Genomic DNA, 115,343 nt, shown 5'->3' on the forward strand with positions numbered 1-115,343 from the left:
GTACTTCTTTATCAAACGGTTTCAAGCTTGCTTGATATTCTTCCGGCTGATTACTTGCCGAAGTTGCGTTTCCATCACTGAAATAACCTTCCAGCTTCGGTGCAGTTGCATAGAACGCATCTGCTTTGTTTGCAAGCTTCCAAGTCGCATCCGTTGCTTTGTCACGCTGTTCTTGAGTTTTCATGAAACGTCCTTCTTCATTGACGTAGTAGTCCTCGTCCTGAACACCCCACGTCATTAACTTCTGCCAATCTTCTTCGATCAGCTTATCAAGTACTTTGATAATCTTCACAGGATCCTTGGCACTTACAGTAATACCGAACCCGTTATTAAGATTCAGTGCTGCGCGGTCACGATAGTAGTCTTTCGTACTGCTGTCGTAAACAAGTGGGAAACCTACATAAGTTCGTTCGATTTTCTTTTGCGTTGTCAAAGAATCTTCTGCTTGTTGGAAGTTCCAGTGCTGGTCGAACATGCCGAGTACTGCGCCGCTGGACAATTTAGCCATGTACTGATCATAGTTTTGTGCAAATGCTTCCTTGTCAAGCAAGCCCTTAGCATTGATTTCATTGAGCTTTTGATAGTACTGTTTGGCATAATCCTTATCCGCAAAAATTTCAGCTTTTCCGTCGTTTACAACCACACCGCCATCATTCGGATGACCGATCAAATGCTGCGGTGCATTGAGCAAGCTCCAGTTTTTCCAGTCATAGTTCAGGACTTCAAAACCAATCGTTGGTTTGCCATCAATCGTTGGATACTTTTCCTTGTATTTCTCGATCAAGTCGAAGTATTCATCAAGCGTTTTCAATTGTGGATAACCAAATTCTTTTAGTACCGCTTTTTGAACCCAAAATGCAGGTCCGCTGTAATAAGTATCAGACACTTCACCGTTATATGCCCCGTAGTTAGGCAGATAATAGATATGTCCATCATTAGGATCCTTCATCTGATTCCAGTACTTCTCGTAGTGTTTCTTCAAGTTAGGAGCATGTTCCTCGATCAGATCTTCCAGTGGGATTACCGAACCCGCCGCTGTCAGCTTGGTATCCGCTGAGATCAAGTCTGGATAATCACCGCCAGCAATCATAACGCCGAGCTTCTGGTTCTTGTCACCAGCCAGAAATTCGAAGTTAAATGAAACGCCAAGCTCTTCCTTGATTTTCTTGTAGATTTTGTTGTCTGCAGTTGGCTGTTGTCCGGCCTCGTTTAGGAAAACCGAGATTTCTATCGGATTATCAGTTCCAACCTCGCTGCCCTTACTGCTTGTTTCTCCGCCGCCTGAATCACTTCCACTGCCGCCTGAACAGCCGGCCAGCACTACACCCAGTGACAACAGCAATGTTGCCCCCGCGCGGAAAAACGGTTTTTTTCTTTCCCCCATAAAGCACCTCCAAATTTTGTCTTGCCATGTTGAAAGCCCTTACATTGTGTAATTTCATTATAGATTTAACGTGTAGTCGAAACTATATCTGAATTATAGGTCTTTCCGAGGAAAATACAGGTTTTCTTATAATTGGACATTTTTCTTGTAATCATTAGGCGACATGTTCATCCGTTTCTCGAATTGCTTTAAGAAAAGAGGGTAGCTTGAATATCCTACCTTCTCAGAAATTTCACTATTTTTGTATTGATTCATTTGAAGTAAACGGCAAGCTTCCTCAATCCGCAAATTATGGAGCATTTCATTAAATCCAATCCCATTTTTACGTATTAGTAACTGCCCTAAGTAGGCCGGATGAAGGAAGAAATGTTCCGCCAGCATCTTAATGGTCAGCCCCTCACGAAAATGCACATGAATATAATCATTAATATCTTGTACAATGCCTTGTGTTTCAGCTGGATTCTCTTTAAGCAACAGCTCAAAGCAAACTCGTCCGCATGAATACAGCATATCGATCAGAACATCTAAGGTCAGCATGGTTGCATCCAGATTAGGAATCTCAAACAATTGAACTAGAATTTCTTCATTCCGTGCCAGCTGCTTATCCATATATGTCCGAATCTCATGAAGAAGATAGATTACAAACTTCTGAGCTTCATCTGGATGGACTCGTGCTTGCCGGAAGGTCTGCTCCGTATACTCTACGACAGATTGGTAGGCTGCGTGGTCAATGAGCTGAAATGCTGCCAGTATGCGCTCCAGTATCTCCAGCTGATTGTAATGCTTTGAAAAGTGCTGATCCTTGAGCTTGTCATAATCCAAAATCATGCTGTTATCCTCTTCATAAAAGGCATGCAGCAGCGCCTCTTCTGCCGTTATTTGGGACTGCCTAATACGAGTCAGTGAAGACACGGCAGAACCAGCAGCCATAAATGCACGAAAGCTCGCCAGACGGCGAGCCATTGCTTCCAGTTGTTTTCTAATGGGTGCACTCGATTCATGAGCAGCATCACCGAATACAATGGAAACCAAATTATTTCGCAAACGAATCATGTAAACGGGATCCCCTTGGTTTAAAAACTCTGCAGAAAGGCGGATCCACCGAGCTGCATTCTCTTGGGGCCCCTGAACCAGACATACATTCCATACTTCGGCGGACTGGGAGAGAGACTCTATCACCTGATGCGCTTCTATGGATAACTCTTTCCCCATGAGCGTCTCCTTTATGGACATAATCTCGTGTTCTCGCTGTACGACTTGTCCAATATGAAGCTGTTCCTGCTCTTTGATCAGTTCTTGTACTACCGCACGAATTTCAAGCACTGCTTGATCCTCATCAAGAGGTTTGAGCAAATAACGAGATACTCGAAATTTAAGTGCTTTTCTTGCATATTCGAAATCACTGTATCCCGTTATAATAATGAATTTAGTCGACCCGTTTCCTCTTCGCCGCCACTCCTCAATCATTTCTAGTCCATCCATCACTGGCATATGAATATCGACCATGACAAGATCTGGCTTCCATTCCTCCATCCGCTTTAGTCCTTCCGCCCCGTTCTCACAAACACCGCAAATTTCAAATCCTAGCTGTTCCCATGGAATCCAAAGCTGCAAGCCCTCAAGCGCCCATGGCTCATCATCAATGAGCAGCACTTTAAATGTCATTGTCTCTGCCTCCTTCTCCACCTTGATTCTCAAGCAGCTGTAGAGGAATTTCAAAGGACACCTCGGTCCCTTCACCCAATTTACTCACAATTCTAAAATTCACTTTATCGTCATAATACAATTCAAGACGGCGATAAACGTTCCGAAGGCCAATATTATTTCCTCCACATTCCTCTTTGCCCCTCATATGGTACATCACCTCTTGCAGCCGTTCTTTATCCATGCCCTTGCCATTATCAGATACAACGATACGCAGGCAATCGCTCATGACTTCAGCTCGGATTTTCACATAACCAAGCCCTGGAGTAGCTTGTATCCCATGCTTGCACGCATTTTCCGCTAATTGCTGGATGCTCATTTTTGGTATTTTATAATGCCGTACCTCATCACTGATATCAATGTAGTACTCAAACTTATCCCGGAAACGGAATTTTTCAATCCCGAGGTACATTACTGTAAAACTCATCTCCTCTTCCAAGGTAACCAAATCATCTTTCCAATTTAGAAGACGACGAAGCAGCTTGGACAGGTCTTTGATAATGTCTTTAACATCTACATAATTGTTCTTGGTACTAACCACGAGCATCGCATTCAATGTATTGAATAAGAAATGGGGATTCATCTGGCTTTGTAATAAATTAAGCTCAGCGCGTATACGCTCGGCCTCTAAACTTCGTTGCTGAATTTCAAGCTTATACACATTGTTAATCAAGGATTGGATCTGGGCGGTCATCATATTAAAATTACGGATCAAATCACCGATTTCGTCTTTTCCGCCATCGATGTTAATCAGATCGAACTTCTCATTCCCCACCTTTTGCATATGCCTCGACAGACGTTTTACTCGGTAATTATACGAACGCAGCATAATATATATGAAAATTGAGGTAATTAAAGTAATAATACCTGCCAGCATGCCAAAATAAAGCTGCATCGACAGCATCGCTTGTTTTGTTCGTGTTTCCTGAGGCACGCCAATCAGTTTCCATCCCTTCACATAGCTGGCATCACCGATTGGAACAATATGTAAGTCTTGCTCTGTCGCCTTGCTCGTATCAAATAACGCATAATCGCTGCCCATTTCGCCCTGGTACTTATCATTTGCAGATACGATAATTTGATTTTGGGCGTTGACTAGATATAGATCGAGTGAACTCTCTTCTCTCGCGATCACGTCATAAAAACGATTTAGATAAAAATCAATGCGCACCAACTTCTGATAAGCATTGTCCGCATAGTAGTAGTCCATTTTTTCAATAACGCTAAAATAAGATGAAGTCATCGTCCGATCATTAGCTGCCTGATCGCGATATGCGACCACTTGCAGAGGTCCCCCCACCGCTTCCCATCTCTTAAACCAGTTGCTCAAGCGCACCGAGCTATCTAGATAGTAATAATCGCCTCCAGGCACGATGGTTGGATTGTCCGTGTAAATACCAATTCGCTGAATTTGGTTATTCACAGGAATATAGGAGGTCACTCGGTGACGAAGCTGCGCATCAAGCGTCCTGTAAAAATCTAGTTGTCCATCGTACTGCCGGTCCATCGATTCAGACAACACCTTGTCCGTGATTAAGGCATGACTGACAGCAACACCGCCGTCAATCATGGTATGGATATCCTTTCTTGCCCGCTCCAGTGAAATTTGTAAATTTTGTTCTTCCCGTTCTTTGATCAGCCCAGTCATTCGGTCCATAAACAGAGAATTACTCACGATGATGGGAAGCAAAATCCCAATAATATAGATCAGCATAAACTTGTAATTCAGGGGAATATCGTTCACGATGCCGCGAAATCGAAATTTCTTAAACATGGTTGTTATCGCCATCCTCCATTTGTTACTTATCAAGTCGTCATCATCGTTGTTTTCGATATGCAGAAGGTGCCATCCCGGTCATTCGTTTGAACTGACTTACAAAATAGTCGACATTGGGATACCCTGAATTCAATGAAACCTCAGCAATATTGAAACGACTCTGGCGCAACAATCGTTTTGCTTCCTCCATTCGTTTGTCATTTAAATATTCTCGAAAAGATTTGCCGGTCTGCTGTTTGAATGCTTGCCCTAAATAGTTAGCATTCATATGGAACTTTTGTGCAAGTTCCTGTAGTTGCAATTTTTCTCGAAACTCCTGATTAACGTACTGCACCACCTGAAAAATCGTGCTGTCCTCTTTTACTTTCCGCAGCTCCATCAGCATCTTCATCGCATTCTGAGTTAGCCTTAGCGCATATTCTTGAATCGCAGAATAGGAGCTGATTCCGGTAGTAAGACCCAGCGTATTTTGCATGTCCTGCATAAACTGATCCACATCTCCATCCAGCTCCTTCAACTGCTTACGAACACCCATCTCGAGTGCAAGTAATTGAACCCTGGCATAATCAATATCCGATACCGGCAGCAGAGAATCAGAGTTAGCAAGCAAATCGCGTACTGCTCCTTCCACTTTTTCCTGTTCACCGGACAGAATCGTCTCCATCAGAATTGTTAACGCTTTTTGATTCACACTCGTCATACCCTCATTCTGTGGTAGATCCTCATAATGGATAATACCATCTTCTCCCTGATAGCGCTTCCATTTGAGTGCAAATAATGCTTTCTCGTATGCCTGCTTCGTAGCCTCTGCTCCGCCTCGATGTTGTCCGAGAGCCATTGTCATAGGCGTACGATGGGAGTACAGCTTATAGAGTTCTTTTCCGAGGGTCTTCATCCGCTCCTGGGATGGTTCTGCCATCGCAGAGAATACACCTATTCTTCCTTCTGCATCCGTAAAGAGCTCAGCACGATAAGCACCCGTCAGGCTGCGAACCTGCGATTTTATGTCTTCCTCATAAGAATCGGTCTCAATTAAAAGACAGGCGATATTCTCCTGACCTTTCATATGCAGCATAGTTTCTACTTCCTTCTTGAGCATGCTGCAGTCTTCGCCCGCGAGCAGTCGGTTGAACAAACTATTCACATATAAAACCTGCTCGCGCTGATGTACATCCTCGAAAGCCTGCTCTTCCTGAATTTTACGGCCGACCTGTTCTAAAACCTTTTCGATCTCCACTTCATCAATCGGTTTAAGCAAGTAATCCTCGACACGCTGTTCAAGCGCTATTTTCGCATATTCAAAACTATCATAACCGCTTAATATGACGAATCTCGGCGGCTTAGCCAGTTCCTGCATAGAACGGTCAATCAGTTCAAGACCACTTAGGGAAGGCATATGAATATCCGTCAGCACGAGATCCGGCTGAAGATCCTCAATTAAGGACCATGCAGCATCTCCATTTTCGACCTCACCGCAGATTTGAAAACCATACTTGTCCCAGTTCACCATGGTTCGCAAGCCCTCCAGCACCCATGGCTCATCATCTACCAATAAAACATTCATCATACCTTGCTTCCTCCTTCCTGTGAATGAAGCTTGTACGGTGTTAAACGGAAATGTAAATACCTGTTAAAATAACAATATTTATTGTAATATATCACATTTTCGCTTTATTTGCCCAGACTATGATTATCGCTTCCGTGAGCGGCGGATGATCCAGCGGGTGAGCTGATAAAGTACAAATAGGACGCCAATCAAAATAAGCGTCCGGGTCAGCGAACGTTCAACGATCTGAAATACTTGCTTCCACTGTTCACCAAACACGTAACCAACAGAGAAAAATACAGTGACCCAAATGGCTGTGCCTGCATAGGCGTACGTTGCTACTGTACGGTAAGGGAGGCGAATAATGCCGATGAAATAACCGATAAATTGTCTCACGCCGGGAACAAAAAAGACGTATAATAGCAGCTTGTCCCCATATTTATCATATCGTTTCCTTGTCTTCTCTAAGAACTCCGGATGAATAGACAGCCATTTTCCAAACCGATCTACGAGCGGAGTTCCAAACCGATAACCAATACCATATGTAATCGTTACACCTAAAATTGCGCCTGCCAAAGCAAATAAATAAGCAGGAAGCCAGTGCAACAAACCTAGGTATACTAAATATCCCGTATATGTTAATGTGCTATTTCCCGGAGGTATGGGCAAAGCAATAAAATCCAAAGGCAATCCAATAAGTAATACATAGTACCCGTATTGATCGAACAATCTTTCTACTACATCAATCAGATTCATGAAGTCTCCTTATGTACAGAAATAAATGTATTTTCTCTTCTAGAAATAGTAATCCAAATGTAGAACTTTAATCAAGTTTACCCTTCTACCTTTCATAAGAATCATAGAGAAAAGCAGAAGGTTCTTCCGCCATATTTATAACGGATTCTTCAGCACAGAAGCTGCAATCAGGGGCAGCCCCAGCGGTAAGGTTTGAATGACTTGACTGCTAAGAGTATGAACGGTATCCGTATCGTTCAACCAGTACTCCGCAGCATACCTGGTCACGAATGGTCTTCGCTTCCCTTGACTTAGTTGAAACCATTCCAAATCTCCGTTTAGGGAATCCTCCATAATGATACTCCCCTCGGGTAAGCCCACAGTATAGTTTTGCTCCCTGATCATTTCCGTAATTTCTTGTTCACTGCTTGCCGTAATTTCCCTCCCTGAAGGGATTTGGCGAAGCTCGGGTCTTGATAGAGTGACTGCTTTCTTCTGGAGCTGATGATAGTCTGCATCTGCTCCTACAAAGCTAATACGATGTTTCTGTCCATCCGCTAACCAGTACAGAATTCCTGCTGAACTCTGAATCCATCGATAGTTTGGATATAGATGGTAGGCATATATTTTAAGGTCGGTACTATTTTCTGTTCTTCGTATTTCTTTTGTTTTCAGAACAAGTTCATGAGGATTTCCCCACTTGGCTGCATAGAACTTCGCATTGTGATCATTCGTCTGCTCGAACTGATCCGCAAGTTTTTTCATGCTTACACTGCCATAATGATGAATAAAACTGTCTCCTGCCACAGCTAGTTTGCGGTCAGTTAAGCGAATACGAATGTTCCAATCTTCATCTTCATAGTTTCCGATCCGGTATCCTTCGTCCAAATATCCAACTTCTGAGATAAGCTCACGCCGAAACAATAGACAGAATCCCACAAGCCTGTCTGTTATTCGCCACTGAGAAGGATCGGAGTTACTGTACCTTTTCGCAAATGCCCACATGTCCTGTATCCGCTGATAAGAGACTTCAATCTGCTGGTCTCCTCCAATATAATTCGTGACGGGACCAACTGCTGCGATCCGCTCATCACTCTGTAGACAATGGAGCATATGAGTTAACCACCCTTTTGTTACCACCGTATCATTGTTCAGCATCACAATATATTTACCTCGTGCCATCATCAGCCCGTGATTAATGCCGCCTGCAAACCCGCGATTCTCTTCTAGAACTGTATAACGGACCCCTAAGTTTTGACTCCGTAAATAAGCCTCAGTACCATCATTTGATGCATTGTCCACGACAATGATCTCGTATGGCACATCGGTGTTTGCCTTTATGCTGTTAATGCATTCTTTAAAGTAAGCAAGCTGGTTAAATGTTGGAATAACAATACTGGTTCCATCGAAGTCGTTCCCATAGGATACTGTCCCTGCTTTTAGGCCTTCTTTATATCCGAGCAGGTATCCATCTCGGTAAGCAGGGCTAAATGGCTGCCCAGCTGCTCCTCCTTGTTTCTGCTTCCTTTTTCTAGAGATGGTCCCTTTCTTGCTGAAGTTTTTTTTCATACGGATTCCCCTTTTATCAACCAGATGCTGCTTCATTCTTTAACATTTCATCCGCAACATGGCCTATATCAATAGCAACCTTTCGGTACGTTGAAGCAATCCGCTGACAGATGACAACAGCTGGGACACCCGCAGCTACAAGTGCAATATCATATTCATATTCACCGCAGGAAGCAAGAACCTTCTCAATGTCAGAAAAATTAGAGACCGGGTAGATCGTACCGATCACATTGATTCCTTTTTTCCGCAGGACCTGTGCTGTACTTACGGCTTTGTTCCCGATCAGCAGTATACGCCTTCCGTATAGAAGCGGTATCAAGTACCCTGTATGATACAAGCTGAAATTTATCGTAGAAGTTGTGAGTTTCATCTCTCTGATAGGCAGCTGGTAATGCTTGCATATACGAAACATCAACATCTGAAAAGCCGGCTTACGTGATACAGGCACCCCGATATAATCCGCTTCCTTAATTGCATCGATTAAAGACCTCTGTACAGAAGCATCAGGTATAGGCACTCCAGCATAAGGTAGGAATGCCCCTACCTCATCGACTTCCGCTGGAGACATCACGGTATCATAAGCAAGACTTAGCAGCTCTCCATCACCAAGCCTTACCAGCGATAAGGGCCTTTTCTCTACAATTGCAGTCCACAAGAGATCTCTAATCTCCGAAACGCCTGCAAGTTGCAACATTTGAGATCGATAATAGAGAAGTCCTGCCTGGATTATATCTTCACAAGTGACATCAGGCAGGAGCATCCCATCCGGCATCCATTTCTCTACGAGAGCCTCTCCCCCTGAATAAACGGCTTCTCTATAGTAGGAATGAAGAGCAGCCTGAGTAGGCTGATTCTTCGATTCAGCTTTCACAGCCTGCTTTCTATTCTTTGATAACTGCTTGTCAGCCGGCTGCCTAGTATTCTTACGACGGCGTTTTGGTCCAGCAGAAGTCGATCTAGAGGCGCGAAAGTTACTTTTCCCTCTTTCTTTGACCCTAGATTTGAATAAGGTATTTTTAGAACGAATCCTTTTCTTAGGTTTGGAGACTTGCTTGCGAGTCATTTGGACCACTCTCCTATGGCAGCAGGTCTTTCATTTTTTCGGCGGCCTCTTGTAAAGATTCAAAAGTCCCTGCATCACTCCAGAATCCAGGAACAATATCATACTCTAATCCTCCTGCTGCAGCATAAACATTGTTCACGTCCGTAATTTCAAGTTCTCCCCTTGCCGAGGGAGCAAGTCCGCTAATGAGCTGAAATACGGAAGCATCAAACATGTAGAACCCAGTTACACTATAACCAGACTTAGGTTGATCCGGTTTTTCTTCAATATGAGAAATAAGTTTATTGTTCGCTGTGTCAAATACAGGAACACCGTACCTTCTTGGATCCTCCACTTCTTTCAGCAGCACCCGGGCCGTTCCTTGCGGCTGCTTCACATAAGACGCTACATAGGGACTTAGATCATCTGCGAACAAGTTATCCCCCAGCAGTACAACGAATTTCTCCTCTGGCAAAATAAATCCTTTGGCTAGATCTAGCGCTTCAGCAATTCCACCTGCTTGTTCTTGGATTCGGTAGGTAATACTCACGCCAAAAGCTTCTCCGCTGCCTAGAAAGTCGGTGTACAGACCTGAAGACTGCTTGCTGATGACCATAAAAATTTCTTTTATTCCTGCTTTACGCAGAGATTCTATTCCGTACACAATCATAGGATACTTCCCGACTGGCAGCAGATGTTTATTTAAATACAGGGTAAGCGGACGAAGACGTGTTCCCGTTCCTCCTGCAAGGATTACTCCTTTCAAGTCTATCCCTCCTTCGCATCAAGCGGCTCATCAATAAATTGCAGTGGATCGACCTTCCACTTCTCCATATATAACATCCGATTGCGGTTAATAATTCGCTGTAATCTATCCTTTTTTTCTTTATTAAAACTTGCACTTCCCTCATGATGGACTAGAATATTACCCAAGACGAGGAGACGATATCCCGCCAGCCGAGCACGATAACAATAATCATCATCTTCATAATGACCTGGGCTGAATCGTTCATCAAGATCGCCAATTGCCTCAAGAACCTCACGTTTGAACAAAAAACAGAGACCAACAATTCGGTTTACTTCTAACCACTTCTGAGGGTCCGGCCTATTATGTTCAGCCGCTATTTGTTGGAATTGCTCCACTGAATTGTATTCCACTGGTATCTGCTGAATTCCACTCGCATAATTGGTGACTGGGCCTACAATTCCGATAGATGGGTCACTATAAAGGCCTTGCAAGAGCAAGGTAAGCCAGTCTTTTGTCACCGTTACATCGTTGTTAAGCAGCAGCAGTGATTCCCCTCTTGCCAATCTTAAGCCTGTATTACAGGCGGCAGGAAACCCTCCATTCTTCGGTAGAGAAATGAAACGAACCTTCTCCGAAGCACAATAGCCAAATGTATCATCCGTAGAGCCATCATCCACGACAATGATTTCATAAGGTTCATTCGTGTACTGTCGGATGGAATCGATACACTGCTTCAGCCAACCTCTCCCATTAAATGAGGGGATCACTATACTCGTTAGAGGGTAATGATTCATTTGGCATTCCTCCAGCGCGCTATCTCTACTCTGCTTAAGAGTGAGGCCTCGGTTTTTGCCTCCGCTTCCCCATGTAAAGTGCTTAACAGCGATGACAGTGCCTCTGCGTGATCTCCAATAATCATTTGTTCCACCGAATTCCCTTTCCCCACATTTCCTAATCTGCGGCGATTCTTTGTAATAACGTCAACGGACGAAGCCACCTCTACAGTGCACCCTTTTTGGATGGCTGTCGTTTGAGCAAGCGGCGGAACAACCAGGCTAGAGTACCCTATCGTTTGTATACATTTTTTTGACAGGGCGTGCGGAACAGAGATCAGGGAACTTGCACCCAGATCTCGCCTGTTCAGTACCGAATTTAAATAACTCTTCAGACGTGTCACTGTATCTTGATTTGCAAAAGACGGTAAGTAGGAGCGAAGATCATTTAGAGCCATATCTACCCCTGTATCTACAGCATATAAAAAAGGAGCCAATTGTTCTGCACTAATGACGATATCGCCATCTGTGAACAATACCGTCTCTGCGGTCGTCATTTGGGCACCGATCGCCCGCCCGACATCATGACCGACCCGCTCCGGCTCATAAATAATCGTCACGAGGGGATATTCTCTCGCCACAGCATAACTATTGTCACTGCAGCCATTGAGTACGACGATGATCTCTTGCAAAGGCAGCCTGCTTAGTTCATGTAACACAGCACCCAGTGTACCTTCTTCGTCTGAGGCAGATACAACGGCTGCAGCTGAATGTGTAAGGGGCAGCAATATAGGCAGGTTTGTACTTTTCTTTTTGAGATAAAAAGCGTGCTGATAGGCTTCCGCAATTTGCCTAACTTGACCATATGGCAGAGGTTTCGTGACGGACTCAAAATACCATGACGTAAATTCGGCATGCACGTCTTGTATGGATTTCGAAGATGAATGCCGTTTCTTCGAAGCAGCGAGGCCTGCCTTTACTCCCAGGATCCGAAGGGTCTTAGAGGCAGATGAGGAGGCAGATGAGGTGCGAGAAACATGGTTTCGCTTCGTGCTTTTATTTTTTCGTTTTCGCGGCTTCATCGTCTTCTTTGCAGTAGAATTTCTCATTCTCTTCACCTCATCTCACCTCGCTTTGCTTTGCTTCGCTTATTTTCACTTTACTCACTTTACTTCGCTTCACTTCGAACTAACTGCCGATTTCGATATAGATCGGTGTAGCCTGCTCTTGGGCCATCGTTCTTTGTCAACCAATGTACCGCTTCCTGATGGTCTCTGAGAATAACCTCTGTCAGTAGATCTGCTCCGCCTTTACGCCGAGAAGGGTTCAGCTGACCGACTGGAATCGGATGAACCGCCTGAACATTCAGACCCTTTGCTATACCTATTGCCTGTGCAAGCGGAGGACAGCTGAGGGCATTTAACCCCATCGTTTCATATGCCTTACGGCTAATCGCATGAGGAACTGCCGTTAGAGAAGCCCCCCCAAGGTCGGACCTTCCCAGCAGAATATTTAACGCATACTTGGCTTCAATGACCGGATGAACCGGTGTACGCTGCACCGGACCTTTATAGTCGTTAAGTGCAATATCAACACCGGACAGAACGGCCTGAACAAACGGCCGAAGCTGATGAGCCGGTATGACCATATCTCCATCTACAAACAAAAGCACACGTCCCTTTGCTGCTTCTGCTCCCACACGTCTGCCGACATCATGACCAAGCGGATCTTGATAATGTAGCACTTGGGCTCCCGCTGTCTCCGCGCGTAGTGCTGTCTCATCTGTAGAGCCATTAGCCACTACAATGACTTCACTCGATGGATGTATTCGGCGTCCCTCGAGGACTGCTTCTGCAATCGTAGATTCTTCATTCATTGCAGGAATAATAACCGAAACTACCGGTTCATCAGAAGGAATACTCCGGGTCAGTGCCATGAATTGTTCCTGCTCTAGTGGGGATACCGCCGCCCAAATGGGTCTAGTTCTCTTGCTTCTGCGTTTCTTGTCCTTACTGCCAGATCTTTTTATTTGATGGGTTCGATGAGGGGTCATGGAACCTTTCTTTATTTTTTTTCTAATCTTTCCCGGACGTTTAGCAACTGACTTTTTTCCTGCTCCGTTGTTCGTCTTCTGCTGTCCTTCGCTCAAATCTCCCATGCGCTGTACCTCCCTTGCAGGTCTCCAGCATATAGATGGAGTTATCACGTACATCTTATGACCAGTTTCATTTTTGGAAACGGCAATTGCCCTCCCTATTCGGAATAACCTGCTCGGGTAAACAGATCAACATAGAGCTGTAATCTTAACATCCTATGCTACCCTTTAGGCGGCTGATACTGTTATTCCGATCTCCTTCTGCTCGCCTCTTCACGGGTTAACTCTTAGATTTACGAATCAGGCTTGTATCATTTCTGCCGGTTCAGCTGTTGCCCTGCCCGGGCTGTTCTTTTTTTTCATAGAATAAGAGGAATAACACCTAGGCTGGAAATAAAGAGGAAGGGGTATGGTGATGAACCGTGTAGGAATTTTACTGGATTCAAGCATACTTCGGGGCATCCCTGCAGGTAGAACGAAACAGGAATCTCTTGCTTGTTACGAGCTTGCTGCTGCAAGCTGCGGTCTAACTGTCTGTTTTCTAAGATTAGAAGATGTTGACCTGCTTACGGGTAAATGCAAAGCTTATATTCGTAAAAATCAACGTTACCAGATGCATCATATCGAAATTCCTAAGGTCATCCACAATCGGGCTATGCATTTCTCTAAAATCAGTCATTACTTAATTGCCGGTCTCATTCAGCGCGGCATTCCTATTTTTAATGTGCGGAACCGTTATGGTAAAGATGAGATTTACCGATTGCTCATGAACAACACAGAACTATCCGACCATTTGCCGGAAACCGAACTTGCATCCACCGAAACCATTCAGCGAATGCTTGAAAGACACCGTGATTTGATACTTAAGCCGGTAAGCAGCAGTATAGGAAAAGGAATCATGCGTATCATTCACGAACATGGAAATGGGGAGATTTTTATTACATCGGCTCGAGATAAAAAGCAGAATCATTATCCGATGAGAAAAGGAGAATTGCCTGCTGCCGTGTACGCTCATATTCGGGAAAAGAATTACTTAGTCCAAGAACGTATTCCCCTAGCTGCCTATGAAGGACGCCCAATCGATCTGCGTGTCTCTGTGCAGCGAGGAAGTGCAGGCTGCTGGAACGTCACTGGGATGTATGCGAAGGTTGCTCCGCCGGATCATTTTGTGACCAATGTGGCACAGGGCGGAATGGCATTGCCTTACGATGTAATTCACCCCTTCGTTCTTCCCTCACACTCCTTACCTGCTCTTGTCCAGCAAATCCATCACCTGGCTGTAACCGCCGCGCGGCATCTTTCTCATACCTTACCTGGTCTCGCTGATCTAGGATTTGACATGGCTCTTACTTCAGAGGGAGAAATCTACTTCATCGAATGTAATGGCAGAGACCAGCGCTACGGTTTTCGTAAAGCAGGAATGGATAAAGAGTGGCTCGAAAGTTATAGAACACCTATCGCATATGCAAGATTTTTGCTGGATCAGGGCTGAGACATCCTCTGAATCTCTAAATGCAGGTCATTCAATCACGAAAAAAGCTGTATTGATTTCGCCTGCGTTCTGTGTCAATATAATGCAGAGTGGCCGGGCCGTAGAAACCCGGTCTATAAGGTACGTTTTTTATAAGGGGGATATGCATGTCGAAACCATTGCTGCGTCTGATGACAGAGCTTTCTTCACGTAAATGGATCTCCCGGATTACCGGCACTTTTTCGAAAAGCAGCGCAAGCCGGCTGCTGATTCCATGGTTTATTAAAACATATGAGATCCCTGCACATGAGGCAGAACTTTCACCCAGAGAATATCCCTCATTGAATGCTTTTTTTACGAGGAGATTACAGACTGGGGCAAGAATGATTTACGAAGAACCAAATATGCTCCTGAGTCCTGTGGACGGAAAGATTACAGCGATGAGTCCTATTACGGGAGGAACACTCCTAAATGTGAAAGGCCATGATTACACTTTGTCAGACCTTCTCAACCATTCTCCTCATCTTGAAAAATATAAGAATGGCTGGGCTTTTGTCCTGTATCTTAGTCCCAAAGATTATCATCGAATCCACTCTCCCGTATCAGGTAAATTGGTAGAAAGTGAACATATACGCGGTAAAGTATATCCTGTGAATGATTTTGGTCTTCGTCATATGAGATCGGTGCTCAGCCGAAATGAAAGACGGATTACATATATCAAACACGAATTTGGTGAGATCGCGGTGGTCAAAGTCGGGGCCATGAATGTAAGCAGCATTCAGTATACAGACAATACAGCAACCTCCTGGGAACGCGGGGAAGAGCTTGCTTATTTTGAATTTGGTTCTACAGTGGTTCTTCTCTGTGAAGAAGGAACGTTTGAACCAAACCACGATCTTTCTTTAGGTCAAAATGTGAAAATGGGACAGCCGCTTGGCTTGTTAAAGCCTAAAAAATCACGTTCCGTTTCCACTTAAACCACATACCTAAAAAAGCAGCCGCTTTCAGGATATCCTGACAAGCTCGCTGCTTTTTATCTATGACCAATCATCATATGGACTGAAATTAAATTATCATTAACATTAACATTAAAACCATACATCTTCTGCCGGTTTACGGCGCATACGCGTGCGGAATAAATTCCACCCTTTACCCGAGCAACAACGATTACGAATTCTCCGTATGCCGTTCACAATTCCACCCTCCTCACTGTACAAAGCATCTTCAATCTACTATTCCAAGTAAATACCCTGCACAAAAGAGTTTGAAACAGTCTTATCTCATCGAATTTCGGATGGACTCTTTCCTGTGTACTGTTTGAATTGCCTGCTAAAAAAGAAAATATCGCGATATCCCAGCGCATCGGCAACTTCAGTAACATTCATACCCGCATGAACCAACAGATGCTCGGCACGTTCAATTCTCATCTTTATAATATAAGACTGTACCGAATAACCGACCAGTTCTTTAAATTTAATTGAAAAATAACGCGGAGATAACCCTGCACGTGCAGCCAAATCCTCCACACGATGGTTAATTCCTGGATGCTGTCTTACGTAATTTGCAATCTCCTGGATCGCCTGTGCAAGCTGATTGCTTACTTTCCTTTCCTCAGGCTCCTCTTGGTCAACCCGAAGCAGATGAATCATCAGCTGTTTCAGAATCAGTTTGATTTCTTCCTCTCTGCCATACGAATTAGACAAGAACAAACGCACATATCTAGCCAGCATATGTTCAAAGTCAACCGTTTCCCTCAGTTTGCGATAAGGACCAGGAACTTCCTCTACTAAACCTTCCACATCAAAATGAATATATGTCAGGACAAACGGTTTTTGTGGATTATGAGTCGCACTCGTATGGTCACCAGGTCGAAATAGAAAACAGCTTCCTTTTTGGGCAGAAAAAGGTTCATCATTCAGGATAACGGTACCTTCTCCGCTCCACACATAAAACAAATCATAGTTTTGCATCGGTTTTTCGCGCTTCTGCCATTTCCAGCCTGGCTCACAGACAATCTTGGCGACGGCGGGCAAAATCACAAAAGACGACGGTGACGCCTGTAACATGTCGTCCTTCCTCCTTATCATGTGGTTCCTATGTACTTTTTCTATTATAGCGTGAAACGCCTTGAAAAAAAACAGATGCCGGCAGGGGATCTGTGAAGGTTCTAAGCCACTTTATACTTTCTTCCCACGCAGCGAACATTCGCTTGCGCCTTCTCTTATTATTTCATCTGTTAAGTCCCACTATCCAAAATACGCAGCCGGTTTATGATCGAATAAAAACATAGAAACAGCTGAACTTATGTGTAAATTTTTCCTGTTCCATACAGATCTAACATAAAAGTAATACATTCACGCAATGGGAGCTCGCCCAAAGCCTTTTTTCCGTGACGACACTAGGTGTTGATGCTATAATATGAGGCAGTAAATGGTGGCTATCCGGGCTGCGTCTTATATTATCACCTTAGAAGGTCAGAACGGATGCAATTCAAAGACTTGGAAGGATGAATAAAATGAATCCACTAGCTTTACAGCTGAACGAAAGCATTCAAGCGAGCAGTAATCATATATACGACATGCTCTCGAAGCTTGGCAAAGAACTTTATTATCCGAAGGAAGGTATTTTGAGTCAATCAGCAGAAGCTTCTAGCCGTGCCAAGAAATATAATGCTACAATCGGAATCGCCACGGAACACGGTAAACCGATGCACCTTCAAGTCATTCAAGAAAAATTATCTGCCTATAAACCACAGGATTTGTATCCTTATGCACCTCCTGCAGGCAAACCGGCTCTTAGAGAAGCATGGCGCAAGAAAATGCTCGAAGAGACCCCATCTTTACAAGGAAAATCATTTGGTAATCCCGTTGCTACGAATGCACTTACCCATGGTCTCAGCATTGTTGCTGACCTATTCGTAGATGAGGGAGATGCTGTTATATATCCAGATAAAAACTGGGAGAACTATGAACTCACTTTTGGAGTTCGCAGACAAGCTAGACTCATTAACTATCCGCTGTTTAATGAAAGTAATCAATTTAACAGTGCAGGACTCAAAGAAGCTCTCCTCGCTCAGAAAGATCAAGGAAAAGCGATTGTTGTCCTTAATTTCCCGAATAACCCGACAGGGTATACTCCAGGGCCTGAGGAAGGCAAAGAAATTGTAGCTGCCGTGAAGGAAGCCGCAGACGCAGGTATTAACGTGGTTGTGGTAACCGATGATGCTTATTTCGGTCTCTTCTTTGAAGACTCACTGCATGAATCCCTGTTCGGAAGTCTGACTAACATTCACCCGCGTATTCTGCCTGTCAAAGTGGACGGCGCTACGAAGGAAGAATTCGTATGGGGCTTCCGTGTCGGCTTCATCACCTATGGACATGAAAGTGCGGATGTATTATCTGCTCTGGAGCAAAAAACGCTGGGTATTATTCGGGCAACAATCTCAAGCGGTCCACACCCATCCCAGACTTTTGTACTTGATGCCCTGAATTCTCCAGAATTCTCGGAACAAAAACAAGAGAAGTTTCTCATCATGAAAGCAAGAGCGAATAAAGTAAAAGCACTGCTTGATAGTGGAAAATACAGCGGTGCTTGGGATTACTATCCGTTTAACTCCGGCTATTTTATGTGTCTCAAGCTTACAAAAGTATCTGCTGAAGAACTGCGAACTCATCTGCTGAATGAGTACGGAATCGGCACGATTGCTATTGGCGAACACGATCTTAGAATTGCATTTTCTTCTCTTGAAGAAGAGCAGCTAGAAGATCTGTTTGATCTCATTTATCAGGCAGTTCAAGATCTAACTCAGGAGTAGAACTTCGTTCTTCCTGTTATAAAAACTTCAGACGAAGCTCTGAACAATCAAAAAAAGGAAACTCTGCCGCCTATGAAGTGCACCCCTTAGAATAGACATTGGAAAAACCCCTGGGTTAACCGATGAAATTCTAGGGGGTGTATTTTTTATGGCAATGAAAGGTCAAAAGTTTAAGACATATTCTGAGGAACTCAAGATGGAGGCAATCCGTTTGCACGTAGAGGAAAAATGGACGTATCGGCAAATCAACGATCATTTAGGAATTCAAGATCAGGGCCGAATGAAACGTTGGATGCGTAAATACCGTGAACAAGGTGAGTTTGGTTTGTTGGATCAACGAGGAAGACGAAAAGAGTATTTAGATCAGGAGCGATATGTCCAGCAGCTGAAACGGGAGAATGCCACACTAAAAAAGTATTTGAAAATCTGGATGCAGGAGGGAAAGAGCAAAGCTTCAGGCTCATCGAACAAACGGCGACCACCGGCCAAATAGCAGAACATTGCCAACTTCTTGGTGTCTCTAGAAGCGGCTACTATGCATATGTAAAGCGGAAGAAGAACGACCGAGATGCCGAGGCTAAACAACTCATCCGTACGGTGTACAAACGCTATGAAGGGAAATATGGCTACCGACAGATCCAGCTATTCTTGTGGCAGGATGAAGGTGTATGGATGAACCACAAGAAGGTACTACGCCTGATGCAAAACATGGGTCTTCAAGCCAGTATTCGCCGGAAACGTCGATTTAACGCGACATACCAGGCAGCCGAGCGTGTTGCTGATAATCTGCTTAAGCGTAATTTCACGGCTGAAAAACCAAACCAGAAATGGGTGACGGATGTGACCCAATACCGAGTAGGCGAGCGCTGGTTGTATCTCTCGGCAGTGAAAGATCTATTTAATAACGAGATTGTAGCCTACCAACTTAGTGAGCGTAATGATAATGAGCTGGTACTTCAAACGTTCGCAAAAGCCTTTTCCAAGCAAAAAGACGTGACCGGACTAGTCGTTCACAGCGACCAAGGGTTCCAGTACACGTCCCATGCTTACCACGACATGCTGCCAAAGGTTGGCGCCCAAATCAGCATGTCTCGCCGAGGCAATTGCCTAGACAACGCCTCTATGGAGAGTTTCTTCTCGCATCTCAAAACGGAAGGACTCTACCCTTATGATATACGAAATCTTGCAGAGGCACAAAGGCGAATGGAGAAATACATCCGTTTTTATAACCGAAGGCGGCCACAACGGAAACTAAAAAAACTGACGCCGGTAGAGTACCGACGCCAGTTTACCGCCTAGGGTCTTTTTTCAATGTCTACAAAATGGGGTCTTGACCACCTAACGGTACGGAGTTTCCTTTTTTTTGATACATGAAGGCGTAAGCCCAAACCCTCAAGGTACACCTGTCATACAATACGTTGTACGCTTCGTTAAGAGGCGCACGACAAACCGATTTGAAAGGGGAATGTACAATGTCTGGATCTGAAGAAAGAAGCGGATATGGATACGGTGGAGGTTTTGGAGGTTACGGTGATGGCAAAAGCATTGGTGCAATCCTCGTACTCTTCATCTTGCTCGTGATTATTGCTAAATCGTTCATGAGCTACGGTTACTAATCACAGACTTGTTCTTGTAACTATGACAAGACAAAAGGCCGGGATCATCCCGGCCTTGTTTACTTCCTATCGGATTCATGGCAAGGACGATTCTTCTAGTTCATCCTCACTGCGCCTTCCGTTTATTCCGCTTCTTCCTCGTTTGACCACTTCTTACGTTCCGAATTTCGGAACCAGCGGGCGATGAGTATACCTATTCCAAGTGTAAGCAGGGTCTCTACCCATCTGCCCCACCCTCCAAGAAGCAGCGGGATGAATAATAAGACGACACCCGCCAACTGTAATACATAGACAAAACCAAGTACCTGTTCTCTTCGGCTTTGCGGTGTCACCGGATAGATATAAATCCAGAACGAATCATGGTGATTACGCCGGAGACCAGACAACTGAATACCCAGCAGGAATAAGAAGAATAAATATACTCCGCTTCCCCATAAACTGCCTGCTGTCCAGTATACGAATAATCCGCCAATCACGGTAAGTCTTATGGTAATTCCGAGCAAGTCGCTGCGCAGAAACGTTTTGATGATAAGATACTGAAATGCGGTCTCTTGTCTCCACCGCAGCCGATCAGCGAGCGGCGCAAGCCACTTCCGGGCATGAACCCGCTGACGAGAAGCAGGGACTTCCACAAACCAACCCAATGTCTTCATTGCCCGCGAACTTTGGTTTTGCTCTGTCTCGATCAGATATTCCCAGTGTACAGGCAGCTTCACGGGAAACCGAAGAGAAACCAGATATAATCCAGCAAGCAAGGCAATAAAGATCAGACTTAGCGCAAGCGAATGCCATAAAAAAGCATATAGACTCAGCACTATAAAGCCATATCTTATGATCCGGCAGACTAACCGAGCGGACCGTGAAATCATCTGCTGCTCGGCCCACCCTCCGTAGCTTGCGAAGTACTTAAGCAATAGAAGCACAATTAAAAACAGATAAAAGGGCTTCGGTTCTCCTTCACTGCGAATATAAAGCGGCCATAGAAGAATGAATAATAGAACAAGACCTACCGACTTATAGACGATCCCTCTTACAAAACTGTTCTGTAAATACAGATTCATGCGATATTCCTGAGGTCTCAGGAAGACGATATCTGCTTGTTGCAGGTATGTTCTAAAGCTGCTGAAAATTACAGGAGGAGCAAGTACAACAAGCATGACTAGACGAATGGGAAACCCCTCCGGAATATCCTGGACAAGAGCGGTATACCATGCGGAAAAAGCAATCAGGGCGAACCCCATCATCACTGCTACCCCGCTCTGCATGACATACCCTAGATAAGGAGTAATCTGATTCCAGAATGCAGAACGCCTTGTTTTCCATAGCTGCTTCAGATCCATCTTCAATCCCTGCCTTGTACAAGTTGATAGAATAGATCTTCAAGCGGAGCTTGCTTCATCCCAAACTGTTCACGCAGTTCTGAGAGTGTACCCTGTGCAATAATTTTGCCGCTGTGAAGAATGATGAACCTGTCACAGTAATTTTCGATAGTCGATAGAATATGTGAACTCAGTAAAATAGAAGCGCCCGATGCGCGAATTTCCATCATAAAATCGAGTAAAGACCGAATACCAAGCGGGTCAAGACCAAGGAAGGGCTCATCAATAATGTAAAGCGGCGGTCTTGCGACAAAAGCACTCATAATCATCACTTTTTGCCGCATCCCTTTGGACAAATGAGAAGACAAGGTATCTTTCTTATCTCTCATTCGGAACATGTCCAGCAAATGATCCGCCCGTTCCATAAACTCTGCTTTGGTCACATTATAAGCACGGGCTGTAAATTCCAGATGCTCCATAACGGTCATCTCCATAAACAGTTCCGGTGATTCAGGAACAAAGGCCATTCCGCTCTGATAAGATTCTGGATCTTCTTCCCTTCGTTTCCCTTGAATCAGAACCTCCCCTTGCTGCGGAACCATCAGGCCGAGTATATGCTTCATGGTCGTACTTTTTCCCGCCCCGTTCAGTCCAATCAGGCCTACCATTTCACCAGGTGCCACCTGAAAATCAATATGATGCAGCACGGGTTTTTTGGCACTATACCCTCCGCTAAGATCATTAATTTGCAGAATCGGTGATTGTTCCATGATATCCCCCGCTTTCTTCTATATTAGGCTTACTGCTCTTTTTTCTTGTCTTTAAGCCATTTTGGAGCCCCTTTGTTCTTCCGATCGCGTTCTCTCTCGTTCTTGCGTCCAGGTCCAGGCACATTGGAGGATTGTTCACGATCTTTCGCACTGCTTGTGCGAACCGCAGGTTTCCCTTGAGAAGCGGAACCAAAAGAAGAAGCTCCCTTTTTAGTGAATGAGCGCTGAGGTCTATTAGAAGAGTACGCCGGTTTATCTTTGATTTCTCCGCCTTGCATTGCCCGTTCATTCAGCTCAATACCAAGTTCTCTAGCAAATTTACGCATGATAAAGGTCTCTTTCTCCCCAACGATGGATACAACCGTCCCCGTCTTACCCATCCGTCCGGTTCTGCCTGCACGGTGAACATAATGATCGGAGTCAAAAGCAGGGTCAAAGTTAATAACGAGCGGTAAATCTTGAATATCAAGACCTCGTGCAGCTACGTCACTAGCAATAAGCAGTTTGATTTGTCCATCACGGAATGCATTCAAAACCCGGGTCCGAGTCATTTTATCTGCATCACCATAAAGAGCTGCAGCAGAGATACCCATATAGTTCATTTTGGCTTCTACTTCTGAAATCGTCTCCGCATTATTAGCGAACACAATCGCTTTAGTTGGATCAAAATGACGCACCACACGGCGAAGCATATCAATTTTCTCTCGTTCACCCGCTACAAAATACAAATGGGTGAGTCCTGATGCTGTCATTTGCTCTGGATCAATACCAATTGAAACAAAATCTTTCATTTCACGTTCAGCGAGTCTCCGAGTTCCTTCATCCACCGTAGCAGATAAGAAGACAAGCTGGCGATCTCGGAGTGCACTGCGCAGAATATGATTCACATCACCTGCACCACCGAGCTGAAATACTTGATCGGCTTCATCGATAACGATAGTTTTGACCTGATGCATTTTGAGTTTACGTACTTCAATTAATTCACGAACACGGCCCGGTGTCCCTACGACAATCTCCGGATGCTCTTTCAGCTTTTCAATCTGACGTTTGATGGCAGCACCGCCAATCAGGCCAAGTGTCTTAATTCCTTTATATGCGCCGTACACTTCTGCTTCTCGTACGATTTGCATAGCAAGCTCTTGTGTGGGAGCAAGAATGACTTTTTGTGTACCTTTCACATTCGTATCTATCGTTTCAAGAAGCGGCAGCAGGTACGCTAATGTTTTTCCCGTTCCGGTCTGGGAACGAGCAAGGACATCTTTTCCTTCACGAATCACAGGAATCGTCTGTTCCTGTACGGGAGAAGGCGATGTAATCCCTTTGTCCGAAAGCAATTGTATTAAATCCGGGTGTAACCCGAGTGAATCAAAACTTGTTGTCATTTTTAATAGTCCATCCTTTGTTTGAAAATCGATTATATTTCATTATATGCGAAAACAGGCGTTGTACCAAATACGATCTTTTTTTGTGCCTTAAAAAAACAAAAAATAAAGCCCCTAAGCTTATAATTAGCCTGGAGCTTTCCCTTTATTTTCGATTCATGAGTCCATAGGTCAACCGGTCTGCAAATCTAGGAAACAACTGATAAATTCGCATGCCAAAAGCCGCTGATCGCGGGAGATTTACCTCTTCCTTGCGGCGGATGACCGCCTGTACTATTTTATCAGCAACGTATTCGGGTTTCATGATGAAGCCGCCTAGATTTTTCATGTAACCGCCGTCCGGATCTGCCTGTTCAAAAAAAGGGGTATCAATGGGTCCCGGATTAATCGTTGTTACGTGAATGCCCGACTTTCTATATTCCTGTCTGAGCGCATTGCTAAAGCCGAGAACCGCATGTTTTGTCGCTGTGTAGGAAACCGATTTTGCAGTTCCAATCTTTCCTGCCATAGAGGAAACATTTACGATTTGTCCCTGCCCTGCTTCCAGCATATAAGGCAATACGACTTTCGTTACCCGTACTGTCCCCATATAATTGACGTCCATCATATCTTCAAATGAAGAAACAGGCATCGTACCAAACGATTCAAATTTTCCATAACCCGCATTATTAAGTACAATATCGATTTTTCCGTACTTTTCTATGATTTTCTCAACGCTGGACTGCACTTCCTCTAACATTGTCACATCCATTTTCAGCCACTCGTGATGACCGTCTATGGACTGACTGATCTCAGTCAGCTTGTTCTCTGATCTTGCCGTCAAGATCGGAATCGCACCCTCTGCACTCAGCTTCTGTGCACATAAAGCGCCAATACCGCTTGATGCTCCTGTAATCAGTACAACTTTACCTTGTAACCTCATCGCCATTTATCCTCCAGCCTGCAGTTCGCTTATTCTTACTATGATAATGCACCTGTATGTAAAAAACAAAACTAGAATAGCGAGCTGCTGCTTAGAGAACGGTTTAAGAGATCATTACCTGAATATCAAGCTCTCCAATGCCGTCCATTGAGATCGGAATACAAAGCGCCTGACTGACGAGGTCCATGCCGGGATGAGAGGATTTCATCACCTGCGGCGGAGTAATATCAACAGAGTATCCCTGGTTATATAGGATTGTACTTGCATTCCCGCTAATCATATTACCGAGTTCTGAGATTGCACTCTCTCCCATCTCATCCATCTCAGCAATGATAAACCCGCCCATCATAGCGGATACGATGCGTAGTGCTACCTGTTCCTCAATTCCAAAAACAACGTTACCGTTCAATTGCCCTGTCATTCCGATCATGATCCATATATGGTCTTCTAAGTACTCCACATTTTTGATACCCAGTTGACCGGTGGAAGGTGATTTATGAATCAATTGTTCAAATACGAGCCGTGCGGACTCCAAAAACGGATTAATCACTTCGGCTTTCAACAATTTTGCCCCCTTACTGAGTTAATGGTCACGACCCAAAAGTCCCATTATAAATAACATTATTATACTTTAAGCCACATTTAAGTTCACTATGAATTAAATCTAAAGGCCCATAATAACTGTTATCGACAGATCAGAAGGGATTGTTTATACATGAATAAGAAAGTCGTAACCACAAAAAGCAAACAATTAGGTAAGTCCAATGATTCACAATCTTATTTTTCTAGTTCAAAAGGCCTCTGACCCCCTTCTAACAACGCGAAACTACTAGGGGTATAAAGGTATGGAAAGCAGATGGGTGGGCAGGTGATCATCATCCTCTGTTGCTGTTCTTTGGCCTTTTGATCTTCGGGTACATCCACTTTATAGGAGATGTATGAAATATATCCAAGCTTTCTATTAGAAATGAAGAGATGACAGCGTTGCCCTCCACCTATCATTCCCCTATAATTTAAAAAAGAACGATATTTTATGCACTCTTCAACGTCAGGAGGCACGTTATGAACATCAGTCAACTGGAGACACTGATCACCATTTCTAAAACGATGAGCTTCCGCAAAGCCGGAGAGCTACTCAATCTAACGCAACCTGCTGTGTCGGCTCAAATAAAAAGTCTGGAAGACGAGTTTCGTACGGTGCTTGTTGATCGTACGCAGCCCGTAACATTAACCGATCGCGGAATGGTATTCCTAAATCATGCGGAACGAATTCTTGATATTGTGGATGAACTCAAACTTAAGCTCTCCGACCTCGATCAAAATCCGCAAGGACATATTGTGCTTGGAACGACGACTTCGATCGCGATTCAGATTCTGCCGCGGATTCTGTCCTATTTTCAGGACCAATTCCCTTTAATTAAAACCAGCATTCAGTCCATGCCCTCCTCCCAAATTTATCAGCAAGTCGAAAATAGCATGATCGATGTGGGAATCGGTTATCTTATTGAACGTAACCCGAATTTAAATACGTCTGTACTTTATTATGATACGTTTGAGCTTGTGGTCTCACCGCATCATCCATTAGCTCAGAAGAAACATGCAACTATTGATGTATTAGGCACAACCCCTCTAATTATGCTTTCTCCTGATACGGTAGGAAGAAAGTTTGTTGACGACATTTTGCAGAAACATCAGATTGAACCAAATGTCGTGATGGAATTATCCAGCAGTGAGGAGATCAAAAGGATGGTGGAGCTTAACCTCGGCGCGGCTGTCATCTCTAAACAGTCAACAGCAAGTGAACTCCGCTCTGGCTCACTAGTAATGATCCCGCTTAGCGAGCTTGGTGTCGCGCATCCTGTTGGTGTCATCTATAAATCTACCCGATATTTAAACTCCGCGATGCAGCAGTTTTTAAGTGACCTGAAAGGCATGCCAGAAACTCAGTTTGTCAGTTCCGAATAGAAAAGGAGGACTCCCATCTTGAAATTTGATCTGCACACGCATCACGTTCGCTGTGGTCATGCAAACGGAACCATAAGGGATTATATTGAAGCTGGAATATCTGCAGGCCTGCAAGTGATCGGTATTTCTGATCATACCCCTTACTTTGGAAGGGAAGAAGAACAGGCTTTTCCCAAAATTGCGATGGCAAAAAGCGAACTTGTACATTATGTAGAAGAAGTACTCTCTCTCAAGAAAGAATATGCAGGAAAAATTGATGTTCTGCTTGGCATTGAGTCTGACTTTTTTCCGGAGTTCGCAGAGGTGTATCGCAAGACGCTAAACAAGTATCCGTTTGACTATATTATTGGTTCCGTACATAGTACGGGTGGAGTAAGTATTTTTAACAAAAATCGCTGGAAGAATCATGATGAAAAGGCGCGAATCAAAGTCAAAGAAACGTATTATGATTTGATTCGGCAATCTGCCAAAAGCGGGATGTTCCAAATCCTTGGACATATTGATGCAATGAAAGGGAACTATCCTGACTTTTCTAAAATACCAGCGGAAAAAGCCATTGATGATACGCTTCAGACGATTGCGGAAGAACGAATTGCTATTGAGATTAATACTTCTGGCAAGACTAAACTCAGCGGCGGCTGGTACCCTTCGGATGAGATTTTGGAGCGGGCTCATTACTTCGGTGTGTATGTTACCTTTGGTTCTGATGCACATAAACCAGAGCGTGTTGGAGATGAATGGGAAGAGGTTCGCAGCAAGCTGAAAGAAATCGGATTTGAAAGCTGGGTCTATTTTAAGCAAAAAGAAATGCAAGTTGTTCCGCTCTAGCTTGAATCTAGATAAAAAAGGGACCCGGTGAGCTCGCTCACGGGTCCTAACTGCATTTATATTATCAAAAAGGGGGTCATGAGATCAGTTTAACCTGTCTCTGTTAGAGTTTAGTTTCAGCAATATTTCATTTGTGTAACAAGATATGTTAATAGGGTATCATGGGGTATTATTCGTTGTTTTTAGCCCTTTCAAACGCTTGTCCGAAACGGATCGGTTCACAATGATAATACCGCTGACCACGAGCGATAAAGATACCGCAATCCAGCCCGACAGCTGTTCGCCAAGGATCAGAGACGATAAAATCACGCCGAATACAGGAATGAGAAATAAGTACATCGAGACCCGGCCTACTTCATTATATTTCATAATGGTATTCCATAATCCAAACCCAGCCGCTGACAACAAAGCAAGATAAAATAAATATAAGAACGTTGTTCCGTCCATCGGAAATGGGGCAAGTCCTGTAACAGGGATACTAACGGCAAGCAGCATGATTCCGCCGAGCATCATTTGTCTTCCCGTCAAAGATAACACCGGTTCATTTCTGCTTTCCTGCCTAGCGAGTACATTCCCTACTCCGCCAAACATGGCAGAACCAAGCAGCAGTAACTCTCCCCATCCAAAGGATATCTCCATATTTCCATTTCCGATCCCCGCAGCCGCAATTCCTGCAAACCCTAGGAACAGACCTGATAATTTCATTAAGGTAAGTCGCTCTGATGAGTCAAACATCCGAACCGCTAACATTTGAAACAATGACGTAGAGCCGACGATAATAGATCCTTGGATTCCTGTGCTATAACTAAGCCCTACATAAAGCAGCAGATACTGAAGAAATGTCTGAATGAGCGCGAGCCGGCCGAGTCGCCCCTTTCTTATTCTATGTGCAGCTCCGCTCTTCTTTCTTTGGAACAGATAGTGAAACAGGATCAGCAGTAATCCTGCCAATGTGAAACGGTATCCTGCAAATAACCACTGTTCACTTACCTGGGCCGCCTCGATATCAAGCGCTGCATACCCCTTTTTAATGACAGGCATCGCGCTGCCCCACAGTAGCGTGGCCACTGCCGAACTTATGACGATGCCTGCCGGATGTCTAAACCAATTTTCCGCTTTCATGATAACCTCTTCTATTATGTCTGTATTGTTCCCTGTCGATCTTATAGACAAGAATATCTTGCTTCTGCATTTGAAGCAGGGAAAAGTGTTGCTCTGTCTTTTTATGAGTAAAACCGCTTCTCATCAGCAGTTTCTTGGAACGATCATTCTGCTCATGAATTCTTGCTTCCAGCTGAGTAAAATCGAGCTCCTCAAAACCAAACTGGATCAGCCGCTCTAATGCTTCTGCCGCATATCCTTGACCCCAATATGCCCGGTTAAACATATAGCCAATATGTGCTTGCTTTTGCGACTCTTTCCACTGCTGAAAGGAAACTACACCGATGAGATGCCCTGATTCCTGCAAACAAATTCCATAGTGTATGGATTCCAGTTTAGCTCCAGATAACCGAATTTCTGTCATAATGCGTCTTGCACGGATCTTGGTCGGCAAGTTTACACGATTTAAATATTGAATCACTTCACTATCGTTTAAAAATTGAAAGATTACCTCATCATCTTCAGGCGTCAAAGCTCTCATACGCAAGCGCTCTGAAGTCAGTACCGGCAAACCCTGTCTCAGCGCAAGTTTTGTAAACATGAAAGTGAGTGTACTCCTTCTTCAAAAAAGTTACTTGCCTTGTAATCCGCGATAAACCCCTGTTCGAATTTCATTGATGTATAGATCCATATTAGGTGCACTCGATTGCAGTGCTTTTGATACCTCAGCTTCAATGTCATAAGGTACACGAACAAACTGCACATTAAAGGGCTCGCTTGGAGCACTTATTTCAAGTTCAGCTTGTTCTTCGCTAGTTCCCTCTATAATACAATAGGAAGCCTGCGGCAAATCAAGGGGATTACCGACACTGCCTACATTGAATAATAATTTACCGTTCAAATGCTGTAAGTAGGCATTGTGCACATCACCGTAAGCCACGACATCCGGCTCTCCAGCATCCATTTCTTCTGAGGAAGACTCTGTAATAGCTCCAAACATCCCCATTCTTTCTTCGAGCGAATCCCATGGCTGTACTCGGTGATATACACTCGTAGACGAGGCATGAACAAGCCGAATTTGTCTGCCGCTTAGCCGAAAGTGATAACTGAAAGGAAGTGCTGCCAAGTAGGATAACCGCTCCTCCCCGAGACTTTCCGCATGCCACTCAAAATGCGGACCTGGTTGTCTCTTCGCAACAAGTTCATCCCAATTCCCACGCACAATAACTTCACAGTTCTCACGAACACGATCCACAGCAGAAATCGAGTCAGGACCTTTGCCAACGAGATCACCCAAACAAAAGATCCGGGTAATTCCTCTCTTACGAATATCTTCTAAAACGGCATCCCATGCCGTCATATTGCCATGAATATCAGAAACAATAGCGATTCGCTCCATGTTATCCATCCTTTCTGCCCTCTTTGCTGAGCTTTACTTCTGCGTGCCATGAATGTTACACATGAAAAATGGTCAGCTCCGGTCTGCACAAAAACCGTATAGGGAGCTGAGTCATTCCGACTCCACGATTCACATAAACAGGCATAGATTTTTCTTTCTCACCTGTATAATACAGGCCTTGAATATACTTTTGAGAGCCCCTTGGAGTGGTAAGTGCTCCTATAAAAGGTGCTCTAACCTGACCTCCATGGCTATGTCCTGATAATTGTAGATCGTAATCATAATCCTTCGCAATATCTGCATAATCAGGCTCATGCATGAGAAGGATAGCAAATGTCCCCTTTTTCAGCCCTTTGCGGGCCGCTTCAGGATCAGGTACTCCGTTTAATGCATCATCTATTCCTACGATTGCTATTTGTTCTCCCTCGCGCTCCACAGTGATATGCTTATTCACGAGTAATGTGAACCCTGCTTCTTTGTACATTTGAGCAAGTCGTTCATATTCACGTCCCCTATAATCATGGTTACCGAGAACAGCATACTTTCCTAGCGGGGCTTTCATTGATTGTAACAGTGGAATACATTCTACCATGGGCTCCGCTCTGCTTTCCAACATATCTCCAGTAAAACAGATTAGATCGGGAGTTTGTCTGGCTAGTGCGGAAGCAAGTCGCTCCATATCCGATAGATCCATATGAAATCCCAGATGCATGTCACTGAAATGAGCAATTTTCATACCATGAAAGGCTTTAGGCAGCCGGGGCAATGTAAGCTCTACATGCTCTACTTCAAGTCGCCTTGGCTCCCATAACCACGCATATCCTCCTGTAAAAATGCCGGCACTTGCTGTAAGCGCAAGTTTACTCGCTTTTTTAAGAAAGCGCCTGCGAGATGGATCATGTACTTTCTCTTTTCCTGGGAAAATCGCTGGGACCGTTTCGCGCCCATCTCGTGGTCGCACCGGTTTACGGTCATTCTGCTCTGAATGCACTCGCGAGTCCTTCATTGGAGGTCCCCTTTCTTCACCTAGCCCATCGCTTAGGTTTCCTTATCCATCTTCCTATTCGTACTCAACCAGGTTTCCGCAAAATCAACCAAGGCTCGCTGTGGTGCCATAAAACAGGGGGCCCAGCGAATCTGAACTTTATGATAAGGCGAAACTGCGGATTGCTCATAATCCAAACCCAGCTTTTGAAAATCATCCGAGCTAATGTTGTAGTCTCGGTATGTAATCCACTGCTTTACACCATTCGAAAGAACAGGCGCACGGTGCTGAACTTCTTCCTTACCTTCATAGCGGGCTCGGTATTCAGCTAGATGAAATGAAGTATTCCGCTCATGTCCGCAGCCAAGTAAGACAACGTGCGCATCCAGTTCATATAGACGTCCTAAAGGGGACTGTTCCCCGAGACTGTAGTCATAACAGTGGTCTTCTAATATATAGGAAGCCATCGGTCCTGATGCAGCAAAAGACACATGGGGATGTCTGCTGCGGCGGGTATTTTTAGACTGCCGGAATGCATCTACAATGACGCCCATTCCTGCGGTTTCCGTAAAATCGGGTTCATAAGCAGGCATCTCATCACGAATCAGATCCCACCATTTGGCATCAGCCGGTGGATTCATCCATGTAGAAGGATCTGTCAGATCCATTGATTGAGCAGGCATCACAAGGGTCCCTTCCGGTCCAATTACATCCTGAAGCGCTAAAACAACCGCTGGAGGACCACCAGGGACCCAACCTCCAAAACTTTTCATTGAAGAATGAACAAGAATCGTCATTCCGGGCCTAAGTCCAAGCTTCGTAAGCCCTTCCGCGATCTCAGAACGTGTAACGGGTCTTTCTATAATGGCGTCTGCCATAGAGATGCACTTCCCTTCTAGTGATTCAAATTATACCATAATCCAAATTGAAGTAAGGAACCTAGGTACGGCAGGATCGTGAGCGTTATACCCTATATAGAAACTTATCTTTGTTATTCCAAACAAAAGAACCCCGTGCAATAAATAACGGGGTTCATGTTCTATCGTTACTACACGTAAGTTACGCGCCAAGCCAACGTTTAAACATATGTTTTGTTGTATCTTTGTTCATCTCCGCGATGGAAGTGGTGAGCGGAATTCCTTTTGGACAAGAGCGTACGCAGTTCTGAGAGTTACCACAGCCTTCGATACCACCGTCGTCCATAAGTGCTTCCAGTCTTTCTTCCTTGTTCATCTCTCCAGTTGGGTGAGAATTAAACAGGCGAACCTGCGAAATGGCAGCAGGACCGATAAAGTCGGTTTTTTCATTTACGTTTGGACATGCTTCAAGACATACGCCGCATGTCATACACTTCGACAGTTCATAAGCCCACTGACGTTTCTTCTCAGCCATACGTGGACCTGGACCCAGGTCATAGGTTCCATCGATCGGAATCCATGCCTTAACGCGTTTGAGCGCCTTAAACATCCGATCACGATCGATAACCAGGTCACGAACGACCGGAAAAGTCTTCATCGGCTCAAGTCTGATCGGTTGTTCTAGCTGATCAACCAGCGCCGCACAGGCTTGACGGGGTTTCCCGTTAATGACCATAGAACAAGCACCGCACACTTCTTCCAGACAGTTGGATTCCCAGCAGACAGGGGCAATTTGTTTGCCTGCTGTATTTACTGGGTTCCGCTGAATCTCCATCAAAGCACTGATTACGTTCATACCCGGACGGTACGGAAGCTCAAATTCTTCGGTATACGAAGCGGAATCCGGCTTATCTTGGCGGGTTATAATAAACTTCACACTTTTAGATGATTTTGTCACCGTAGTTTCTGCCATGATGTTTCCCTCCTCACTTAATACTGCATTTCTGCTAATAACCTGATTTAATCTTTAGAATAGTCGCGAACACGCGGCGGAATCAGCGATACGTCAACATCCTCATAAGAAATCTTAGGTCCTTCTTTACTCCATGTAGCGATACTTGTTTTTAGGAAGTTCTCATCATCACGTTCGGGGAATTCCGGTTTATAGTGCGCTCCGCGGCTTTCGTTACGCAATAAAGCGCCCAGTGTCATGGCTTCCGATAACTCCAGCATGTTCCAAAGTTGTCTTGTAAACGAAGCTCCAGCATTATTCCAGCTTGATGTATCGTTGACATTGATGTTCTTATAACGTTCTTTCAGTTCTTTAATCTTACCGATGGTTTGCTCAAGCTTGTCGTTGTGACGAACAACCGTCATGTTGTCTGTCATCCACTCGCCCAGCTCTTTATGAATTACATAGGCATTCTCGCTGCCTTGCATTTTGGTAATTTGATCGTACTTCTCGGATTGTTGTTTTCTATATCCATCAAAAACAGAGGAAGAAACATCTTGTGTCGATTTTTTCATTCCTTTGATGTATTCCACTGCTTTCGGTCCTGCAACCATGCCGCCGTAGATCGCTGACACCAAAGAGTTTGCACCTAGCCGGTTTGCACCATGATATTGATATTCGCATTCACCTGCTGCAAAGAGTCCAGGAATATTTGTCATTTGGTTATAATCCACCCACATACCGCCCATAGAATAATGAACTGCAGGGAAAATCTTCATTGGAATTTTACGCGGGTCATCACCCATAAATTTCTCATAAATTTCAATAATACCGCCAAGCTTTACATCCAGTTCCTTCGGATCTTTGTGAGACAAGTCAAGATAAACCATGTTCTCCCCATTAATCCCAAGCTTCTGACTAACGCACACATCAAAAATTTCACGAGTTGCAATATCCCGCGGTACAAGGTTACCGTAAGAAGGATATTTCTCTTCAAGGAAATACCAAGGTTTGCCGTCTTTATAAGTCCAGATTCGGCCGCCTTCACCGCGCGCAGACTCAGACATCAGTCTTAATTTGTCATCGCCGGGAATCGCAGTCGGGTGAATTTGAATGAACTCACCATTCGCATAATTTACACCTTGTTGATACACAGCACTTGCAGCTGTTCCTGTATTAATTACGGAGTTTGTTGTTTTACCGAAAATAATACCAGGACCGCCAGTAGCAAGAATGGTGGCATCTGCTGCAAAAGTAACCACTTCCATGTTACGCAGATCCTGAGCTACGATTCCGCGGCATACGCCCTCATCGTCTACCACTGCTTGCAGGAACTCCCAATGTTCATGCTTCGTTACGAGTCCAGCTGTTTCCCAGCGGCGTACCTGTTCATCTAGTGCATACAGAAGCTGCTGCCCTGTTGTTGCACCTGCATACGCTGTACGGTGATGCTTCGTTCCACCAAAACGGCGGAAATCAAGAAGCCCTTCCGGTGTACGGTTAAACATAACACCCATCCGGTCCATCAAGTGAATAATCCCCGGCGCAGCTTCACACATTGCTTTAACGGGCGGCTGATTCGCCAGGAAGTCACCGCCGTATACGGTGTCATCAAAATGCACCCAAGGTGAATCCCCTTCCCCTTTGGTATTAACGGCTCCGTTGATACCGCCCTGTGCACACACGGAGTGAGATCTTTTTACAGGTACGATCGAAAATAAATGTACATGGACGCCGGCTTCAGCTGCCTTGATGGTAGCCATTAAACCTGCCAGACCACCGCCCACTACGATAACGTTAGTTGTAGCCAATTCAGTTCACTCTCCCTTAAACCTCAGACTGTCTTCCATATTTGAATAAAAGCGGACGCTTCATCGAACTCCACGCCGCGGAATGCGAATAATGATGCGATAAACATAACGGAAACGAGTGCAAACATGCTCATACAAATATAAGAAGATACGCGCTGCGAACGTGGTCCGCGTGTGATCCCCCAGCTTACTAAGAATGACCATAGGCCATTGGCAAAGTGGTATGATGCAGATACTACACTGATCAAATAAATAACAAAGAAGATTGGATTCATCACGATATCGTGCATAACACTGCCCAGCTGCTCATGTGTTACATTCCCAAGAGCTACCTGAACTCGAGTCTCATATAAATGCCAGATTACAAAGACAAACGTAATGACACCGGAAATCCGCTGCAGCGTGTATCTCCAGTTACGTTCATTGCCAAAACGTCCCACATTCGGTTTTGCTTGATAAGCAATATACAACCCGTACACACCATGGAACAATAGCGGCAGCCAAATAAAAAATATTTCCAGGACAAGTACAAGCGGAAGACTATTCAGAAAAGCAACCGAATCCTTAAACGCTTGCGGGCCGCCCTCAACGGCTGAAAAATTTGTAATCAAGTGCTCGAGGAAAAACAAGCTCAGCGGGATGACACCAAGAAGCGAGTGGAGCTTTCTCGAATAAAACCCTTTCATAAATTGACGTTCCCCTTTCCCATGTACAGCGTTTTCATATTTTGAATTGAAAGATCACCGCATTACCCTTTGCGAACAAAGGGATCGACAAATTGCTCCATATTCCTACTTGTGAACAACTTGTGTCTTGTTTTATGTTACCTCTTTTTCTCTTATAATGGAATTGCAATATAATTATTACATGTTATAACTAAAAGGTATAAGCATACATTCCTGATCCAAAGGATATCTTGGAGGTGCACATAGATGTTTGAAGAAATGCAAGCCTTTGCTACCGTTGTAGAACAATCCAGTCTGAATCAGGCATCGAAACTGCTAAATCTATCCCAGCCGGCCTTATCACGAAAAATAGCCAAGCTCGAAGGTGAGCTTGGCGTTACACTCTTTAATCGGAAAGGAAAAAGGCTTGAACTGACGACCATCGGTCGTCTTACTTATGACTTTGCCCTAGAACAGCGTCAGCATCAATTGAAATTTCTGCAGTCCTTGGCTCAGTTTAAAGATGACACCGACAGTATCATCACACTAGGAGCAAGTCTTACAACGCTTCAAACTACGCTGCCTCCCCTGATCTCAGCTTTTATGGATAACCATCCCCATGCAGAGATTAAGCTCGTCACAGGAAAAACACATGAGATTGTATCGGCAGTCAGAGATCGGCGAGCGGATGTAGGCATCGTTGCTTCATCTATCAGTGAGCCAGGTCTAAATTGTTGTCCTTTATTTGAGGACCATCTAGAACTTGTAGTCCCCAGCACTCATCCGCTGAGCGGAAAAGTATCATGCATGGAAGATTTACAGAAACTGCCGATGATTACTTTTTCCAAGGGGACATGGTACCGCAAATTAACGGACGATCTGTTTCACCGAACGGGAATTATGCCTGATATTCGTATGGAGATTGATTCCTTTGAGGCTATTATCCGTCTGCTTCCTACTTGTAAAGCAGCCGCTTTACTCCCTAAATCCTACGTTAGACCGCAGCTGCTGTCAGACAATGATCTAGTCACAGTACAGATCTCTGAGCTGAAGCAGACGCTGCGAACGACCTGTATGATCTATGGAAAAAAAGAAGAGCTCAGCGCAACCGCCAAGCAGTGGATTCAGGAAACAAATGATTTTTTTGCATGCCCGCCGCTTACCATGATGCGTCTTCCTTTTACTCGTTAATAACTTCTTCTTCAAATCGATCAATATTGGAATGGGTACCGATAATGACCATAATATCTCCGCCGTTAATGGCATCCAGCGCAGTAGGGGCGATAATTACGCCCTCTTTCTTTTGCAAAGCGACAACACTGCAATTAAAACGGGCTCTCGTATTTACCTCACTCAGAGTTTTACCATCCAAATGCTCAGGAGCTGTAATTTCCACGATCGTGTAGTTATCCGATAAATCAATATAATCAAGCAGATTGGGAGTAACAAGCTGATGAGCGACCCGCTTTCCCATATCTCTCTCAGGATAAACTACACGATCGACTCCGAGTTTCTCCAGCGCCCTGCCGTGCAGTAAAGAAATTGCCTTGGCAATGACTTTTTTTACACCGAGTTCTTTTAACAAAATCGCACTTAAAATACTCATCTGCACATCATCGCCGATTGCGACGATTCCGCAGTCAAAGTTTCGAACACCAAGCGAGCGCAGCATGTCCTCGTCTGAGGCATCCGCTACCACGGTATGAGTCAGCACATCACTCATGTCATTTACAATCTCTTCATTACGGTCTATGCCGAGCACTTCATATCCTTTTTCAACGAGTTCCATTGCAAGGCTCGATCCAAATCGACCAAGCCCAACGACTACAAATTGTTGTTTCTTCATCTTTATATTAAAACTCCCTTACCCTATTATGATCTTGCCTTCAGGGTGTCTGTATAGTTCTTTGTTCTTCTTGCTAAGCGCGTAGCCTAGTGTAATGGGACCAAGACGACCGACAAACATTGTTAAACTAATCAGCAATTTCCCAATCAAGGAAAGATCGGGTGTTAGTCCCATGGAGAGACCGACCGTACCAAAGGCTGAAGTGGTTTCAAATAAAATAGCCAAGAATGAACTGTCTTCCATTGTCGATAGAATCATCGTCACTCCGATGACGACCACGAGAGATAACATGGTAATCGTCAATGCTTTAAATATTCGCTCTTGCGGAATTCGATAACGAAACATTACTACATCATCTTGCCCCTTAACCATGGAGATTACCGCTCCGATAAGAATCGCAAAGGTTGTCGTTTTGATCCCTCCGCCTGTAGAGCCTGGAGAAGCGCCAATAAACATCAATATAATAAAGAAAAACTGAGTTACTTGCTGAAGTCCGGCAATATCAACCGTGTTCATGCCTGTTGTCCGAGTGGTAATGGACTGAAAGAAAGACGCGAGTATTTTCCCCCCTGCATCCAGTTGTCCGAGTGTCTTAGGGTTGGTGAATTCCAGAAATAAGAACATGACTGTCCCAAAAATAATGAGAAACGAAGTCACCGAAATGACTACTTTAGAATGTAATGATAATTTTCGAATCTGACGGATTCCAACTAAATCAGATAAAACGACAAATCCAAGACCGCCAAGAATGATGATAGCCATACTGACGATATTGATGACCGGATCATTTACGTACAGAGTTAAACTTCGGAAATCACCAAACAAATCAAACCCTGCATTATTAAACAGAGAGATCGAATGAAACACACCAAAATAGAGGGCTTTGCCAAACGGCATATCAAAAGACCAGCGTATTGTTAAGAGGAGTGCTCCAATCAACTCTATAGTAATAGAGTAAAATAATACTTTCCTTACCAGTTTTACAATGCCTTCAATTGAATTCTGATTTAAAGCTTGCTGTAAAATAAGCCGTTCACGCAGGGATATCTTTCGCCGAAAGACAATCGCGATCAGAGTCGTCATTGTCATAAATCCCAAACCGCCAAGCTGGATGAGTACAGCAATCACTACTTGGCCAAATACAGAAAAATAATGCCCCGTATCCAGTACGACAAGTCCAGTTACACATGTTGCCGATGTTGCCGTAAAAAAAGCATCTATAAATGCGATCCTTTCCCCTGTTGTATTAGCAATCGGAAGCATCAGCAGCAAAGTACCAACCATAATAATGGCTGCAAAGCCGAGCACTAATATTTGAGGCGGGTTTAATTTAAAGATACGGGCAGTCATGTTAAACACTTGTTCACCTCATTCATTAGCTTCAATTAAAAAGAGAACCTTTTCCGAGCAATTTGTATAGCTCTAGGTAATGGTTCCCCCCTGTTTTTTCTTTTTAGGATTTATTCTGCCCAGGACCATAAGAAGTTCATCCCCGATTATAAGTCTTCCCCAAACATGAACACAAAATGAAAGAACCGATAATTTAAAAGAAATTCATTCAAATTAGCATATATTCATCCATAAAGATTAGATTATAAGACAATATTGGATATTTACAAGCTTATAAACGCTTTATCATAGAATTGCTCGTTCCACTCGCTTTCACTATGTGGCTATGCTATCTTTACAGTAAACTTATTATCACGATTTACCTGTAAATTACAAGGAGGAATATCATGAATCGAACAGGGCAGCCCCTTGTGCTTACCGCCAATTTCAAACGGCTTTGCGTGCTGGGAGCGATTGGTCTCATTTTGTTTGTTGTCTTTCAGATTTTACCGGGAACTGCGATGCAGTCCACTGAACAGCAGACACAGAAGGTAATTACAAAACAAGAAGCCTTTGAGGCAGCTTTGCCTTATGCACAGCAGCAAGCAGGAATTTCAGCAGACAACGTCTCATATGAAGATGTACTTGTCACCTATAAGTCACACTCGGATTTCTACGGCTATCTTGTAGCTAATGAGCTGCTTGTTTCATACAACGAACAGTTTAAACAGCAATATCCCTATGATCTATACAGTGTAAGGATACCCGACTCAGAGGGCGGGCAGGTGACTGTCGATGTACATATGAATACGGGGATCCCCGTCAGCTACACTCATGAGTTTCCTTCTTCTTCCTATTTGGATCTCGAAGTGCTTCCCGCATCTAAAGTCGAAGAAGCGCTGCTAATCAACCGAATGGCAGAAGGAGGGATTACTTTATCAGAAAAACAACAGCTGGCTGCACCCATCTTAGCCGCTGCAGGTTATACGCCCAGTAAGCTGAACCTGCAAAATACGGATGAATCGGATACAGGCCTTATCTATACGGATCCTTCCATGAAAATTGGAGACTCTGTTCTTGAACTCAGGTTCACCTTTGAGAATGGAGAGATACGTTCCTATGAGCCTCGTTTCTCTGTTCCGGCAGCTCATACAGCCTATGTAGAAAAACAAACATCTCAAGCCACAATCATGACGCTTGTCGGTTACGGTTTATTCACTTTACTGCTTGGTGTTCTAGCCATTATCTATAGTGTCCGTACCCGAGCATACACCTCTTTTAAACGGGGAATCTGGCTGTCCATTTTATACTTCCTGTTTACCATGATCGGTACCTTTAATCTGCTTCCCACGTTTCAAGCAGAAGGCTATTCAACGGCGATGCTTATCATACTTCTCAGCATACAAGCCTTGTTTACCCTTGCCATGACTTGTCTTGTGTACTTCTCCCTTGTGGCGGGTAATGGACTTTGGCGTAAAGATGGATTGAATCTATGGCCGCAATCCAAGGAAGAAGGATATGGACGTTATGTACTGAACAGTATGTATTCCGGTTATCTCTGGGCATTCGCTTTGTTAGGGCTTCAATCCGTCATTTTTCTCTTTTTAGAAAAGGGCCTCGGTTCCTGGTCAACAACAGATGCAAGCCAGTCACCGTATAACATGCTCTATCCATGGCTTATGCCTCTGCTTGCTTGGATGGCTGGTATTGGAGAAGAAGCTGTATATCGTTTGTTCGGTATCCGTATGTTCAAAAAAATGGTGCGCAGTACCATTCTGGCAAGTCTGATCACTTCTGTGATCTGGGCTATGGGTCATACGCTGTACCCGATCTACCCTGTTATCACAAGACCGATCGAACTTACCATTATTGGACTCGTGTTCAGCTATATAATGATCAGATACGGATTTATTACTTCCATGTTTAGTCACGTCATATTTAACAGCATTCTGATGGGAGTCAGCTTAATCATGATGATGGATACAGTGAATGTATTCGCGGGTGTTTTTTGGATCATTCTTCCCGCTATTGTGGGTTATATTATCTATCGATTTAATCCTGCACCTAAAAAAAAGAAGCCGTTATTCACGGCTCCTCATCTTGAAGAGAATCAATAATTTGTTTGGCGAGTTTATCGCCGATGGAAAGAGGCCGGAAATCTTCAATGCTGGCCTCTTTAATTTTGCGTAAAGAACCAAAATGTTTGAGTAACATCTTGCGTCTCTTCTCCCCGATTCCCGGAATGGAATCCAGCTTAGAGACAACCATAGACTTCCCGCGCTGCTCACGGTGGAACGTAATGGCATAGCGGTGAACCTCTTCCTGGATCCGGTGAAGAAGATAAAATTCCTGACTGTCGCGAGCAAGCTGCACCGTTTCGTAGGTATCGCCTTTCATCAGCTGCGCCGTCTTATGTTTTGCATCTTTTACAAGTCCGCACACCGGAATAAATAATCCTAACTCATCATGCAAAATTTCCTGAGCTGCTGATATTTGACCTTTCCCGCCATCGACGATAATTAGATCAGGTCGCTTCAAGTCTTCCTTCAGCACCCTCTCGTATCGGCGCCGGATCACTTCACGCATCGTCTCGTAGTCATCAGGTCCTTGTACAGTTCGAATCTTATATTTTCGGTATTCTTTCTTCTCCGGTTTTCCGTCAACGAATACCACCATGCCCGATACGGGATTTGAACCTTGGATATTCGAGTTATCAAAGGCTTCAATGCGGTTTAATGACGGAAGTCCAAGGGCACCAGCCAAGCGTTCTGCCGCTTTGGAGGTCCGTTCTTCGGTCCGTTCTATTAAACGGAATTTCTCATCAAGGGAAACCTTCGCGTTTTGAATCGCCATGGTTACCATTTGACGCTTAAGTCCGCGTTTAGGAAGAAGCACTTTGATACCAAGCCAGTCTTGCAATAGTTCAGCCGCAGAGACAGGGTCATGCGTTCCAGCCGATTCTGCATGTTCTGATCTCAATAACGCGGCGGCTTCATCCTTTTCTTGATCTTCCTTATGATCCATCTCCTCTGCTACAGGAAGCAGAATTTCTTTAGGTAATGCGGGATTATCACTATAATACTGGGTTACGAAGGATATAAAATCACCGTAAGCATCCCCATAGAACGGAAAAGTCGTGACATGCCGTTCAATCATTTTCCCTTGGCGGACATATAAAATTTGAACACACATCCACCCTTTATCCACAGCAAAACCAAATACGTCCCGGTCTTTATTATCCGCGGTCGTAATTTTCTGTTTCTCCATAAGCGCATCTATGCTCATAATCTGATCACGTAATTCTTTTGCCCGTTCAAAATAAAGATCTTCTGCGGCTTCATGCATTTTTTTCTCTAAATCTTTTCTTATTTCTTCATGACCACCGCTAAGGAAAGACCCAATCTCCTGACTGATGCCCTCATAGGTTTTTTTTGGAATCTCTTTCACACACGGAGCCATACACTGACCCATGTGGTAATAAAGACAAACGTCCTTAGGCATTACACCGCATTTACGGAGTGGATACATCCGGTCGAGCAGCTTTTTGGTCTGATGTGCAGCGTAGGAGTTTGGATAAGGACCAAAATACTTTGCTTTATCCTTGAGGACTCTCCGAGTCACCTCTAATTTGGGATGGCGTTCGTTTGTTATTTTTAAGTAAGGAAATGTTTTGTCATCCTTTAAAAGCACATTATACTTCGGTTGATGTTGTTTTATGAGATTGAGCTCAAGTAACAATGCTTCTTTGTCACTATTAGTGACGATATATTCGAAGTTGCGAATATCTGCAACGAGTCTTTGTGTTTTTCCATTATGACTGCCTGTAAAATAAGAGCGTACCCGGTTCTTCAGAACTTTGGCTTTACCTACATAAATAATCGTTCCTTGTGCATTCTTCATGAGATAGCAGCCGGGAAGATCCGGAAGTAAAGCGAGCTTATGCTTGATGTTCTCAAGCGCTTTTTCTTGTTCTTCTATGCTCTCCAAATGCGAGTCCATCGCGGTTTCCCCTCCTAACCATGAACTAAGCTTTATATAAAAAGTTTATATAAAAAGAATCTCATCCTAAATCATCTATTAAATCATTTATTAAATCATCATTATTAAACCATTTATCGAATACATGTTCTTATATCATAGTATAACTTCTTATTCTTCTATTCAAGTGGAAGCCTATGGATTCCATAAAAAACGCCTCTGGCATAAATGCCAGAGGCGTTCCCCTTATTCCAATCCGAATTAGTGTTTGGAAATCAGGTTTTTCAGGTTTTCTTTGGAGTTCAGTCCAACGACTTTATCAACGGGCTGACCATCTTTGAACAGAATCAAAGTTGGAATACTCATTACGCCAAAACGGGAAGCAGATTCAGGATTCTCATCTACGTTCACCTTAGCAATTTTAACGTCATCGCCAACGTCAGCAGCTAGCTCTTCCAAGATCGGAGCAAGCATTTTACAAGGACCGCACCAAGGCGCCCAGAAATCTACAAGAACCGTTCCTGTACCTTCAACTTCAGTGTTAAAGGATTGATCGGATACATTTACAATAGCCATGAGAAAGTCCTCCTTCTATATCATGCACAAGTATTATTTAAACACCTTATCGTTATCATAAACGATTACTTTATTATAGCATATAACGATGTGTAATGCGAAACGTTTGATCATTTCCTAACCCTACAATTTCTTTACAAAATCTTCCTATAACCGTTATACTTGAATAAATTCGTACACGCTGTTATTTGAAAGATCTACAGCGTATACATTCTTATAAAGGAGGGTCCATCATGGAACCAAAAGTGCTTCGTCCTTATGATCCACGTTCCCACAAGAATGAAGAACCCCGTAATGATTTATTCGATCTTATGGGTGGATTTTTTGGCATGTTCCTGTTCATGACGGTCATCTTTTTTGGAATGGTCATTATTAAATTCCTGATCAGTTAAGCGCCAAAGATCCAGGAGACACCAAAGTCTGATTCTTTCTCTATATAGAGAATAGGATCAGACTTTGTTTATTTTGCTGCTTAGAGCGATTTATTATTCAGTTCTTCAAAAAAAAGAAAATTCCACTGTCTTATCTAACTCTTTATCCTCGATGTTTCCCCCGCTGATTCTCTCCGCGCACAGGGACCACTTCAACAAAAGGCCGAATACGATCCATGAGTCGTTGCCCTTTGTGTCTTTCTTCCCCATCCTTGCTTGTAAAACTCAGATGTTGTTCCAAACTTTCCAAACTGTAGTTGGAGGTATAGAACGTTGGTTTACGGTTCATTCGGTAATTTAAAATGGAACCCAGAACATGATCGCGTACCCATGGACTTAAGTTTTCTGCCCCGATATCATCAAAAATGAGCAAATCACAATTTTTTAATATTTCCGTTGTTTCTTTTAACTTCTGTCCTTCCTGAATCATGGATTTTAGATCTTCCACAAAGTCAGGCATATAGACGATCACACCCGTATAACCAAGAAGAGCAAGTTCATGAAGCAAATACCCCATTAAAAATGTCTTCCCTGTTCCAAAACTTCCTTCGAGATATAGCCCTTCAGGTGATAAACCATTTTGCTTCGTATCATTAATATAACGGAACACTTTATTCACTGCTGGGGCACGCTGCAAGTCTTTCCGTAAAATCTCTGCCACATTATATCCTTCACTTAGCGTGCGCTCATCCACATAGAAACTGCGGATTCGCTCTTTCACCTGCTTGTCATGGTCGCTTTTCAGCTGTAGAGAGCAAGGAGTCTTCTTATCTATAATTTCAGGTTGTCCATTAAAATATTCAACCGAAAGTTTGGAATAATGACCTTGAAAATCATTGGGGCAATTCGCTAGTCCCGGACAATTCGCACAATGATTACGGTCTTTCGCATATTGATAAAATTTACTTAATGAAAGCTTAAACTTCATATCATCCACTTCAGGATGTTCTTCCCTGAATTTTTGCACAAAGGGATCTGCATTAACCTGATCTTCAATGCGCTTTGATTGCTGACGAAAGGATGGATTCAACTGCTGCAAAATGGGGCCTAAAGATTCCATAGGTATAGTTTGCGCCCACCTTTCTTCTTAGATTGTTAATTATAATCGCTTAAGCTCCGCCAAGCGTACCTAACCGAAACTTTAAGAAAAAGTAGTTCGTTTCGCCTGCATTTCCTCTGCAAAACGAATCATTTCCTCCAGTTCTTCCTCACTTACTACATCAGTGCTGCCTGTATCTTGAACAATGGGAATCTCGGGTTTGGATCTTGTCTGCTGTTGATATGAACGAGGCCGGCTTGTTTTCGGCGTCCGTTCTCCAGCTCCCGTTTTTTCTTTGTTCCCTTTGATTTTTGCTTGATCCCGTATATATTGAACTGCTTTCTCATAAGTATAAACTTGTTTTAGCAGCATATTGGATGCAATAGCTTCCACAAAATTACGATTAATTCGCTGATCGTTGCCCGATACAACCATGGTCATCAGATAATGGATCAGTACATTAATCACTTCTGCTGGCAGCTTATAGCTCAAATCAACCTTTTCAAAAATATCAATCAGATTATCCGGAACAGAACCAGGGAAGAACGTTTGTAATAAACGTAAATAAGGCTCGTTCCTTAGCATCATATTATATTGATGAATGTCACATTTGGTCGCAAATTGAGGAGGAACCTCAAGATAGTACTCCATTTCAACGACATGTTCAACAGGCAGTTCATCATTTGGTTCATTCTGCGCGGCCTGACGAAGATTAACCACTTTGGCTGCATGAATGCTTTGTTCTTCTTTCCGTTTCTTCCCTTGCCGAAATGTTTGACTCGCCAGTTGCTGAAGCCGATCAAGAATGACCTCGCCTTGCGGATTAAACACCCCATCTTCATCAAGCAACCTGCATACATCTTGAACACCTAAGCTATATTTATGGACTACATAATTAATAATCCCCATCTGCTCTGTATCAAATCGGAGATGTTCCACATGACGACGATTTATGGATTCCTTCGGGAAACGAAGGATAATATCTGAATAGTTCAGTTTGCTTTCTTCTGGTACAGACAGAGTCGCTTGATCCGCTCTGCCGCTGGATACTTCGACTAAAGCTTGTTCAAGCTCATAGTCAATTACATGCGTATTCAGCTCGAAAATCTCATAAAAAGGGACCGAAATATTTTCTTTATTCATAGCAGACATACCAACATCCGCTGCATCTTCTGTCCAAAGCTGAGACCGCAAAGCCAGCACGGCAAACTTGCCAATTCGATCTCTGAGAAGCAAAGTCAAATGCTGTGTCCTGAAAAACTCTCCAGGTGAAAGCGGTGGACTAAGCTCATATTCATAGGTATATTCATCTGTCTCTGGCACATAAACCCGTGAGGTTTGTAAAAGGCCGACCGCTTCCAGCTTGGAAGTTTGTTCCATTAGGAACGAGCGTCCCTTCTCACTTGGATCTATCCCCAAAGTCAGAAATAATTTACGTTGCTGTTCCATTCCTGAGTAACCAATCTGATCAGCTCTTATATGCTGAAACAATAAATGGTACAAACTGATGGCAAACGCGCCTACCATCGGCTGATAGGCAGAGCTGAGCATCCGTTCGTCCAGGCTGCTAAGGCCAAACTCACGGAAAACGCAGTAACGATGATTTTCTGTAAAGTGAAGCATATTCTTCACGCGCATTGCTCATTACTCCTTCTCTCCGATTTGTAGTGAACTCTATTCTATCATAAAAAGGGCCGGCTTAAATCTTCAAATATAGCCAAAATCCCTGCTTAATCTTTCCGCTATTCCCTCTTATCTGACAAATGTTCGCATTCCCTCTGTTTTTGAAATCGAGTTTTTCATTGTACTCTACTATTCTATGAAAAGGGAAGCGTTTCATGACAAAACCCTCTTCTCATGATATGAAAAGAGGGCAAGTATACACCTAAATATAATAGGGTAAAATCAAAACATTTTGTAGCCGCCGATACGCAGCTTTTGGATTGTCCATCCACTAAGAATTGCACCTGCCACACCGCTGAGTCCGATTAAATAATCAACAGGTCCATAAGAACTCATATGTGTACCGAAACTGCTACTTCGATCCCACATGGAGAAAATGACAATGGGTATAAGGACAATGATAAATAGATAAGCAGGAAACCAAGTCGTTTTCATGAGCATATTCAAAATAAAACCGATGCCAAACATCATTACAAAAAACAAGATCATAAGCACGAGCACAGGTAAAAACTGCATTCGCTTACATCCTCCTTCTTTCTACCAAATCATGAATCTCTATCCATAACAGATAATAAATAGTGTAACCCAAAATAGGTGTCACGGCAATGAACTTTCTAGGTTCCGCCAGCGTTTACCGACTTTTAATGAGATCTTCATTTGCCCTGCTACTTCCGCCTTTGATACAATAGAATCATTGATTTCATCTATGAAATAATCTGATATACAAAATTTAATATCATATAGGAGTGAAACAAATGAACGAAGCTGCATCGACTCTGGAAGGCTGGTATGCTCTACATGATTTCCGATCCATTAACTGGGCCGCTTGGCGTTCTGCTGATGAGGAAGCACGCGCTGTTGCTTTAGACGACCTGCAAGAATTTTTACAAGAGTGGACTTCTGTTGAGGAAGCCGGGAACGGCAGTTCAGCCGTATATACGATCATCGGTCAAAAAGCTGATTTTGTAATGATGCATTTACGTGAATCTTTGGAAGACCTCAATGCACTTGAAAATGCATTTAACAAAACAACTTTTGCTCGTTTTACGACCAAAGCTTACTCTTATGTCAGTGTAGTAGAACTGAGTAATTACCTTGCTGGTAAAGATGCTGATCCGATGCAAAATCCAGAAATTGTAGCACGTCTGAAGCCGATTCTTCCAAAAAGACAATATATTTGTTTCTATCCAATGAATAAAAAGCGGGACCTAAGCGATAACTGGTACATGCTCTCTATGGACGAGCGAAAAGCGATGATGAGAAGCCATGGTCTGATTGGACGCAGCTATGCAGGCAAGGTAAAACAAATCATTACCGGCTCTGTTGGTTTCGATGATTGGGAATGGGGCGTTACTCTCTTTGCCGATGATGCTCTTCAGTTCAAAAAGCTGGTGTACGAGATGCGTTTTGATGAAGTTAGCGCACGTTACGGAGAATTCGGTTCTTTCTATGTAGGTAGTCTTTTGAATCCCGAATCTTTTGAAAGTATGTTAAAGATATAATATAAATGAGCTCATATAATAAAAAGGATGCCCTTATGCGGCATCCTTTTTATTATATGTTTCTTCGTTTAGTCGTTCTCTTCTTCGAGCTTCTTTAAGGATTCCAGAAATTCAGCCGTAGCCCGATCGCGGTCACGACCTTTTTCTTTTAACCTTTCAATAGCAGGTAATATCAAAATATCGATTTCCTTTTGTACGATATAAGATAGATCATACTTTTCCTGCTCTTCGAGATAACTGCCAACTTCCATTAAGGCATGATATCGATCCAGTTCATCTCTTTTGAGTAGTCCTCTTACCTGTACACTGCAATGTCTCATGGTTTAAAAGAACCTTCCTTTTTGGAGTACAAGCGGTATACCGCCAATTACATATAAATAGCGAATATCCACTGCTTTTTTCAGCTGTGCTGCTTTCCAGCCCTTCCACTTCTTCCCGTTCACAATCGCTATGGCTTCCCCTTTACCGAGTGAAGCGACCGTTCCTTTGTGGCTGAATGTGAACTTGCTCAGCTGTTTGCCGCGAATCGAAAGAGCTATATTTTTCGCACAATTCACTCCCTGCTGCATCGCAATTTGAGCCGTCGGTGGATAAGGACGGCCCTCCTTGTTTAGTACGAGTGAGCTGTCTCCTATGATGTATATATGATCGTAACCTGGTGCTCTTAAATACTCATCTACTTTGACACGTCCGCGTGTCACCTCAAATCCAGCATTCTCGATCAGCTTGTTACCTCGAATTCCCCCAGTCCACACCACGGTAGAGGCTTCAATTCGTTCGCCGTCTCCAATGATGACACCACCGGCAAAACACTCTTTTATCGGCACGCCGATTCGAAGAATAATTCCTTTATTCTTGAGTACATCCATAGCATACTCTACTAATTCTTTATCAAAGCCGGGAAGCGGTGTGGGAGCTGCCTCGACATTGTAGAGTTCCACTTTTTCTGGATCTACATCAAACTCTTTGCATAGAAGAGGTAAGCGGTCTGCCAGTTCAGATACAAATTCCACTCCGCTAAACCCAGCTCCTCCAACCACAAATCGCAGACGGCTTGCTATGCTGTCATTTTTATAACAAGCAAACTGGTATTCAATATGTTCTCGAATTAATCTTACGGAATTAATACTGCGAATCGTCATTGCATGGTCTTTCATTCCGGGTATCCCAAATGTCTCGGGTTCTCCGCCTAGACTGACGACTAAAATATCATACGATAAGGTGCCGTCTTCCAATATTACTTTTTTCTCGTGCGGCCTAATATCTTTTACAGCAGATTTCACAAGATCGATCTTGAACTCGTCAATCAGCTTCGAAATGGGTACCCTTGCATGATCAATAGTATCCGTCCCAGCAGCTGGCATGTGCAGATGCGTTGTTATGTAGTGGTAGTCGTGCCTGTTTACCAGTGTGACATCTGCTTCATTGTAGTTCAGTTCCTTTTGAAGTCGCTGTGCGGTTAGTATACCGCCATAGCCTGCGCCAAGGATGACGATCTTAGGAATGTTACTCATGCGCCTACCCCTCCAAAATCATTCAACTCTTTAATAGAAGGCCTAAGAATAAGAATATAGTAAGAAATTAACGCCTGAAAGCGATAACTTTTAAATAAAGATTACTTAGGCACCTTATAAACCCAACTTATAAAAATTGATTCAATCCACTAAAGGCAAAGATAGTTCTATCCCTATTCATTAAAACGACATGTTATGTCATGAGGTTTCAAAACTTTATAAAATAAACGGTAAATACGTAAAAATCAAGAAAAAAATTCACGCAACAAAAATGATAGCGATACAACCTTAAAATAGCAAGTGACAATATACCCTTTTATAGATATAAAATACAGAATAACTACTTTAAATACAGGCAAAACAGAATGGAAGTCACCTTTGCAACAAATTGCGGTAGTGTCTATAATGAAAAATGAATTTAACTTAAGAATCGACAATCTCGTGGATATCCGTGACGTTATTGATTCACAATAACATATAGAGAAAGGTGTGTTCTATAAAATGACGACCTCTGCATCTGAAACTACTTACGAGATGACCGATTTACTCATTATCGGCGGTGGTCCTGCCGGAATGTTTGCTGCTTTTTATGGCGGTATGCGTCAGGCATCTGTGAAAATCGTGGAGAGTATGCCTCAATTGGGCGGCCAGCTCGCTGCATTATACCCGGAGAAATTCATTTATGATGTTGCCGGCTTCCCTAAAATTACAGCAGGAGAACTGGTGAATAATCTCCTCACACAAATGGATCGTTTTGATACAGACATTAGACTTGAAGAAAAAGTCATTTCTGTCGAGAAGAAAGAAGAACGGCATTTTGTTGTTACAACCGACAAAGATGTTCATCATGCGAAATCCATCATTATTACAGCAGGTGTAGGCGCTTTCGAACCACGCAGACTGGATCTTGAAGGAGCAGCACGTTTTGAAAAAGCAAATCTTCATTATTTTGTCAGTGACCTGAGCCGTTTTGCAGGTAAAAAAGTACTGATCAGCGGCGGCGGCGACTCTGCTGTTGACTGGGCGCTTATGCTTGAGCCCATTGCTGAACAAGTTACACTAATCCACCGCCGGGACAAATTCCGCGCACATGAACATAGTGTTGAGAATCTGATGGCTTCCAAAGTAAATGTGATCACTCCTACCGAAATCGCTGAGCTGCACGGAGAAGATCGCATTACAAAAGTTACTCTTTCTCATGTAAAAACCAAAGAAACACAAGAAATTGAAGTCGATGATGTCATTGTAAACTTTGGTTTCATCTCTTCTCTTGGACCTATTGCTGAATGGGGAATTGATATTCAAGGTAACTCTATCGTTGTTGACACTCGAATGGAGACAAGCATACCTGGCATCTTTGCAGCAGGGGATATCACCACATACGAAGGCAAGCTAAAACTGATTGCTGTCGGCTTCGGTGAAGCACCTACAGCGGTCAATAACGCCAAAGTATATGTAGACCCGAGTGCCAAACTATCTCCTGGGCACAGCAGTAATATGAAAATGTAATATTTAGTTAATTTATATTTAAAGAATAATACACCAATAAAAAAGGGTATCTTACTCCTGACAACCATTCAGGAGGGATACCCTTTGACTTATATGTGCCCACTATGTAACGGTCTCAATATACCTGCTGCACAACCTTGCCCCACCTGTGGTGAGCCTATCGTGGATTACGGATTAACGAAAGACTACGCTGGGCCTTACAGCCCTTATGTATCATCTTCCGATGATCTTACGATACCAGAAGCTAAAGGCTACTGCATTCACCTCATGTTCTGTCCTCACTGTCTGACGCAGTCTTCATATGCTGTAGAAACATGGGAAGTGCAAGGCCATATCGGACCGTCAAACCACGAGGATCTCTAATGAAAAATGGCAGGGACGTCGGTGTTCAGTTCACGCCTAAGGATCTCACCTAATAATAACTCGATGAAATCGCGTTCAAGTTGAAGCTCGATTGCCATGTGATAAGAATCGAGCAACATCTCATCTGAAAGCATAGCCATCTCCGACACAACCTTTCTTTGTTTTCCTCGTCTCTATTCTATCAAAGATCAAAAAGTAGAACAAGTGTTCTGTTATCCACAACCAAGTGTGGAAATCCTGTGTATAGTTTGTTAATAAATGTCAAAATCCGAAGTTTTAGAAGGAAGGATATGTGGACAATATTTATACACAGGATAAAAATGTATTTTCTAACGAAAAATATATTTCATATATTATTAGAGAAATTAGCTAGATTTAAAGTGAAATGACTGGAATATAAGAAACACCCGAATATATTACCCATGAATTATCTTTCCTAAACACTTTTTTATAAAATTATTGCGGTCTCGTATTCACTTCTAAAATCCATATTTTACCGGAGTGATCAAGCCCATAATCAAAACCAAGTTCACCAATGCCTGGGAACCTTTCTTCCAGAAGTGCGGTGCAGGTCCGTGTAAGTTTGCGCATCTCTTGCTGCTTAGCTCTCGCGTCAATATGAGGTAGAGAACGACGTAAAGCTTCCCGGCATTTCAGGAGCGTTCCTCCTTTACATACGTTGGTAATGACGAGCCCTTTTCGAGCATGCCTTCCCAGCATGGCTGTAATCTTCCACCCTGTCTCTTTCTTCAAAAATTTTACTCGGTAATCAATAGGACGTCCCATAATACGAGCCAGTGTAATTCCTTGCTGAATAAGATAGGTTCTTTTTATTTTATTTCTCAAAAGGGAACGATACATCGATTTATAGTTAGAGAAGCTATACGTATGAGACATTTTCGTAAAGAAATATTTCTCTCCCTCTCTTCCCACACGCATAACGCCGTTTCCACCCCCGCCATGCACAGGCTTAACAAATACCATTCCATATTTCTGTAACATATCTTTCAAATGTTGCTCGGTAAATATTGCGGTTTCTGGGATATGATTTGCGATATAAGGATTTGTCTGAAGAACTTCTGTTTTGATCCACTTACTTCCAATAGTTCGATTCATACGTTTCCCTCCTTCAGAACATAAATAATGAGGTCAGATCGAGTCCTAATACTATATATATTTCTGTAACTCTTTCTTCTCTTGTATGTCTGTCCTTATAGAGACGCCTTTTTATGAGGGAAAAGAGAATTGGGTTTTTTACCAAAGATAGGCTATATTAAGAGGTAGATAACGATTAGGAAAGGAGCTTATTACTTCGTGGCTCAATTTATTGAAAGTTTTTATGGGGTTGCCTATTTTGCCATGGCCATCGTACTCGTAGCGGTCACCCTTCTCACTTTTATCACCGGCATTAAGTTTATTCGTGATAAAAAACATATCGGTTTTGGAATCGGCTGTATTGGCTTTTCCATTCTTTTTACCGTCATTATTATAGAAGCTGTTAAGTTAGTTACTGCCTAAGCACCCGATCCCAGGAACCATCTTCTCCAAATAAAGAGAGAGGTGGTTTTTTCGTATATCTCTTTTTCGGTTACAATAACAAAAACGAGGAAAGTAGGTGCTGTGCTGCTTATGTCGGAGCGTATGGGAATCATTGATATCGGATCAAACTCCATCAGACTTGTCATCTATGAAGTGCTGAATATGGGAGCCTACCGGGTTTTATATGAGAAAAAGTATGCAGCAAGACTGAGTCAAAAGGTAGATAGGGATGGGACGATCAGCTATGAAGCAATCAGCTCTATTCTGCCGGTACTTCGCAGTTATCAGGATATATGTGCAAGCTACCAAGTATCTCACGTCAGGGCAGCCGCTACGGCGGCGATACGTAATGCACAGAATAGCAGTGACATAACGAGATGGATTAAGGAAGAAACGGGTCTTGAAATCCAGCTGATCTCTGGAGAAGAGGAAGGGCGTCTTGGATTCTTGGGTGTCATTGAGTCCATTTCCTTATCTGACGGATTTATTATTGACATCGGCGGAGGAAGTACGGAGATCACTCTTTTTCTAAACGGTCAATATAAGGAAAGCCTTTCTATTCCTTACGGTGCTGTTAATGCGCATGCCCGCTATGGCACTTCTACTCACTGGAGTCGTGAGATGGTAGATGATTTCGTGAGTTCCATACATAGCTTTTTAAAAGAACATGTTTGGACACAGCAGCATCCAGGACTTACACTGGTTGGTCTTGGTGGAACGGTACGTTCTCTAGCTAAAATGGTACAGAAAAAACAAGAATATTCTCTTCCTGTCATGCACAATTACCGAATGGAACCGGAAGATATTCGCGTATTTTATAATACCCTTCCTTATATTCCTTCAGATCAACGAAAAAAAACACCCGGCTTATCAAAAGACCGGGCAGATTTGATCATACCTGGTGTCATTTTGCTTCAAACGATCTTCAACTGGCTGGAATCAACCCATTACCTTGTCAGTGGAGCAGGGCTTCGGGACGGGCTATTCTATGAACTCATGCAAAAAGACTATCCTGACTATATGAAACAGGAAGTCTTAACAAAAAGCATTTGGAATCTGCTTCATTTTCATTCCACAGTTCCGGCAGGGCAGTTGAACCAAGTTCATTCCGGTATGCAGCAGCTGTATCAGGTGCTAGAAGGAGAAGCTTCGGTATCCGACAGCCGAATCATGTATGCCTCCTCCATGCTGTACCGTATTGGGGAACAACTTCAGCATCATAAAGCAAGCCAGCATTCGCTCTACTGGATTAAGAATCATGGCGTATGGGGCCTTAGCCACCGTGAAACGATCATCACTGCCATCATAGCTGACTATCATCCAAAGGGCCGAACGCCTGCTGAAATCGATTTTCATCAAGACATCTTATATTCAGAAGACTATAAACGAATCATTCGCCTCGGCTCACTGCTCAGACTTGCTTCTGCCTTGTACGGAAACGGAGGAACTGCTGTAGAATCGATGAAAATAGAAAAAAAAGACGACTTCCTGCAGCTACATTTAACTTGCCGCAGAATGCCGTCTATGGAACAAAAGGAACTGGAAGATATCAAGAAAGAAGTAGAAAAAGCTTGGAAAATAGACCTTAGTTGGACGATCTCGATTTCTTCCAAGTCTTAATCTGAATCGCCTCAAATTGACTCCGAAGTAAAGGCTCCTTGTTATTCACCGGGACATAGGTTCCGTTGGATAATAACAGGCGGGCCTTTACGTTGTCTTTAAGGGAAAGTTCCAGTGTATTCACTAGTATTTCTTTTAATTTGCGGTCATTCACAGGACACATGAGTTCAATCCGGCGATCCAGATTTCTTGTCATCCAATCTGCACTCGATAAATAAACTTCGAAGTCTCCTTCATTCTCAAAGTAGAATATGCGTGAATGCTCTAAGAAACGATCTACAATACTAATAACTCGTATATTCTCGCTGATCCCTTCCAGACCCGGACGCAGACAGCAGACTCCTCTTACAATGAGCTGGATTTGTACTCCTGCTTGTGAAGCTGCATATAGTTCATCAATCATTTCCTGATTCGAAAGAGAGTTCACCTTGGCAATGATTCTTGCCGGTTTGCCGCTTTGGGCATTTGCTGCTTCACGCCGGATCATTTCAAACAATTTATTTTTCAGTCCCTCTGGTGCGAGGTGAATCTCACCCAGCCCCTGCGCTTCTGAATAGCCCGTTATCTCATTAAATACCTGTGAAGCATCTTCACCGATCTGAGGATCTGAGGTCAATAATCCAATATCCGTATATACCCGTGCCGTGTTCGCATTATAGTTACCCGTTCCAACATGAACATACCTGCGAAGTGTATCTTGTTCTCTGCGTACAATTAGAATGATTTTTGCATGCGTTTTGAGACCTAATAAGCCATAAACGACGTGGCATCCGGCTTTTTCTAGCTCTCTTGCCCAAGCTATATTTCGTTCTTCATCAAATCTTGCTTTGAGTTCTACGACAACGGTGACCTGTTTTCCCATCTCTGCAGCATGTGCCAACGCAGGAATTAACCGCGAGTCTCCATTGACCCGATATAAGGTCATTTTGATCGCCATCACATCTGGATCTTCTGCTGCTTCTTCCAGAAAATCAGTCACTGCATCAAAAGACTCATAGGGATGGTATAAAAGAACATCTTGTCTGCGTAAAATTTTAAAGAAGCTTTCGTCCGTGTGGAAAATCTCGGGATAGACCGGCTTAAGATTCGGATATTTTAAATGATTATATCCTTCAAGCTGGTCAACAAAACTGCCTAGAAATCCAAGATCGAGCGGACCTTGAATCTCAAACATCTGGTCGTCTTTAATACCGAATTCATGCTTTAAGTAAGCAAGTGCATTCGGGTGAATGCCCTCCTCCACTTCAAGGCATACCGGGGCCCCCCGTCTGCGGCGTCTCAGCTCTTTTTCTATTTCTTCCAGTAAATCTTCTACTTCTTCTTCATTAATATAAAGATCGGAATTTCGGGTTAGCCGAAAACCATGAACCGACTCTGGTATGTACCCGCTGAACAGCGTATGAATATGATGCTTTATCAGCTCTTCGGTAAGGATAAATGATTTTTTCTTACTGTTTGAACGGAGTGGAACCTGAATGACTCTTGGAATATTGGAAGGGACTTGAACAATAGCAAAATAAAATTCATTCGCGTCTCCTTCTTTCCGCAAGACGACAGCGAGATAAACAAACTTATGATGCACAAGAGGAAAAGGTCTGCTTTGATCTACAGCCATAGGTGTAAGCACAGGAAAAACAATATCATGATAATATTGCTCCATTGCCTTCTGCTGGGTTGCATTCAGATCTGTATACTCCATAAATACGATGCCTTTTTTGGAGAGCTGTCTCATAAGATCCCGATAGGAGCGATACTGTTCCTGAATCATCTTAGAGATCCGCTTCATTAATCGTTTGTATAGACCCGTTGGTGTGTAACCCGTAAAATCTTTTTTCATCAGCTCTGCCTTTATCTTCTCTCTTGTTTCAGCAACCCGCACACTCATAAATTCATCGAGATTCGAGGTAACAATGGATAAAAAACGAACACGTTCTAATAGAGGTGTGTCCACATTTTGCGCTTCTTGAAGCACTCTTCGGTTGAACTCAAGCCAGCTTAAATCGCGATTCAAATAGGAATATATTTCACGTTCCGTCCTGTTTTCTAGAATCACATTCTCTTTTTTCATAAGACCCCTCACAGTAAGAATCATTATAGTAGCTCACTCTATTGTAAACCCTACTAAAAGAATCAATCATCAGCCCTATGTTAAATTTATGTAAATATAATGTAAAATCTTCCATCTAGCTGCATATATATATCATAGATAGAATGAAGAATTTATAAAGTTTCGAGTGCGAATCTGCCAAATTCTATCGAATGCTTTACAATAGAGTAGAGAGAAGGTAAAGTGTTTACGTCAGCTCTCTTTAGGGCATTAGAACGTAATTAACACCTAATAGAAGGAGGATACGATGAATTCTAACAAATCTAGAACGCTGCAAAAAAACATAGAGTTTTTTACTGCTGCCTTATCTCAAACCGTCGTTTCCGTCTGGCAGGAAGATTCCGCAGGCGTATATTGCGAAATCGCTCGCGGATATGTAGAAATGTTTTCTAATGATCAGGTTCGAGTTCGAAGTGAAGATGGAATGGAACATCATTACTCTAGAGATACCGTTATATTCCAAACCGAGGTTTAATATATAGATACGACTACATGACACGAAGCAGCACCCGTTGTTATGTAGTCGTTTTTTATTGCTTACCGGTTAGGATGAATAGGGTGCAGCAAATTCAATAATGTTCTGATCGGGATCGAGAATGAAAATTTGGGCAAAACCAGCTACACTGTTAGGTCTTGCTTCGTAGGGGATTCCTACGGATTCAAGCCAATGCTTTGTTTTTTCATAACTTTTCACCCACACAGCGAAGTGTCCGTCCGTTGTGTCAATTCCGCTCTTCCGAAGTGTCTCTCCTGCTGGGTGCTGCAATAGATGCAGCTGCTGCTCTTCTCCGATCGCGTACCAAACTCCTGTTGAATCAAAAGGAGGGCGCGTGATCTGTTTCAATTGTAATTTTTCGGAATAGAACTGATGAGCCTTTGTTAAGTCTCGAACAGCCAAACTCACATGATGGATTCGTTCCATTTCAATCACGGTAGTTGCACCTCTTTTTGTGTATATTTGTATAGGAAATAGTTTACAAAATAATCTGTAATGCTATGCTAACATATCCTGCGCTTCTTGTTGATATAAAATCGCGGATTATCGATAGACTATTTATTTTTTTATGATACAGGTAAAAAATACAGAAAGGCAGTCACCATCTCTGTAGTGATGGTGACTGCCTTTCCTTGTGATCCATGATAAATTTAATTAGACAGTTGTAAATAACGAAGTGTTCTCAACAGAATGACAACGGCTTCTTCTTTCGTTACCTTTTTATGCGGAGCCAGCTGACTCGAAGATACTCCATTCAGCAGTTTCTTTTCGACAAGCAGTGCTACGGACGTCTGGGCATAAGGCGAAATATCTCCACGGTCCTTAAACGGTGCAAGGGAAGCTGCATCAGCCTCTTCATGCTTACCTGCATAATGAAGTACATTTACTATGAATACCGCAAGCTCTTGACGAGTGATATCCGCTTTTCCATTAAATGTACCATCCGTTTTTCCTTTTACAAGGTATGCTGCTTTGGCGGCAGCAATCTCTTTCTCATACTTTGATCCCTTAGTTACATCAATGAAGTTAGTGTCGTTTGCATTCGGAAGGAGCCCTAGACCTCTTACGAGAATAGAAATGACCTCTTCGCGTGAAATCGTTTCTTTACCTTGAATACTGCCTTTTACACCAGACAGAAGAATCTGCTTCATCAAAGCCTGTTCCACATCTTCCCCTGCCCACTTCGCTACTGAACCTGTGAATATACTGCTGCTTTGTGCCAAGAAGTAAATACCGCTTGCTGTTTTCTTCATCTCTACCGTAACCTTGCCATTAGCAGAGCTCGTTACCAATGTCGGTACGGGACGAATTTCATTCCTACTTTGTAGATAAACGAACCCGCTCAGTTTTTTCTTATCTACTTCTTTTGCATCCAGTGTAATGAGTTCGCTGATATAAGAGGTGCCGAATCTACTGACCTCCTCTGCTGTTCCTTGAGCTTTCATGTGCTCTACCTTCAGGTGCATTGGCTTATTCACAATTTTCAACTCTTTAAGCCAAGCATTTAGTCCCTTATCCTCTGTTTCGGAAATGGCTGAAACCGTTACTCTGCTATCCCCTGCTCCTGATAATAGGGACACAGGAATATGTTGTTCCGCTCCGTTAATGACCAAGATCAGTTTTGCTGATGCAGATTTCTTACGGATACTTTCAATTATTGCCTGCGGAAGTGTAATTTCGTTCTGTTCTGTACTGCTTTTTACAATTATTCTATAGTTCACTTCGGTTGCTTCACGAATCGTTTTCAATGCCTGCTCTGTAACGAGCGTAATTTTTGTTGTATTTCCATCCATGATGACTTTCGTCTCTAGCTGATTTTCTTCCAGTACCTGTGCTGGTGGAGCTGGCGCTACGGTAACAGGAGTAGATGGGCTTGTGTTGGTGTTAGTGTTTGGATTTGGATTTGGATTTGGATTTGGATTTGGATTCGGCTGCTGGTCAGGTCCAGGGGAAGTCACTTTTACTTTTTGAGTTATAAAATTCGACACTTTTTCCACGGAATCGCCCGATCTCTTTGTTGCGAGCAGCCGCACCACATGATCCTTGCTTGCATCTACAGAGATGGTATAGTTATTTTTCTCCGTTGCCCCGATATATTCATTGTCTATAAATACTTCGTAATGGGTCGCCCCTGGCACAGTACTCCAATGCATTTGGTACTTTTGATCTTCTACTTTTTCAAAGCTAACATTCGTTGGAGCCTTAAGCTCTTCTGTATTCACACCCCCGTCCATTGGAAGATTGGAGGCCAGTTCATTAATCAAGGCATGACTGCGATCACTTGTTACATCCCAGTTCATTGAACCGGCAATATCCAGTGATCTAACCATGGAAGCTGTATATTTCATTGTGGTTTCATCATTATAAGTTATGAATAGCTTCGTCTCTGGATTGTATACGTAAGATACTTTGGCTGCCTCATTCCACGTTTGAATGTATCCATTTTTATTCACATAGTTGTTCTCAATATCCGTAAAGTCATAGATGCCGGCTTCCCAAGATCCTTTCGGCGGAGCGCCAGTACATACTGCATATTCTCCTGGCGAAGGACAATCAGACCAACCTTTACCGTAATACGGTACGCCTGCTAACAACTTGTACTCAGGAACACCTCCGTTTAAATGACCGAGTAAAGCACCCAGCACATTGTTACGAGGAGCAGAACTTTTGGGAAGATTGCGATCATAATAAAGCGGGGCATTGTGATTCGCTAATTGTTCCCAAGTTCCGCTGTAGTCATAGGTCATAATATTGATGAAATCAAGGTAAGTGACGGAGTTTTGCAAATCCGCATTTACCACGAAATTATCTCCTTGTGCTGATGCAATCGTTAGTAAATAATACTTGCCGTCTTCAGCACCCGCTGCATCCAAAGCTTCCCGCGCAGTTTTCATAAGAAGTGTGAAATTCTCCGTATCCTCCGGACCGCGTGAATTATTGTCTTCTCCGCCTTCTACTGGATACTCCCAGTCAATGTCGAGTCCATCAAAATGATATGTTCTCAGGAATTCCACTGCAGAATTAGCAAACGCTCGCCGTGTAACTTCTGAATCTGCCATCAATGAGAAGTAGTCTGACCAGGACCAACCTCCAACAGATATCATCAGTTTAAAGTCCGGATTTTCCAATTTCCTTGCATTAAAGCGAGTGAAATTTTCGATGTCTTTCACCTTATCCCCGATGATCATCTCACCATCAAACACGTAATCTGATTGGAGTGGAATGGCTGCATCCTGACAAGGCTCTCCTTTACTATTGATGCCTTTCCAGCACAGATCTGCAAAAGCATAGTTGACATGAGTAAGCTTTGTAACGGCTACATCTTCAGGCTGAAAATTACGTCCATCGGGATATACAGCCCAGGCAGGAAAATAAGACACATTGCTGTAACTGCTTCCAGGTACCGCAGAAACTCTGCCACTTGCTTCTGATGTCCAAAGACTGTTTTTGGCTATAACGTAGTATTCATACTTTTGTCCTTCCGCTACATGATCTGCAACATAACGAACGTCGGCTGTCGTTCCGATCTGAACTCCGTTCTGGTATACCTCATACTCCGCAGCTCCAGGGACAGGCGCCCAGCCAAGACTTACCTCCGTCCTCGTAGCAGTAATGACACTAAGTCCTTTAGGAGCAGCGAGCTCCCCCCAAGTGATCGTTACGGCATTGCTGTTCTTTGAGACAGGATAATCTGTCTTCTGAGCAGCAACTTCAAACTTGTATGTCTTTCCTTGGGTGAGTCCACCGTCAGGTTTGTACTCATACCATGTATCCTGTTCGTTCCAAGTACCACCGACCCATCCTCCATTTACATAGACATCATATCCAGTTGCTCCAGGGCTTGCTCCCCAGCTGAGGTTTACCGCATCAGACGAAATATCACTAAGCGTTAATGCGCTCGGTGGTGTGAGCGGTGTATCCGGATATTCACTTGTATCCGCAGGAGTTGTGAACTCTAGAATATTACTTATGTTCCCCGCATCGCCGTTCCAAGTAATGTAGATCCGGTATGTAGTTTCCGGATTCAGTCCGGTAAGGGTTCGCGTGTAATAACTTCCCCATGTAATCCAGGCATTTGTATCCGCATTATAGATTTGAATGTCGTTATCCTCGACATCTTCCCGGAAATCCCACTCGATTTTAGCTGTATTATGCCTTAGACCATCTTCCGCCAATCTCAGGTGCTTTGGAGCCGTCATATCAACCTCTTCATCAAGAACTTCATTTTCAAGAGCGACTTCGCTTTCATCAGTATCTTCATTTTCACTTGACGGTACTTCATTTTCACTTGATGGTACTTCACTTTCATCCGGCACTATACTCTCACTTGGCAATTCACTTTCAGAAATAGCTTCATCCGCTGAAGTTGTGACAGGCGCAGATGAAGCAGATGTTATTCCTTCTTCCGCATGAACATAAGAAGGTTGGACCAAGGGTGTGAAAATTAAGATAAATGCAAGAAAGAAATTAATCCATTTGGTTTCTTTTTTCCTCAAAAATGAATTCATTTTTTTCACCTCTATCAAAGTTATTAAATTTGTAAATTAAGTAACTTCTGAAGTCATTCATAGATTCGGTAGGGTGTTATCGGAAATTTAGCGTGGGTGTGAATTGAATTTTTTTAAAGAAGTACCTGCATGAGGATTGAATATCGAGCGATGTAGGTTAGGATGATTTTATTTGAAAGCGTTTACTATAATATCTACCATACTAATGGTTGCCCCCGTAAATGCGGCATTTCCTGCTTATTCCCTCCTCTCCGTACGGCTGTAAAATGACCAACTGGAGTTACTTTAATAATGGATCCGATATAAAAAAATAAAAAGGGGAATAAACCTGCAATCCTGGGATAATATTTTCTTATCCTTGAATAAACCTTTGTATTAATAAAACAAAAAACACCTAGAGTCCATCCAGTGGATGGATCATAGGTGTTAGGTATTATTTACTCTCCCACACGACACGACTCGTGACCAAATCGATAATTTTTGCATTTTCTACAAAAGCGGCAAGCTTTAACGCATCCTGTTTCTTTAAAAAAGCATCAAAATAGGAACCATCTACATATAAAGCAACACCATGTTCTTCGGCAGGAATTTCGGAAGGGACTTCGGTAGAAGTTTCTGCATTCGTCAACATCGCCTCTGCGTTATCCTTGCTGGGTTGTTCTGTTTCTTGCAAGAATACGTCCTGTAGCGGCGCAGTTTCTCCTATTGCTATTACGGCTTCGCTCTCTATGGTTTCGCTCTCTGTAGTTAACTCATCGGTCTCTTCAGGCTGATCCGTTTCTGTACCGTCTGCATAGTCAGTCGTAAACTGCTCGATATCTCCTTCTTCGGTCGAAACAAAAAATTCCGTAGTATAAGGCTTCTGATAATAAATCACCTTATTGGAAGAAGAGCTTAGTCTCATAAAACTCAAAAACGTCTCGGAGTACGATACCGTAATCGTTCCTTCTGTAGCATTTGGAAGCTGCTTATACTCCACGATTAAATGACCTTCTGAATCATACCAATCATTATTCAGTGCTTCCTGTTTAAACTCGCTAAGCGCCTCAGGTGACGGCGGAAACTCTAAATAATCCGAAGCTTTATTGACGATATGTTCTGAGATGGGCTGTGCAATGTAATCCGAAAGTACAGGTTCAACCACTTTTTGTACCAGAATCAATAGAACTGCACAAATAATCAGCATGACAAAGGTCATTCGCAGGACCCTATTTATGTTATTCGCCATCATCTTATCCCCTTTTTCTATGTACAAAGACCTACTTATATAAAAGATATCGGTGAATACGATCGTTATGATGAGTCTTACTCATTTATAAAAATAACAAAAAACCTCCTGAACTAAGCATCACTTTCGCTATACTTAGGTTCAGGAGGTTTTTTCCTGCACATTTAAATTTCGATTCTGCGATATACCTCTCTTAGCAAGGCTCTTCGCTTGGTTTGCCTGCATCGGTTGCCGTACGGAACGAAGAACCGCAGCCGCATGTGGCAATCGCGTTCGGGTTATGAATCGTGAATCCCCCGGTCATACCGGATTCTTCAAAGTCAATTTCTAGACCTTCTAACAGACGAAGGCTGTCTTTCTCCACAACTACCTTCATATCCTGAACAGTCATAAATACATCTTGATCTGTTTCGTTATCGTCAAACCCCATTGCATATGAAAATCCGGTACAGCCACCGGGTGCTACGCCAAGACGCAAAAACATATTTGGTGTTTCTTGTTGCTCGAGCATCTCTTTCAAACGCTCTGCTGCTGCATCACTAATGGTAATCATCGGTCATACCTCCTTCTATCTAATAAGATTCAAGTCATCTCACGTTCATAGGGACGTAAAATGAAGTTGAATTCCTATATCATATGTAGAATTATACTCCACCTGTTCTCCTACCTCAAGAGATGAGCATGGAATAAAGATCCTAAGTAAACAAGCTTTTTACACCTTTGTATTGAACCGCTTGGATGTGAGGTTTATAATAGTAGGGAATTGTACATGTAATTGTCAAAGATTTGTCACAGAAACCTGCTTTTGCAGCCGTAATTTCAGTTGTAACTTTTTTCACATTCTACCATGACAACCGTTTGGTCTTTACATTATTTAATATGCGGGCGAACACAGAACGTCATGACTCAGGAGGAATAAGCATGTCTACATTAATCACACCATTTACAGATACGAAAATGGCTGCCATCGTCGAGAAAGTACAGAATGGACAGCGTTTGACACTGGAAGACGGTGTTTATCTTTATGAGAGCGATGATCTTCTTACAATCGGACAACTTGCCAATGAAGCAAATCTTCGCAAAAACGGTAAAAAAGTATATTTCATTGAAAATATGAGTTTGTATTTTACAAATGTATGTGAAGCACGCTGTGCATTTTGTAACTTCAGAAAAGACCAAGGGGAAGAAGGATCTTATACCCTTTCTGGTCAAGAGATGATTGACTATGTAGAACAGCACATCCATCCTGGTGTTAGGGAGTTCCACATTGTTGGTGGACATAATCCTCATGTGCCATTCGAGTATTATGTTGAATCCCTGCGTGCTCTGAACGAAAAATATCCGAATGTTACGCTTAAAGCATATACGGCAGCTGAGATTGATTTCTTCACACGAATTAGCGGTCTCAGTGTCAAAGAAGTTTTACAGGAACTACAAAACGCTGGACTCCAATCCCTCACAGGCGGCGGAGCAGAAATCTTATCGGATGAATATCGTCAGAAAATGAAAGTAACCAAAGCCAATGTTGATCGATATCTTGAGGTCCACCGGACAGCTCATCAGCTTGGTATGAAAACACACACCACCATGCTTTATGGTTCTGTTGAATCCTACGAAGATCGAATTCAGCATATGCTTCAGATTCGTGAGCTCCAAGATGAAACGGGTGGATTCATGGTCTTTATACCTCTCTCGATGCAGCCGAAAAGTAAAAATGCCGGTATTATGCGTCGTAACTCCGCCTATGAAGATCTCAAAACGATTGCGATCTCAAGACTTATGCTTGATAACATCGATCATGTAAAAGCCTATTTCATTAATATTGGCCCTCAATTAACGCAAGTAGCACTCAGCTTTGGGGCTTCTGATGTACATGGTACGATTGTACGTGAACAGATCAGTCATGCTGCTGGTGCGCTTACACCTGCAGGGCTGACTCGTAAAGAATTAATCTGGCTTGTAAAAGGTGCAGGCCGTATTCCCGTTGAACGTGATACCTTCTATAACGAGATCGAAGTTTTCGAATAATGACCTGATACTTGAAAGAGTTCCCATATGGATTCAGCTCTTTACTATAGAGCTGAATCCAATTTATTGTTTCCGCAGTTACATTCATTATCCCATCATCCCCACCCGGCCAAATGCATCATGACCGAGCGTAAACTAACATCTTTGCAAGATCGCATAAGAAAGGAAGTTAATTCGTCATGAAAAATATCGTTATCCTCGGAGGCGGCTACGGCGGTCTTACCGTAATTAAACATCTTCTTGAAGGCTCTATCCCAAATGATACCCAGATTGTCCTCGTGGACCGTATGCCTTTTCAAGGGCTCAAAACTGAATATTATGCACTTGCTGCAGGGACAGTATCTGATTATGATCTGCGTGTGCAGTACCCTGTTCATGAACGTCTGACCTATAAATATGGCGAAGTTGAAGCTATTGATTTAGAAGGAAAAGTAATTCAAATTCAAAATGAGGATCCCCTTCCGTATGACCAATTAGTGATTGGTCTTGGGTGCACAGACCGTTTTCATGGAACTCCGGGTGCAGAAGAATACAGCAATACCATTCAAAGCTTCCGAAACACACGTGAGACCTATCTGCGTGTAAGTGAAGTTAAACCCTATGGTCATGTTCACATTGTAGGAGGAGGACTCAGCGGGGTCGAGATTGCTGCAGAGATTAGAGAAAGCCGTTCAGATCTTAATGTGACCATCTTGGACAGAGGTGACCGTGTTCTTTCCGCTTTTCCGCAGCGATTATCTGCTTATGTAAGTGAATGGTTTGCAGAGCATCAGGTAGAGACTAGAAATCATATTTCAGTAGCCAGGGTAGAACCCCAGGCCATTTATAATCGGGATGAAGAAATCGTAACGGATGCGGTTATATGGACAGCAGGAATTCAGCCTGTAAAAATGGTCCGTGATCTGAATGTACAGAAAGATCCCCAAGGCCGAGTTACTCTTAATGAGTACTACCAGATTCCTGAATATCCTGAAGTATATGTCGTGGGTGACTGTGCGAGTCTTCCTTTTGCACCAAGCGCACAAGCTGCTGAAGTGCAAGGAGAACAAATTGCGCATATTATTCATGCCTTATGGAAGAATGAAAAACCCAAAACCGAAGCTCTCAAACTGCGCGGTACTCTAGGAGCACTCGGCAAGAAAGCTGGTTTTGGGCTTATGGGTAAGACATCGATGATGGGACGTGTTCCGCGGATTCTAAAAAGCGGTGTCCTCTGGATGTCGAAGCGTCATCTGGGTTAAAGAAGATTTTTCCCTTTAAAGATCCAGGTCATTCCATGCGTCAATTTCTGCAATTTTGGACAAAATGGCTTCATGCAGTTCCTTTGCACTTGCTGCTGTGACTACTTCCCCATTCACAAGAGCAAAGGGAGTACTGCTGCATTGTCCGCAATTCGTGAGGCATCCGTATTCGATTACATCGTATTCGAGGTTTTCTTCCAGTGCCTCAAAGACTTCATCTGTTCCAAAATGCATGTTGTTGGTACAAAATTCAATAATGGGTCTCAAATTATTCACCTGCTTCGGTTTTGACCATTTTATTTTGACTTCAATTGTACTATAATAAAGGGAAGGAAAGGAGTTGACAATATGAGCGAAAACGTACAAAGCAGCACCATGTATGATGAAGTTCTAGAAGTTCTTGATAAACTTCGCCCATTCCTGCAACGCGATGGCGGTGACGTGGAATTGGTTGATGTTGAAGACGGCATCGTTAAGCTGAAATTAATGGGTGCTTGCGGTAGTTGCCCAAGCTCCACCATTACATTAAAAGCAGGGATTGAACGCGCACTCGTTGAAGAAGTAGAGGGCGTACAAGAAGTAGTTCAAGTATTCTAATCATCCCATCAGCATATAAGAGAGTCCCGAATAGGGGACTCTCTTCTTTTATTCTGTAATGGTTGGACGAATAGGATCGAGTCCTCCCGATATATCCATAATATTTCCCGTTATAAAATCCGATTGATTCTTACATAGATAATGAATAACTCTTGCTACATCTTCTCCGCTTCCTGGTCTTCCTCTTGGTGTTTCCCTATCAATTAAACCACTTACTTGTTCAATGGTCATCTCTTTATGTGCTCCTCTGATATCACCAGGGCAAATCATATTTACCGTAATGCCATAAGGTGCTTCTTCGACGGCAAGCGTCTTTGTAAAAGAAACAAGCCCTACCTTCGCAGCGGCATAAACCGCCCGATGTGGCCAAGATCTCGCTTCACCGGCATGACTGAATCCGAAATGGATAATCCGGCCCCAGTTTTTCTTCCGCATACCCGGAAGCACCCGGTGATCTAACAACATCGTTCCTACCAGATTTCCTTGCGTTAACATAATAATGTCTTCTTGCGTATATTCGGAAAACAGCTTTCGATCCCTAATAAAAGGACCGGCATTGTTTATAAGTATATCCACTACACCAAGCTTATGCTCTACTGTTGAGACTAACCGTTCGATATCTTCTGCCTTACATATGTCCGCCTGTACTGCGATGCAACGAACACCCCGTTCTTTGACAGCTGCACATAATTCCTCTGCTTCCTTCTGACTATGTACATAATTCAGAGCAATATCATATCCTTCTGCTGCAAGCTGAAGTGCAGTCATCTTGCCAAGTCCCTTAGCGCTTCCTGTAATCAGAGCGACTTTGTTGTCCAACATCCCTTCCTCCTCCTAAAAAGAGCGGTTCCTACTCAGTATAATATAGCAGGAGTAATAAGAAAAGAAAGAAGGATTCCTAGAAAAAAAGAACCTGCCTCTATGAACAGAGCGCAGGTTCTTCGTCATTTTTTAGAATGCAGGAACGATAGCTCCCGCATAATTATTTTCAATGAAAGTTTTGATTTCATCGGAATTCAGAGCAGCATTAAGCTTTTGTACAGCTTCATCGTTCTGATTGTTCTCACGAGCGACAAGCACGTTCGCATAAGGAGAATCTTCATCTTCAATGAACAAAGCATCCTCAAGTGGATTTAAATCAGCTTCAAGTGCATAGTTCACGTTGATTACAGCGAGATCTACTTCACCCAGTTGTCTTGGAAGCATAGCTGCGTCCAGTTCAACGATTTTCACATTTTTCGGATTCTCTGCAATGTCACTGATTTTAGACTCTACATTCGTGTTGTCTTTCAGTTTAATAATACCGTTTTTATCAAGTAACATCAGGGCACGACCACCGTTAGTAGCATCATTAGGGATGGCGATCTTTGCACCCTCTTTTAATTCATCTGCAGTTTTAACTGTGTTAGAATAAGCTCCAATAGGTTCTACATGAACATTGTTAAGAGCTACCAAGTTCAAACCGCGTTTTTCATTTTCATCATTCAGATACGGCTTGTGTTGGAAGAAGTTCGCATCCAGCTGGTTTTGAGACAGCTGTAAATTAGGCTGTACATAATCGTTAAAGATGGTGATCTCAAGATCAATACCTTCTTCTGCGAGGATCGGCTTTACTTGCTCCAAAATCTCAGCATGCGGTACAGGTGATGCTCCTACTCGAAGGGTGACTCTTTTATCTGTCTGACCGCTATCGCCATTTCCTGTCGTATCCTTACCAGCAGAATCATTTCCACATGCAGCTAGAACTAGTACCAATGCGAGTGTAAGACCAGACAATAACCATTTTTTCATCGTTAAACCCTCCTATTTATAGTAAATCCCTATCTCTTAAAGAAAATTGCTATTTACGTGTAAAATGTTTGACTAATCTGTCCCCTGCCATCTGCAGGACTTGTACCAGAATAATCATTACAATAACGGCAACAATCATCACTTCTCGTTCATACCTGTAATATCCATAGTTAATGGCCAGCGCACCCAGTCCCCCGCCGCCAACCATCCCGGCCATTGCGGTGTAGGATATGAGGGTAACCACCGTGATTGTAATCCCTGCAAATAAACCAGGAAGAGCTTCAGGCATGAGCACCTTCATGATAATCTGCCCCGTGGAAGCCCCCATCGCCTGTGATGCTTCGATAACACCCTTGTCTACTTCGCGCAGAGAAGTCTCTACGAGCCTTGCAAAGAAAGGTGCTGCACCTACCACGAGCGGCGGGATTGTTCCCACAACCCCGATTGTTGTGCTAACCAGCGCTTTTGTGATCGGAAGCATGGCAACAATCAGAATAATAAAAGGAACTGATCGCAAAATATTTACGATAAAAGAAAGCACAGTGTATATGACACGATTCGGCATAGAAGCAGATCGTGAAGTTAGAAAGAGAATAATACCCACCGGCAGTCCAATAATAAAAGTAAAGATACCCGATACAAGCAGCATACTTAGTGTTTCTAAGGTAGCTTTTTGAATCTCATCCCAGTTAATGACGGAAAAATCAAGACCCACTATTCAGCACCTCCACTTCAAGACCTTGCGAAGTCAAGGATTCAACCGTTTTTAATATCTGTTCAGGATGTCCCTCTAATCGAACCATCAACTGACCATACGGCATCTGCTTAATTGTAGAGATTGTTCCTTGCAAGATTGCAAAATCCACTCCGGTTTGCCGCACCGTCTGCGATAAAATCGAATCATAGGTTTTACTCCCAAGAAAAGTGATTTTTACCGTTTGTGAATGTTCTAAATGCGTAGCCTGAATGGCTTCCTCCATTAAATCGCTAACTTCCGTTTCACGTAAAATAAATTCTTGGGTAACAGGATGTTGCGGTTTGAGGAATACTTCTGCAACTGGTCCTTCTTCCACAATCCCGCCTTGATGAATAACAGCCACCCGGTCACAGATGGTCTGAATTACATGCATCTCATGGGTGATGAGTACAATCGTAAGATTGTACTTCTGATTAATATCAAGCAAGAGCTTAAGTATGGAGTTCGTTGTCTGCGGATCAAGCGCTGAGGTGGCTTCATCACACAGCAGAACTTGAGGATCGCTTGCAAGCGCCCTTGCAATACCGACACGCTGTTTTTGCCCTCCGGACAGTTGAGAAGGATATTTGTTACTGTGGTTGGTGAGTCCCACGAGTTCAAGTAATTCCTTCACCTTTTGATCGACTTTCTTGTTGTCCGTTTTTACTAAACGCAGCGGGAATGCAATATTCTCATAAACGGTGGCAGAACTCAGCAGATTAAAATGCTGAAAAATCATCCCTATTTTGCGCCGCTGCGCTTGAAGTTGTGATTTATTTAATTTCGTCATATTAATACCGTCCACATAAACATCACCTGATGTTGGACGCTCTAATAAGTTAATCAACCGAATCAGTGTACTTTTCCCTGCTCCGGAATGACCGATTACACCAAAGATTTCGCCTTTATGAATAGACAAATCAAGCCCAGACAGTGCAGTGGTTACATGCTTTCCTTGTCCATAATCTTTGCGAATATTTTTTAATTCAATCAATACGGTACCTCCTTGCCTTGCGGTCATTCTCATTTTGACTCATAGACACAAAAAACCCCCTTTTTCACAGAAAAAGAGGGCATCAATAGTTAAACGACTCCTTCTCATCTGCCAAGACCAAAACGTATGATCTTGAAGGATTTAGCACCATGTCATCCTATATAGAAAAATAATCTATAAAGAATCGGTTGCCGGGCTTCATAGGGCCTGTCCCTCCGCCACTCTCGATAAGAATGATATGCAGTTATGAATAATGATAATGTCGAATGTTGACGTTTGCTAAACAAATAATTGTTTCAGAAACTTAGTGAAAGTATAAGATATTTCATAACACTTGTCAAAGGAAAATATTAAGAGCGAACCGTTTGTTTTTTCCATGTGCTAATCATGTACTCAAAGGATTCATGTAAACTTCTTGACACGAGATCCACACCAAGTTCCAGATCAGAAGTAAATGCTTTTAGGTCTTCTAGTTTCACTTTCCCATGCAGTGCTTGATGCCTTTGCCATAAATCATCTTGCATCTCCACATTCATATGATGGATCTCTGTATTTCGTCTTTTGCGAAGACGATTCATGGGCTGATGATACTTATCTTTCAAGCTGCTTAGTTGCATGAGAAGTGTCTTATGCTTGGGTTGCCCTTCGAGCTGTTTCAGAACCGTGAAATAGGAAAAATGGGCTTTGATTCTGGAGGTCTCTAAGTGATACCAGTCATCTAGAACATTACCCAGTTTGTCTAAGGTTGCAAACATACGGATGAAGCCGTCCTTGTAAAAGTATACGTACCTGGCATAATCGGCTTTTTCGTCTGGCCCCATATCATCTGTTGATTCCGCATGAACCTTTGCCGCATAAAAAGAAGCTGCATACGAACTTTGCTCGAGCTCATCCAATGAGGTAATGAGTCCACGAGTCCATATTTCCAGTTCACGATAATCATGTGTTGGGTCTGTACTCTCTTTTATTTCTTGCATGAGTAACTGCAACATACGCGCCATTGCATCCATTGCTTCTTTCAAGTATCCCGAGTTCACCCGGGGTGGTTCACCTAATAAAGTACGCAGCATATGAACATCCTCCCTGTACCTCATTTTCCCCCATCCAGGCACTCAGAATCCCTGCTTCTTATTGGACCTTTGCGAAATATGATTTCCAGCGCGAATCGACGAGTTCTACAATATCTTCCCTCGGAATGACTTCTTCAGGGTAACCTGGCTTCATCCGCGCATCAATCACGATCGGCAAGGAGTAACCAATATGATTCCGTTTCACTGAAGTATCTGCATACATGTCACTTGCTGGATTAAAGCGAGTAAATACAGTCCATAAGAAGGACATCTGATTCTTCGCTGTTTCTTGTGCATGATCAACTAGAATGACGAGCGGCCAAGTCTGTTCGAGTGCCCCAAAACGTTCTACAAGCCTGCCTGCAAGTTCTGGTTCTTCTTCGTAAGAAGCTCCCTCTACAAGCAGTACTCCACCGCAATAAGGTCTGATATCGGATATTTCATTCACAAACCCACCCTCGTATGTGCGAGGAAGATCGCGCACTTTCTCTCCAACACCCACTAGGATGGCTTTACTTCCGTGGTTCAGCTTGTGACCGGTATAATCCAGCGTATCATGTGAAGTATGATCAAAAATAAACAGATCCGTCTTGGGATCAAACCGCTCCAGTACCGTTTCAATTAATGTCGTAAAGTTAGATAATTCAATGGCCTGATCGGTTAAAATCAAAAATTTGGTCAATGACAACTGACCTTGTCCAAGTATGCTGAATCCAGAAACTAATGCCTCACGCGAATAGCTTTCCCGCACAACAGCAGAAGCAAGCGCGTGAACTCCGCTTTCCGCATAAGCCCATAAATCTTTCACCGTCGGCATGACAATGGAGTAAGCGGGAGATAATAAGCGCTGTACGAATTCTCCGAGATAATAATCCTCTTGACGTGGTTTACCCACGATCGTCATCGGATAAATTGCATCTTTGCGGTGCCACATCCGCTCCACGTTCAAGATTGGAAACTCATGAGCCAACGAATAATAACCGAAATGATCACCAAATGGCCCTTCCATTCTACGCTCATGAGGCGGCACTATTCCTTTGATTACAAATTCTGCTTCAGCCGGCATGCGGTGTCCCCCGTACGGGTCATCAACCATTTTCAGCTTGTCTCCCATAATCAGAGAAGCCATGAGCAGTTCCGGAAGTTTCTCCGGGACAGGAGCGATTGCAGACGCAATGAGAGCGGGAGGCCCGCCTAGAATGACAGATACCGGTAACCCTTGTCCGCGCTGTTCCGCTTCATGGTAATGGAATCCGCCGCCTTTTTGAATTTGCCAGTGCACACCTGTTGTATGATCATCATAAATCTGAATTCGATACATCCCAAGGTTGTGATCTTTATGATCATCTGGATGTTCTGTATAAACGAGCGGTAATGTTAAGAATGGACCTCCGTCCAGCTGCCAGCTCGTTACCTTCGGAAGCATTTTTAGCGGAGCTTCCGTTTGATTGGCAGATAAAATGGGTGCATCACTTCGCTGCACTGTTTTCAATCCCACTTTTAGCGCCTCTTTAATCAAGCCTCGTTCATTCCAGAGTGCTTTGGGTGTAGGAGGCATAAGCGTTTTCGTTGCACCCACAATGGATTTCATGAGTTCTTCAGGTCTTGGTCCAAATGCCATATCTACTCTGCGGCTCGTGCCGAACATATTCGTGAGTACCGGAAAAGGAGTTCCTTTTACGTTGGTAAATAACAAGGCAGGTCCCTGCTCCTCGATGACACGTCTATGAATTTCTGCTATCTCTAAGTAAGGATCAACAGGCGCGTCGATAATAACAAGGTCTTTTTCCTGTTGTAATTTGGTTACAAACTCACGTAAATTTGAATAAATCAATGTGGAAGATCCCCCTTTATAAAACAAAGCCCTGCGAAATCGAATTCGTGGACTTTGTCATTTACCTATGTAGCCTTCGGACAGGCACCAACCTTTATTGTACACTGTCCGGCTATTTTTTTCCAAGATACAACTATGATAACCATTTATTTAACTGCCGTTTACGAGCGATGAATACCTGCCGGCTTAGCCAGTTTCCATACTACATAACTCATGTAGGCAAGAAGCCCGAACAATATCGAAATAATGGTCATATGAGCAAGTACCACAAACATGTAAATCTCAGGACGATCCATTGTCAGCATCAGGCCTACACCGGACAACACTTGTATAATTACAAGCGAGATTGCGGTAATGCCAAGCATTTGCAACTCCCTGTTTCCTTTATTATAACGATAAGCATAGTAACTGAGGACTGCAATGATGACGACAAGGAAAAATGCAGCAACACGATGCAGGAATGCTACAGCTACGCCGCCTGTGAGTTCAGGAATCACGGCTCCATTACAGAGCGGGAATCCACTGCAGCCGCCTGCAGACTCGGTATGGCTGACGAAAGCCCCTGTATAAACAACGATATAAGAATAAATCATCGTTAGCCACACTAAATTACGAAATTGTTTGCTTACCCGCGGCAGGCTGTCGAACTTAGCGAGTCCGCCAAATTTCTGTTCTTGCCTTGCACCAAGGGTAGTCATCAAGGAACTTGCAAGCGAAATAATGGCAAAACCAAGATGTAGTGCCATAACAGCAGGTACTTGGGAGAATACAACGGCGAGTGCTCCCATCATCCCTTGAATAACAACGAAGAATAATGTTAACAGTGAAAAGATTTGTAGATCACGGCGCTGTTTAGCAAACAGCATAAAGAGTACAAATGTGGTAATGGACAGCAGCCCTGCTGACGTACTGACAATCCGGTGTGAATATTCAATGAGCGAAGCTAGTGTATGTGCAGGCACAAATTCCCCATGACATAATGGCCACTCATTTCCGCAACCAAGTCCCGAATCCGTACGTGTAACTACCCCGCCGCCAAATGTGGCAAAAAACATGAACAGCGTAGTCACAAAACTAAACCATTTTAAAAGTCTGATATGCTTCAACCTTATTCACCTGCAATTATATGATGTGGCGGAAAACTCTCCGCATGCTGATTATATAAGCAATGCTCAGCAACTCTCATTATTATAACGGATAAAAGAATTCGAAACATGAGGGGATTGTGACAATATCTTAACGGCTGTTAAAACGTAACATTTTTCATTGTTTCCCTAGAATCCTACCCTATTTATGGTATTCAGCACAATCCAGCACAAAAAAACACCGCTCTTTTTTAATCAAAAGAACGGTGTTTTATTATGATTACTTTAGCTGCGCAGTGTTTGATACACTTCAACCGCCCGGTTAAGGAATTCTACAATTTCCTCACGTGATTTGCGATTTTTATTTACGAAACGAATGAGCTCGCGTCCATCTGCATAAGCCACAAAACTAGGGATTCCTAGAATGTTCTGTTCCTGACTTAGATCGCCGGTTTGTTCTACATCGACTTCAATCAGAGTAAGCAGCTGAGAAAACTCCTGCTCTACCTCCGGCATGAAGGGATCGATAAATCTGCAGTCTACGCACCAGTCTGCTTTGAAGACAGCGACCGTCAAATTAGAAGATTGGGTTAAAACATCGAATTCCGCTTTAGAATTAATTTTTTTCATCCTTATTCATCCTCTCTAGTATACAGGCTCGTATAGATCTTCTGGTTTAGTGAATCATTCTTGACGAGTGGAAGTCAAATCATTCGTACATACTATTATATAACCAGGCAAAGTCTGTAGCAAAAGAGGAGGCAAGAAAAAGATGAAAAATCAGCAATCTTCTGTCCATTCTTTCAACGCAATATGGCAAATGGTAAAGACCTTGCCTATAACTGCAGCAGAAGTGATTCGCGGTAAACAGGCCGCCATTCGTTCATCGAAACGACTCCGTCATCCGCTTCGTCCGCTCACCTGGCCAGCTTCATCTGCTTCCTGGATACAGAATCAACTGGAACAAACACTTGCCAGTGTACGAGCCAGCGGAGTTCAGCCCGCTTCCATGCGGAGCAGTCAGCTCGATCCTTATAGCGTGGAAGAGCTGGAACTCGTACGCGAGATCATGGAACAAACGCAGCAGCATAATCAAAGTAATCTAACAAGAACGGCTGCTTATTTAGCTTGCTATGAAGCCTATCCGGAACTTCACTGGGCTCTGCTTGCTCATTTGGTATCTCGTAACGGCGGCTACAATATGACCGATTTAAAGAGCGATCTTTTGCATAATGTACTTAAAAGTCAGGATAATAAACAAGTTTATCTTCTCTTAGAACGGTGTAATGCACTTATTTTTCAAGATGCCTATCCGCAGCTGCTGTTATATATGAAAAGCCGAGAAAAAGGCCGAAGCTATTTTCATTTGCTGTCCGAGTTTCATGTGTCTGCCTTTATGAGTCCTTTTTGGGAACAATTCTGGCTTGAACGTAGCAGCGAGGTCTTGACCGTTGGTCTCATTATTAATGAGCAAAATTATATCGAGAACCGGGTCATTCGCAATCCCTATTATCAGCATCATGTCATGGCTACTCTCTCTTTTCGTTCCCATGAACTGGCTGGGCTTAATCATATTATTATCCCGCTGGGTGTGGATCAGGAATTGGTCGGTTTGACGATGAATCATTTCAATAAACTGCATGAACGGATTGAGTTCGGCAAAGCTCTGTATGCCCTGTTATTCGGGTATTCGCAAGTACTAGAGAGAGCAGCCACCTTTTCTAAAGAAATACCTCATGAAGGTTCGCGAAGTGAATATTGGCCTAAATATTACACTTCCCTATATGGTCAGAAACGAGAGGAACCCCTTCTCACAGCTGCACTAAGTAATAAAGAGATGCTTTCTAGAGACAACAAAATATATAGTCCTACCTTATATAAAGCTTGGTATGATATGCCTTATGAGAAAATAACTCGTGAAGACTGGCTTACGCATACCTCTCATACAGATACACTCGGTCACCTCAACCTTCCAAGGAGACCACGTATATTTGATGTGAGTTACCGGCACCGGTTCGCTCTATGGAAACTTGGCATTGTTCATGATCTGAACGAAATAAGAAACACCAATAAGATTCTATAAAAAAAGAACGAAGCCCTTTAAAGAGCTATCGTTCTTTTTACCTTATCCTCTGCTGCCTTGCTTATTACCTCGCTGTAATCTCATCAAAGGCCGAAGCACCTTCTGAATGATCCGCGGATAGTTCGCAAGCTCGTCCTGACGAAGTACGCGCATGGCAATAAGCAGAACAAAATAACTGATGACTACCGCGACTCCAACGATGATACAGTTTATTAAAAATGCCACTCTCGCAGGCATCATATCTACCATAGACAGCCCAAGCTGATGAAGTCCATATCCAATCGCACTGGATATAATAACGGTAATCAGAAAGCCAATCCATCTCTTACCGAGAATGGAGAAAGCAACTGTCTTTTTAAGAACACGAATGTTGAGAAGTGTGATCACAAAGAAAGCAAGCCCCGTTGAGATAATGATTCCATAGATTCCAAAGAACTGAGCAAGGATAAAGCTGGAGAACAACTTCACCATAATTCCGATAAACACGGTTACCATGGTAATTCTTGGTTTACCGATACCCAGTAGAATGGAGTTGGAAGTCATCATTGTAATTTGAAAAATTGTCCCGAACGTCAACATAGCAACAATTCCGCTGCCATCCAAACTACTAAACAAAAGTCCATTAATTGAATAAGCAGCTACACAGAGAGCAATCACCATCGGCATCCCTGTCATGATCGCGATCCGCATAGCGAGGGTCACTTGATTACGCAGATGAACTTCATCTTTTCTTGCAAATGCTGCCGAGATAATAGGGATCAATGATGTACTGAGTGCAATCGCCAGGATCGGCGGAATTCCCGCAACAGGCTGAGCCCGGTTTGTCAAAATACCAAGTATCGTCGTAGCCGTATCTGAGCCGACCTGACCGCTGATCAGAGGTTTAATAATGGATGAATCAATAAAGTTAACGGCAGGTACAGCTAATGATGACAATACGATCGGTATAGAAAGTGTGAAAATATCACGGTAGATCCGGGACAACGGAATTTGCGCCGTTTGCAGATCATGGAGACCAAGTTCTCGGTCTTTTCGAATCTGTTTCCGAGTAAAATACAGCATTACTGCGAATGCACCGACACTGCCGAGCACTCCCCCGAACGTTGCACCTGCTGCAACCTCACTATCTCCATATCCTGCTCTTAATAGAATATAAGCAAGCAAGATTGCCGTACCAACCCGTGCAAATTGTTCGACAATCTGCGAGATCCCGCCAGCTGTCATGTTGTTGCGGCCTTGGAAGTAGCCGCGCATCATGGCAATCGTCGGGAATAATAAGAGCGCCGGAGCCAGTGCACGAATGGCTAAAGCCGATTCAGGAACTTGGGCAACATACGTTGCGTAAAATGGAGCAAGTGTCCATAACAGTATCGTCATAACAATTCCAGCAAATGCGGAGAAAATAAGAGCAGCTTGATAAATTCGTTTTGCTTCCTCAGGTTTATCCAGCGCATAGCGCTCGGAGACCATTTTGCTGAGCGTACTTGGAATACCTGCGGTGGCCACCGTAAGCAGCATTAGATATACGCTGTTCGCCACCCCGAAAGAGGCGTCCCCCACATCTCCGAGCAAGTGTTCAAGCGGAACGCGCTGGACAAGCCCAAGCAGCCGGGCAACAAGAGCTGCCACAGCAAGGATAATCGTACCCTTGATGAATGATTCCTTTTTAGACAAGACGTAATTCCCTTCTTCCTTCCCCCGAACGAAACGTTTAGGAACCTAATTTTAATTAACTGAATCAATTTCATAACTCATTAAAATGATGAATTTGTAACTATATATAGACAAACAAAACCATTTTGATCTATATATAACCCTGATTAAAGCAACTAAAGGTATTATGAAATTAATTAACTGTAATCCATATAAAAAATATAATCACCATAGCTACTTGCAAGATGATCTTCATGACGGTACTTGCAAATAAACCTAACACCGAACCAAATCCAACTTTTGCGGACTTTTGAACCGTCGATCCGCCAATCAGTTCCCCGACAAAAGCGCCTAAGAAGGGTCCAATAACAAGTCCAAAAGCCGGTATAACAAAAGGTCCGATAATGACACCAATGGTACTGAGTGTGGTCGAGAGCTTTGAACCTCCATATTTCTTGACGCCCCAGGCATTAACGACGTAGTCTGCCACAAACAACACCACGACGATCAGTGTCTGGATAATCCAGAACCAGACTCCAAATGATTCGAATCCGAAGAACCATCCATATACAAAAAAGGCGAAATAAATAGCGAGAGCACCAGGCAGAATAGGGAAAATTGCTCCCGCAAGTCCAATCGCAAATAATAGAATAACAAGAATCCAACCAAGGATTGTCATCAGGCAATTATGCCTCCTTCAAAATATAGTCTCGTATCACTTCCACAATTCCATCTTCATTGTTCGTGCCTACTACGAGATCAGCTGCTTCTTTTACCGTTTCCTGTGCATTCCCCATAGCGACTCCAAGACCTGCTGCCTGAATGACAGCAAGATCATTCAGACTATCGCCTACCGCAACTACCTCTTCCATCGTAATTCCGAGAAGTTTACATACTTCCTGAATCCCGCTGGCTTTAGAAATACCCGCCGGATTAATCTCGAGATTTGTTGTTGAGGAGTTCGTAATCTGAAGACCACCCAAATCTTGAAGCTCCATCAAAATCTGATGGCGGACATCATTATCTTCGGTTGTATAACCGAATTTCAGCCACTCATGATCGTAAATGGAATCCACCCAGCGCTCGCTGTTAAACAGCTTATCTACCGTATAAGCCCAGAACCAACAATTATGCTTAATTGCGATCTCATGCATTTTAGATACAAGTTCTGGATCAAGCAAGGTTCTTACATGCAGCTCATTCGGTGATTTCCATACTTCGCTTCCGTTCACGGTAACCATCGGTGTATCCAGGCCAAGTTCCTGACCATAAGGAAGCGCATGATGAGCAGCACGTCCTGTAGATAGGCATACATGTATACCCGCTTTCATTGCCTTATGAATCCAGCTGGACGTCTCGTGAGAAATTTCATGTTCATCGGTTAGCAGCGTGCCGTCCATATCTAGCGCAAGTAATTTATATCGATATTGATTATTCAAAATAAGTCTCCTCCTTTTTGTTCTCTACCCATCCATTCTTTATCTTTATTTTTTGTTTATGAATCACAATACATATCGCATTTTATCATAAACAAGGAATTGCAACAAAAGAGGTTTACCTGGTTTAAGTCATATGTATGACATATAAAAAGAGCAGGCGGCCTCACCTGCTCTTATCTATGATATTATTTTATTGTAATGCATTTCGTATATATTCCATATTACAGTCGTACTTCCCTGCTTCCCCTGCCTCGCAGGAGTCTCCGAACGAGAACACCATGGAGCGGTGAGAACAGAAAAGCAAGTACGAATAACCCTCCTGCTGAGGCCACCATGCACCCTGCAATCGAAGCATCAAGTAAGAAGGCCATATAATATCCAGCAACGGAACTTGCTGCTCCGATGAGAACACTATAAGTCAGCATGATCCCAAGACGATCCGTCAATAGATAGGCTGTTGCCGCAGGAACAATGAGCATCCCAACAACGAGAATAGCGCCTACGCTGTCAAAAGATGCAACCGAAGTCATGGAGACCATTCCCATAAGTAAATAATGAAACAGTGCCACCGGAATACCGCTTGCTGCAGCAAGTGCTGGATCAAAGGAACAAATTTTGAATTGCTTATAGAATAAGGTTAGTAAGACCATTATGACAAACAGGGTAATCCCAAGCATCCATACCGCCCTTGGTCCCACATCAACACCGCCCAAAGCCAGCTGATCCCACTGAACATAAGCAATTTCTCCAAAAAGCACATGGTCAAGATCAAGATCAATATTTTGTGCGTTCAAGCTGATCAAGATGACCCCTGCGGCAAAGAGCGCCGTAAATACAATTCCAATCGAGGCATCGGACGATAAACCGCCCCCTTGTAACATTTGAATGAGAAAAACAGCGATGAGTCCAAAAGCAGTAGCCCCTGCCAATATCCACAGCGACTCACGGCCGCTGATTAGAAAGGCAATGGCAATCCCTGGCAGCACAGCGTGACTTATCGCATCTCCGACCATTGCCATCTTTCTAAGCACTAGAAAAGTCCCGAGAAGCGCGCAGGCGGAGGAAACCAGTATTGCGGTGAGTATTATCCAAAATCCTGACATGATGATCCCCCTCTACTTCCTGATTTCTGCCTGTGGCTTACCTGACTGCTGATGATATGCTGTCCTCACTCTCCGCTCACGAAAGGCTCTTGCCATCCATCCTCTATCAGGAGCAAAAAGAACAGAGACAGCAAACAATCCGGTGGCAACAAGTACGGTTACCGGGCCTGTAGGCAAATCGGGTGTAGTTGCACTAACCACCGTACCAATCACTCCGCTAAGTGCTCCGAATAATCCAGCCAGTGCAACCATTAGACCCAGCCGGTGTGTCCAATATTTAGCCGCTGCAGCGGGTGTAACGAGAAGTGCAGCAACAAGCACTACACCCACAATTTGTACCCCTGCTACGACGGCAATTACCGTAAGAAACAGCAATAGCTGCGCCAGTAACCCAGAAGGAACCCCCATTCCTCTAGCAAATCCCGGATCAAAACTGATTAACTTGAGTTCTTTAAATAAAAGACAACATACAACAAGCAGAAAAATAGAAACACCAAGCATCGTATAAACATCGCTTCTAACCATAGAAGCCGCTTGACCAAACATATATTTATCCAGTCCGCTCTGACTTCCATAATCCCCATGCTGAATGCGGGTTAACAACATAACCCCTACTCCAAAAAAGACGGACAGTATAACGCCGAGTGCAGTGTCTTGTTTTATACGGGAGTACTTCGTTATGACGGATATTCCGATGGTCGCAATCATTCCCGAAACGAGCGCCCCCAGCATAAATAAGAAAGTTGATTTTACCCCGCTCAGCATAAAAGCAATACAAATTCCTGGGAGAGCAGCATGGGCTAACGTATCTCCAATTAGACTTTGCTTACGAAGATAAGTAAAGGATCCCACCATTCCGCTGCTAAACCCAAGCAGCATCGAACCCAGCATGATCCACCTTGCATTTGGATCTGTCATAATGGAGAATATCCAGTTCATCATACCTACTACTCCTTCCACTTCTCTGCAGCGGCTGACTGACCAATCATAGCAATACGGCCGCCATATGTTTTTTGAAGCATCTCTGATGTGAACGTGGTTGATGTTGGACCTGCTGCCACTAACTTTCCATTCAACAGTATGACATGATCAAAGTATTCCTCTACTGTTGCAAGGTCATGATGAACGACAAGCACTGTTTTCCCTTGTTCTTTCAGTTCGCTCAGCAAGGCGATGATCGCTTTCTCTGTTGTCGCATCCACACCAGCAAAGGGTTCATCCATGAAATAGATATCCGCATCCTGTGCAAGGGCTCTTGCCAGGAATACACGCTGCTGCTGTCCGCCGGACAGCTGACTTATCTGACGGTGACAGAAATCGGCCATGCCTACTTTCTTCAGACAATCCATAGCGATTTCTTTTTCTTTCTTCCCAGGTCTCTTAAACCAGCCTAGTCTTCCGTACCTCCCCATCATCACTACATCAAGGGCATTCGTTGGAAAATCCCAATCCACGGATTCTCGCTGCGGTACATATCCAATTCTTTTGCGCTGTTCTTTATAGGGTTTTCCATAGATTTTGACATCCCCGCTGAGGGAGGGCACCAGGCCCAGTGCTGCTTTGATGAGCGTGGACTTTCCGGCTCCATTCGGTCCTAATATTCCGATTAATTTTCCTTCCGGTACAGAAAATGTGATGTCTTCAAGTACCGGCTTTTTATGATAGGCTACGGCCAGATGCTGAACCGAAAACGGTGATTGCACTTCACTAGATTCTGTTCCATTCACGGTATCCTCCTGCGTTAACATGCCCATTTTCCCCACTCCTCTTATCCTTGTGCATCCTATTTCAAAGCATCCACGATCACCTTTGTATTATGTTTTACCATTCCAATATAGGTTCCCTCTTCCGTTCCTTCTTGGCCCATCGCATCGGAATATAATTGACCGCCAATCGTAACCGTATGCCCTTTCTCTTTTGCCCCGGCTACGATCGCTTCCATCGCTTTTGGTGAAATACTGGATTCTACAAAGACAGCTTTAATTTGGTTGTCTACAAGAAAATCTCTCAGTTCACTAACATCATTTACTCCATACTCGGCAGATGTGCTGATTCCTTGTAAACCAAGCACTTCAATGTCGTAAGCCTGACCAAAATAGCCAAAAGCATCATGTGCAGTGACGAGTACCCGGGAAGCTTTCGGAATGGAAGTAATCCTTTCGCTGACTTCCTCGTGTAAATCCTGCAGCTTTGCTATATACGCATCCGCCTGGTCATTATAGTCTTTCGCATGTTCGGGATCTGCCTGAGTAAGACTGTCCCGAATGGTATCCGTAACCTGTATCCACTTTGTCACATCGAACCATACATGAGGATCCGCTTCCTCCTTATCCCCATAAGGAACCATCAGCAGCTCGCTTTCTGGAATATCCTTCGTCACTTGAGTCACGGTCTTAGACTTGCCCAGGTTGAGTAGAATATCAGACATCTTTCCTTCAAGATGCAATCCGTTATATAAAATGAGATCCGCTTGTTCCAATTTTTTAATATCTCCTTGAGAAGCTTTATATAAGTGGGGGTCTACTCCTGGTCCCATCAGCCCTGTTACTTCTACATGCTCTCCGCCAACTTCTTTAGCAGCATCTGCAATCATACCCGTTGTGGTCGTAATTTTTAGTTTCCCTGTCTCTTCATTTTCTCCCGCTTTACTTGATGTACCACCGCATGCTGTTAAAGCCAGTATTGAACTCATTACGACAAAAGCTATAAACATTCGGTCCCATATCCTCTTCTTTTTCATTGTTCACTCTTCCCTTCCGCAAGTTAATTAGGTGATTAATTAGGTGATACTAGGTGTTCCATCAGCTCAATTATTTACCTGGTACAAGTTATTTATCTTATTACAATTAATTTATATATATGCAATTAAGTTTCCTCAAGGCAAATTTTATGGGAGGCAAAGTAAAAAAGCAAGAGAAATTTTCTCTTGCTTGTCTTAGTTTTGGCTGCAAAACGCTATAGCCTATATCTAATTTTTATGAAAATATGGTCACTTGAATCATTTTCTTAGTACCTTGGCAGCTTTAATCAGGCAATACACCTATCTTTATTTTTCTTTGGTTGCCTTCTGTTTCTTAGGTGTGCCATCCAAACCGTAATACATATCATATGCATCGAAGATTTTACGAGCAATCGGAGCAGCACTGACCGATCCGAAACCGCCTTCCGGGATCATAACGGCGACCGCAAGTTTTGGATTTTCACGAGGAGCAAAGGCAATGAACACTCCATTATCGACTCGTTTTCTGGTTCCTTTATAAAATATGTCCTGCTGAGATGTACCGGTTTTCCTAGCAAAATCATAAGGGAATCCATCAAAACTTGTTCCCACATTGGTTGCCATCGCACTGCGAATCAGATTCCAGTTCGCATCACTAAACTTCACTTCATTCAGTACCTTTGGCTCTATTTTACGGATCACATTGCCTTCTGAATCCCTAATCTCACTGACAATATGCGGTTCCATACGTTTTCCTTTATTTGCAAGCATGGTTACGTACTGAGCAAGCTGCATGGTCGTATATTTCCCCTGCTGTCCAAAAGAGGCGAATGCGAGCCGGGAAAGTGCTGTTTCCTCTTCGTTCTTATATTCTATATTTCCTCGGTATTCATTGGGTAGATCCACCCCAGTTTCTACCCCAAGCCCAAACTTTTTCATATATTCATCCCAGACTTCGATCGCCTTGCTGCTGCCGTAACGTTTCCAAAGCCCTTCCCCAATCAAAGTCACCATAAAAGCATTGGATGATCTTCGAATTGCCTCACGAGGTGTCAAACTCCCCATTACGGAACCGCCTGAGTTACTTACTCTGCCATCACGTCCAAATAGAGCATATCCCTTGTCTTGATACACGGTTGATGGGCTGATGAGTCCTTCTTCTAATCCTATGAGAACACTCAGAGGTTTAATGGTTGAACCCAGCAGAACGACGGATTCTGTTGTGTTGGTTTGATCTGTAGGAAAAAAAGAACGAATCGTACCGTTTTGGTACACATTTTTTATTTCGTTATATACTTTAGGAGTAACGCCCCCATTCTTCCACACATTTGAATCATAATCGGGCATGCTTGCCATAGCTATTACATTTCCAGTATCCACTTCCATTGCTACTGCGAAGCCCATTCTCGCATTTTGTGATTCCTTTCTTCCACTCGTACGCAGCGCTTTAATCTGATCTGTAATAGCCTGTTCCGTTATCCGCTGTACATCTTTATGCAGATTTGTATATAGATCGTTCCCTTTTTTAGGCGGCACCAGTTCCCCTGGACCTGTGGGCATATTACGCATATCTACTGGTATTAACTGATAGCCCGATTCCCCGCGCAGTTCCTCCTGATATTGTAATTCAAGCCCGCCAAAGCCAACATTCTCATTCTCTTGATAAAAAAGACCTGGATTTTCTAGACCCACTTCTGAATTATGTTCGCTGATGTTCTTATAGAAAGGATCATCCTTGGCTCCTTTATACTTAAACAGGTATCCAACGGTTTGCGTAGCAAGGGTATCTTTATGGTATTTACGCACCGTTTCTTCAATGATTTGAACCCCTTTAAACTGATCTTTATTCTGTAAAAAATAAGCTACTTCTTTATCTGATAAATTGCTTTTGATGAGACGCGGAACGTAACCGCCGAACTTAGAATAATTAAGATCAAGGCTCTTGGTAATCTCCCCGGCAGTGATTTCCGGAGCATCCTTGGCTCCATATTTTTTGAAAACGCCTGCTATTTTCTCGGCCATCAAATTTATCTCAATTCTTCCCGCTGTAGGAATCCCGTTAGACAACCCATAATTCTCATACAAAGAAATATATAAAGAATGCGAGGGCTCTGAATAAGCCAGCGGGGTATGAGTAGAATCATAGATCGTCCCACGGATCGGCATCATGGGTACTGCTCTTTTATTCTCTCCTCGTTCTAGATTCGCCAGTTCCTCCCCTTCCACAAACTGTATAAATGCTAGTCTTACGATAAGAACACAAAATAATATAAAAACAGCGAAAAAGGATATATTCATACGAAAAGTCCGTCTCCGCTCAATTTTTATATTCTCTTCGTCTTGTTCATAACGATTCATTAGTAGTCCCCCCATAGATAAAACAACAAATGCACATATACGCTAATTATACCAACATTTACCACTATTGTACAAAAAAGAAGACGCCCTTTGCTTTTATGCAAAAGACGTCTTTCTTATCAATCTACTATTCATTCTGTGATGTTTCTTCACCATCTTGCGGGTTTCCTTTTGGAACACCGTCAAGACCGTACACTTTATCATAAGCATCAAAGATTTTACGAGCAATAGGAGCCGCACTGCTGGAGCCAAATCCACCTTCTGGAATAACGACGGCTACAGCCAGTTTCGGATTATTACGCGGTGCAAAGGCAATAAACACACCGTTATCAATTCTTGTTTTTGTCCCGTTATAATAAATATCCTGCTGCGAGGTACCTGTTTTCCGAGCAAAGTCATATGGGAAACCTGAGAAGGCCATATCTACATTAGTTGACATTCCGCGGTGAACTGTATTCCAGTACTCGTCTGCAAAGTCTACTTCATTGAGTACCTTAGGTTCAATCTTCTTAACTACATTTCCTTCCGAATCGCGAATTTCTTTGACAAGATGCGGTTCCAACCTTTTTCCTTTGTTAGCAAGCATCGTTGTATACTGAGCAAGCTGCATAGTCGTATACTTCCCTTGCTGTCCAAAGGATGCGAAGGCAAGCCGGGAAAGAGCTGTTTCCTTTTCATTTTTATACTCGATTTGCCCCTTAAATTCACGCGGTAAATCTACGCCTGTCTCAACACCTAGACCGAACTCTTTCATATGCTGATCCCAGATATCAATACCTTTACTTCCGAATTTGTTATACAGTCTTTCACCGACCATATCCACCATAAACGCGTTCGAGGAGTGCTTAATAGCTGTATCTGGGAAAAGAAGACCATACACATGATTCTGTGAGTTTCGTACTCTAGAGTCGTCTCGGCCAAAAAGGGCATACCCTACATCTTGATAAGCTGTATTGGTACTGAATAGACCTTCTTTTAAACCGATTAATACACTAAGTGGTTTAATTGTAGAACCTAAGAGAACCGTAGATTCCATCCGTCTTCTCGAGTCATCCGGCGGGTAAGATTCTGTTGTACCATTACGATAAATATATTTAATTTTGTCATAATCCCATTCATCATTGGGGTCATAATCCGGCATACTCGCCATTGCCACAATATTTCCTGTATCTACTTCCATCGCAACCGCATAACCGGTTGTTGCATTAGGATGTAATTTACCAGAGACAGGATTTCGATGCAGCCAATCGAGCTGATCCATAATGGCTTGTTCCGTTTCTACCTGAATTTCCTTATTAATGGTAGATACGATATCTTTTCCTTTTTCAGGGGCCTGAATTACGGTTCCTTCCTCTGGAAGATTCAGTGGATTGATCGGAATCTGACTATATCCGGCTTTACCACGAAGTTCATCCTGGTACTGCATTTCAAGTCCGTCTACACCAACCTTTTCCAGTTCAGAATAGACAAGTCCTGGTTCTGTCTGATCCTTATTTGTTTCATCTACTTGTTTATACTTCTCAAGTGTTTTTGAGGTCTTAAACGTTTTAAGATAGCCAATGGCCTGAACAGCAACTGTATCCTCATCATATTTTCTTACCGTCTCTTCGATTACGCTGACGCCGGGAAACTCTTTTTTATGTTGCAAAAAATAAGCAATTTCTTTTTCGGATAAGTTACTTTTAATCAGCCTAGGCGTATAACCATGCGTTTGCCGATAATTAAGGTCCATTGCCTTTTCGATATCAGCTGCAGTCAATGTTTCCGCATCCGGGTCTTTATACTTCTCAAAAACTTCAGCAAGACGCTCAGCCATCTCCAATGCCTCTTCATGGTTTGGATTTACTGAACCGTCTGTCGGCTTACTATAGTTCTTATATAACGTAATATACAGGGACTGAATAGGCTCTGAATACGCAAGTTTTACCTCACCCGTAGAGTCAAGTATGGAACCCCTTACCGGAAGCAGCGGTATATTCTTAGTCACACTGCCGCTTTCCTGCTGTGCGAGCTCTGGCCCTTCTACAAACTGAAGCACAGCAAGCCTAATGATAATAATAGAAAAAATAATAAAAGAGCTAAAGAAGAAAAAATTCAGACGAAAACTAAATCGGCGCTTATTAGACAGTTCTTCCTTTTCATGATTTTGCTGCTGAGTCATACCATACCTCACTTTTCTTTCTGTTCCATAGATATCCTTTTTCATTCTACCACAACTGTGTTCCAAATTTCTCTTTTGCTGATTACAATTTCGTCATAAAACGACAAAACCGCGTGTGCCTCAATCACGTGGCACACACGGTTTCTGTAATAACATATTGTATATGGATATTTCACAGTCTATTCAGCAGAATTATCTTGTTTGGAAGCATCACTCTGATCTTGTGAATCTTGAATTTTGGGTGTTCCGTCAAGTCCAATATACTGATCGTAAGCATCATAAATTTTACGTGCAATAGGCGCTGCACTGACTGAACCAAATCCTCCTTCAGGCACCACAACAGCAATCGCAAGTTTCGGGTTATCTCTAGGAGCAAATGTAATAAAGACGCCGTTTTCTACAAGTTCACCGCCTACACTTTGCTGAGATGTTCCTGTTTTACGAGCAAAATCATACGGGAACCCCTCAAATCCTTGAGCATTACTGTTCATCCCTGCTTTGATTTCATCCCAGAAAGAAGAGTCAAACTCCACAGTGTTTAGTATTTCTGTACCAAATTCTTTTACAACATTACCTTCCACATCCGTAATCTTGCTTGCAATTTGGGGTTTCAGTCGTTTCCCTTCATTCGCAAGCATGGCCGCATACTGAGCAAGCTGGAGTGTTGTATACTTCCCTTGCTGCCCAAATGAAGCATAGGCAAGCGCTGATTGCGAACTGCTATTCTCAGCTTCTTTTATATATTCGCGCAGACCAGACTGCTCATTAGGTATACCGCTCTCTGTCGATACCCCTAGCCCAAATTCCTTCATGTACTTATCCCATACATCAACGCCTTTTGCACCATACTTCTCATATAATTTATTTCCGACCATTTCTACCATGAATGCATTGGAAGAATGTTCAATCGCTAATGCAGGGTCAATCAAACCGTAAGCGTGACTCCCCGAATTTCGAACGGAAGTTTCATAACCTTTCTTACCAAACTTTCCTACCCCCACATCATTATATAAAGTAGAAGTCGTAAATAAATTTTCTTGCAGACCAATGAGAACTGATAACGGCTTAATAACCGAACCGAGCAGCACGGTGGAAGATGGGTGTTTATAACTTTCTTCTTTGCTGCTGTAGGATTGATACACCTCACGAATGGCACCATTTGAAGCATAAGGAGCAATATTATTAAGTTCTTCTTGTGACATGCTTCCTTTTGTCCATATGTTTGGGTCATAGTCAGGCATACTCGCCATGGTTACGATCTTGCCTGTGTCCACTTCCATGGCAACTGCAAATCCCGTTTTGGCGTTTGGAGCTTTAATACTAGAATTACTTGTTGTTTGCAAATATTCCAATTGGTCCATGATTGCCTGCTCGGCAGCCAACTGAACATCTTTATGAATAGATAACCACACATTATTCCCTTTTTTAGGAGCCGTAATTTCTGCTTCACCAGAAATTTGATTTTGTGAGTTCACTGGGAAGGTCTTAACACCTTTCGTGCCTCTTAACTCCTCTTGAAACATAAACTCTATCCCATCATATCCGACTTCCTCATCATCCAGATATTGAAGCTTAGGGTCGGTTTCTTCCTTGGCCTTCAGATAATAACCGAGTCCATAATCTGGATCAATTACGGAACGGAATGGTTTCATATATCCTACCGTTTGAACGGCAACGGTATCCTCGTCATAACGTCTCACATTTTCTTCGACCACTTCTACGGTTGGAAACTCATCCTTATGGGATAGAAAATAGGCAATTTCTTCCTCAGTCAGATCTGTCTTGATTCTTCTCGGCGTATATCCGTAATTTTTGCGATAGGATATGTCTAGAGCTTCCTCAATCTCATCTTCTGTCATTGTTTTGCTCGAATCTCCATACCGGTCAAAAACTTGTTTGAGACTCGAAACCAGTTCTTTTAATTCATCCTTGTTCTCTTCACGGGTGTAGTTTTTATCTAAACTCACATACAAAGACTGTGTTGAGGTCGAATAGGCGAGCCGATTCTCACCCGTAGAGTCGAATATCGTTCCCCGAATGGGTGAAAGAGATACACTTTTCGTTGCGACACTTGCTTCTTCTTTTTTTAGCGTAGGACCCTGAACCAGCTGCAGATATGCCAGCCTGATGATCAGTACACCAAAGATCAAAAAGGTTGCCAGGAAAAAGACATTAAGCCTGAAAGTAAATCTCTTCTCCTTTGCAATCACTTTTTTCATATATGGGTCTGTTCCCTCTTTGCTCATTCCAAAACTATCCTTTCTAACTGCGGTTTAACAAGTACATTATAAGGACTGATCTTTGATATGGGTGTCGTAGAAGTTAGATGGATTGAACCAATTTCCACTATTCGCCCAAGTTGGATCAAGAGGTACCCACTCATCTGTTTCGCTTAAATACACTTCGTTCCAAGCATGAGCACCGTATCCGCCTTGTCCATTATATCCAAGACCTGTAATGACTTTTACATCGAGTCCTTCTGACCGGGCCATAACCGCGTATAGCCTTGCATAGTCAATGCAAACCCCTTTCATCGTTCGAAACGTATCCTGCGGTGTTTGCTCATTCCAGATGCCTCTTTGCTCGTAGTCTTCTACTTTATCGTAATCATACCCAACACGAGTACCTATCCATTGATAGAGCGCTTTTGCTTTTTCTTCATCAGTGACCGCATTCTCTGTCACTTTAGAAGCAGCTCCTTCAATATCCTTAGGGATACTCCGATCAATCACCTCGTACCTTCTGTGCATCATGCCGGTTAGTTCATTTTTTGCCGCTTGGGTAATGACAGGAAGCCGTTCCTTAATCAGTGTTCCCGAGAGCGGTTCAATTACTTTCTTCGCACCCTGCTGATACAAAGGGGAAGATTCCACATAATTGCTGAATGTACTTCCCGGATATAGACTCACTACTATAAATAACAGTGCAATTACGAGTATGCTTCTCGCTATACCGACAACAACTCCGAATGCAGCACCAAGAAGGCGGCTGATCATTCCTGGATTTTTACGTGATCTGTTATTGGATCTGCCAAGGCCAAGGCCCGTAAGCAAACCACTGACTACAGAAAGAACAAAACGTATTACTGCATAACTAATCATAAAAAGAACAGCAAATCGCATTAACGGAAAATCAGTCAGCCCGGTAATGGCAGTATAATAAATTTGCTCCCATACTTTCAAATCTCGATTAGGTATGTTCTCACTATATTGTGCTAGCCACGTTTGAACCATTGGAGATAACTTCATCGAGAGAAAAAAAGCACCAGCTAAACCAATGACGGTAAACATGCCTTCCGTAACCAGGTTTACCAGCGCTCCAGCTGAGCGTGAAGCTCCTCTTGCAAATCCTTGTATCAGAGATACCAGGAGTATGACCAATAGAACAAGCGTGACCGCATTTCCATTCAATAGGCTGTCAATCCATGATTCGAACATGCTATCACCCCTGTTTTACCTAAACATTTATCTTTCTTAGTTCTGTGCAGTTTCCATGTACTGTTTCACTGCGGCATTATGAATACTCCACTCCCCCACAGATACACCGCGCAGACTTACTTTCACTTTGTCTTTCCCTTGCTCTCCTGTCACTTCCACATTGGGACTCGTAATGGTGAACGTTTCATCTTCGTGAAGGACATAGGTTGCTTGCTTCGCTTCATTCTCCATCAGTTCTTGTGCTTCTGTTTTCACCGTTTCCATAGTAGACGAACTTACATCCGTAACTACATCTTTGATCTGATCTAAAGAAACACCGCTGTATATAATCAGTGCGGCCACAATTACGAGAACGATAGCCCACTTGAGTACCGTCTTAAGCACATTAATGACGATAAACAACAATATCAAAGCAACAATAATAACCAGCCAATTTTGCTGAACGAACTCTTTCCATATTTCTAAATCCATTATGATCATCCACCTCCCGAACTCCATTGATATGAGTTCCCGAATATTATACATGATTACCTTTACTGCTGTCAGCTAAGCACGCGTTTACGCAAAAATACGGTATAAGACTGTCCCATTAGGCGTACAAGTATATCATACGATGTTCTAGCTACATATTGAAATGGGAGGTGCTGTTTCCTTGAAAACGGCCATATGGCTTTATTTATTTCTTTTTTTAGCCTTCTTCGATTTACATGCTCAGTATCCGATTCTTACGCCTTTTGCAATTTCATTAGGCGCAGCTCCCACCTTTATTGGTTGGATGATGGGCATTTATTCCTTAACCCATCTACCGGGAAATCTGATTGCAGGCACGAAAATCGATAAGTATGGAAGCAAGCGTTATATCATTTTCAGTCTAACGACCGCTGGAATTCTATTGTTGCTTCAAGCCTATGTTGATACCCCGTGGCAACTGCTTATTTTACGGGCCCTCAGCGGATTTGTTCTTGCCTTTCTCTCTCCTGCCTGTATGACTCTGCTTGCTCAGTTGTCGTCTGATCCAACTACGCAAGGAAAGTATATGTCAGGACATGGTGTGGTCCATACACTGGCTTCTGTGGTCTCTCCCGCAGCGGGCGCCTTCATTGTTGCAGGTATTGGATTCTCTGGAACTTTTCAGATTCTTGGAATTTTACTGGTCATCACGGGTCTTATGGCGTTCTTCACCATACCTGCCGTGAAGGAAGCCAGTACGCAGAGCATCAAAGTGCTGCCTCCTATGGAAGGCCGTTTTCTTCCGATATCTTGGCGTTATTTTGTTTTACCGCTAGTTATTGCATGCTCTCAAGGCGTTCTTTTCTTTGAACTCCCTCTAAGAGGCAGTGGATCAGCTTCGATTTTATCAACAGGCCTGCTATTCTCCATCATCAGTTTAGGAGCACTCACTACACTTAGTATGTTGTTCCTCAATCGTTATTCGACAAAGCTTCGCCTTGCCGCAGGCGTATTACTGATGGCAATCAGCTTCTTTCTGCTCGCTTCTGTACCTGAAATGCCATTGTGGCTTGTCCTCTATGTTCTTGGTACATCCAAAGGAATCATATTCCCGGCACTAGCGACCATGTTTGTGCAGTTAAGCGGCGGAGCCAGGCTTGGGCGGATTTTCTCCATTCAATCCATTGCGACTTCATTAGGTTCTTTTGTAGGTCCTATTGCAGCCGGGCAGATTCGAATGGAGATTTCGCCCTACTTCCTAGCTTTCCTCGTCCTCATGATTGGCCTGTTATTCTTACCTTTTTCAAAACAGGTACGTACTGCCGCACTTAACCCGGAACCAAAACACATCTAATAAATAAGACTCTAGGCAAACGAGCGGCGGCTAGTTTGTCTACAATCTGAGATCAGTCCAACCATGGACTGATCTTTTTTGCATGAAATCTTTACTTTGCGATAAAATAGAACATAAACATTTCCCGGGGAATTTCGAGTCCATATGCGAATAAAACAAGAGGTGAAGCATACGATGCCGATTCATGTCATTGTCGAAGGCAAAAATGATCGCAGCAAACTCCGTCGGTTGTTACAACCTGAGATTTCTATTTTGTGCACGTATGGAACACTGAACAGTATGAAGCTGGAAAAACTTCGCAAACAGATTAAATATGATGAAGTTTATTTGTTTATGGATAATGACAGCTCTGGAAAACGCATTCGAGGTGAACTCAGAGATACCTTCCCGGATGCAGAACATATTTATACAAGACGAGGTTATGCTGGGGTGGAAGGTACGCCTGATGAGTATCTTATTGCCCAGTTAGAAAAAGCAGGACTTGATGAATACATTATCTATCCTGACTTCACCAGCCATTTTGATAAGTAAAAAAAGCTGTTCCTTTAATGGACACAGCTTTCTTACTACATTGATAAACTTATTCACTCACTATATTCCTAACATCTCTTGCAATGATCTCCGGCGCAGCTTCCTCTGTATTAGAGGCGTTATAGATTTTGCGGATATTGTTATCCGGATCTACTAATGCAATAAGATTAGCATGTACAAAATTATCCACACTATTTCCTTCAATGAGAATTTTAAATGATTCTCTTGCTAACTGCTTTGTCTCTTCTGCATCTCCTCTTAGGAAATACCATCCAGAATAATCTGCTTTGAACCGATCTGCAAATGCTTTGATGGTTTCTCTCGTATCCACTTCCGGATCAAATGATATGGAAACAAAGGAAGCTTTCTTGCCAAACGTTTCATCTTCTTTCAGCAGTTCCTGAACCTGAGACAGGCTGAAGGTCGTCACTGGGCATACATCAGGGCAACTTGTAAAATAGAAATAAAACAGACGTGTCTTCCCTTCCGTATCCTCTAGAGAAACTGTGCTTCCATCTACATTCTCCATTGAAAAAGTTTCTACTTTTCCTAACTTTGGATACTCTTCTTTTCCAAAATCGAGCGCATTATAAATGAGATAACCAGCCATAACTGCTGCGATCAATAGTAAAATCCAAGTCCATATGTACTTTTTAAAAATCAAGAAGATCCGCTCCTTCTTCCATAAATGGTTATTCCTGATGAATGCACCCAAAGGTATTATAAATTCAATCCAAGTATGTAACAATTTTGAAGTTATAGAGTAAAAAAAGGAGGAGGCCATCCGGTTTGGAGCGGGTCTCCCTTTTTATTTCATGATTAATGTAAAGTTCCTTGGTGTAATAAAAATAGATATCGTTTTTGAAACATCGTCTGTTTCTGCTTATTTATGAACCGTATCTAGAATCATAAGAAGGAAACTGATCGTTAGGTAGTTAATGGAGAAGAAAAACATTTTTTTGGCCCAGGCATCAGTATCTTTTGCTTTGAAACCTTGGAAGCCGTAAAATAACCATATGATTGATAGGATTAGTGAAACAATCATAAACACAAAACCTGTGTAATTGTACACATACATGAGAATGGGAACAGGAACCAGAAGGATTAAATAAGGAATCATTTGAATTTTTGTACGTTCGATCCCTTTGACCACAGGAAGAAGCGGATATCCTGCAGCACGGTAATCTTCTACCCTGCGAATCGCCAGTGCCCAGAAATGTGGTGGCTGCCATAGAAACAACAAAGCAAACAATAGCAGAGCGCCAAGATCAAGTGTTCCTGCTGCAGCTACATATCCGATAACGGGTGGTACCGCACCGGAGAATCCGCCTATGGATGTACTCCATGTAGATGAACGCTTAAGCCATAAAGTATAAATAATGACGTAAATGAACATCCCAAATATACCTAGGACGCCTGCAAGCCAGCCGGAATAGGTAAACAAAACAATAAGTCCCAGAATTCCTAAACTGACCGCATAAGTAAGCACTACCTTCGGGCTGAGTTTCCCAGTGGGTAGTGCGCGATTACGAGTTCGTTCCATTTTTTTATCTAATTCACGATCAAAATAATTATTGAACACACAGGAAGAGGCCATTACGAGCATTGTTCCAATCATGGTAATAATCATTCTTAAATAATCAACATCCCATTGAGATCCAAGCCAAAAACCACCAAATGCTGCGACCAGGTTTGTTCTCAGGATGCCCGGCTTTGTCAAAACTACAAAATCTTTCCATGTTGCAGATTCTTGCGGTGGCGTAGGCCGTGCAGGAATAGCTGCTGTATCGGAAGATGCCTGATATCTATTATTCACGCTTGTAAATCCTCCTTACGATAACGTCTTATTGGAGAAAAAATTATTGCCTCCGATATAAATTTTATCATAACAAGTAAGGAAAGTCTTTGACAAAGATCACTCAATTATGAATAGGCTATGACAAATTTCCTATTTGTGAGGTAAGTTATTGGAATATCATATCCCTTTATGTCAAAATACGACCATTCTATCTTTTTTTACTTGAATAGAGATCTTCTAAGCAGGGAATTAAATAATTAAATATCTTCAGATTACAAAATAACAAATTTCCTAGAATTTATGATTCGATTACCAAAAAGGAGAGTACCTACATGGATACAGCTACACATTTTGTTATGGGCTTTGGTCTTGCTGGCCTAAGCTTCGTTGACCCTGTCGTGGCCTCAAATCCAGAACTGGCTGTTGCCGTCATGGTCGGCACTGCTGCAGGATCACAAGCTCCCGATCTGGATACCGTTCTTCGAATTAAAAAAAACAATGCTTCCTATATAAGGAATCATCGTGGAATAACGCATTCAATCCCCTTTCTATTTATATGGACAGCGCTGATTACCGCCGTTATTTCTTTGTTATTCCGAGACGTACCGATCCTTCATGTTGCCTTATGGACCGGAATAGCCGTATGTGTTCACGTATTCACCGACGTATTTAATACATACGGAACACAAGCTATGCGTCCTTTTACAGAGAAATGGATTTCGTGGAACATCATTCATATTTTTGATCCGGTTCTCTTTACAACCCATGTGATCGCCATTCTATTATGGTTCTTTGGGATTGTCGATCCTGCACCGACTTTTATTGTCTTATATTCATTCTTGGCTCTTTATTACATCTGGCGTACCCTGGTTCATTATTCCAAAACAAAACAAATAAGAAAGATGGATACCTCATCAGAACCTGAAGATAAGTATTATGTTATCCCTACGATTCATTTAAATCGCTGGCATGTGGTCAAGGCTCACAAAGACGGCAGCTACGAAATCGGGAAATTAGATGGACATCTCCTCGTTTGGAGTAAGCACGCTGTTTCCTCAGACCATCCTGCTGTTGAGATTTCTAAATCTCACCCAGACATTCAGGCATTTCTTTATTTTACTTCTTTTGCGGTTGCTGAAGTGGAAGAATTAAGTTTTGGTTATTTTGTTCGATGGGGCGATGTAAGGTATCGGCATCGTAAACAGTACCCCTTTGTTGCTTGTATGGTCATGGACAGAAATTATGAACCGATCAGCACTTATGTAGGTTGGCTTAGTGAGGATAAGATGGAGAAAAAATTGTCCCTTGGCTCTCACACCTAAATATCAAAAAGAGAAACGGCCTCCCCCGGAGGTCGTTTCAGACTGTAGACAAACTAGCTTAAACTAGTTTGCCTGCAGTCTTTTTTATTTTACAATAGAAGCAACTATTTTATTTGAGGTGACAATCTTGCTAACGAAACAATCCTCCACTCAACGTGACCAACTTGAAATGGTTGCTCTAGATCAACTCGTTCCAGAAGATCATTTGGTTCGCAAAATCGAATCGGCGATCGACTTTTCTTTCATCTACGACTTGGTTCAGGATCATTATTCGGAAATTGGACGACCTAGCATCGATCCGGTCATCTTAATTAAATTACCTCTTATTCAATATACCTTTGGTATTCGTTCCATGCGAAAAACGATCGAAGAAGTTCAAACCAACATGGCGTATCGTTGGTTTCTGGGCTATGGATTTTATGATAAAGTTCCGCATTTCTCTACCTTTGGAAAGAACTACGAACGTCGTTTTAAAGATACAGATCTATTCGAACAGATTTTCTACCGTATTTTGCGGACTGCAGCTGAGAAACATTTACTCAGCGCGGAGCATGTTTTCATCGATTCTACACACGTAAAAGCGAGTGCGAATAAACGGAAATTCGAAAAGAAGGTTGTACGCAAAGAAACAAGAGCATATCAACGCAAACTGGAAGAGGAAATTAACCAAGATCGGGACGACCATGATAAAAAGCCGTTTCCTCCGGACTCTTTTAAAAAAGAAGAAGAAAAGGAAATTAAACAAAGCACTACAGATCCCGATAGCGGCTACTATGTCAAAGATGAACGGACCAAACAATTTGCTTATTCGTTTCACGCAGCAGTAGACCGAAACGGATTTGTACTCGGTAACATCGTCACTCCCGGAAATGAACATGACAGCCACTTGCTTGCACCCCTCGTAGAAATGGTAAAAGAAAAGATTGGGAAACCTGTAGCAGTGGCAGCCGATGCTGCCTACAAAACACCTTGGATTAGCAAATATTTGTTGGAGCAAGGGGTTACTCCGGCGCTGCCTTATACACGTCCGCGTTCTCAAAAAGAAGGTTTTCGAAAAGATGACTACGTGTATGATGAATATTTTGACGCCTATTTATGTCCTGCTAACGTGGTATTACCTTACTCGACCACCAATAAAGAGGGGTACCGAGAATACAAATCTCCAAAAGAAATTTGTAAATCGTGTCATTATTTATCCATGTGTACAGGGAGCAAGAACCACCAAAAAGTAGTGACGCGACATGTATGGCAAAACCACTTAGAAGAAGTAGAGCATCTAAGACACCACCAGCATGTAAAACAAATCTATGCAAAACGAAAAGAAACGGTGGAACGGGTATTTGCAGATGCAAAAGAAAAGCATGGCATGCGATGGACAACCCTGCGAGGGCTAAAAAAATTGTCCATGCAGGCGATGCTTACGTTTGCTGCCATGAATTTGAAGAAAATCGCCAGATGGTCGTGGAACAGACCAATTCCAGCGTAAATCAGGCGGGTTTCCACCTGATTTATTCATGAAAAGAAGTAGAAATGACAAAAGGCACTCAGAATGAATACATTCCGAATGCCTTTTGTCTACAATCTGAAACGGCCTCCCCCGGAGGTCGTTTTTTATGCTTGACGTAATATACCGCTTTCATGCAAAATCAGCTACATAGGCAACATAAAAAGCTTGGACGGTAGATATACCGCCCAAGCTCACTATTTTGATTGTTAAATTACATCTATTTGCTTTGACCGGACAATTGCTGTTCAGCGATTTGTACCAGACGTTTTGTGATATATCCCCCGAGTGAACCTGTTTCGCGGGAAGTGTAGTTACCGTAGTAACCATCCGACGGAATTGTTACGCCCAGTTCTTGAGCAGCTTCCATTTTCAGTTGTTGAAGTGCAGCGTTCGCTTGTGGAACTACCAAATTGTTAGAACGAGATCCTGATGCCATGTGTGTAATCTCCTTTCGCTTCGCGCGTAATATGTGCTGTTGCAAGCTTGCAAGATTATTATGGCTCTCTCTCGAAAAGCTATACTTCTTTTTAAAAATATTTTTCTGGAGGTACGTTCACATGAGTAAAGGTCTGTCTCTTTGGTTTGCCGCTTCTTCTATTATATTACTTATCGTCACTGCGGTTTCACTTAGCCATTCCTTATGGTTAGCTCTACTTTTTAGTATATTGGCTATCGGTAATATTGGCTGGGGATTCGTCATCAAAGCAAAAAGGAATCGGGCTGAGTTAAACCAGTCTTAAAATTTAGACAACAAAACCCATCCGTTTTTTCACTTCTGTCAGATTGGCAGCAGCGATCTCTCTTGCTCGCTCAGCAGATTCATTTAGAATGCGCATGAGTTCATCAGACTCACGAATTTCACGGAATCTCTCTTGCATCGGTTCAATAACAGAAACCACCACTTCTGCAAGTTCTTTTTTGAAAGCCCCATACATTTGTCCTTCGTACTGTTTTTCGATCTCTTGCAGAGAGAGTCCAGAGCATTCGCTGTAAATACTCATTAAATTACTGATCTCCGGTTTGTTTGCAGGATCGAATCGAACGGTACTGTCCGAATCCGTTGTTGCACGGCTGATTTTTTTACGAATGTCTTTAGGTGTATCCAAAAGCGAGATATAGCTTCCTGGATTTGGGTTACTCTTACTCATTTTTTTAGATGCATCATCCAGTGACATAATCCGTGCTCCGACTTCTGGTGTATAGATCTCAGGAATCGTAAAGAATTCTCCATAACGACGGTTAAATCGCTGAGCAAGGTCTCTTGTCAGTTCCATGTGCTGTTTTTGGTCATCTCCAACCGGTACGAGATCTGCGTTATAGAGCAAAATATCTGCTGCCATCAAAGAAGGATATACAAAAAGTCCTGCACCTACGGATTCTTTGCCTGCTGATTTATCTTTAAATTGCGTCATCCGTTCAAGTTCACCCATCGCTGTCAGCGTGGTCAGCATCCATCCGAGTTCTGCGTGCTGAGGTACATGAGATTGCAAGAACACATTCGCTTTTTTCGGATCGATTCCAGCTGCCAAGTATAACGCAGCAACGTCTTTAGATTGTTCGTAGAGCGCAGCAGGGTCTTGTGAAACCGTAATGGCGTGCAAGTCTACAACTACAAAATTACAATGATATTCGTCTTGTAACTTAACGAAATTCTTCATTGCCCCAATATAATTCCCTAGCGTTAGCTTTCCACTAGGTTGAATACCCGAGAATACCGTTTTCATTTTCTATTCCTCCTACAATTCATATCCTTCAAGAATATAACAAAATACAAAAAGGCCCCACATCCCGTGAAAGGGACGTGAGACCGTGGTGCCACCCTAATTCGCTGCTTATTTAAACATAAAAACACGCATAAGCAACCTTATCTTCCTTAACGCGGATTAGTCGTCCTGACCTACTAAAGAAGCATCGCTTCTCGTTAAGCCGGGCTCTCCAGGGTCCATTCAGTCAAAGTCAGCAACACCGATTCGCATCAACCATCGGCTTTCTGCAAGTTGCCATCACTAAGCTTACTTATCCCTATCAACGATTATAAATTATATACTTGCTTTATCATAATCATGATAAAGTTCTAATGTCAACATGAAATATGAGAAGCAAAAAATACATAAATTTCATTTGTGAATCTTAGGTGCCTTTTTACTACCGATACAATTATCTGTTATGATAGACTTACGTGTAAGATGTTTAAGATCTTTCGTGGGAAAAGGAGCAAAAAAAGATGAAACAAGTGACCAAAGGGCTTTGGAACGGCTATGACACCTATATTTTGCACAGTCGTGATCTTGAAGTCACCCTGCTACCCCGCCTCGGTAACAACATTATATCCATTTATGATCGTATTCAAAACCGGGAAGTCGTTCGTAAACCTGACGAACAGGATCTCGCTTTTTATCTTCAGAAACCTTACCATTTTGGTGTTCCGATGCTGATCCCCCCGGGGCGTATCCACCTGGGTCACTTTGAATATGAAGGCCAAGAGTATCAATTTGCTCAAAATTCCGTAAATAATAACCATATTCATGGACTTCATCGTACACAGCCTTGGTGCGTCAGTGACATAGAAGAAGATGACGATGGATGCACCGTAACAACGGAGTGGAAGACAAGTGAAGATGAACTATGGATGAAGCATTTTCCTGTTCCTATGACATTCTCAATGACCTTTAGACTGCAAGGTTCTACTCTGACACAACAACTTCGAGTTACCCATCAAGGTGATCATGCAGCACCGTTTGGTATGGGATATCACACTTGGTTTATGCTTGATGGAGAACCACATCGTTGGAATATTAAACTTCCGGTAAATGGAATATATTCGCTTAATGATGATTTACTGCCAACAGGCGATTTAGAGGATTTAGGTTCTCTTGCCAGCCTGCCTTATGGAATAAATCTCGAAGGACAGAATTTAGATACCATATTTAGGTCTAATCGTGAACAAGACACTGCTTATCTAACGCGTAATGATGGTTACGCCATTAAATATACAGCGAATAAGGATTCTTTTTTACATTGGGTGCTATTTACCAAAGGGGAAAGCAGCGATTATTTGTGTATTGAACCTTATACTTGGTTGCCCGATGCTCCAAATATGGAGAGAGATGCAGACTTCACAGGAATCATACATATGGAGCCAGGTCAGACCATTGAACTCTTAACACAGATTGAGATTGTTCAGCCTCCTGATTCAGAATAATAAAAAGCATATTTTACAAACAGACAGCTGATTGAGCTGTCTGTTTGTGTTATATACCCTCAATCTTCTAATCAAACCCTTAAGACTGATATTAAGCTAATTGATTTTACCTCAGGAATTCCCCCCCGAAGTATCTTCTTTATTTCCACTTGTTACCTGATACTTTTTTGAGTATATTTTCTCTTCCTTAAACCATACTAATCTCACAAAGCACAAAAGGAGGTGACAACACATGGCATCAGGATCTCGTTCTAATAATTTGGTAGTGCCACAAGCGAATGCTGCGCTTCAACAACTGAAATTGGAAGCAGCACAAGAGCTGGGCGTAACAATTCCTGCAGATGGTTACTACGGTAACTATACTTCCCGTGAGACTGGATCTCTCGGAGGTTATATCACAAAACGTCTGGTACAAATCGCTGAACAGCAATTGTCTGGTCGTCAATAATGTCGTTATTTTCTCATAAATCTAGCTAGGTTCCATGCGAGGAATCTAAGCGGGTTAAACAGGGCGGTCTTCTCTTATAAGAGAGGGCCGCTTTGTTATTATGATGGACCTATTTGAATGTCTGTGTATGTAGTACGCGGGTAGCGAATCATTAAACTAGCCAAATTATAATTGGACTCTAAAGTTGAATCTACAACAATCATGTTATTTCTAACGGCAAAATCATAAGTAATTTCTCCATGTGTCCAGTGCTTTTTTAACTTTAGTGATTCCAAGGCCATAAGACGGAAAGAGGACCGCTGTGGTTCTGTAAGTCCTTTTGGAGAATTATCCATCACTTTCTTCATAGGTACCGGATAATGCCTAATTCCGAATTTACCTATTACATTATTTCGAATTTGTACAAAAACGATTCCTGAATCAAGACCTGCAAGTTCCTCATCAAGTGCTCTAAAGACAATATCCAATTGTCTAGGTAGAGAAAGTTGATCAAGTGAGATCATATACACCATCCTCTTATACTTTTAGCCTATATAAATATAGGGCCTGTGACTCAGTATATGTCAAATTTTTCTAATTTACAACAATTTTATGCAAAAATTATTGGTTTTTTTATTATATAATCATATTTCGACAAACTTCTGGCAAAAATCAATAACTTTTATGAAAAAAAGACCTCAGCATCGCTGCTAAGGTCCTGTTTATTTGAAGTCTATTGCAGGTTTTCAGTCATATGAAGGAACTGCTCAATATCAGCGATACATAAGTCAGCAGCTCCCTGCCAGAAGTCAGGTTTTGTTACATCCGTATCTAAATGTTTTTCAGCAAGTTCCTCTACGGTCATCCGGCCAGTATCCCGCAATAAATTGTCATATTTCTCGGCAAATGCGGCTCCTTCTTTTTGTGCCTGTGCATAAATCCCGGTACTAAACATGAATCCAAATGTATAAGGGAAATTATAGAAAGGGACTCCTGTAATATAAAAATGCAGCTTCGATGCCCAGAATGTAGGATGATAGGAACCAAGAGAATCACAGAATGCTTCACGCTGCGCCTCCTCCATTAGTTCAGACAAATCAGATGCACTAAGAAGACCCTCTTTACGTTTCTCATAGAAACGTGTCTCAAAAAGGAACCGGGCATGAATATTCATAAAGAATGCAACGGTATTTTGAATTTTTTCTTCCAGTAAAGCAAGCTTCTCTTTTTCATCTGCTTCTTGGATCAATGCATCTGCTACAATCAGCTCTGCAAAAGTAGAAGCCGTTTCTGCAACGTTCATAGCGTAGCTTTGATTCAAGATCTCCATATCATCCATTACATGCTGGTGATAACCATGTCCGAGCTCATGCGCTAGTGTAGACACATTAGAGGCGGTGCCTGCATACGTCATAAAAATACGCGTTTCCTTGCTTACCGGAAGTGATGTGCAGAACCCTCCTGGACGTTTACCTGGGCGATCCTCTGCCTCAATCCAATGTTTATCAAAGGCCATCTGTGCAAAGTCAGCCATGCGAGGGCTAAATTTACGGAACTGAGACACAATACTCTCTGCTGCTGCATCATAAGTAATCGTTCCCGTAGATTCACCTATCGGTGCAGATACATCAGCCCAGGATAACTGCTCAACGCCGAGAAGCTTTGCTTTGCGTTCCAGATATTTTACAAGAGCTGGTTTCGCGCGCGTGATCACATCCCACATTGCATCAAGAGTCTCAGCAGACATTCGGTTAATTGCAAGTGGTTCTTTGAGAACGGAATCCCATCCTCTTCTCTCATAAAGTTTCAAACGGAAACCGCCGAGATGGTTTAGGGTATCAGCACAGTAGTCTGCTGCCTCACTCCACGCTTTTTCCCAATTCACCAGCATCGTTTCACGCACTTTGCGATCAGGGTGCTGTAATTTGTTCGCCGCTTGTCCCGCCGACAAGTATGTTGTTTCCCCATTCTCTTCATAAGGAACCCGCACTTTACTTACGATGGTGTCATAGAAATCTCCCCAACCGTGATATCCGTCCACTGCGAGATCAAGTGCTAAGCTTTCCAGTTCTGGTGCCATTTTTTCTTTTGCTTCTTGGCGGCTCTCATTCATAACAAAAGAGATGGGCGTGATCTCAGGGCGCTTCATCCACCCTGTCCATACTTCATCATCTGTTTGCTGAAGCAAACTGTCAAACCTAGTCTTAACACTCGCTAACTTAGCATGCAGGGAAGCAATTCTGCCCGTAAGTTGTACCGCTTTTTTATCGTCTTGATTCTCTGCACCAAGGCAGGATACAAAGGCAGAGCCTTCTGACAATCGTGCAATAATATCTTGAAGCTGATCAATTATTCCATCATAAACATATGTATCTTCCACGGTCACAGGAACTTTTGCATCAGCCACTTGTGCGTTTAGACTTGCGATATCCTGCTCGAGTTGTTTAAGATAAACAGCAAAGGTTTCCGATGAGGAACCCCCGCTAAAAATTGTTTCCAAATCCCATGTTTGACGCAGTGTTTTACTCATACTTTTACCACCTTTTTTATTTATTTTTCAAAAAAACATCGAGAAACAGGTTTGAACAACCCCTGTTCAAGGTGTATAACTAATACTATATCAGAATTATGCTTCTATTGATTCCAGTCTTTACCTAAACTCGATATATAACATTCAGGAGGAAATATAAATGAGACCTTTACAGATTTCTGCAGAGACAGCCGTTACGTTATCGAAAAAATTAGGTGTGCCTATTGAGCATCTTATGCATATGCCGCAACATATCTTGATGCAAAAGCTGGCTGAACTAGCTAAGGAAGAATCTTCTCCAGCAGCAGAAGATGCCGATCTAAGTACAGACCAAGACAAGGATAACCATATATGATCCCATTTGAAAATACATGGCCCTATGACATTGTAATGGGTGACATTTATGTTCAGGAGTGTCCCTTCTGCTCGGCTGAGAATGTATTACTTCCGTTAAAACCGAAACAGCTTTCCTTAATACATGACGGAAAGAAACACCTGCTTGTCTTTCCGTGCTGCAAAAACCGGGTAACATTACTCGATAACGATCAGGATTATCTGCTTGCTGATCAGCGTTTAAGATCCTTATGACAGATAAAGCACCGGTGAAAACCGGTGCTTTTCTTCATCATTTAGGAGGGCGTATTAATAAAATGATAGGCCGGACCAGATAATCGCTGAATGGTGAAATCAGCAACCGTCTCCGGTATATCCATTTCTTTCAAAGCTTCATACATACAAGATAACCAAGCCTGAGCCCGCTCTTCAGTAACAGGAAAAGGTAAGTGTCTTGCTCTCATCATCGGATGCCCATTTGCATCAGAATACAGAGAGGGACCTCCGAAAAATTGACTTAAGAACATATACTGTTTCTCCATAACGGGAGTAATGTCCTCTGGAAAAAGCGGAGATAACAATTCATTTTTTTGTACTTTCGGATAAAAAGCCTCTACCAGTGCTTTTACACCCTCAGCGCCTCCCAAGTTCTCATAAAGCGTTTTGTTCGGATCCATTCCTCTCGCCTTCTTTCTCATGCTAAAGTTCATGCTCTAGTATAACAAAAAAAGACAAGAGCTCCTATCTATCTAGGACTCTTGTCTCATAACAGTTTTTCTTGCCTAAGGTATATATTTGCAGTTGATCCTTAATAACTCCGCCAGTCTTCTTCACCGGGATGGATATGCGCTGCCCGCATCACATATACAATAGCGCAGACGAGTATCCCTGCAATTACTCCCATCACGACATCACTCCATCCTTTAGATAATAGAAACCAGGCATATCAAAAGAGGACTTTAGATCTATTCACTAATTACTATTTATATTAGCATACATTTCCTTAAATTACAGTAAATTTGCAAACGCTTTCTATTTTTTTTGTCCTGTTTGTCCACCTTGGCTCATATAGTATTCATAACCAGCGAACAGCTTTTAGAAAAAGGGGCGAACCATGGCATATGAAGCGTCTAGCCTTACCACTTTTGATCACCTTTGGCCTACTCAGTATATGCATGTTAATGGCGGTCTATCCTTTATCCGTATGGGAGTCCGGCGTTCGGGGTCTTTCCATATGGTGGGAGGTCCTCTTCCCTTCTCTCTTTCCCTTTTTTGTTATATCGGAGCTGCTTCTTGGACTTGGCATCGTCCACTTCATGGGCACTCTTCTTCATCCGTTTATGAGACCCGTATTTCGAATTCCAGGAACAGGCGGTTTTGTTGCCGCAATCAGCTATGCTTCGGGATACCCTGTTGGAGCGAAACTGACAGCTAAGTTATGGGAACAAAAACAAATCACACGAGAAGAAGGAGAGCGGCTCGTTGCTTTTACTACCACATCTGACCCTATATTCCTCATCGGGGCAGTATCTGTTGGTTTTTTTCACATGCCTGCTCTGGCAGGGGTTCTAGCTATTGCTCATTATGGATCTGGACTTATTGTTGGTCTTCTCATGCGATTTCATGGTCCAAAAGATTCTTCCGAGCTCAATACAGAAGCTTTACCTGAGGAAGGTAACCGTCTGAAGCATGCATTTCATGCAATGCATCAAGCTCGTGAGAGCGATGGACGTTCTCTTGGACAACTTGTGCAGCAAGCAATCCGATCTTCTTTACAGCTGATGACCGTAGTAGGCGGACTTGTCGTATTTTTTTCAGTCATTCTCGAATTATTTACAGAAGCTGGACTGATGAATGGGATGTACCACTGGCTTGAACAAGTCCTCTTATTCCTTGGATTACCTCCTGAGTTATCTCAGTCGCTCGTTGGAGGATTATTTGAAGTTACCCTCGGTGCTCGGTATGCCGGAACTTTAGAGGGAGTCCCCCTCATCTATAAAGCGGCTGCGGCTGCTTCTATTCTTTCTTGGGGAGGTTTATCGGTTCATGCTCAGGTCGTAAGCATCCTGAACTCTACACCGCTGCGTTATTTACCGTTTATGTTTGCAAGAGCGGTTCATGCGGTCCTTGCAGCCGTAATTGTATTTTTGTGCTGGAACCCGATAATGAATACAGTAGATACGTTAAATGGGGCTGCCCCTTCCGATTCTTCTCTCTTTACGGGGATTCATCTGCTCCCATCCCAATTAGCAATGACTATGATTTTGATTGGCGGATTAATGATGATCACGACTGTCTATGTATGGATTAAGCAGCTCACTGCAAAATTTCAAGATTAAAGGAAATGTGTTGCAGCGATTGTTTTCTGTCCTGAAATTGGATATCATCAAGTTATACTTATTACAAAGGAGCTTTCATCTTGAGATATTATGTTCAGGACAGAGGAGACTCTTTATCTATGGATTTGGCCGAGCAATTTCACCGCCTTGCTGAAGAGCAGGGATTTATACTCGATGCCAAATCTCCAGAGATCGTTGTTTCTATTGGCGGCGATGGCACCATGCTACAAGCTTTTCATACGTTTATAGATCAAATCCCGGATATTGCTTTTGTTGGTGTTCATACAGGACACCTTGGTTTTTATGCAGACTGGAAAGCGGATGAGCTTCATGAGCTGATCAAACTTATGAGTAACGGTCTAGATACGAGTCAGCAGTTGCAGCCACGTATTGTGGAGTATCCTTTAGTTGATTTGGAGATCCACCGAAAATCAGGAGTTACCTCCATGGTTGCACTTAATGAGTTTACCCTCAAGGGTGTCGATGGAACAGTGGTAGCTCAAGTCGATATTAATGATATTACTTTTGAGATGTTTCGTGGTGACGGCATTTGCGTATCCACTCCTTCCGGCAGCACGGCTTACAACAAAGCACTTGGCGGAGCAATGATTCACCCCACGATTGAAGCGATGCAAATCGCTGAGATTGCCTCCATTAATAACCGAGTCTACCGTACGCTGGGATCGCCTATCGTACTGCCCAAGCATCATCATTGCGATATTTTCTCTAGAAAATCCCAAAGACTGCTACTAACGATTGATCACGTTAATATGACGATGGATGACCTTATATCTGTAAGATGCCAGGTCTCCAGACAGAAAGTTAGTTTTGCAAGATATCGTCCTTACCCATTTTGGGATCGGGTTCGTACAGCCTTTCTGGATTAAGTTTACAGCAAAAAGCGGTTCCTGCTTAGGAACCGCTTTTTGCTGTAGCTTCTTCTTTTGTCTTGTTCTCTTTAGAGAACTTGCGCTCTCTAGGTTCTTTATGCTCTTTATGTTCTTTTGACTCTTTTGGTTCTTTAACCTCTTTAAGCTCTTTAGGTTCTTTAGGTTCTTTCGGTTCTTTAAGCTCTTTAAACTCTTTAGATTCTTTAAGCTCTTTTGCCTCTTTTGGTTGGGATTCCTTTGGTTCCTTAGGTTCCTTCGGTTCCTTAGATTCTTTCTCTTTTGAATCCTTAGGTTCTTTTTGCTCTTTTTGCTTATGAAGTACAAAATAGGCACAACCAAAATTACAATATTCGTTAATATAATCAACCATGCCCGTAATCGAAGTATCTTTATTCGCCTTCGGGTGGTTCTCTCGGTAAAATCCTTTAAGTCTCAGTTGATTATAGCCCCAATCCCCAATAATATAATCGTATCGTTCAAGGACATCGCTATACCGATCACGAAAGGCTTCCGGATTCCAACCGTTTCTATAGTCCTGCAAGACTTCATAAGTTTTGCCGCTGATCTGAATCAAAACCGTCTTCCTTCCCTTCTATCCGAACCGCCTTCTTCTTCATGCAAAGGCTTACTCCTACTATACTACATTATTTGCATTCGCGGCAGACTTTACTTGTTCATGTGCATGATATGAACTTCTAACCATAGGTCCTGATTCAACATGACTGAATCCTCGGGCCAAGCCTTCTTTTTTTAGTTCCGCGAATTCTTCAGGTGTGACATACCTTTTTACATATAGATGCTTGTCCGAAGGTTGTAGATATTGCCCAATCGTCATAATATTACAATCGACCGCTCTCAAATCATCCATTGTCTGAAGGATTTCATCCCATTCTTCTCCAAGCCCCAGCATAATACTTGACTTGGTTGGAATATCTGGATTCATTTCTTTTGATCTTTTAAGTAGTTCAAGAGAACGTTCATACTTCGCTTTGGCACGAACCTGATCAGACAGGCGTTCTACCGTTTCAATATTATGATTTAGAATATCCGGTTTAGCGTCCATGACGATTTGCAGTGCCTCCTTATTCCCTAGAAAATCAGGAATGAGTACCTCAACACTACATAAAGGCAGTTTTCTGCGTATTGCTTTGATAGTTTCTGCGAAAATGGAAGCCCCTCCATCGGTTAGGTCATCCCTCGCTACACTCGTCACTACACAGTGCTGTAAATTCATCTGTTCTGCTGCTTCAGCAACACGTTCCGGCTCCTGTAAATCAAGCTCAGTAGGCAGCCCCGTATTTACTGCACAGAATCGGCAGGCTCTTGTACAAATATCTCCAAGAATCATAAAAGTTGCTGTACGATTTGCCCAGCACTCATAAATATTAGGACAACGTGCTTCTTCGCAGACCGTATGAAGGGTTTTTGAACGCATCATTGTTTTAATTTCTTGATACGGTTCACCTGCGGTTAGCTTTATCTTAATCCACTCTGGTTTAGGTTCTTTCACTTTGCTCCCCAAGGAAGTACCCTCTTTTCTATATCGAGATGTATTAAACTATCGCACGGACACATTATAACATGATTTTTATGGAAATAACCTCCATTTCTAATCATTTCTTCTTTACGCTTCCGATTCTTTTTTCATGTCAAGGCATAAAAACAAGAGTGTTGTGTGAACCTAAACATAACTTTGAGCGAAAACGAAGAAAGGAGGCGTATCTGTTGTTACGGTTGTACAAAAAACATAACTTGCGAATGCTTTGTCTGAAAGTCACACTCACTCTCTCTTTCTTTGCCTCACTTGCACCAGCGGATGCTCTAGCTCAGGAGAAACCAGTAACTCCCCCAAGCGCTCAAGATACTTATAGAGAACGCAAGGCATTATATGACCAAATTAGCGTTGTGAGCGGCGTTCCTTGGTACTATCTTGCAGCGATCGATCAGTATGAGCGGACGATGACAAAAGCACATCCAAAGGACCGCGCACATGAAGAGCGGTTAACAGGTATCTTTTTTGAATCCAGCCGATGGGCAGGAATTTTAAATCCAGATCAGCAGGATAAGAATCCTATGTCCATTGCCCTCTTTGGTGGAATTGGACTCGATGGTACGGGTGACCAGAAAGCAGACCCAGAGAATAATGTGGATGTTCTTTATACGATGTCTCGTATTGCTTCAAAATATGGGATATCCGCAGACGATATCGGTATCTCTCTCTGGCACTATTACCAGAACACAAGAGCGGTACAAAGAATACAGCAATTCGCCAGAATCTATAAGCATTTTGATACGCTTGAGCTTTCGGAGCATGCATTCCCTTTACCTTTAGGTACCGTGTACTCTTACCGAAGCACCTGGGGAACAAGCCGCAGCTGGGGTGGACGGAGAATTCATGAAGGAACCGATCTTTTTGCCCATCATGGCTTGACGGTCCGTAGTACTTGTTATGGAATTATTGAAATTAAAGGCTGGAATCCATTTGGAGGATGGCGTGTGGGAATAAGGGACCTAGACAACCACTATCACTACTATGCGCATTTATCTGGCTTCGAGAAGGGGATACACGTAGGCAGTATTGTGACTCCAGGACAAACCATTGGATGGGTAGGAAGCTCCGGTTATGGTAAGCCAGGAACACAGGGTAAATTCCCTCCTCATCTGCATTATGGTATCTACCGGGATACAGGGCTTACCGAATGGTCTTTTGACCCCTATCCATCCCTGCATCGCTGGGAGAATGAAGAACGTAAATCTAAACAAGCCAAAAAGAAAATCTCACCTTAATTATAAAGTGACTTGTTACATAAGCATCCTCTGGAAAACAGACGATTCTTATACAAGTCACTTTCTTTTTTTACGATCTTTTTTACGATTAAAAGGATTTAACTTTCTCACTTACTCATTACCACTCGGCAAAAGAGGTTCCGGCTCTTCCAGATAGAGCTGACTATTTCCCTCATTCTTGGGGACGGTGCTGCTTGCATCCGGGGTTGTGACTCCCGTGCTTGGTGTTGCAGCGGATGGTAAAGAAGGAAGCGCTAAGCTGGGAGCACTTGCTCCATTATCTCCTACAGGACGTCCTTGATTATCGTAATAATACATAGGCACATCTCCAACAACAAGTAAGTAGGAAATTGGCAGCTCCGTGTCTACAATTTCCGGTTCCATATCCAGCGGAACTACAACAGCCACCTCAGCAATGATGTGAATGTATACCTCAACCAAAATCATATTGATTCCCGCATTTTGCTGTCTTGTGCTAAGATCTACTTTTACCGCGCCTTGTGGTTCAATCCGAATGGGCACCTTAGGACCAAAAGAGGACAAGATCGTACTTCCCAGCGCTTGCCCGAGTGGAATGTGGTCTCTGAATGACTCCATATCTTGTAGTGTAGTTTGCACAATGGATAACGCATTAGACGTAATTCTCATGTGCTCATCGTAATTCAACATAAAACCGCTAATCTTTCCCTTGGTATCCGTTTTCCACTCAATGAGATCATCAGACGGTTTGCCATCTGCAATTTGACTCGTTATGGCTTTGTTAATCGCTTCTGTCGCCAGCTGCTTCACCCTGATTTTAGCTAAATGCATAATCGGAGGCTTCAGATTCCGCTCTATGTATGCAGCAGATTGCACCGTCAAAATCACAATCACAAGCATAATGATCAGTAACCACTTTTTCCAATGTCCCCCTGTTTTTTGATGCTGATTTCTCCACCTGGATCTTCTGAATGCCATGCACGCATTCCTCCCTTGAGAGAGGTTTCTTTTTTTAATCTATGCAGCCTGACCATAAAAAAGAAGCAAGCCTGATGGCCTGTGTTATCGTATATAAAAAAGTATAAAAAAAAAGAGAACTCCCGTAGGAATTCTCTTCTTATCCACCTTGAATTATAATAAACAAATTTCAAGTTATTTCATTGGCGGTTTAGCATCTTGAGGAACGGATTCCCAATCTTTAAGGAAACGCTCAATTCCACTATCCGTAAGTGGATGTTTCCATAGAGTTGGCACCAGTGTACCTGGGATTGTTGCAATATGCGCACCTGCAAGAGCAGCATCCTCTACATGTTTAATGTTACGGATACTTGCTGCAATGATTTCGGCAGGAAGATTATACGTATCCAAGATCTGACGCAGATCACGAATAAGCTGCATTCCATCCACTGAGATGTCATCAAGACGTCCAACAAATGGACTGATGAATGTTGCACCCGCTTTTGCTGCCATAAGACCTTGAGCTGCTGAGAAGACCAATGTAACATTGGTTTTAATTCCTTTTTTGCTCAGTTCGTTCGTCGCATAAAGACCATCTTCCGTCATTGGCAATTTAATAACCACATTCGGTGCCCAAGTTGCGATTTCTTCTGCTTCTTTTAACATGTCCTCTGCTTTTGTACCAATAACTTCTGCACTGACAGGACCTTCCACAAAAGAAGTAATCTCTTTGATCACGTCTTTAAATACGCGACCTTCTTTAGCAATTAGAGAAGGATTCGTCGTTACGCCATCTACCAGACCCAGACGATGAATTCTTTTGATTTGTTCAACATTCCCAGTATCTAAGAAAAATTTCATAATGACATGCCCTCCATCGTTTTACTTTATAAGTCGATCATAAATAGATAAAAATATATGCCAACATTTATATATAAACATTGGCATATATTTTAAACATATTTTATTATTTTTTCTCTACAGCATGTCCGCCAAATTCATTCCGAAGTGCCGCTACCACTTTACCTGTAAACGTATCATTCTCAAGGGAACGATAACGCATAAGAAGGGAAAGAGCGATAACTGGAGTAGCTGCTTGCAGATCAAATGCCGTTTCAACTGTCCATTTCCCTTCACCGGAAGAGTGCATAACCCCGCGAATTTCATCTAAGTTTGAATCTTTGGAGAAGGCACGCTCTGTAAGCTCCATCAGCCATGAACGAATAACAGAACCATTATTCCATACGCGTGCTACTTTTTCATAGTCAAAGTCGTAATCACTTTTCTCGAGTACTTCAAATCCTTCACCAATCGATGCCATCATACCGTACTCAATTCCGTTGTGAACCATTTTTAGAAAATGTCCGCTGCCGGCTTTACCCGCATATAGATAACCATTCTCTACGGCTGTGTCTTTAAATAGCGGTTCAACGATATTCCATGCTTCTTCGTCTCCGCCAATCATGTAACATGCACCGTTACGTGCACCTTCCATGCCGCCGGAAGTACCTACGTCCATGAAATGGATGCCATGTTCTTTCAACTGCTCATAACGACGAATCGATTCTTTGTAATGAGAGTTACCTGCTTCAATAACAATGTCGCCTTTGGACAATATTGGAATCAAGTCATTAATTACTCCATCAACTACAGAGTGCGGTACCATAATCCATAGGATTCTTGGTGATTCCATGGAGTCTGCCATTTCTTTGTAAGAAGAAACGCCTGTTGCACCGTATTCTTTCATCTCTGAAACTGCTTTTTCATTCAAATCATAAGCAACCACTTCATGCTTATGGTCGATCAGATTTCTACCTAGATTCAGTCCCATTTTACCTAAACCAATTAATCCTACTTTCATGTCCAAGTGCCTCCTAAATTATGCTCAATCTAAAATGTAGTGAAACTGTATATGTCATCAGCTTAAACCAGCTGGATAACGCGTAAGATCAGCTATTCAATGTTAATGCCACTCGTTACCATCTTGAGCAAGAAGTTCTTCCGCAGCTTTCGGACCTTCTGTACCTGCTTCATAATAATGAAGCGGTACTTCATTTGCTGTAAATGCATCTAGAATATGCTGTACCCATTTCCAGGACAATTCTACTTCATCCCAATGTGCAAAGAAGGTTGCATCACCGCGTAAAGCATCAAAGATAAGATTCTCGTAAGCTTCTGGAACATTATCGTAAGATGAACTATAGCTGAGTTCCATCGGTTCAATCGTATCGTGGTGCATTGGACTTTTCGCATTCAATTGAATGCGGATTCCTTCTTTTGGACCAATATCAATAATGAGCAGATTAGCATCTAGATTTTCATCGACAGGAATTCCCGTGTTAAGCGGCCGTTTAAACTCAACGACAATCCGTGTGGATTTTTCACTAAGACGTTTACCTGTGCGAATATAGAAAGGAACTTCATTCCAGAACGGATCATCGAGAAATACACGTGCAGCAAAGTACGTATCATTCTGAGAAGTAGCCTCCACACCAGGTTCGTCCACATATGCCACCACAGGTTTACCTTGCAGCTCTCCTGCGCGATATTGTGCACGGACAATGTTCTCATTCAGTTTCTCCTGTAAAAGAGGAATGAGTGCCTCTGCTGTACTTTTCTTTTTAAAACGAATCTCTTCTGGAGAAGATTTTTTCGGCAGATGCAAAGCAACCATCATAAGCAGCTGGAGCATATGATTCTGGAACATATCACGTACTGCACCGCTCTGGTCATAATACGCTGCTCTTTCCTCTACTCCTACCGTTTCACTTGCTGTAATTTGAATGTTGGATACATAGTGGTTACCCCATAGAGCTTGAATAACAGGGTTAGTCGCACTAAAGACTTCCATGTTCTGAACCATAGGTTTACCAAGGAAGTGGTCAATCCGGTAGATTTCATTTTCTGCAAACGTATTGCTGAGTTTTTCATTCAGACGACGTGCTGAACTTAGGTCATGTCCGAAAGGCTTCTCAATAATCAATCGTTTCCAGCCTTTCCCTGATCCCAAACCGCTTTCTTTAATGTTTTCAGCGATCGGTTCAAAGAACTCCGGTGCTACGGACAAATAGAACATCCGATTCTGCGGAATGCCCAGTTCTTGTTCACGGCGTTCCACAACCTCAAGGAGTTTCTTGTAATCTTCTACTTTTTTATTATTTAGTGACGTATAACGGAATGCACCTAAAAAATCGCGAACCTTAGCTGCATCTTCTGGCGACCGGCGAGAGAATGTATGTAATGATTCCTCTACTCGAGCTTGAAAATCAACATCGGATACTTCTCTTCTTCCCAGACCGATTACCGAAAATGCTTTTGGCATCTTCTCATCTACATATAAATTGTAAAGTGCCGGATATATTTTTCTTTTGGCTAGATCGCCTGTAGCCCCGAACAGGACAAATGTCATTGCTTCCATGCGTATTGCCTCCTGATATTTACTCTATAATGTGTGACATTAGCATGCGAAGAACGTTACGTGCACACTGTCTATACATAACATCGAAAGTAGAATGCTGAATCATCAACTTTCTCTTTTTATTAGGTTATTAAATGTAACCAGTTAAGATTATGTAACCATAATACACCCTTCCGACAACATTCGTCAATAAAAAATGTCCAATCTGTGAACATTGATTTTGTTCTGTTATGGCAACGCTTCCTATGCTATCCTATTAGTTATACTAATAAATCGTTTAAAAAAAGTGTGATATAGTCCATTGAATTTCACAGTTACTTATAGTAAACAATCCTACGTGAAGGGGGCTTTTACAATGGACCAAGAATCCATGTCAAGTTACTTGAAGATGTGTGAAAAAGTGACCCAGTCCTACCAGATCATTGGACGAAAATGGGTTGCACCCATTATTCACACCTTGATGGAAGAACCAAAGCGATTCAGTGAAATACATGCCCTAATTCCCGATTTAAGTAAGCGAGTACTCGTAGAACGAATGAAAGAACTAGAAGAAGAAGGAATTATCCTTCGAAATGTAATTGCAGATCGACCCGTACGCACGGAATACTCCTTAACTCGAAAGGGAACCGAACTTGCCCGAGCACTTAATGCAGTTGGACGCTGGGCTAAAGAATGGTTATAAACGCATGAAA

At 42.8% G+C, this 115,343-nt stretch carries 109 protein-coding genes, 1 riboswitch and 1 other annotated feature (1 of these 111 running past the window's edge); of the genes, 34 read left to right on the top strand and 75 right to left on the bottom strand.

The window, feature by feature from the left end; translation table 11 throughout:
* The 11 genes from QPK24_RS19625 to QPK24_RS19675 form a co-directional block, all read right to left on the bottom strand.
* On the bottom strand, positions 1–1,384 hold the 5' portion of the coding sequence (locus tag QPK24_RS19625; protein WP_285744017.1) for an ABC transporter substrate-binding protein. The gene continues 299 nt to the left of window position 1, outside the view; the window shows 1,384 of its 1,683 coding nt (coding positions 1–1,384); it begins with the start codon at positions 1,382–1,384; its stop codon lies off the left edge, out of view.
* 126 nt (positions 1,385–1,510) lie between these two features.
* Positions 1,511–3,049, bottom strand: coding sequence for a response regulator (locus QPK24_RS19630; protein ID WP_285744019.1), 1,539 nt, complete (start codon positions 3,047–3,049; stop codon positions 1,511–1,513).
* A complete protein-coding gene (locus tag QPK24_RS19635; RefSeq protein WP_285744021.1) occupies positions 3,039–4,862 on the bottom strand; it encodes a sensor histidine kinase in 1,824 nt (607 codons plus the stop codon). The genes QPK24_RS19630 and QPK24_RS19635 overlap by 11 nt, the downstream gene beginning before the upstream one ends.
* Positions 4,863–4,905: 43 nt before the next feature.
* On the bottom strand, positions 4,906–6,432 hold the full coding sequence (locus QPK24_RS19640) for a helix-turn-helix domain-containing protein (RefSeq protein ID WP_285744023.1): 1,527 nt from the start codon (positions 6,430–6,432) through the stop codon (positions 4,906–4,908).
* Positions 6,433–6,555: 123 nt separating this feature from the next.
* Positions 6,556–7,167, bottom strand: coding sequence for a DedA family protein (locus tag QPK24_RS19645; protein ID WP_285744025.1), 612 nt, complete (start codon positions 7,165–7,167; stop codon positions 6,556–6,558).
* A 135-nt stretch (positions 7,168–7,302) separates the two neighbouring features.
* The gene (locus tag QPK24_RS19650; RefSeq protein WP_285744027.1) at positions 7,303–8,715 is read right to left on the bottom strand and encodes a glycosyltransferase family 2 protein; all 1,413 of its coding nucleotides are present in this window, start codon (positions 8,713–8,715) and stop codon (positions 7,303–7,305) included.
* Between the two features lie 16 nt (positions 8,716–8,731).
* Positions 8,732–9,778 carry a GT-D fold domain-containing protein gene (locus QPK24_RS19655; RefSeq protein ID WP_285744028.1) on the bottom strand — a complete coding sequence of 349 codons (1,047 nt, stop codon included), beginning with the start codon at positions 9,776–9,778 and terminating at the stop codon, positions 8,732–8,734.
* A 13-nt stretch (positions 9,779–9,791) separates the two neighbouring features.
* Positions 9,792–10,523, bottom strand: coding sequence for a sugar phosphate nucleotidyltransferase (locus QPK24_RS19660; RefSeq protein WP_285744030.1), 732 nt, complete (start codon positions 10,521–10,523; stop codon positions 9,792–9,794).
* A gap of 2 nt (positions 10,524–10,525) precedes the next feature.
* Positions 10,526–11,299, bottom strand: coding sequence for a glycosyltransferase family 2 protein (locus QPK24_RS19665; RefSeq protein ID WP_285744032.1), 774 nt, complete (start codon positions 11,297–11,299; stop codon positions 10,526–10,528).
* Positions 11,296–12,387, bottom strand: a complete 1,092-nt coding sequence (locus tag QPK24_RS19670) for a glycosyltransferase family 2 protein (protein WP_285744034.1) — start codon at positions 12,385–12,387, stop codon at positions 11,296–11,298. The genes QPK24_RS19665 and QPK24_RS19670 overlap by 4 nt, the downstream gene beginning before the upstream one ends.
* A gap of 59 nt (positions 12,388–12,446) precedes the next feature.
* Positions 12,447–13,436 (bottom strand): glycosyltransferase family 2 protein, encoded by a 990-nt coding sequence (locus QPK24_RS19675; RefSeq protein WP_285744036.1) that lies wholly within the window; start codon positions 13,434–13,436, stop codon positions 12,447–12,449.
* Positions 13,437–13,782: 346 nt separating this feature from the next.
* Between QPK24_RS19675 and QPK24_RS19680 the strand changes: the two genes are divergently transcribed.
* Positions 13,783–14,865, top strand: coding sequence for a YheC/YheD family endospore coat-associated protein (locus QPK24_RS19680; RefSeq protein WP_285744038.1), 1,083 nt, complete (start codon positions 13,783–13,785; stop codon positions 14,863–14,865).
* A gap of 146 nt (positions 14,866–15,011) precedes the next feature.
* On the top strand, positions 15,012–15,821 hold the full coding sequence (gene asd, locus QPK24_RS19685; RefSeq protein ID WP_160034871.1) for an archaetidylserine decarboxylase: 810 nt from the start codon (positions 15,012–15,014) through the stop codon (positions 15,819–15,821).
* Positions 15,822–16,124: 303 nt separating this feature from the next.
* On the opposite strand, the gene QPK24_RS19690 is transcribed toward asd, so the two are convergent.
* On the bottom strand, positions 16,125–16,910 hold the full coding sequence (locus QPK24_RS19690) for a helix-turn-helix domain-containing protein (protein WP_285744042.1): 786 nt from the start codon (positions 16,908–16,910) through the stop codon (positions 16,125–16,127).
* Between the two features lie 449 nt (positions 16,911–17,359).
* Between QPK24_RS19690 and QPK24_RS19695 the strand changes: the two genes are divergently transcribed.
* The 4 genes from QPK24_RS19695 (at position 17,360) to QPK24_RS19710 (ending at position 20,274) form a co-directional block, all read left to right on the top strand.
* On the top strand, positions 17,360–18,658 hold the full coding sequence (locus QPK24_RS19695) for an aminotransferase class I/II-fold pyridoxal phosphate-dependent enzyme (RefSeq protein ID WP_285744043.1): 1,299 nt from the start codon (positions 17,360–17,362) through the stop codon (positions 18,656–18,658).
* A 148-nt stretch (positions 18,659–18,806) separates the two neighbouring features.
* Positions 18,807–19,151 carry a helix-turn-helix domain-containing protein gene (locus tag QPK24_RS19700; protein ID WP_285742621.1) on the top strand — a complete coding sequence of 115 codons (345 nt, stop codon included), beginning with the start codon at positions 18,807–18,809 and terminating at the stop codon, positions 19,149–19,151.
* Complete coding sequence (locus tag QPK24_RS19705; protein WP_249716869.1) at positions 19,148–19,957, top strand: IS3 family transposase; 810 nt, start codon at positions 19,148–19,150, stop codon at positions 19,955–19,957. The genes QPK24_RS19700 and QPK24_RS19705 overlap by 4 nt, the downstream gene beginning before the upstream one ends.
* 173 nt (positions 19,958–20,130) lie before the next feature.
* Positions 20,131–20,274 (top strand): YjcZ family sporulation protein, encoded by a 144-nt coding sequence (locus QPK24_RS19710; RefSeq protein WP_285744045.1) that lies wholly within the window; start codon positions 20,131–20,133, stop codon positions 20,272–20,274.
* 122 nt (positions 20,275–20,396) lie between these two features.
* On the opposite strand, the gene QPK24_RS19715 is transcribed toward QPK24_RS19710, so the two are convergent.
* The 5 genes from QPK24_RS19715 to QPK24_RS19735 form a co-directional block, all read right to left on the bottom strand.
* Positions 20,397–21,614, bottom strand: coding sequence for an ABC transporter permease (locus tag QPK24_RS19715; protein WP_285744047.1), 1,218 nt, complete (start codon positions 21,612–21,614; stop codon positions 20,397–20,399).
* A 2-nt stretch (positions 21,615–21,616) separates the two neighbouring features.
* The gene (locus QPK24_RS19720; RefSeq protein WP_285744049.1) at positions 21,617–22,363 is read right to left on the bottom strand and encodes an ABC transporter ATP-binding protein; all 747 of its coding nucleotides are present in this window, start codon (positions 22,361–22,363) and stop codon (positions 21,617–21,619) included.
* A gap of 29 nt (positions 22,364–22,392) precedes the next feature.
* Positions 22,393–23,745 (bottom strand): DEAD/DEAH box helicase, encoded by a 1,353-nt coding sequence (locus QPK24_RS19725; RefSeq protein WP_285744051.1) that lies wholly within the window; start codon positions 23,743–23,745, stop codon positions 22,393–22,395.
* A gap of 145 nt (positions 23,746–23,890) precedes the next feature.
* A complete protein-coding gene (locus QPK24_RS19730) occupies positions 23,891–24,667 on the bottom strand; it encodes an SDR family NAD(P)-dependent oxidoreductase (RefSeq protein WP_407082929.1) in 777 nt (258 codons plus the stop codon).
* Between the two features lie 103 nt (positions 24,668–24,770).
* The gene (locus QPK24_RS19735; protein ID WP_160034855.1) at positions 24,771–25,229 is read right to left on the bottom strand and encodes a chemotaxis protein CheX; all 459 of its coding nucleotides are present in this window, start codon (positions 25,227–25,229) and stop codon (positions 24,771–24,773) included.
* Positions 25,230–25,729: 500 nt separating this feature from the next.
* On the opposite strand from QPK24_RS19735, the gene QPK24_RS19740 reads away from it, so the two are divergent.
* Together QPK24_RS19740 and QPK24_RS19745 are read left to right on the top strand one after the other, a co-directional pair.
* Positions 25,730–26,632, top strand: coding sequence for a LysR family transcriptional regulator (locus QPK24_RS19740; protein WP_160034853.1), 903 nt, complete (start codon positions 25,730–25,732; stop codon positions 26,630–26,632).
* An 18-nt stretch (positions 26,633–26,650) separates the two neighbouring features.
* Complete coding sequence (locus QPK24_RS19745) at positions 26,651–27,460, top strand: histidinol-phosphatase (RefSeq protein WP_285744058.1); 810 nt, start codon at positions 26,651–26,653, stop codon at positions 27,458–27,460.
* A gap of 159 nt (positions 27,461–27,619) precedes the next feature.
* Here QPK24_RS19745 and QPK24_RS19750 read toward each other — a convergent pair whose 3' ends face one another.
* The 8 genes from QPK24_RS19750 to QPK24_RS19785 form a co-directional block, all read right to left on the bottom strand.
* On the bottom strand, positions 27,620–28,582 hold the full coding sequence (locus tag QPK24_RS19750; protein WP_285744060.1) for a DMT family transporter: 963 nt from the start codon (positions 28,580–28,582) through the stop codon (positions 27,620–27,622).
* Positions 28,560–29,162: a GNAT family N-acetyltransferase gene (locus QPK24_RS19755; RefSeq protein ID WP_285744062.1), complete on the bottom strand. Its 603-nt coding sequence runs from the start codon at positions 29,160–29,162 to the stop codon at positions 28,560–28,562. The genes QPK24_RS19750 and QPK24_RS19755 overlap by 23 nt, the downstream gene beginning before the upstream one ends.
* A 30-nt stretch (positions 29,163–29,192) precedes the next feature.
* The gene (locus QPK24_RS19760; RefSeq protein ID WP_285749459.1) at positions 29,193–29,960 is read right to left on the bottom strand and encodes a metallophosphoesterase family protein; all 768 of its coding nucleotides are present in this window, start codon (positions 29,958–29,960) and stop codon (positions 29,193–29,195) included.
* 55 nt (positions 29,961–30,015) lie between these two features.
* Entirely contained in the window at positions 30,016–30,966 is a 951-nt protein-coding gene (locus QPK24_RS19765; protein ID WP_285744064.1) for a metallophosphoesterase, read from the bottom strand.
* A gap of 32 nt (positions 30,967–30,998) precedes the next feature.
* Positions 30,999–31,823 (bottom strand): AAC(3) family N-acetyltransferase, encoded by an 825-nt coding sequence (locus QPK24_RS19770; protein ID WP_285744066.1) that lies wholly within the window; start codon positions 31,821–31,823, stop codon positions 30,999–31,001.
* Between the two features lie 181 nt (positions 31,824–32,004).
* Complete coding sequence (gene sdhB / locus QPK24_RS19775; RefSeq protein WP_285744068.1) at positions 32,005–32,775, bottom strand: succinate dehydrogenase iron-sulfur subunit; 771 nt, start codon at positions 32,773–32,775, stop codon at positions 32,005–32,007.
* Between the two features lie 47 nt (positions 32,776–32,822).
* On the bottom strand, positions 32,823–34,565 hold the full coding sequence (sdhA, locus tag QPK24_RS19780; RefSeq protein ID WP_285744070.1) for a succinate dehydrogenase flavoprotein subunit: 1,743 nt from the start codon (positions 34,563–34,565) through the stop codon (positions 32,823–32,825).
* A gap of 23 nt (positions 34,566–34,588) precedes the next feature.
* The gene (locus QPK24_RS19785; RefSeq protein ID WP_285744072.1) at positions 34,589–35,251 is read right to left on the bottom strand and encodes a succinate dehydrogenase cytochrome b558 subunit; all 663 of its coding nucleotides are present in this window, start codon (positions 35,249–35,251) and stop codon (positions 34,589–34,591) included.
* A 246-nt stretch (positions 35,252–35,497) separates the two neighbouring features.
* On the opposite strand from QPK24_RS19785, the gene QPK24_RS19790 reads away from it, so the two are divergent.
* Entirely contained in the window at positions 35,498–36,421 is a 924-nt protein-coding gene (locus tag QPK24_RS19790) for a LysR family transcriptional regulator (RefSeq protein ID WP_285744074.1), read from the top strand.
* Here the strand turns inward: QPK24_RS19790 and QPK24_RS19795 are convergent.
* Complete coding sequence (locus QPK24_RS19795) at positions 36,411–37,076, bottom strand: potassium channel family protein (protein ID WP_285744075.1); 666 nt, start codon at positions 37,074–37,076, stop codon at positions 36,411–36,413. The genes QPK24_RS19790 and QPK24_RS19795 overlap by 11 nt on opposite strands.
* A gap of 18 nt (positions 37,077–37,094) precedes the next feature.
* On the bottom strand, positions 37,095–38,426 hold the full coding sequence (locus tag QPK24_RS19800; protein WP_285749461.1) for a TrkH family potassium uptake protein: 1,332 nt from the start codon (positions 38,424–38,426) through the stop codon (positions 37,095–37,097).
* Positions 38,427–38,812: 386 nt separating this feature from the next.
* Here QPK24_RS19800 and QPK24_RS19805 point away from each other — a divergent pair, with 386 nt between their 5' ends.
* Positions 38,813–40,522: a CPBP family intramembrane glutamic endopeptidase gene (locus QPK24_RS19805; protein WP_285744077.1), complete on the top strand. Its 1,710-nt coding sequence runs from the start codon at positions 38,813–38,815 to the stop codon at positions 40,520–40,522.
* Here QPK24_RS19805 and uvrC read toward each other — a convergent pair.
* Both uvrC and trxA read right to left on the bottom strand, forming a co-directional pair.
* The gene (gene uvrC, locus QPK24_RS19810; RefSeq protein WP_285744079.1) at positions 40,491–42,404 is read right to left on the bottom strand and encodes an excinuclease ABC subunit UvrC; all 1,914 of its coding nucleotides are present in this window, start codon (positions 42,402–42,404) and stop codon (positions 40,491–40,493) included. The genes QPK24_RS19805 and uvrC overlap by 32 nt on opposite strands.
* Before the next feature lie 240 nt (positions 42,405–42,644).
* Complete coding sequence (gene trxA / locus QPK24_RS19815) at positions 42,645–42,959, bottom strand: thioredoxin (protein ID WP_191802012.1); 315 nt, start codon at positions 42,957–42,959, stop codon at positions 42,645–42,647.
* A gap of 233 nt (positions 42,960–43,192) precedes the next feature.
* Between trxA and QPK24_RS19820 the strand changes: the two genes are divergently transcribed.
* Positions 43,193–43,351: a YqzM family protein gene (locus QPK24_RS19820; protein WP_191802010.1), complete on the top strand. Its 159-nt coding sequence runs from the start codon at positions 43,193–43,195 to the stop codon at positions 43,349–43,351.
* Positions 43,352–43,493: 142 nt separating this feature from the next.
* Here QPK24_RS19820 and dnaI read toward each other — a convergent pair whose 3' ends face one another.
* The 3 genes from dnaI to QPK24_RS19835 all read right to left on the bottom strand — a co-directional run bounded on the left by dnaI (position 43,494) and on the right by QPK24_RS19835 (position 46,628).
* Positions 43,494–44,450, bottom strand: a complete 957-nt coding sequence (dnaI, locus tag QPK24_RS19825; RefSeq protein WP_285744083.1) for a primosomal protein DnaI — start codon at positions 44,448–44,450, stop codon at positions 43,494–43,496.
* 81 nt (positions 44,451–44,531) lie between these two features.
* Positions 44,532–46,067 carry a DnaD domain protein gene (locus tag QPK24_RS19830; RefSeq protein WP_285744085.1) on the bottom strand — a complete coding sequence of 512 codons (1,536 nt, stop codon included), beginning with the start codon at positions 46,065–46,067 and terminating at the stop codon, positions 44,532–44,534.
* 267 nt (positions 46,068–46,334) lie between these two features.
* Complete coding sequence (locus QPK24_RS19835) at positions 46,335–46,628, bottom strand: YuiB family protein (RefSeq protein ID WP_285744087.1); 294 nt, start codon at positions 46,626–46,628, stop codon at positions 46,335–46,337.
* 239 nt (positions 46,629–46,867) lie between these two features.
* On the opposite strand from QPK24_RS19835, the gene hemQ reads away from it, so the two are divergent.
* Positions 46,868–47,614, top strand: coding sequence for a hydrogen peroxide-dependent heme synthase (gene hemQ, locus QPK24_RS19840; RefSeq protein WP_285744089.1), 747 nt, complete (start codon positions 46,868–46,870; stop codon positions 47,612–47,614).
* 68 nt (positions 47,615–47,682) lie between these two features.
* On the opposite strand, the gene QPK24_RS19845 is transcribed toward hemQ, so the two are convergent.
* A complete protein-coding gene (locus QPK24_RS19845; protein WP_160034815.1) occupies positions 47,683–47,934 on the bottom strand; it encodes a hypothetical protein in 252 nt (83 codons plus the stop codon).
* Positions 47,935–47,937: 3 nt separating this feature from the next.
* A complete protein-coding gene (locus tag QPK24_RS19850; protein ID WP_285744091.1) occupies positions 47,938–49,128 on the bottom strand; it encodes an NAD(P)/FAD-dependent oxidoreductase in 1,191 nt (396 codons plus the stop codon).
* Between the two features lie 501 nt (positions 49,129–49,629).
* On the opposite strand from QPK24_RS19850, the gene QPK24_RS19855 reads away from it, so the two are divergent.
* Both QPK24_RS19855 and QPK24_RS19860 read left to right on the top strand, forming a co-directional pair.
* Positions 49,630–50,637, top strand: a complete 1,008-nt coding sequence (locus QPK24_RS19855; RefSeq protein WP_285744093.1) for an NAD(P)/FAD-dependent oxidoreductase — start codon at positions 49,630–49,632, stop codon at positions 50,635–50,637.
* 84 nt (positions 50,638–50,721) lie between these two features.
* On the top strand, positions 50,722–51,000 hold the full coding sequence (locus tag QPK24_RS19860) for a hypothetical protein (protein WP_285744095.1): 279 nt from the start codon (positions 50,722–50,724) through the stop codon (positions 50,998–51,000).
* On the opposite strand, the gene sda is transcribed toward QPK24_RS19860, so the two are convergent.
* Together sda and QPK24_RS19870 are read right to left on the bottom strand one after the other, a co-directional pair.
* Positions 50,997–51,140, bottom strand: coding sequence for a sporulation histidine kinase inhibitor Sda (sda, locus tag QPK24_RS19865; protein ID WP_160034807.1), 144 nt, complete (start codon positions 51,138–51,140; stop codon positions 50,997–50,999). The two genes, QPK24_RS19860 and sda, sit on opposite strands and share 4 nt — an antisense overlap.
* Positions 51,141–51,456: 316 nt before the next feature.
* Positions 51,457–52,116, bottom strand: a complete 660-nt coding sequence (locus QPK24_RS19870; protein WP_285744099.1) for a YheC/YheD family protein — start codon at positions 52,114–52,116, stop codon at positions 51,457–51,459.
* Between the two features lie 198 nt (positions 52,117–52,314).
* Between QPK24_RS19870 and QPK24_RS19875 the strand changes: the two genes are divergently transcribed.
* Both QPK24_RS19875 and QPK24_RS19880 read left to right on the top strand, forming a co-directional pair.
* Complete coding sequence (locus QPK24_RS19875; RefSeq protein ID WP_285744101.1) at positions 52,315–52,518, top strand: hypothetical protein; 204 nt, start codon at positions 52,315–52,317, stop codon at positions 52,516–52,518.
* Positions 52,519–52,629: 111 nt separating this feature from the next.
* Complete coding sequence (locus tag QPK24_RS19880) at positions 52,630–54,159, top strand: Ppx/GppA family phosphatase (RefSeq protein ID WP_285744103.1); 1,530 nt, start codon at positions 52,630–52,632, stop codon at positions 54,157–54,159.
* Here QPK24_RS19880 and ppk1 read toward each other — a convergent pair.
* Positions 54,125–56,227 (bottom strand): polyphosphate kinase 1, encoded by a 2,103-nt coding sequence (gene ppk1, locus QPK24_RS19885; RefSeq protein WP_285744105.1) that lies wholly within the window; start codon positions 56,225–56,227, stop codon positions 54,125–54,127. The two genes, QPK24_RS19880 and ppk1, sit on opposite strands and share 35 nt — an antisense overlap.
* Before the next feature lie 286 nt (positions 56,228–56,513).
* Between ppk1 and QPK24_RS19890 the strand changes: the two genes are divergently transcribed.
* A complete protein-coding gene (locus QPK24_RS19890; protein ID WP_160034799.1) occupies positions 56,514–56,741 on the top strand; it encodes a hypothetical protein in 228 nt (75 codons plus the stop codon).
* Positions 56,742–56,810: 69 nt separating this feature from the next.
* Here QPK24_RS19890 and QPK24_RS19895 read toward each other — a convergent pair whose 3' ends face one another.
* The 4 genes from QPK24_RS19895 to QPK24_RS19910 form a co-directional block, all read right to left on the bottom strand.
* Entirely contained in the window at positions 56,811–57,188 is a 378-nt protein-coding gene (locus QPK24_RS19895) for a VOC family protein (protein WP_407083035.1), read from the bottom strand.
* A gap of 224 nt (positions 57,189–57,412) precedes the next feature.
* On the bottom strand, positions 57,413–61,270 hold the full coding sequence (locus tag QPK24_RS19900) for a glycosyl hydrolase family 18 protein (RefSeq protein WP_285744109.1): 3,858 nt from the start codon (positions 61,268–61,270) through the stop codon (positions 57,413–57,415).
* A gap of 433 nt (positions 61,271–61,703) precedes the next feature.
* On the bottom strand, positions 61,704–62,501 hold the full coding sequence (locus tag QPK24_RS19905) for a hypothetical protein (protein ID WP_285744111.1): 798 nt from the start codon (positions 62,499–62,501) through the stop codon (positions 61,704–61,706).
* A gap of 190 nt (positions 62,502–62,691) precedes the next feature.
* Entirely contained in the window at positions 62,692–63,051 is a 360-nt protein-coding gene (locus QPK24_RS19910; protein ID WP_285744113.1) for a HesB/IscA family protein, read from the bottom strand.
* Between the two features lie 368 nt (positions 63,052–63,419).
* On the opposite strand from QPK24_RS19910, the gene mqnE reads away from it, so the two are divergent.
* Together mqnE and QPK24_RS19920 are read left to right on the top strand one after the other, a co-directional pair.
* Positions 63,420–64,526 (top strand): aminofutalosine synthase MqnE, encoded by a 1,107-nt coding sequence (gene mqnE, locus QPK24_RS19915; RefSeq protein ID WP_285744114.1) that lies wholly within the window; start codon positions 63,420–63,422, stop codon positions 64,524–64,526.
* Positions 64,527–64,705: 179 nt separating this feature from the next.
* Positions 64,706–65,767, top strand: coding sequence for an NAD(P)/FAD-dependent oxidoreductase (locus tag QPK24_RS19920; protein ID WP_285744116.1), 1,062 nt, complete (start codon positions 64,706–64,708; stop codon positions 65,765–65,767).
* A 15-nt stretch (positions 65,768–65,782) separates the two neighbouring features.
* On the opposite strand, the gene QPK24_RS19925 is transcribed toward QPK24_RS19920, so the two are convergent.
* Complete coding sequence (locus QPK24_RS19925; protein ID WP_285744118.1) at positions 65,783–66,034, bottom strand: YuzB family protein; 252 nt, start codon at positions 66,032–66,034, stop codon at positions 65,783–65,785.
* 81 nt (positions 66,035–66,115) lie between these two features.
* Between QPK24_RS19925 and QPK24_RS19930 the strand changes: the two genes are divergently transcribed.
* Complete coding sequence (locus QPK24_RS19930) at positions 66,116–66,364, top strand: NifU family protein (RefSeq protein WP_160034785.1); 249 nt, start codon at positions 66,116–66,118, stop codon at positions 66,362–66,364.
* Positions 66,365–66,412: 48 nt separating this feature from the next.
* Here the strand turns inward: QPK24_RS19930 and QPK24_RS19935 are convergent, their stop codons facing one another.
* From QPK24_RS19935 to QPK24_RS19970, 8 genes are all read right to left on the bottom strand, one after another.
* Positions 66,413–67,183 (bottom strand): SDR family oxidoreductase, encoded by a 771-nt coding sequence (locus QPK24_RS19935; RefSeq protein WP_285749463.1) that lies wholly within the window; start codon positions 67,181–67,183, stop codon positions 66,413–66,415.
* A gap of 132 nt (positions 67,184–67,315) precedes the next feature.
* Positions 67,316–68,155 carry a MetQ/NlpA family ABC transporter substrate-binding protein gene (locus QPK24_RS19940; RefSeq protein ID WP_285744121.1) on the bottom strand — a complete coding sequence of 280 codons (840 nt, stop codon included), beginning with the start codon at positions 68,153–68,155 and terminating at the stop codon, positions 67,316–67,318.
* Positions 68,156–68,204: 49 nt separating this feature from the next.
* Positions 68,205–68,873: a methionine ABC transporter permease gene (locus tag QPK24_RS19945; RefSeq protein ID WP_285749465.1), complete on the bottom strand. Its 669-nt coding sequence runs from the start codon at positions 68,871–68,873 to the stop codon at positions 68,205–68,207.
* The gene (locus QPK24_RS19950; protein WP_285744123.1) at positions 68,860–69,885 is read right to left on the bottom strand and encodes a methionine ABC transporter ATP-binding protein; all 1,026 of its coding nucleotides are present in this window, start codon (positions 69,883–69,885) and stop codon (positions 68,860–68,862) included. The genes QPK24_RS19945 and QPK24_RS19950 overlap by 14 nt, the downstream gene beginning before the upstream one ends.
* A gap of 101 nt (positions 69,886–69,986) precedes the next feature.
* Positions 69,987–70,119: riboswitch (SAM riboswitch) on the bottom strand.
* A 116-nt stretch (positions 70,120–70,235) separates the two neighbouring features.
* Positions 70,236–70,955, bottom strand: coding sequence for a Cthe_2314 family HEPN domain-containing protein (locus QPK24_RS19955; protein ID WP_285744124.1), 720 nt, complete (start codon positions 70,953–70,955; stop codon positions 70,236–70,238).
* 58 nt (positions 70,956–71,013) lie between these two features.
* Positions 71,014–72,789, bottom strand: coding sequence for a UbiD family decarboxylase (locus QPK24_RS19960; RefSeq protein ID WP_285744126.1), 1,776 nt, complete (start codon positions 72,787–72,789; stop codon positions 71,014–71,016).
* Positions 72,790–72,950: 161 nt separating this feature from the next.
* Positions 72,951–73,895 (bottom strand): COX15/CtaA family protein, encoded by a 945-nt coding sequence (locus QPK24_RS19965; protein WP_407082930.1) that lies wholly within the window; start codon positions 73,893–73,895, stop codon positions 72,951–72,953.
* A 264-nt stretch (positions 73,896–74,159) separates the two neighbouring features.
* Complete coding sequence (locus tag QPK24_RS19970; protein WP_285744128.1) at positions 74,160–74,504, bottom strand: thioredoxin family protein; 345 nt, start codon at positions 74,502–74,504, stop codon at positions 74,160–74,162.
* Between the two features lie 142 nt (positions 74,505–74,646).
* Here QPK24_RS19970 and QPK24_RS19975 point away from each other — a divergent pair, with 142 nt between their 5' ends.
* A complete protein-coding gene (locus QPK24_RS19975; RefSeq protein WP_285744130.1) occupies positions 74,647–75,957 on the top strand; it encodes a DUF2515 family protein in 1,311 nt (436 codons plus the stop codon).
* 42 nt (positions 75,958–75,999) lie between these two features.
* Here QPK24_RS19975 and QPK24_RS19980 read toward each other — a convergent pair whose 3' ends face one another.
* The 12 genes from QPK24_RS19980 to QPK24_RS20035 form a co-directional block, all read right to left on the bottom strand.
* Positions 76,000–77,631, bottom strand: a complete 1,632-nt coding sequence (locus tag QPK24_RS19980; RefSeq protein ID WP_285744132.1) for a putative polysaccharide biosynthesis protein — start codon at positions 77,629–77,631, stop codon at positions 76,000–76,002.
* A gap of 172 nt (positions 77,632–77,803) precedes the next feature.
* Positions 77,804–78,289, bottom strand: coding sequence for a DUF456 domain-containing protein (locus QPK24_RS19985; protein WP_160034770.1), 486 nt, complete (start codon positions 78,287–78,289; stop codon positions 77,804–77,806).
* Positions 78,290–78,296: 7 nt separating this feature from the next.
* Positions 78,297–79,049 carry a Cof-type HAD-IIB family hydrolase gene (locus QPK24_RS19990; RefSeq protein WP_407082931.1) on the bottom strand — a complete coding sequence of 251 codons (753 nt, stop codon included), beginning with the start codon at positions 79,047–79,049 and terminating at the stop codon, positions 78,297–78,299.
* 221 nt (positions 79,050–79,270) lie between these two features.
* Positions 79,271–80,152 (bottom strand): metal ABC transporter permease, encoded by an 882-nt coding sequence (locus QPK24_RS19995; RefSeq protein WP_285744135.1) that lies wholly within the window; start codon positions 80,150–80,152, stop codon positions 79,271–79,273.
* A gap of 12 nt (positions 80,153–80,164) precedes the next feature.
* Positions 80,165–81,094 (bottom strand): metal ABC transporter permease, encoded by a 930-nt coding sequence (locus QPK24_RS20000; protein WP_285744137.1) that lies wholly within the window; start codon positions 81,092–81,094, stop codon positions 80,165–80,167.
* Between the two features lie 5 nt (positions 81,095–81,099).
* Positions 81,100–81,906, bottom strand: a complete 807-nt coding sequence (locus QPK24_RS20005; protein ID WP_285744138.1) for a metal ABC transporter ATP-binding protein — start codon at positions 81,904–81,906, stop codon at positions 81,100–81,102.
* Between the two features lie 29 nt (positions 81,907–81,935).
* Entirely contained in the window at positions 81,936–82,892 is a 957-nt protein-coding gene (locus tag QPK24_RS20010) for a metal ABC transporter solute-binding protein, Zn/Mn family (protein ID WP_285744140.1), read from the bottom strand.
* 306 nt (positions 82,893–83,198) lie between these two features.
* Positions 83,199–85,229, bottom strand: a complete 2,031-nt coding sequence (locus tag QPK24_RS20015) for a peptidoglycan D,D-transpeptidase FtsI family protein (protein ID WP_285744142.1) — start codon at positions 85,227–85,229, stop codon at positions 83,199–83,201.
* A 127-nt stretch (positions 85,230–85,356) separates the two neighbouring features.
* Positions 85,357–87,390 (bottom strand): peptidoglycan D,D-transpeptidase FtsI family protein, encoded by a 2,034-nt coding sequence (locus QPK24_RS20020; RefSeq protein WP_285744144.1) that lies wholly within the window; start codon positions 87,388–87,390, stop codon positions 85,357–85,359.
* A 179-nt stretch (positions 87,391–87,569) separates the two neighbouring features.
* Positions 87,570–89,636, bottom strand: a complete 2,067-nt coding sequence (locus tag QPK24_RS20025) for a peptidoglycan D,D-transpeptidase FtsI family protein (RefSeq protein WP_285744146.1) — start codon at positions 89,634–89,636, stop codon at positions 87,570–87,572.
* 39 nt (positions 89,637–89,675) lie between these two features.
* Complete coding sequence (locus QPK24_RS20030) at positions 89,676–90,827, bottom strand: transglutaminase domain-containing protein (RefSeq protein ID WP_285744148.1); 1,152 nt, start codon at positions 90,825–90,827, stop codon at positions 89,676–89,678.
* 36 nt (positions 90,828–90,863) lie between these two features.
* A complete protein-coding gene (locus tag QPK24_RS20035) occupies positions 90,864–91,298 on the bottom strand; it encodes a hypothetical protein (protein WP_285744150.1) in 435 nt (144 codons plus the stop codon).
* A gap of 181 nt (positions 91,299–91,479) precedes the next feature.
* Between QPK24_RS20035 and QPK24_RS20040 the strand changes: the two genes are divergently transcribed.
* Both QPK24_RS20040 and QPK24_RS20045 read left to right on the top strand, forming a co-directional pair.
* Positions 91,480–92,631 (top strand): MFS transporter, encoded by a 1,152-nt coding sequence (locus tag QPK24_RS20040; RefSeq protein WP_285744152.1) that lies wholly within the window; start codon positions 91,480–91,482, stop codon positions 92,629–92,631.
* Positions 92,632–92,805: 174 nt separating this feature from the next.
* Positions 92,806–93,162: a toprim domain-containing protein gene (locus tag QPK24_RS20045; RefSeq protein ID WP_285749469.1), complete on the top strand. Its 357-nt coding sequence runs from the start codon at positions 92,806–92,808 to the stop codon at positions 93,160–93,162.
* 49 nt (positions 93,163–93,211) lie between these two features.
* Here the strand turns inward: QPK24_RS20045 and QPK24_RS20050 are convergent, their stop codons facing one another.
* Positions 93,212–93,823: an SCO family protein gene (locus tag QPK24_RS20050; RefSeq protein ID WP_285749470.1), complete on the bottom strand. Its 612-nt coding sequence runs from the start codon at positions 93,821–93,823 to the stop codon at positions 93,212–93,214.
* Between the two features lie 222 nt (positions 93,824–94,045).
* A complete protein-coding gene (gene cyoE, locus QPK24_RS20055; RefSeq protein WP_285744154.1) occupies positions 94,046–94,978 on the bottom strand; it encodes a heme o synthase in 933 nt (310 codons plus the stop codon).
* Positions 94,979–95,292: 314 nt separating this feature from the next.
* On the opposite strand from cyoE, the gene QPK24_RS20060 reads away from it, so the two are divergent.
* The gene (locus QPK24_RS20060; RefSeq protein ID WP_285744156.1) at positions 95,293–96,282 is read left to right on the top strand and encodes a metal-dependent hydrolase; all 990 of its coding nucleotides are present in this window, start codon (positions 95,293–95,295) and stop codon (positions 96,280–96,282) included.
* A gap of 127 nt (positions 96,283–96,409) precedes the next feature.
* On the top strand, positions 96,410–97,768 hold the full coding sequence (locus tag QPK24_RS20065; RefSeq protein WP_285744158.1) for an IS1182 family transposase: 1,359 nt from the start codon (positions 96,410–96,412) through the stop codon (positions 97,766–97,768).
* Between the two features lie 238 nt (positions 97,769–98,006).
* Here the strand turns inward: QPK24_RS20065 and QPK24_RS20070 are convergent, their stop codons facing one another.
* On the bottom strand, positions 98,007–98,225 hold the full coding sequence (locus tag QPK24_RS20070) for an alpha/beta-type small acid-soluble spore protein (RefSeq protein WP_285744160.1): 219 nt from the start codon (positions 98,223–98,225) through the stop codon (positions 98,007–98,009).
* Between the two features lie 121 nt (positions 98,226–98,346).
* Here QPK24_RS20070 and QPK24_RS20075 point away from each other — a divergent pair, with 121 nt between their 5' ends.
* Entirely contained in the window at positions 98,347–98,529 is a 183-nt protein-coding gene (locus QPK24_RS20075) for a hypothetical protein (protein ID WP_285744162.1), read from the top strand.
* A 3-nt stretch (positions 98,530–98,532) separates the two neighbouring features.
* Here QPK24_RS20075 and trpS read toward each other — a convergent pair whose 3' ends face one another.
* Entirely contained in the window at positions 98,533–99,513 is a 981-nt protein-coding gene (trpS, locus tag QPK24_RS20080; protein ID WP_285744164.1) for a tryptophan--tRNA ligase, read from the bottom strand.
* Between the two features lie 68 nt (positions 99,514–99,581).
* Positions 99,582–99,827, bottom strand: a binding site (T-box leader).
* 186 nt (positions 99,828–100,013) lie between these two features.
* Between trpS and QPK24_RS20085 the strand changes: the two genes are divergently transcribed.
* Positions 100,014–100,991, top strand: coding sequence for an aldose 1-epimerase (locus QPK24_RS20085; protein ID WP_285744166.1), 978 nt, complete (start codon positions 100,014–100,016; stop codon positions 100,989–100,991).
* A gap of 232 nt (positions 100,992–101,223) precedes the next feature.
* Positions 101,224–101,439 (top strand): alpha/beta-type small acid-soluble spore protein, encoded by a 216-nt coding sequence (locus QPK24_RS20090; protein WP_160034722.1) that lies wholly within the window; start codon positions 101,224–101,226, stop codon positions 101,437–101,439.
* Between the two features lie 98 nt (positions 101,440–101,537).
* Here QPK24_RS20090 and QPK24_RS20095 read toward each other — a convergent pair whose 3' ends face one another.
* Positions 101,538–101,942: an O-methyltransferase gene (locus tag QPK24_RS20095; RefSeq protein ID WP_285744169.1), complete on the bottom strand. Its 405-nt coding sequence runs from the start codon at positions 101,940–101,942 to the stop codon at positions 101,538–101,540.
* Positions 101,943–102,151: 209 nt separating this feature from the next.
* On the bottom strand, positions 102,152–103,948 hold the full coding sequence (locus tag QPK24_RS20100; RefSeq protein WP_285744171.1) for a M3 family oligoendopeptidase: 1,797 nt from the start codon (positions 103,946–103,948) through the stop codon (positions 102,152–102,154).
* A 160-nt stretch (positions 103,949–104,108) separates the two neighbouring features.
* Between QPK24_RS20100 and QPK24_RS20105 the strand changes: the two genes are divergently transcribed.
* Both QPK24_RS20105 and QPK24_RS20110 read left to right on the top strand, forming a co-directional pair.
* Positions 104,109–104,303, top strand: a complete 195-nt coding sequence (locus tag QPK24_RS20105) for a YycC family protein (RefSeq protein ID WP_285744173.1) — start codon at positions 104,109–104,111, stop codon at positions 104,301–104,303.
* Positions 104,300–104,536, top strand: coding sequence for a hypothetical protein (locus QPK24_RS20110; protein ID WP_213534125.1), 237 nt, complete (start codon positions 104,300–104,302; stop codon positions 104,534–104,536). Before QPK24_RS20105 ends, QPK24_RS20110 begins: the two co-directional genes overlap by 4 nt.
* Before the next feature lie 41 nt (positions 104,537–104,577).
* On the opposite strand, the gene QPK24_RS20115 is transcribed toward QPK24_RS20110, so the two are convergent.
* Entirely contained in the window at positions 104,578–104,958 is a 381-nt protein-coding gene (locus QPK24_RS20115; RefSeq protein ID WP_285744177.1) for a globin domain-containing protein, read from the bottom strand.
* Between the two features lie 444 nt (positions 104,959–105,402).
* Between QPK24_RS20115 and ylbJ the strand changes: the two genes are divergently transcribed.
* Both ylbJ and QPK24_RS20125 read left to right on the top strand, forming a co-directional pair.
* Complete coding sequence (gene ylbJ, locus QPK24_RS20120) at positions 105,403–106,620, top strand: sporulation integral membrane protein YlbJ (protein WP_285744179.1); 1,218 nt, start codon at positions 105,403–105,405, stop codon at positions 106,618–106,620.
* A gap of 80 nt (positions 106,621–106,700) precedes the next feature.
* Positions 106,701–107,507 carry an NAD kinase gene (locus QPK24_RS20125; protein WP_285744181.1) on the top strand — a complete coding sequence of 269 codons (807 nt, stop codon included), beginning with the start codon at positions 106,701–106,703 and terminating at the stop codon, positions 107,505–107,507.
* Positions 107,508–107,532: 25 nt separating this feature from the next.
* Here the strand turns inward: QPK24_RS20125 and QPK24_RS20130 are convergent, their stop codons facing one another.
* Together QPK24_RS20130 and lipA are read right to left on the bottom strand one after the other, a co-directional pair.
* Positions 107,533–108,084, bottom strand: coding sequence for a YutD family protein (locus QPK24_RS20130; protein ID WP_285744184.1), 552 nt, complete (start codon positions 108,082–108,084; stop codon positions 107,533–107,535).
* A 60-nt stretch (positions 108,085–108,144) separates the two neighbouring features.
* Positions 108,145–109,032: a lipoyl synthase gene (lipA, locus tag QPK24_RS20135; RefSeq protein WP_285744186.1), complete on the bottom strand. Its 888-nt coding sequence runs from the start codon at positions 109,030–109,032 to the stop codon at positions 108,145–108,147.
* 236 nt (positions 109,033–109,268) lie between these two features.
* On the opposite strand from lipA, the gene QPK24_RS20140 reads away from it, so the two are divergent.
* Complete coding sequence (locus QPK24_RS20140; RefSeq protein WP_407083036.1) at positions 109,269–110,297, top strand: M23 family metallopeptidase; 1,029 nt, start codon at positions 109,269–109,271, stop codon at positions 110,295–110,297.
* Between the two features lie 111 nt (positions 110,298–110,408).
* Here QPK24_RS20140 and yunB read toward each other — a convergent pair whose 3' ends face one another.
* The 4 genes from yunB to zwf form a co-directional block, all read right to left on the bottom strand.
* Positions 110,409–111,254 (bottom strand): sporulation protein YunB, encoded by an 846-nt coding sequence (gene yunB, locus QPK24_RS20145; protein WP_285744190.1) that lies wholly within the window; start codon positions 111,252–111,254, stop codon positions 110,409–110,411.
* Positions 111,255–111,428: 174 nt separating this feature from the next.
* The gene (fsa, locus tag QPK24_RS20150) at positions 111,429–112,094 is read right to left on the bottom strand and encodes a fructose-6-phosphate aldolase (protein WP_213534139.1); all 666 of its coding nucleotides are present in this window, start codon (positions 112,092–112,094) and stop codon (positions 111,429–111,431) included.
* Positions 112,095–112,200: 106 nt separating this feature from the next.
* Complete coding sequence (gnd, locus tag QPK24_RS20155; protein ID WP_285744193.1) at positions 112,201–113,094, bottom strand: phosphogluconate dehydrogenase (NAD(+)-dependent, decarboxylating); 894 nt, start codon at positions 113,092–113,094, stop codon at positions 112,201–112,203.
* A gap of 102 nt (positions 113,095–113,196) precedes the next feature.
* Positions 113,197–114,651 (bottom strand): glucose-6-phosphate dehydrogenase, encoded by a 1,455-nt coding sequence (zwf, locus tag QPK24_RS20160; RefSeq protein ID WP_285744195.1) that lies wholly within the window; start codon positions 114,649–114,651, stop codon positions 113,197–113,199.
* 370 nt (positions 114,652–115,021) lie between these two features.
* Between zwf and QPK24_RS20165 the strand changes: the two genes are divergently transcribed.
* Positions 115,022–115,333: a winged helix-turn-helix transcriptional regulator gene (locus QPK24_RS20165; RefSeq protein WP_160034962.1), complete on the top strand. Its 312-nt coding sequence runs from the start codon at positions 115,022–115,024 to the stop codon at positions 115,331–115,333.
* Positions 115,334–115,343 lie beyond the last annotated feature (10 nt).

It is taken from the genome of Paenibacillus polygoni (genome assembly GCF_030263935.1).
Taxonomy (GTDB): domain Bacteria; phylum Bacillota; class Bacilli; order Paenibacillales; family Paenibacillaceae; genus Paenibacillus; species Paenibacillus polygoni.

Excerpts from the sequence above, each read along its gene's own strand:
- QPK24_RS19630 (WP_285744019.1), bottom strand. The coding sequence starts at position 3,049 with ATGACATTTAAAGTGCTGCTCATTGATGATGAGCCATGGGCGCTTGAG.
- QPK24_RS19635 (WP_285744021.1), bottom strand. The coding sequence starts at position 4,862 with ATGTTTAAGAAATTTCGATTTCGCGGCATCGTGAACGATATTCCCCTG.
- QPK24_RS19640 (WP_285744023.1), bottom strand. The coding sequence starts at position 6,432 with ATGATGAATGTTTTATTGGTAGATGATGAGCCATGGGTGCTGGAGGGC.
- QPK24_RS19645 (WP_285744025.1), bottom strand. The coding sequence starts at position 7,167 with ATGAATCTGATTGATGTAGTAGAAAGATTGTTCGATCAATACGGGTAC.
- QPK24_RS19650 (WP_285744027.1), bottom strand. The coding sequence starts at position 8,715 with ATGAAAAAAAACTTCAGCAAGAAAGGGACCATCTCTAGAAAAAGGAAG.
- QPK24_RS19655 (WP_285744028.1), bottom strand. The coding sequence starts at position 9,778 with ATGACTCGCAAGCAAGTCTCCAAACCTAAGAAAAGGATTCGTTCTAAA.
- QPK24_RS19665 (WP_285744032.1), bottom strand. The coding sequence starts at position 11,299 with ATGAATCATTACCCTCTAACGAGTATAGTGATCCCCTCATTTAATGGG.
- QPK24_RS19670 (WP_285744034.1), bottom strand. The coding sequence starts at position 12,387 with ATGAGAAATTCTACTGCAAAGAAGACGATGAAGCCGCGAAAACGAAAA.
- QPK24_RS19675 (WP_285744036.1), bottom strand. The coding sequence starts at position 13,436 with ATGGGAGATTTGAGCGAAGGACAGCAGAAGACGAACAACGGAGCAGGA.
- QPK24_RS19680 (WP_285744038.1), top strand. The coding sequence starts at position 13,783 with ATGGTGATGAACCGTGTAGGAATTTTACTGGATTCAAGCATACTTCGG.
- asd (WP_160034871.1), top strand. The coding sequence starts at position 15,012 with ATGTCGAAACCATTGCTGCGTCTGATGACAGAGCTTTCTTCACGTAAA.
- QPK24_RS19690 (WP_285744042.1), bottom strand. The coding sequence starts at position 16,910 with ATGTTACAGGCGTCACCGTCGTCTTTTGTGATTTTGCCCGCCGTCGCC.
- QPK24_RS19695 (WP_285744043.1), top strand. The coding sequence starts at position 17,360 with ATGAATCCACTAGCTTTACAGCTGAACGAAAGCATTCAAGCGAGCAGT.
- QPK24_RS19700 (WP_285742621.1), top strand. The coding sequence starts at position 18,807 with ATGGCAATGAAAGGTCAAAAGTTTAAGACATATTCTGAGGAACTCAAG.
- QPK24_RS19710 (WP_285744045.1), top strand. The coding sequence starts at position 20,131 with ATGTCTGGATCTGAAGAAAGAAGCGGATATGGATACGGTGGAGGTTTT.
- QPK24_RS19715 (WP_285744047.1), bottom strand. The coding sequence starts at position 21,614 with ATGGATCTGAAGCAGCTATGGAAAACAAGGCGTTCTGCATTCTGGAAT.
- QPK24_RS19720 (WP_285744049.1), bottom strand. The coding sequence starts at position 22,363 with ATGGAACAATCACCGATTCTGCAAATTAATGATCTTAGCGGAGGGTAT.
- QPK24_RS19725 (WP_285744051.1), bottom strand. The coding sequence starts at position 23,745 with ATGACAACAAGTTTTGATTCACTCGGGTTACACCCGGATTTAATACAA.
- QPK24_RS19730 (WP_407082929.1), bottom strand. The coding sequence starts at position 24,667 with ATGAGGTTACAAGGTAAAGTTGTACTGATTACAGGAGCATCAAGCGGT.
- QPK24_RS19740 (WP_160034853.1), top strand. The coding sequence starts at position 25,730 with ATGAACATCAGTCAACTGGAGACACTGATCACCATTTCTAAAACGATG.
- QPK24_RS19750 (WP_285744060.1), bottom strand. The coding sequence starts at position 28,582 with ATGAAAGCGGAAAATTGGTTTAGACATCCGGCAGGCATCGTCATAAGT.
- QPK24_RS19755 (WP_285744062.1), bottom strand. The coding sequence starts at position 29,162 with ATGTTTACAAAACTTGCGCTGAGACAGGGTTTGCCGGTACTGACTTCA.
- QPK24_RS19760 (WP_285749459.1), bottom strand. The coding sequence starts at position 29,960 with ATGGAGCGAATCGCTATTGTTTCTGATATTCATGGCAATATGACGGCA.
- QPK24_RS19765 (WP_285744064.1), bottom strand. The coding sequence starts at position 30,966 with ATGAAGGACTCGCGAGTGCATTCAGAGCAGAATGACCGTAAACCGGTG.
- QPK24_RS19770 (WP_285744066.1), bottom strand. The coding sequence starts at position 31,823 with ATGGCAGACGCCATTATAGAAAGACCCGTTACACGTTCTGAGATCGCG.
- sdhB (WP_285744068.1), bottom strand. The coding sequence starts at position 32,775 with ATGGCAGAAACTACGGTGACAAAATCATCTAAAAGTGTGAAGTTTATT.
- QPK24_RS19785 (WP_285744072.1), bottom strand. The coding sequence starts at position 35,251 with ATGAAAGGGTTTTATTCGAGAAAGCTCCACTCGCTTCTTGGTGTCATC.
- QPK24_RS19790 (WP_285744074.1), top strand. The coding sequence starts at position 35,498 with ATGTTTGAAGAAATGCAAGCCTTTGCTACCGTTGTAGAACAATCCAGT.
- QPK24_RS19795 (WP_285744075.1), bottom strand. The coding sequence starts at position 37,076 with ATGAAGAAACAACAATTTGTAGTCGTTGGGCTTGGTCGATTTGGATCG.
- QPK24_RS19800 (WP_285749461.1), bottom strand. The coding sequence starts at position 38,426 with ATGACTGCCCGTATCTTTAAATTAAACCCGCCTCAAATATTAGTGCTC.
- QPK24_RS19805 (WP_285744077.1), top strand. The coding sequence starts at position 38,813 with ATGAATCGAACAGGGCAGCCCCTTGTGCTTACCGCCAATTTCAAACGG.
- uvrC (WP_285744079.1), bottom strand. The coding sequence starts at position 42,404 with ATGGACTCGCATTTGGAGAGCATAGAAGAACAAGAAAAAGCGCTTGAG.
- trxA (WP_191802012.1), bottom strand. The coding sequence starts at position 42,959 with ATGGCTATTGTAAATGTATCCGATCAATCCTTTAACACTGAAGTTGAA.
- QPK24_RS19820 (WP_191802010.1), top strand. The coding sequence starts at position 43,193 with ATGGAACCAAAAGTGCTTCGTCCTTATGATCCACGTTCCCACAAGAAT.
- dnaI (WP_285744083.1), bottom strand. The coding sequence starts at position 44,450 with ATGGAATCTTTAGGCCCCATTTTGCAGCAGTTGAATCCATCCTTTCGT.
- QPK24_RS19830 (WP_285744085.1), bottom strand. The coding sequence starts at position 46,067 with ATGCGCGTGAAGAATATGCTTCACTTTACAGAAAATCATCGTTACTGC.
- QPK24_RS19835 (WP_285744087.1), bottom strand. The coding sequence starts at position 46,628 with ATGCAGTTTTTACCTGTGCTCGTGCTTATGATCTTGTTTTTTGTAATG.
- hemQ (WP_285744089.1), top strand. The coding sequence starts at position 46,868 with ATGAACGAAGCTGCATCGACTCTGGAAGGCTGGTATGCTCTACATGAT.
- QPK24_RS19845 (WP_160034815.1), bottom strand. The coding sequence starts at position 47,934 with ATGAGACATTGCAGTGTACAGGTAAGAGGACTACTCAAAAGAGATGAA.
- QPK24_RS19850 (WP_285744091.1), bottom strand. The coding sequence starts at position 49,128 with ATGAGTAACATTCCTAAGATCGTCATCCTTGGCGCAGGCTATGGCGGT.
- QPK24_RS19855 (WP_285744093.1), top strand. The coding sequence starts at position 49,630 with ATGACGACCTCTGCATCTGAAACTACTTACGAGATGACCGATTTACTC.
- sda (WP_160034807.1), bottom strand. The coding sequence starts at position 51,140 with ATGGCTATGCTTTCAGATGAGATGTTGCTCGATTCTTATCACATGGCA.
- QPK24_RS19870 (WP_285744099.1), bottom strand. The coding sequence starts at position 52,116 with ATGAATCGAACTATTGGAAGTAAGTGGATCAAAACAGAAGTTCTTCAG.
- QPK24_RS19880 (WP_285744103.1), top strand. The coding sequence starts at position 52,630 with ATGTCGGAGCGTATGGGAATCATTGATATCGGATCAAACTCCATCAGA.
- ppk1 (WP_285744105.1), bottom strand. The coding sequence starts at position 56,227 with ATGAAAAAAGAGAATGTGATTCTAGAAAACAGGACGGAACGTGAAATA.
- QPK24_RS19890 (WP_160034799.1), top strand. The coding sequence starts at position 56,514 with ATGAATTCTAACAAATCTAGAACGCTGCAAAAAAACATAGAGTTTTTT.
- QPK24_RS19895 (WP_407083035.1), bottom strand. The coding sequence starts at position 57,188 with ATGGAACGAATCCATCATGTGAGTTTGGCTGTTCGAGACTTAACAAAG.
- QPK24_RS19900 (WP_285744109.1), bottom strand. The coding sequence starts at position 61,270 with ATGAATTCATTTTTGAGGAAAAAAGAAACCAAATGGATTAATTTCTTT.
- QPK24_RS19905 (WP_285744111.1), bottom strand. The coding sequence starts at position 62,501 with ATGATGGCGAATAACATAAATAGGGTCCTGCGAATGACCTTTGTCATG.
- QPK24_RS19910 (WP_285744113.1), bottom strand. The coding sequence starts at position 63,051 with ATGATTACCATTAGTGATGCAGCAGCAGAGCGTTTGAAAGAGATGCTC.
- mqnE (WP_285744114.1), top strand. The coding sequence starts at position 63,420 with ATGTCTACATTAATCACACCATTTACAGATACGAAAATGGCTGCCATC.
- QPK24_RS19920 (WP_285744116.1), top strand. The coding sequence starts at position 64,706 with ATGAAAAATATCGTTATCCTCGGAGGCGGCTACGGCGGTCTTACCGTA.
- QPK24_RS19930 (WP_160034785.1), top strand. The coding sequence starts at position 66,116 with ATGAGCGAAAACGTACAAAGCAGCACCATGTATGATGAAGTTCTAGAA.
- QPK24_RS19940 (WP_285744121.1), bottom strand. The coding sequence starts at position 68,155 with ATGAAAAAATGGTTATTGTCTGGTCTTACACTCGCATTGGTACTAGTT.
- QPK24_RS19955 (WP_285744124.1), bottom strand. The coding sequence starts at position 70,955 with ATGCTGCGTACTTTATTAGGTGAACCACCCCGGGTGAACTCGGGATAC.
- QPK24_RS19970 (WP_285744128.1), bottom strand. The coding sequence starts at position 74,504 with ATGAAAAAAATTAATTCTAAAGCGGAATTCGATGTTTTAACCCAATCT.
- QPK24_RS19975 (WP_285744130.1), top strand. The coding sequence starts at position 74,647 with ATGAAAAATCAGCAATCTTCTGTCCATTCTTTCAACGCAATATGGCAA.
- QPK24_RS19985 (WP_160034770.1), bottom strand. The coding sequence starts at position 78,289 with ATGACAATCCTTGGTTGGATTCTTGTTATTCTATTATTTGCGATTGGA.
- QPK24_RS19995 (WP_285744135.1), bottom strand. The coding sequence starts at position 80,152 with ATGTCAGGATTTTGGATAATACTCACCGCAATACTGGTTTCCTCCGCC.
- QPK24_RS20000 (WP_285744137.1), bottom strand. The coding sequence starts at position 81,094 with ATGATGAACTGGATATTCTCCATTATGACAGATCCAAATGCAAGGTGG.
- QPK24_RS20005 (WP_285744138.1), bottom strand. The coding sequence starts at position 81,906 with ATGGGCATGTTAACGCAGGAGGATACCGTGAATGGAACAGAATCTAGT.
- QPK24_RS20010 (WP_285744140.1), bottom strand. The coding sequence starts at position 82,892 with ATGAAAAAGAAGAGGATATGGGACCGAATGTTTATAGCTTTTGTCGTA.
- QPK24_RS20015 (WP_285744142.1), bottom strand. The coding sequence starts at position 85,229 with ATGAATCGTTATGAACAAGACGAAGAGAATATAAAAATTGAGCGGAGA.
- QPK24_RS20020 (WP_285744144.1), bottom strand. The coding sequence starts at position 87,390 with ATGACTCAGCAGCAAAATCATGAAAAGGAAGAACTGTCTAATAAGCGC.
- QPK24_RS20025 (WP_285744146.1), bottom strand. The coding sequence starts at position 89,636 with ATGAGCAAAGAGGGAACAGACCCATATATGAAAAAAGTGATTGCAAAG.
- QPK24_RS20030 (WP_285744148.1), bottom strand. The coding sequence starts at position 90,827 with ATGTTCGAATCATGGATTGACAGCCTATTGAATGGAAATGCGGTCACG.
- QPK24_RS20035 (WP_285744150.1), bottom strand. The coding sequence starts at position 91,298 with ATGGATTTAGAAATATGGAAAGAGTTCGTTCAGCAAAATTGGCTGGTT.
- QPK24_RS20045 (WP_285749469.1), top strand. The coding sequence starts at position 92,806 with ATGCCGATTCATGTCATTGTCGAAGGCAAAAATGATCGCAGCAAACTC.
- QPK24_RS20060 (WP_285744156.1), top strand. The coding sequence starts at position 95,293 with ATGGATACAGCTACACATTTTGTTATGGGCTTTGGTCTTGCTGGCCTA.
- QPK24_RS20070 (WP_285744160.1), bottom strand. The coding sequence starts at position 98,225 with ATGGCATCAGGATCTCGTTCTAACAATTTGGTAGTTCCACAAGCGAAC.
- QPK24_RS20075 (WP_285744162.1), top strand. The coding sequence starts at position 98,347 with ATGAGTAAAGGTCTGTCTCTTTGGTTTGCCGCTTCTTCTATTATATTA.
- trpS (WP_285744164.1), bottom strand. The coding sequence starts at position 99,513 with ATGAAAACGGTATTCTCGGGTATTCAACCTAGTGGAAAGCTAACGCTA.
- QPK24_RS20085 (WP_285744166.1), top strand. The coding sequence starts at position 100,014 with ATGAAACAAGTGACCAAAGGGCTTTGGAACGGCTATGACACCTATATT.
- QPK24_RS20090 (WP_160034722.1), top strand. The coding sequence starts at position 101,224 with ATGGCATCAGGATCTCGTTCTAATAATTTGGTAGTGCCACAAGCGAAT.
- QPK24_RS20095 (WP_285744169.1), bottom strand. The coding sequence starts at position 101,942 with ATGATCTCACTTGATCAACTTTCTCTACCTAGACAATTGGATATTGTC.
- QPK24_RS20100 (WP_285744171.1), bottom strand. The coding sequence starts at position 103,948 with ATGAGTAAAACACTGCGTCAAACATGGGATTTGGAAACAATTTTTAGC.
- QPK24_RS20105 (WP_285744173.1), top strand. The coding sequence starts at position 104,109 with ATGAGACCTTTACAGATTTCTGCAGAGACAGCCGTTACGTTATCGAAA.
- QPK24_RS20110 (WP_213534125.1), top strand. The coding sequence starts at position 104,300 with ATGATCCCATTTGAAAATACATGGCCCTATGACATTGTAATGGGTGAC.
- QPK24_RS20115 (WP_285744177.1), bottom strand. The coding sequence starts at position 104,958 with ATGGATCCGAACAAAACGCTTTATGAGAACTTGGGAGGCGCTGAGGGT.
- ylbJ (WP_285744179.1), top strand. The coding sequence starts at position 105,403 with ATGAAGCGTCTAGCCTTACCACTTTTGATCACCTTTGGCCTACTCAGT.
- QPK24_RS20140 (WP_407083036.1), top strand. The coding sequence starts at position 109,269 with ATGCTTTGTCTGAAAGTCACACTCACTCTCTCTTTCTTTGCCTCACTT.
- yunB (WP_285744190.1), bottom strand. The coding sequence starts at position 111,254 with ATGGCATTCAGAAGATCCAGGTGGAGAAATCAGCATCAAAAAACAGGG.
- fsa (WP_213534139.1), bottom strand. The coding sequence starts at position 112,094 with ATGAAATTTTTCTTAGATACTGGGAATGTTGAACAAATCAAAAGAATT.
- gnd (WP_285744193.1), bottom strand. The coding sequence starts at position 113,094 with ATGAAAGTAGGATTAATTGGTTTAGGTAAAATGGGACTGAATCTAGGT.
- zwf (WP_285744195.1), bottom strand. The coding sequence starts at position 114,651 with ATGGAAGCAATGACATTTGTCCTGTTCGGGGCTACAGGCGATCTAGCC.
- QPK24_RS20165 (WP_160034962.1), top strand. The coding sequence starts at position 115,022 with ATGTCAAGTTACTTGAAGATGTGTGAAAAAGTGACCCAGTCCTACCAG.